We start from the raw sequence: 115,343 nt of genomic DNA, 5'->3' as shown, positions 1-115,343 counted from the left end.
ATAGGAATTGGCGTCCTTGATCCCCTCCCAGGGCTGTACCTTTTCCGGACGCATAAAACGCTTCGCATCTGCGTATTTGACTCCTTTAAAAATAACGGTTCCATCCCATTCGTATCCGCGAAGCTTACCTGCTTCCGTCTGAACGACAGGATAATCCTCTCTGCAAACAAATTTTTTCATGATGTCAAACCTCCTGATCAAGATCCTTTGTGACAGCTGCACAAAATAAAGTCTCTGGCAGACATCGTTTCCCTGTCTGCCGAAAAAAACTGTCGCCTCAATGATTTGATTATATCGCGGCGACAGCAAAATGCCTATCACAAATATGTGGTTTTCTGTTATTTTTATTACTTTTTTCCATAGTTGATCTCTTTACGAACTTCGAGAAGCGGATTCTCCGGCTTTTTTGATGATACAAAGGCCGACAAAAAACGGAAATCCGCTTTTTGTCGGCCTTTGTTATATTGCTTTACTTCTTATGCTCTGTTGATATCTTGTAAACCGAACTCAGTTCTTTATTTGGAAGATTCGCAGAAACGATCATATGCTGCCTGATAGGTAGCAACCAGATCATCTACACCGGCAGCTTTCAGATCACTCTGATACTGTTCCCATGTACTGTCTGTGGTTCCCTGCATAATACCGTTCATCTGGAATGCATCTACGATATTTGCGATCTGCGGATAAATCTGTGCGATCTTCTGCTGTTCTTCCAGTGTAAGCATCATTTTCGGAACCGCATCAATATCTGCCATGATCTCTTCCTTGCCGTTTTCCTTCTGACCTTCCAGTAAATCTACCGCATCCCATGTGTAATCAGCTACTTTTCCATAATAATCACTCAGAACAATCAGAGAACCTCTGCCCGGTGTCGTGTTTGCACGCTGTTCTGTAAATGACTGATAACCATCCTGCAGAATTATATTGTTATTCTCATCCAGGTTAAAGTGCAGGATACCATCATCGCCTTTCTTATAGGTATATCCTTCCGGTCCCCAGTTTAATGTGACGGAAATTTCCGGATCCATACAATAGTTTACAAGAGATGCAACGACTTCCGGATATTTACACTTATTTGTAATTGCTACCATAGAAGTTTCCTGCATTTCAGAATAGTTCACTTCTACTCCGCCTTTTCCAGACTCTCCCTGTAATCTTGGAATTGCAACATACTGACTTCTTACGTCCGGATTGATAATCTCATTTACCGGTGCCCAGGTTCCAAGACAACCGATCACTGCTGTATCACCAGCCATTTTGCTGATATAAAGCGGTGTATCTGCATTTGGTCCCGGAGAGAAGGAATCCATGTCAATGAGGTTTTCATTATACAGCATATTGAAGAAATCAGCTGTTTTACGAAATGCATCGTCTGCAGCGGTAAAATGTACTTTTCCGTCTACAATTCTCAGATGGTTTGCCTGAGGATTTCCAGAACATACGGAATCCGCAGATCCAAAAGCACCTGTGAAATAATAGAAGGTATCATAAGAATCAAACAGACCGTCACAACCCATGCCGAATGAATACGGAACTTCATCCGCTTCACCATTTCCATTCAGATCGCCAGCTTCTTTAAACGCTCTTAAGCAATCTACCCACTCGTCTACCGTTGTCGGAACTTCTTTTCCGACTGCATCAAGCCATGTCTTGTTGATCAGAAACGGTCCCGGTGTCAGAACCAGACCATACATTTCTTCTACATACGGAAAGCCATAGCTATGACCGTTTGGTGCAGTTGATCCACCCTTGTATTCCGGACGCTCTTCGTAAATTTTGGTCAGATTTGGGCAGTATTTATCAATCAGATCCTCTGTTGGCACAAACAGATCCTGATCACTATACTGAATTGCGATGTCAGATGTGATTCCATTCCAGAATACGTCCGGATAATCTCCGCTATTCAGCATCAGATTGATCTTTTCTGTTGAACCATCAGACGGAATCTCTACCCATTTAATCGGAATACCGGTATCCTCCACCATCTTTTTTACCATTACCAGATCTTCCGTCGGCACTGTACGCTCCGGAGGAACCACGATTGCGATTTCAATCGGATCCATCTCATCTGCATTTTTAACAATAGGAAGAGTCCCGTCAAGGTTAAAATTATCCCCGGCTCCTTCATCTGCCAGTGCAGCAAACGGCAGGCTGCTGGCTGTGCATATCACAGCTGTTACCATACTGACCTTTTTCCTGAAATTTCGGTTTCCTTTCATTACATTTCCTCCTTTAAAATTAGTTTACTTTCTATCGCCAGAAATGAATTCTTTTAAAACTCATCCCTTAACAGCTCCAACCATAACTCCCTTTGCAAAATATTTCTGTACAAAAGGATATACCACCATGAGCGGAAGCGTTGAAACAACAATAACTCCATACTTCAACTGTTCTGCAAGTTTCTGTCTTTCGATCATATCCGCACCGCTTGAAAGAACAGAGGAAGCCTGATTAGACAATACAATGTTTCTAAGAATTACCTGTAAAGGCATCTTATTCTGTTCTCCCATAAACATCAATGCATTCATGAAAGAGTTCCAAAGCGAAGTCGCATAAAACAGAATCATTACAGCTATAATGGTCTTCGAAATTGGTATCACAATACGAAAGAAAATTCTAAAATCGGAAGCTCCATCCAATTTAGCCGCCTCAACCAATTCATCTGAGATTGTACTGTCGAAGAATGATCGACATACGATCAGATTATAAACACTCACTGCCGTCGGTAAAATCATTGCAAAAATCGTATTATAGATCCCAAGCTTATTGATTACCAGATAAAGCGGAATAATACCGCCATTAAAAAACATAGTAAACGTAAACAGAAAGTTCAGCACTCTTCTGCCTGCCAGATCCTTTCTCGATAAGGAATAGGCACATGGTACCGTTACTGCAATTGCCACTACAGTACCTGTTACCGTATACAGAATGGTATTGTAAAAACCTGTCCATAACGGTTTGTAAGATATGATTTTCTGATAACCGGCAAAAAATAATTTTTCCGGATACAAAAGCAGCTTTCCTGAATTTACAATTGCAGGATCCGTAAACGACGCCATAAATACGTAATAAAGTGGATATGCAATGAAAATACAGATAAAGATCATAATGAGTGCGTTTATAAAGTCAAATATCTTGTCTTCTCGTGATTTTATTTTTTTCATTTTCTTTTCCCCACCTAAAATCAAAATCAGAATATACTGATATCTGATACCTTTTTTGTAATCTGATTTGCAACAACCAGAATCACAAAATTCACTACCGCATTGAAAAGCCCAACTGCAGTCGCAAAACTATACTGCGCATTCTGTAGTCCCACTTTATATACATACGTGGAAATAATTTCACTTACCTGCGTATTGGTACCGGCCTGCATCAAATATACTTTTTCATATCCGACTGTCATAATATTTCCAAGGGCAAGAATCAACATGATAATAATAGTTGGCATGATCAGAGGAATATCTACATGGAGAATTCTCTGAAGCTTTGTTGCTCCGTCCATAATTGCAGCTTCATGATATTCCGGACTGATTCCTGTCAGTGCCGCAATATATATGATTGCTGAAAATCCCATTGTCTGCCAGATGTTAGAAACGATATACATTGTCCGGAAATACTGTGCTGATGACATTAAAAGCAGCGGTCTTCCGATCAATGACTGAATGATTGTATTTACAAATCCACTCGGTGCGCAAATTACATTCAGAATGCTGACAACTACTACGTTTGATACAAAATACGGTGCATACGAAATTGTCTGTACAAATTTTCTTTTTCTTTTTCCTTGTATCTGATTCAATAAGAGTGCAAAGAGAATCGGAATCGGAAAAGAAAAGAGCATCGTCAAAAGGCTGAGTACCAACGTATTGACAATTACATTCTTTGCAATACTTGTGCTGAAAAATGCCGCAAAATGTTTCCATAAAGGCGTTGCCCATGGTGATCCAAGAATTCCAAGTGTTCCTTTATAATCTTTAAAACTGATCAAAAGTCCGTACATCGGATAATATGCAAAAATAATCAGCCAAGCCAACGCAGGCAGCATCAATACATACAGTCTCCAGTTATGTACAATCAGCTTTTTGCAGTTATGTCCTATCCTATTTTTTTTCATTTTGTCCATATTGCCTCCATGCGATGTACACTAATATGTGTGACCTTCGTTTCTTCTGCAAACCGGAATGTGATTCTGCCATTTCTATTCGGATTCATAAAAATTTTCGTTCCGGCCTTTTCCCCGTCATTCAAATAAAGTTCTACCGTTCTGCGATCCATAAATATTTCAAGTTTTTTCAGTTCTTCCGTTTCTGCTACAAACCGCGCCTGTGGATCTTTATTCTTACTGGAGATCAATTCCACCATTGAATTGTTTCCGATAATTTTCAAGTAATCTTTTCCGTCATCAAAAAGACTAATTTCAAATTCTGTTTTTCCGCAAAACTCGATACAGCTGTAATAACTATTTCCCGGAACCTCAACACTCACTGCCTTTCCGCCATTCTGCCAGAGCAGCAATTCCCTTTGCAGCCGGTAGACTTCCTCAATCGGCCTTTGATAAAGCCTTCCTTCTCTGACTGACAATTCTCTTGGTAATGTAAATCCTCCATATGCGCCATGTCGTGTCGTGACCTGTTCTCCTTCCCAGTCACAGATCCAGGCAAGCATGATTCGACGCCCTTCATGTTCCAACGTCTGCGGTGCGTAAAAGTTACAGCCAAAGTCGCAGGATTCCCTCCTGTTTACGGTGAATTTTTCATTTTTCCACTCACCGATATAATACATAACCGGCTGATATACACCATACTCGGTTCGCATTCCCATTACCGATGCAAGAAGTATCCACGCGTCATCCCCCAGTGGGAAAAAATCCGGACATTCCAGACTTGGTATCTCAGGGTTTTCTTCCTGAAGCAGTGGTCCGATAAACTTCCAGTCAAACATATCCTTAGAAGAAAACAAAAGAATGCTTCCTTTTCCAAAATAATTGCTTGCCAACAGCATATACCAGTTTTCACCATTCCGGAAGACCTTTGGATCCCGGAAATTCATATCAATCCCTTCTACTGCATAAGCCGGCAAAATTGTCTGTTCTTCAGAAAAAGCAAGTCCGTCTCTGCTGAAGGCGGTAGACTGGGACTGCTGAATCGTCTCGGCTTTTCCTCGTTCTTCCAAGTCCCGGGTAAAAAAGATTCGTAATCCATCTGGCAAAACAACTGCCGAGCCGGAAAAGGCACCACCTACCAGATTGTCTGATTCCAGGATCTCCGATTGCGGATCCAGTGCATACGGGAGATAATTCCAGTGGACCAGATCTTTACTGACTGCATGCCCCCAATACATATTGTCCCATTTCTGTTCATGTGGATTCGCCTGATAATACAAATGGTATTTCCCACGAAACCAGCATAAACCATTTGGATCATTACTCCAATTTACATAAGGTGTGAAATGAAACTGTTCCCTCCAGGGCGTATCAAATACTTCCGCTCTTTCCGGCCACTCATTATTTACAACCAGATGTTTGATTCCCGTTTCTTCTATATCTTCATTTCCGCATAAATACATCTGGCTGATCAGCGAATTCATCCAATCCATCTGATATTCTGTATTCTCGCAAAGTTCGATTGTCGCTTTATGAAAAGTATCGCTGGTAACCTCTGTTGTAACTACCTGCTGTCCATTTTTCTTCAACGAGAACTCGCCATTTTCTTCTCCTGTTTTTCGAATAAACAGTTCCGCTTTTCTGTATCTTCCACTGTAAAAATCCATCTTCTGTCTCCTTTTCTAAAGTGGAACCCGTTCCATGTCTGTATTATATACCTTCTTCCTTTTTCTGTCAATGAAAAAAAGCTGATCAGGCTGTATTTTTTATACCGTCTGATCAGCTATGGATCGTTATTTTTATATATTCTCTTTTTTATGGAACATCTACATTGTTCCACCCTTTATAAACTCTACATCACAGATTTGCTTCATTTCTATATCCGTATCACCATCCAAAAGCCGCATGATCGTATCCACACAACATTTTGCCATTCTGGGAATGTCCTGTTTAACGGTTGTCAAAGGGGGGTTTACAAATTTTCCAATATCCAATCCATCATATCCGATGATTTTAAGTTCTTCCGGCACCCGAATTCCTCGTTTTTCCGCAACAGCCATACATGCTACTGCCGGAAGATCACCTACATAAATTCCATCCACATCATCAAACAAATCCAGATATTTTTCTACCACCTGGGCATAGTATTCATAGCTTACTATATTCCATTCGATCTCCATAGAAATAACTGAGATTCCATGATCCTTCAATATCTTTTTTACACCTGTTCCACGTGCATCAAACGGTTGGCGCATATATGACCGCCCCTCAATCATCAGAATATTCCTGCATCCTGATGCAACAATCCGCTCTGCAATTAACCGTGCACCTTTTTCACTGTCTGAGGTAACAACAGGAATCTTTTCTCCCCAGTTTCGATCCATACTGACAACCGGTTTCTTCAGACGTTTCAAAATTTTTTCATCCGGCGGATCCACACCGACAATCAGACCATCCAGCACATTTTTTTCCATCAGTCGAATCATTTCTTCTACACGGTTGCTGATCTCTACCGTGTTGCATACCACTGCCCGATACCCATACCGATACAGTTCCATTTCTGTATATTTCATAAATTTTGCAAAAAATGGATGTTCCAGATCCGGAACAATTACTCCTATCATACCGCTTCTGTTCCGATATAGATTTCGTGCCAGTTCATTTGGTTGATAATTCAGTGCTTTTACAGCCTCATCTATCTTTCTCTTTGTTTCTTCCGATACATACCCCGTCTTATTTAATGCTCTTGAAACTGTTCCTACTCCTACACCTGCATATGCTGCTACATCTCTGATTCCTGCCATCTCTACCCCGCTTTATTTTTCTTTTTCGTTGCTTTTACAATTCCTTTTATCATAGCACTCAAAAAAGATTTTCTGCAATCTTTTTTCTAAATTCTTGAAAAGAATCTTCGTGTCTTCTTCGTAACGGTTCCGTACCTTCGCAATTAACCCTCGGGATTTTGGCATATTCATTCCAAAACACCTCGAGAGACAATGACTGCTGAATAGTTACGTTTCTTTATTAAAAATAAAGTGCACTAATAGTACAAAGCTCCCGAACACGAAAAGGAGATTCTTTATATTTTGGACAATTTTGGAAAGTTGTTTATAACAGCATATGGATAATAATGCAGTTGCGGATAAAACTGCGAAAGGTAAAGCGGGGGAATGCTTATCTGCGTTCAAATAAAGGGCTGGCTGATTTACATATAGAATCGCCCATGCTATACTGAAAAGCAAAAAAAGAAAAGGACTGTGTAGAAAATGAAGCGAATCGATTTTGAAAACGGAACAGTGACGCGAAATATCTTCGGGGCAGCGCTTCCCATGCTGGTAGCCCAGATTTTGAATCTCCTTTATAACATTGTAGACCGCATCTATATTGCCCGGATTCCGGAGGCAGGAACGGCCGCACTGGGAGCCGTAGGTCTCTGCTTTCCGCTGATTGTTGTGATCACCGCTTTTGCCAATCTGTTCGGAAGCGGCGGCGCACCGCTCTTTTCTATCTACAGAGGGAAAAAGAAAAACAAGGAAGCTGAGCAGATTATGGACACCTCTTTTTCCATGGTTTGTGTCAGTGGCCTCATTCTCATGACCATCGGTCTTCTCTTTGCCCGCCCTCTGCTGGTGCTTTTCGGAGCTTCCAGGGAGGCTCTGGTTTATGCCTGTCCGTATCTGATGATCTATCTCATCGGCACACTGCCCTCGATGATCGCCGTCGGCATGAATCCTTTCATCAACGCCCAGGGCTATTCTACGGTAGGAATGCTCTCCGTAGCCATTGGAGCCGTGGCAAATCTCCTGCTGGATCCGCTGTTTATCTTTGTGCTGGGCTTTGGTGTCCAGGGTGCAGCCATCGCGACAGTACTCTCCCAGTGCCTTTCCGCCGTGTTTGTCCTGTTTTTCCTTACGAAAAAGTCAGAACTGAAAGTTCATTTTCTTCGAAAAAATGAACTTTCCTCCTGCGTACCCTATGCGAAAAATATTGTCAGTCTGGGAACCTCCAGTTTTATCATGCAGCTCACAAACAGCCTGGTGACCATCTGCTGCAACCATGTGCTCTCCAGCACCGGAGGCGACATCTACATCTCTGTCATGACAATTGTCTCCAGCGTGCGCCAGCTGGTGGAAACGCCGATCTATGCCATGAATGAGGGAACCTCTCCTATCCTGAGCTACAATTACGGTGCCCGCCGCCCGGCCCGGGTACGAAAAGCCATGCTGGTCATGAGTGCCATGGTTCTCGGCTACTCAGCCATCATGTGGAGCATTATTCTTCTGGAGCCGGGTGCGCTGATCCGGATTTTCAGTTCTGATGAGACGCTGATCCGTGATGCCGTTCCAGCCCTGAAACAGTATTTTGCGGCTTTCATTTTCATGGATTGTCAGTACATCGGCCAGACTGTCTTTAAATCCCTGAACAAAAAGAAACAGGCAATCTTTTTCTCTCTGCTCCGCAAGGTAGTCATCGTCGTTCCTCTGACCTACTTTATGCCCTACACTCTCCATATGGGAACCGCCGGTGTTTTTCTCGCCGAGCCGGTATCCAATGTCATTGGCGGAGGTCTTTGCTTTGTGACGATGCTGTGCACAATATTGCCGGAATTAAAACGTTTGGAATCGGCTCAGTGACAGGCAAAGGCTCTCTATCTGACATCACCCAGACTTTTCTGGAAGAAATCTCCGATTTCCTCCCAGATTTCCTTCTGAAAGAAATGAAGATCGGCATGATCTGCCCCTTCAATCGCAAGAAGAGTCGCATCACAGCCTGCTTTCTCCAGCTTCTCATAAAGCAGCTCGCTCTGGGCAAAAGGTACGGTATGATCATTTTTTCCGTGAATGATCAGGAAAGGCGGAGCTTCCGGAGTCACAAAGCTCACCGGACAGCATTTCAATGCTTCCCCGGCATGACGCATAACATTCTTTCCAAGGAGAAGTGATTCCGGTGCTGCTGCGCACTGTTCCGCTGAATCATAAGGAAAGCCTCTGAAGTCTGTGGGCGGATACCAGGGGCAGGCTGCCTGTACACTGCTGGAATATTCCAGATTCTCTCCCACATCAAAAGACGGATCCATTGCAAGAGCTGCCATACAAGTCAGATATCCGCCTGCCGATTCTCCCATAACGCCGATTTTTTCCGGATCTATATGAAAACGTCCGGCATGCGCACGAAGATAGCGGATTCCGGCTTTCACATCTTCAAGAGGCCCTGGAAACGGGGTTTCATTGCTGGTCCGGTACTGAAGGGAAGCCACTGTAAAGCCTTTTCTTGCCAGTTCTGAAAGGTATGCCAGATGAGCAGAACGATCCATCTGGAGCCAGGCCCCTCCGCAGATCCAGACGATACATGGATACTTTCTTTCCTTATCCTCCGGATAGATCAGATCCATTTTAAGATCCTGCATCGTGTGTCCGAACCAGCTGTTCCGTTGGGCATACGTAAGTCCTGTGATCACGGTAAATTGTGGGACTTTTACTTTTACCTGAATATTTTTTCTCATGTTGTTCTCCTTTCTCAGTCGGTGCAAAATAAACATCCTCTGGATAATCTTTTTCCCTTCCATCATATCATAATGCAGACAATTCATACAATCTTTCTTATTTTCTCTTGACATTTTTTTCTCTCCGCACTATACTTCATTTTTGAATAATTCAAATTTGAACTGTTTGAGAAAGGAGAAATCTGATCATGAATCCGGAACTGGAATTCGCCCGTAAGACCGCCCTCGCCTACAACGCTCTCTGCCGACCGCTCTGTCAGGAACTGAACCTGCCGCAGACGGCTTTCGATATTCTGATGTTTCTTGGCAACAATCCGTCTTATAAAACAGCAAGCGATATCGTAGAGATCCGGCATATCAAAGCCAATCTTGTTTCGGTAAATGTGGACCGGCTGGTCCGGGAAGGTTATCTTATGCGACAGGAAGTCAAAGAAGACCGGCGCAAAACGGAACTGATCTGCACAGAAAAAGCACAGTCTGTCATCCGTCGAGGACAGAAGCTTCAGCGTACTTTCTTTGATCGCCTTCTTGAGAATATGGACGAACAGACACGAAACGCTTTTTTTGCCGCCATGAAAATCATGGAGAAAAATATAGATATGATATTGGAGGAAACAAAGTAAAATGAGTTTGTTATTAACGGTTTTCGTCACATTTTTTGCAGGCATGGGAGCCGGTCTCGGAACCGGTTTTGCCGGTTTAAGTGCCGCTGCGGTCATAAGTCCCATGCTGATCACATTCCTGCATATGGATCCTTACATGGCGGTAGGTATTGCCCTGTCCTCTGACGTACTCGCAAGTGCCATTTCCGCTTACACCTATCACAAAAACAAGAACCTGGATGTCAAAAACGGGCTTATCATGATGGTAAGTGTTTTGATCTTTACCGCCGTTGGAAGCTATGTTGCCAGCCTGGTTCCTTCTCAGACTATGGGAAGCTTTTCCGTATTCATGACCTTCCTTCTGGGCATTAAATTCATTGTCCGCCCTGTCATGACAACAAAAGAAGCCATGGCCGGTGTTTCCCCGAAAAAACGGGCTGTCCAGTCCGTAATCTGCGGCGTGATGATCGGCTTCATCTGTGGATTTATCGGTGCAGGCGGCGGTATGATGATGCTCCTGATTCTGACCAGTATCCTTGGCTACGAGCTGAAAACAGCTGTTGGTACCAGTGTATTCATTATGAGTTTCACTGCTCTGACCGGAGCTGCTTCCCACTTTATGATCGGCGGCATGCCTGACTGGCCTGTATTTTTCCTGTGTGTTATCTTTACCCTGATCTGGGCACGCATCGCAGCTGTTTTTGCCAATAAAGCAAAACCGGCAACCTTGAACCGGGCTACCGGCGTGGTGCTGGTTATCCTGGGCATCGTCGTCATGGGATTCCAGATACTGGCATGATCCCATAAAAATCCGGCGTATATCTGCAAAGATGGATCCTTTGCGGATATACGTCTTTTTCTTTTCTGCGAAAATCCTATCAGGAGTGCCCCTCTTCCTCTGCTTCCGTACTCTGTTTCATACTTTCCCCAAGTCGGATCACCTCTTCCAGTTCCAGACCGGTAAGCTCCGCAATTTCTTCTTCCGAATAGCAACCTTTTTGTAACATCATTCTTGCAATATCCATCCCTTTTTCCTCACGGCCTTCTTCACGGCCTTCTTCGCGTCCCTCTTCTCGGCCTTCTTCACGATCCCACCTGCGCTGACGTTCTTCATCATACTCATAAAGGCACATCTTTTTCACCTCCGCTTTGTTCCTCAGCAGAAAATCTCTGAGAACATCTTCCCTGATACATTCTTCTACCGCCTGATCAATGGCTGCTTCCAGCGGCCGGTTTTCCGAATATCTGCGTGTTTTATCTACAAAGATCATGTAATCATGCATGGTACGGCTCTTTTTATAAATCTCTTCGCTGTTCCCAAGATTGATATTCCGTACCTTTACCCGAAGTTCCAGGTTCGGTTTCTGTGTCTTTCTTGTATAAGCCTCAGAAAGGAGAACTTCTCTTTCTTCCACCGGGTCTTTTCCATTATAAAAAACAACAAAGGTCGGTGCCGGGATCTGGATCTGCCTGCTCCCGTAAAGATTCTCATTTCTGACCATTCTGGAATAACTGTCACTGACATAAAAAAGACAGCGTAAAGGCATATTTTTATTCTTACTGGACTGCTGTTCATAGAGAAACAGTTCATCATGGAATACATACGCCAAATCATTTTTCATTGCCAGATAAACTGCATTTTCCAGTGTAACGATTTCAAGTTCCTCCACGTTTTCATAATCTGTTCCATTCATGGCATTATAAAGCTCCAGAAGCTTTTCTCTGCTGTTAAAGATCATACGGAATACACGGTCTTTGTACTGTCTGTTTACTTTTAATTCAGTCATTCTTTGCCTCCTTTTTCAGAAGATCCTGTATTTTCTGCTCAGGACCTTCCTCCATATTTAATTATCGTAGCGTATTGGGATTTTCCAAGCCTGCGAACGCAGAAAATACAGAAACGGTAACATACCGTTTAAAGAATATTAGAAATTAACTGTCTATATAGTAACATAGTTTTTTCCATTTGTCACTTGTTTTATGCAAAGTTTATTTTTATATTTACAAAATTGCAACATCAAAATGAACGATTCCATTTGAAAGCGGCCTCTGATATCAAACCAGATGCCGCTACTTTTTGCTCTCTTATTTTATCCCTCGAAGATCATCTCATCCAACTGTACAGTACCATCTTTCATTTCCAGGGAAACAACCCACTCGGCGCTGGCACCAAGATCAGCCAGCACACATTCCTTCGTCTCCGTTCCAGTCAACACTGTCTCAGAAACCTCTTTTTTCCCTTCCTCACTGGTACAAGTCACAATAACGGAAGCCTTTTCGCCCATAGTTCTCGCTGTCACGGATACTCGACAGTTTTCTTTCACATCACGGATCGTGTAAGATACGGCCTCACCCTCCCGGAGCTCCAGGCAAAGATCTTTTAACGGACCGGATTCCCGAAGCGGTTCACCTGTTGGGACCACTACATGCTGCGGCGGCAATGCACCAGGACGAAGAGGCATTTTCATTCCCTCCTCCGTCCGATAACCAAAGGCATTTCCATAGATCCAGCCATTGCTTCTGCTGCTGCCCTGATCAAAACCAACAGCTGGGATCCGGATGCCGGGCTGACGAAGGTTGTAATGATTGTATGTCTGATCGACGGTATAATACTCCGGTTTCATTTTCTCCAGCATCTCATCCAAAATCTCCTGTGATTCTTTATAGGAGGGTCTGGGACCTCCGTTCCGGATATAGTCACGCATCACATCCCATTTTTCCGGGATCGGATAGGTCACGGCAGAGCTTCCGTCTCCTTTGGGATCATCCGCCCGTTTCCAGGACCAGACGGCATAACCGATATCGTAAGTGCCTGCAATCTCATAGAAAATGGAGTTGGACACCGAGTCGCTGCCGCCCTCGCCGATCCAGATGGGCACGTTGTTTTTCAGACTGGTATCCAGGAACCGGTATAACGTCCGGACCTCCGGAGAGAAGCCATAATAATGAATATGGATACACCAGTTATGACATTCCGGATCATAATCATGATCAAAAATTTCCATATCCATGGAGAAAACACTTCCCTCCAGGGTCAGCATATGCTTCTTATCGTATTTCCGGATCCGTGGGATCACATCATCATAAAATTTCGCCAGCTCCGGCAGGAATTTCCGGCAATCCGGTCCGGACAACGGCTCGTTTAAAAGATCATAGCCGCCAATGATCCAGCGGTCATGGTAACGCTTTGCAAACTCTTCCCAGATCAGAAGAGCCCGTTCTCTGCTTTCCGGCTCTGTAAACATATGCGGACGGTTATCAATACCGTCATCACAGGCAAGGGCAGACTGACCGCCAGGTGCACCGTGAAGATCCAGGATCGCGTAAACATGATATTTTTCACACCAGTCCAGCACCTGCTCCAGTACGGCAAAGCCTTCCTCAATCCACTGGATCTCCGGTTCCTCTGCCAGAAAAAGTCGCGCACTCACCGGCAGACGGACAGAGTTATAGCCCATCTCGGCCATAAGTCGGATATCTTCCTCTGAAAGATAATTGCGGTACCATTTTTTTGCAAATTCTTTTGCATAGGCAGTACCGGCCAGTTCCCGCACCGTTGTTTCCATGGTACGCCCGCGCTCAAATCTTCTCGGAAGAGCAAAATCATTAAAACCTCCCACCTCTGCAAAGAGCGGAACACCACCGATCATAAAGCCTTCCGGATTCATCCAGCTTCCGACACCCCAGCCGCGAAGAACCACTGTTTCGCCATCTTCATTTACCATTTTTCGTCCGTCCGTATGAAGGAAGCCCTTCACACGGTCTCTTGAACATTTACTCATTTTGAAAACCTCCTGAAAAAACAAATCCTGTACCCGTTGTTGTACTTCCATTATAACGAAAATGACTTTCTGATTCCTACCTCAAATATGTGATATTCTGTCGTTTTTATTACTTTCTTGAGAGCAGAAGCAGTATTTCTCCCCGATCACTGCCGCCTTGGAATCCGTTCCATGTCCGATAAAAGCGGTCTTTGCCACCGGGAGCTGTTCCGGCACAAAGTCTTTCAGAAGCCTCCAGACCTGCTCTGCTCCTTTCTCCCGTTCCAACTGTGTAAAAGTTCCAAGCAGGATACCGCAGACCTTCTGGAAAGCTCCAAGCTGTTCCAGCTGACTGAAATAGGTCAGAAGCTGTGCATCTCCCCCTCCACAGGCTTCCAGAAGAAGGATTTTTCCGGTAAGCTCCGGGAAATACCCGGTTCCTGCCAGTTTGAGAAAGCAACGGATATTTCCGCCGATCAGGATACCGGACATCGCATCGCCCTGCAGAAACTCATACGGAAAATGAAAAAGACTGTCATTCCTTTCCGCATCCAGGAAACTCCGGAACCGTCGTCTCTGCTCCTCTCCATCCCGGTAAATAAGATTCCGGATCTGGTAGAGAACCGATGGCTTTCCTGTCTTCGTCGTAATGGCATTTACCACTGTGGTAAGGTCGCTGTAGCCCCAGAAGGCCTTCCCGCTCTCTTTAATCTCCTCGTAATCCAGCCATGGCAGCACTCCGTTAGCCAGATCTCCTCCGGAAACATCAAAAATCCCTTTAATCTCTTCGTCCCGGTAAAATTTCATCAATTCTTCTGCTCTTTTTCTCCGGCCGGCACTCTCTACACCATTTCCGGCATAAAGATATCTGGAAAAAACAGGGATCAGCCCCAGTTCTTCCAACGTATCTTTCAAATGCTCCATTTCTTGCCTGCTTTTTTCCTTCAAACCATTGGAACAGGCAACAATACCGATTTTATCTCCCTTTTTCATAAACATCCTCCACGTATAACTGCAGCACAAGAGTTCTGAATCAGTATAACAAATCTTTTGATAAATGTGAAAAATGTTGAGAAATTTTTTCATCAGTGTTAGAATAGAAAAAAACGTAACTGCGGTTACAAAAATTGCGGAGGATTATCTGATATGAAAAAACTGAAAGTGAAAAAAGGAAGTACTTGTATGGCATGTCTTGCTTGTGTGCAGGCTTGTTCCGAGGCATTTTATAAGGAATTTGATCCGGATAAATCATGCATCCAGATCGTTGAGAAAAAAGCTGTCCGTCCCATGGCCTGTCCTCAGTGCGGCAAATGTGCCGAGGCTTGTCCGGAAGGTGCAATCACCCAGAACGCCAAGGGCGTTTACATGATCAACAAGAAGAAATGTACCGGCTGCGGCAAATGTGCCGAGGCTTGTCCCTTCGGCCTGATCGTTAAAACAGAAGGCAACCCGGCTTCCAAATGTATCGCCTGCGGTATCTGTGCAAAAGCATGTCCGATGGATGTACTGGAAGTTGTAGAAGAGTAAGTATAGATACGGTAATTAAAAAATAGGCTTCGCCTATTCAACTCCCCTGCCCCTCAATCTTGAGGGGATTAGGGGTTTCTTTTTCTAAAATATACCTCATAATAGTCTTATGAATATCTTACAGAAAATTTTTACAGACCATTACGAAGAAATTAAATATACTCTTCATCCCAGAAAAACTGAGATAGAAAATATCGACAAGATGATTAACTGTGGCGATTCATCATTCGGCGGCGCAATGTATGGCTGTCCTCACTGCGGAAAACTCAAATTCGTTCCTTTCCGCTGTCACAGCCGTTTCTGCCCTACCTGTGGCAACAAATATGCCATAGAACGCACCACCAGTATGTCCTTTAAGCTGGTAAATGTCACACATCGCCATTGCGTTTTCACGATCGATGAAAATCTTCGCGAATCCTTTCTCAAGGATCATTCTCTGCTCGATTGTCTGTTCCACTCTGTAAACAGCGTGATCTCTCGTATGTTCTACAAAATGAATAAGTCCAAAAACTTCACGCCCGGTTTCATTATGGTTTTACATACTTTTGGCAGAGACCTGAAATGGAATCCGCACATCCACCGCCTCTTATCTGAAGGCGGATACAGTGACGATGGTTTTTGGCGCCATGTCAAACACTTTAATTACACTTATTTACGTAATGCTTTCCGCACTGCTCTGCTTAATGAAATGGAGTCCAAAATCGGTCCTTCTTTCAAAAAAGTGAAAGCGAATTGCTATACGGAGCATAAGCACGGTTTTTACGTTTATGCCAAACCAAACAAATGTGACCCCAAAACAGTTATCAAATATATCGGTCGATATCTGGGGCGTCCTGTCATCGCTACATCCAGAATTGATAAATACGATGGCGAAATGGTTACTTTCCATTACAACCGACATGAAGACGAACAATACATAGAAGAAACGGTTCCTGCCATGGAATTCATTCAACGATTGATCCGGCACATACCAGAAAAGCATTTCAAAATGATCCGTTATGGAGGTCTCTACGCCCGCCATCGGACGATTGATTCCAAGCTCCATCGTGCCATTTCAAAAAGTAAACATCCTATTTATCGCAGCTTCAATCAGTGGAGAACCGCTATTCTTTCCTCTTTCGGTTATGACCCTCTGGAATGTCCAGACTGTAAACACAAGATGATGTTTCTTGAACTTTATTACAATCACAAACGCGTATCTCTCGAAGAACTTTACGAGAAAGCAATGTCCAAATCTCGTGGAAAGCGTTCTTCTGCATAAATTCCTCAGATTTTATGATATAATCCTCTGAAAGGAGGATAAACTACCATGAAACAAAACATCGAGGAATTACGCAAAAAATATATGGATAATCCCCCAGAAGGTATGACTTCCAAGGACATTCGCCTTATGAGCGAGGATGAACTTCTGGATATGAATTATTTCTTAAATGATGATGAACTTGATGACGATTTTGGTGAAGAAGGTTTTTATATCTTCTAAACCAACATTTGTCTGCTTGTTGTGCCCGCCTCTGTGCGGGCCCTTTTCAATTCAAGAGAGCGCCGCAGGCGGTCTTTCCTATAAAGTGAAAAACAGGAGACACCCCATGGATGCCCCCTGCTTTTATTCCCGCAAAGCAATAAGCCAGGCAGATGTGCCAAGTACCCTGCAGGTATGCACAGATCTGTCAGCTTTCCGATTTTTCTTTCTTGTCCAGGCTGTCACGATAATCCGACGGAAGTACCCCCTTACGCTTTTTGAAGGCCCGCCGGAAGGTATGGCTGCTGTTGTAGCCGCAGTTCCGGGCAGTATCTTCAATAGAATCACCTCGCTCCAATGCCTCACACGCCTTGTCCAGCCTCAAGGTCTCCAGCAGAACCGAAAAGGTGCATCCGAATTGTTCCTTTATGACCCGGTACAAATAGGACTCCGCATAATCAAAATGTAAAGCCACGTCATATAAGGTGAAACCACTGTCGGAAATATTTTCCTGTACATATTCCAGAATATCCTCCTTAAACCGGGACTCTTCACTTGCCTTTTCATTGCTTGCCCGCTGGCAGGCAGCAGTCAGGCGTCCCACTACCTTCTCCGAAATCTCCATGGCATCATTCCCGGTATGGTGGGACATCAGAAATTTGCTTTCCTGACACAGCTCGGCATCATGAAGATTTTCGCTAATGCGAAGAATAGTCAGATACATCTGATGATTTAATAACACAAGATCCGTATCCTGCACATCTGCGTAAATATCTGTTACCAAGTTTGACAACAACTCGGTCTGACCTGTCACTGCCAGATTAATCAGACGCATTTCCATCTCAATAGGAAGTATGTCCATATGTACCTTCCTGTGCAAATTGACGTCGTAAAAAACCACATCCCCGTCTTTACTCACTTCTTCATTGTCCAGCATGGACACAGCCCGGTCAGAAAGCTCCGATACCTCGTCCAGGCTCCCGCAAAAACCTCCGCAAAGATAAGACAACGGACAGTGGAGCTTTTCTCCCAAGAGTCCATGTATACGCCCTACAGTTTCCAAAAGCTTCTGTCGGCATGAGGGAATATCGCTTTCCGGAAAGACAAGCAGGAGGGCCGATACTCGCTGATTATACTGCGCTCCATAGACCTTGAAAGACTCTGTCTGTGAGAAAGTGGACAGTATCAGGACGGCAGCGCTTTCCAGCTCATACATGGACTGAGAGTCAATCCATTCCCCATATCCGGTATTGTTTACCAAAAGCACGGAATAGGTTTCTCCCGCAAGGTTAAGGGAAAGATATTCAGAAAGCCTCTCCGTTTGCTCCTGAGAAATGGTTCCACGCAGCAATTGCAGAAAAAAATCCGTCTGAATCACCATAGTCTGACGCTCCAGCTTTTCGTTGAGCTCACTGTTGCTGCTGACAAGCTTCGATATCGTCCCCTTCATGAAGTTATAGTCCTTGGATACACCCTTATCTTCGCCGGAATAACCATCCAGAAGCTGGAATATATCCAGAATCGGCTCCGAATTCTTATAGGAAAAACGCAGGGAAAGGAGAAATCCCAGAATTAAATCCACCATCAATATGACAACGATCCCGCTCCGAAGGCTGCGAACCCGAAAATAAATTTCGTTTTTTGGAATGTAGGCCACACAGCGGCGCCTGCTTGTAGCGTTTTGAGAGTCGAACCGGAGGTAATCCCTTTCCGGAAAGTTCATCTCGTCAAGAGAATCGACAGGTTCCCTATCCCCGCATATCTGATACAGAATTTTGCCGTCACCATCAGCAATATAGGCAATACCGGAGCTTCCCAGATTCATTCTTGTAAGCTTATCCGAGAACTCAGAGGTATCGACCACAGCCGCCACACAATCAGCACGAGTGGAACGGTATCCGGCCAGTATAGGTTTAATCAGTATAATGGCATCATAGGAACGCTCATAAATCTTCACTTTTGTAGCAGGACAGATATATTCTTTACCACTATGCTCTTTCAGGATATCAGAAATATTCTCTGTACCATCTGGAAAGGTGAGAATTTTATCATAATATTCCATCTGGGAAAAGGGTGCCTTTCGGGAAACCAAGCAATCACTTTTCCCCGCATAAATCAACATATCCAGTATTCCGGAGGAAGAAAACAACTCCTCATAATCCGTCAGATTCTGATATGCCTCCTTAGCACGGATAAGCAGGCTGGATCCATTATAAGTAGCCGGCATCAGAAATTTCTGGGTCGTATGACTAAATGCTATGGAGTTCATAGCATGATCCGCCAGGCCGAAGCTTTCCTCCATGGAGCTCATACATTCATCCAACAGATACTGATTATATGTCTGGATTTCTTCCTTTATGATGTTAGAGGAAACACCGTAGGTAATCAGCAGAGCCACTATAGGGAGTACCAGCATTGCCAGGTAGGAAAGGTACATAATTCGAAATATGCTGTTTTTTGAACGTTTTCTAAGATTCACAGAAATTCGTCCCCCTTATATGTACAATAAATAGTCTGAATGAGCCACCTGTCTTTTCAGTATAGCAAATATTCTTGATAATGCAAGAACTACAAAAATTTGTACCTTCCCGCAAAAATAGTCCCTTGACCATTTTTTTCGAAAATCTAAAGGTTTTTAAGGGACTTTTTATGAAAATCAGCATTTTTACGAAATCAACCTTGAAAAACACAATGCACTTGTGCAATATTCTAAGAAAGAAATTCCGGTCCCAAAAAAACATTCAGAAACATGTATAGCTTCTTGAAATCTCAGGCGATGTGATTGACAGAATGTTCAACCTTTCAAAAATGGAACCGAAAGCTTTCCGGAAGCGATATACATAGTAAGGAGGGTATATGAAAACAAAAATCAGAAATGTGAATGGAACCAACGGAACAAAAGCAGACAAAAAGATTATGCGGCAAAAAATGCGGCAGAGAATGTGGCAGGACAGACAGCTCTATATTATGATTTCAATTCCTTTGATCTTCCTGTTCCTGTTTAGCTACTGGCCAATGTACGGTGTGCTCATTTCTTTCCAGAAATTCAGTCCCACCCGTGGAGTATTTGGAAGCAAATGGATCGGTCTCTCAAACTTTAAGAGATTCTTTTCCACTCCATCGGCCACAAGAACCATAACCAATACCTTCCGGATAAGCCTCTATTCGCTGATTGCCGGAATACCTTTCCCCATACTTCTGGCAATACTGCTCAATGAGTGCAGAGGGGGACGTTATAAAAAAGCTGTTCAAATGATTACCTATGCACCCTACTTTATTTCTACTGTAGTTATGGTAGCCATCCTGTTTCAGTTATTGGATCCCCGTACAGGTCTGGTCAATGTCTTCCTGAATAAATTAGGGATAGGGCCTGTGTCCTTTATGACCGATCAGTCTCTGTTCCGTTCAGTGTACGTGTGGTCCGGGCTATGGCAGACAACAGGCTTTAATGCCATCATCTACATATCAGCTTTAAGTGCCATTGATCAGGAGCTCTATGAGGCAGCAAGAATAGATGGTGCCAATCGCCTGCAAAAAATCTGGTATATCGATCTTCCAGGCATCCTGCCAACATTTACCATCATGTTCATCATGAGCTGCGGCTCTATCATGAGCGTTGGATTTGAAAAAGTGTACCTCATGCAGAACTCTGCCAACTTGGCAGTATCCGAAGTATTATCTACCTATACTTACAAGATGGGTCTTATCAATCTGGATTACGGATATTCATCAGCAGTAGGCCTTTTTAATTCCATTATCAATACGCTCTTTATTGTCCTGGTAAATACGATCAGCAGACGCACCAGTGAAACCAGCTTGTGGTAAAGGAGGTTGCCATGAAAAGACTAAAAAAAGAGACTGATACACAGTACAAAAACCAGATACGTTCCCGTGGGGACAAAATATTTGATGCCATAGTATATCTGTTATTGGGCCTTGCCGGACTGATTGTGCTGTACCCACTTGTGTATATCGTCAGCGCTTCTTTCAGCACACCGGCTGACGTGGTATCCGGAAGAGTTGTCCTGTTCCCGGTGAATCCGACTCTTCTGGCCTACCAGCAGGTGTTCAAGAACAAAAGAATTCTTTCCGGCTATGCCAACACAATCCTGTACTCAGCAGTTGGAACACTGATCAGCCTAACGGTTACAATCCTGGCTGCCTACCCTCTCTCCTGCAAAAGATTGGTCGGCAGAGGGCTGTTTTCAAAACTTTTCATTTTCTCCACCCTGTTTTCCGGAGGACTTATTCCCTTCTATTTGGTGGTAAAAAACCTGGGATTGCTCTACACCCGTTGGGCCGTAGTGCTTCCTGTAGCACTGAATGTATTTCATATCATCCTCATGCGTACTCACATACAGACAGCGATTCCATCAGAAATGCTGGAGGCAGCTGAAATAGACGGATGCAGCCATGTAGGAAAGCTGTTCTATATGGTGCTGCCTCTCTCCGGCTCCATGATCGCTGTGCTGGTTCTCTACAATGTGGTAGGCCAATGGAATTCTTACTTCAACGCAATGATGTTCCTGAAGGATCAGGATATGTATCCTCTGCAGATCATCCTCAGAGATATCCTGGTAATGAACTCCGTTTCCTCCGATATGACCGTAAATATTTCGGAGATGATTCTGAAGCAGGGGCTGGCGGATGTACTCAAATACGCACTGATCGTGGTATCCAGCGCACCGCTGCTTATTGTATATCCCTTTATTCAAAAGCATTTTGTAAAGGGCGTTATGATGGGTTCTATGAAGGGTTGAGCCCCTTCCGAATCGATACAAAAAAATAAACTATAGGAAAAGGAGACAAAACAATGACGAAGAGAAAATCCAATCGAACTCTGGCCGCGCTTCTGGCGCTGTGCCTCCCACTGTCTGCTTCCGGCTTTACCGGCATTACCGCACATGCTGAGGAAGAAGAAAAGGTCCTTCATGTAGTTGTCGGAAAACCAACAGTAGTAGAGGACATGAACACCAACGAGACATCACAATGGCTGGAAGAAATTACCGGCATCCATGTGGAGTATGAGCAGATCCCCCTGGAAAACATCAATGAGAAGGTTGCAATGATGCTGGCTGGCGGCGAACTGCCTGACATCTTCCTGAACTGCGGTATCACCGATGCCCAGATGGCGCAGTACGGTGTAGAAGATCAGTATCTGATTCCGTTGGATGATTTGATTGATGAGTATGCACCCAACCTGATCGAGGCTATGAAACCCTTTGAAGACCAGGGCGGCATGAACCTGCTGCGTGATGTAGACGGACATATCTACAGCCTGCCTGAAATCAATCCCTGCTTCCATTGTACCAGAGCTCTGAAAATGTGGATCAATGATGAATGGATGCAGAACCTTGGTCTGGAGTATCCTACCACTACCGAAGAATTCAAGCAGATGCTGATCGCATTCCGCGACAATGACCCCAATGGAAACGGTGAGAAGGATGAAATTCCAATGAGCGGAGATATCGATGGCTGGTATACCCAGTCCGCTTACTTCCTTTTAGGCGCTTTCCTTCCTATGAGCCCTTATAAGCAGGGCTTTGGCCTGGATAACGGAAAAGTAGTAAACCTGTCCACAGATGAGCGTTTCCGTGACGCACTGGCTTACCTCAATGATCTATACAATGAAGGACTGATGGACCCGGGTACTCTGACCCAGACCAATGATCAGCTGAAGAAACTGGTTGACAATCCGGACGGTTCTCTGGTTGGTGCTACCACCGCAGGTTACGGCGGACAGTTCACCACAGAAATCGGCGGAGACCGTTATCAGCTTTATCGTCCGCTGGCACCGCTGAAGGGACCAGATGGCGTTCAATATGCATACAGCGCACCCTATACACCCAGCACCGGCAACTTTGTTATCACAAAGGATTGTAAGAATCCTGAACTCGCAATGCAGTGGGCAAATGCACTCTACACTAACGAAGCATGCTCTACCATCTTCAACGGCGTCGAAGGAAAAGCTTGGCGCTTTGCAAAAGACGGTGAGGTTGGCTTTGAAGGACAGCCTGCTCTTTGGACGGCTCTCATTGCCTATGGCGGTGATGTAGGAAGCACCCGTAACGACTGCTGGACTCAGATGGGTATCTACAACTTCAGTGCAGAATGGCGTGCCGGTCAGTCCATAGATCCTGACACAGATCCATACTCCGCAGACGGAATGGAATACCTGCTTTATACAACCACCAAAGAACTGTATGACCCCTATAACATGGATGAGTATGCTCTGCCCGCATTGAAGCTCACAGAAGATGAAAACTTCACCGTTTCTCCTCTTCGTACCGAATGGAACAACTACTTCTCCGAGATGTTCTTCAATTTCGTAACAGGTGCATGGAACCTGGACAGCGATTGGGACAATCATGTAAACAATGTGGAGAACATTTACGGCATGTCTCAGATGACAGAGATTTATCAGGAAGCATATGACCGTCAATACGGAGCAAACTAATTGATTCCATAACAAAGGAGGATATCTATCCATGGCAAACAATTTAATAGAACTACAGAAAGAATTCGTGAATATGCGTTTTGGAATGTTCATCCATTTCAACAGTGGAACCTTCCAGTTTAACTCTAACCCAGATGTAATAGATTGGGAATATGACCACGAAAACAGTGGCGAACCACGACGTTTCCCCTTTGATCCTCAGAGCTGGAATCCCACAAAACTGGACTGTGCTCAGTGGGCGGAAGCCGGAAAAGCTGCAGGCGTAGAATTTGCGGCATTGACAGCTAAACATCATGAAGGTTTCTGCATATGGCCCACAAAATACACAGAGCATTGTATTCGAAATTCACCGGTGAAGACAGATGTAATCCGGGAGTATCTGGAAGCTTTCCGTTTACAGGGAATCAAAGCCGGACTGTATTTCTCTATCCTTGACCTGACCCAGGGCATCAATCGGAAAGGCTGCAGTGCCGAGGATAAAGCGTACATAAAAGGCCAGCTGACCGAACTGCTCACCAATTATGGCGAGATTCCTTTTATCATCGTGGACGGCTGGCAGTCCCCCTGGGGCGGCCCAAGCTACGAGGATCTGTCCTTTGAGGAGCTGGATAGCTGGGTGAAAGCTCTGCAGCCGAACTGCCTTGTACTTAACATCGGCAGCCTGGATGGTCTGAAACATTCCGACATTGTCTTCCATGAGACTTCCGCCGGCCAGAAAATCGAGACCAGCTTCGCCGGACCAGGTGCAAGCTGCCATACCATGACAAAAGGTTGGTTCTGGCGCGCCACGGATGGTGAGAAGGTACTCAAACCGGTAAACTGGGTACTTGACTGGATAGAGCGCTCCAATGAGCGCAACACCTCCTTTATCCTGAACAGCACGCCCAATATCTACGGCCTGCTGGATGACAACCTTGTGGAACGTTATCATCAGATCGGTGAGAAATACAAGAAGCCTGCTCCCATTGATGAAATACCGGAGGGCTGGGCTACCAGATAATACAATAAAAACCTTAAGAGGGTGCTGTCAGTAAATAACGTTTTTTAGAGCTGACAGCACCAAACAAAAATATCCTGACAGTTACAAGGCTTTCTGGCTCTGCAACTTATTCAGGATATTTTTATTTTGTAACTGTTCAGTCCCTCTGATTCAATGACCAGTTGCTGGTGCAATTGGAAAATTCATTTTTTAACTTTAATTGTTTTGATAATTGCCCATTATATGATCTGGTTTTCTGATAGTAAAGAAACTATTTTTTCTCTTTCAGTCACCTTGCTATCGGAAATTTCTTTTTTGCGATACCTATTTACTCAGAAATCTCCATCAAAATCAAGCAACTCTGTTTCTGACAAATCAAGGGATCTGATATCCACTCCAAAAATAAATTCCCAACACTGCCTTTGAAAAAACAGACCCCACTTTCCTTTTTTCCAGAAAGCAGGGCCTGCAAAAATTTTTCCATTCATTTTTTCCGAAGGTAAGAAAAATACCTGGCTTTTTCGGAGAAAGTCTCGTCTCCTTTGATCTTTACCGCCATTTTCTGTACGGTCAGATTATAATCATCCCAGGAACCGGAGGAAACCAGATACATGATCCGGCCGTCTTCCGTCATCCACTGCGTCGGGAAATTCGGCTGATAGTCTCCATAGGTTCCCCAGTCATCATCCCTGTGAAACAGCTTCCAGGGTCCCCAGGGCTCCGGCGCTTCATAAAGCGTCAGCTGGCTGATATGGGACTCCGGATACCCCATCTGATGAATGGGACGGGGATGCAGTTCTTCATCGATAAAGCTGTAATTCCCCATGATATACCGCCCGATTCCTGCATTATACGCCACATGGTTGGAGCCTGTCATTTTCCGGTAACGGAATACCGGTTTTGCCTTCTGCTCCTCTTTATCCCATTCCGGTTTTGCCGGATCTTCAGAGCAGAAGAATTCCCAGGCTTCCCTCACCAGAATCTGTTCTTTCGGCACACGGCCCAGAAGGATCGCATCATTATTTTCCCAGTAGCTTTGGCCGTCCTCCTCGTCATAGGGGAAATAGGCATACACATATCCATCCCTGGCACCTTCGTAGCCTCTTCCAAACTGCAGGAAATGACAGGATGCCAGTCTGCCGGTGAAAAATTCTGTATCTGTCACTGCCGCATCAAAGGTTTTCCCTTCATTCTCAGACACCATGATCCAGCCGTAAAGGTTATGCTGTCTTCCAAACAACGGATTATCCCCATAGTTCTGAGCCTCCATGCTCAGGTAGAGTTTTCCGTCTATGTCCAGGATCCCGGAAGGTTTCACTCCCTGGATCCGCTCGTCCTTCATATACTTTTTCAGGTCTGCCGGCTCTCTGTTGATCATATCAATGGTCCAGTTTCCGCTGTTCGTCAGAGCCTCCGGTGCATAACGCATGGTTCTGATCTTCCAGATGTTCGTCGGGCAGCCTTTGTTGTCACCGGCACCACAGTACATGCAGTCGTCCTTTGCCCAGGTCAGCGGCCACATGTCTCCTTCCCCGCTGTGATACCGGAAACTATCCAGCAGAACCTCCTCTATATAATCCGACCTTTCAAAAGGTGGTTCTGCCTTAGGATACAGATAATAATCTCTGTTCTCACCGGCCAGTCCTGTACACTTCTTGATGTCCATCATATTTGTCACCTCACAGATTTCCCCGCATTTATACTGCTTTCTGTCGCTTATATAAATGCGGGGAATGATTTTTAAACAATATCAGAATTGTGTAAGCTGCTCTGCAGCGGAATCTTTAGAATTCTTTATCCAGATATTCCTGATACCAGTTCAGCCATTCATTATACTGTACTGCATCCAGCTGGGAAAGATGCTCTTCCCACTTTGCATCATCAATGCCATCCAGAACACTGGTTGCAATAAAGTTGCTGATATAACTGAAGAGTTCTGTTTCCATAAAGGTTCTCTCACTGGTCTTCTCCGGATCTACGAAACGGATCGGAAGCTGATTTTCTACCGGTACGCAATACTCATGGAGCTGTTTTACACAGTCGATACGATACCAGGAAGTGAAGGAATTCTCTTCCAGCACCTCTGCGTTTTCCTCTTTTGTGATATAGGTACCAAGACCGGTCATACCATAGGTGTATTTGTAGTTCTCAATGGTAAAGTCATCTGTCAGGCTGTCCGGGATCAGTTCTACAACGGTGCCATCCTCATTGATATCCCATGCCTCTCCCTGCGGGCCGAAACGGTTGGTGTATTTCATCTCGGTAGAGCTGGAAAGGTAATCCCACCACTGAAGGAGACGGTCCGGAGCTTCACACTCGCTGGTGATACAGAAACCTGTTCTGCTGGCTGAGAATTTATCCTGAGAACCGGTCTTCATGTAATGACCTTCTCCATCATCAAAAACAGGTACCTCTACCCATTTCTGAGCTTCGCTTTCACTCATATCTGCATACGGTGACCAGGTGTAATAGCAGCCTACAACGCCTTCATTGATCTTGGAATGGTACTGCTCAGAAGTCTGTGAGAACATTTCCTTATCCATAAGGCCTTCGGAAACAAGCTTATGTGCATACTCCAGGAAAGAACGGAACTCATCGGTATTTACGGTTCCTGTTACTTTTCCATCTTTTACCATCTTATAAGCACTCTCGTCACTGCTGTCTGTACCTGCGATTCCCCAGGGGTTTGCCACATTCATGATCTTGGAACACCAGTCACTCTGGGAGGGCTCAAACGGGATCTCATCGTTTGCATCTCCGTTTCCGTTTGCATCCTGATCATGGAATGCTTTCATAACCTCATAAAACTCATCGATATTTGTCGGAACGTCCATTCCCACATTGTCCAGCCACTCTTTGTTGATGAACATAATACCTTCTGCATCGTTCTCATAGCTGGTCTGACGTCCGGTCATAAGAGAGCGGATCGATCCGTCCGGCCAGGTAACAATGTCCAGTCCGTTGCTGAGTTTCTCATAATCAGAAACCACATGCGGAGCATTTGTTTTTAACAGATCGTCTTGGTTGAGATCCAGGAAAGAATCCATGTTGTTTGCGATCTGTCCCTCACCGATCAGACCAAGAAATGCATCCGGAAGGTCAGAAGCAAGCATGATATTTACTTTATCATCTGCATCTGCTGAAGAAATGGGGATCCACTCAATATGTACTCCTGTGGCCTCCTCTGCCTTTTTGTACGCCTCCTGATTGTTGAAATCCTCATCTTTACAAAGGGGATTTAACATCACTGCAACTTTAAAGGTTACCGGATCTTCTGCTGCTGAAACAACAGCTCCGCCTGTTCCGCCTGCTGCCAGTACCATAGACATGGTCAGTAACGCTGCAATTCCTTTTCTTTTCATACGCTTCCTCCTGTTTTCGCGTAACTGTTCTCCGCACAGTTACCTTTTTTGCTGTTTGTTGCTCCTGCAGTTTTTTCAGTCCCTTTCCCCCACATGTTCACGTCCGTATTCCGGGAACTGAAACCACTGCTTATCCTGATATGAATCCGCCTGCCGGCAGAAAATATCCTTTATCCTTTAACAGAACCGATCATGACACCCTTTACAAAGTATTTCTGTAAAAACGGATATACACAGATAATCGGAAGAGTCGATACCACGATCACGCCATATTTGATGACCTGAGCCATTGTCTGAAGCTTCAAAGCCGCTGCCGGATCCAGCTCTCTGGATGTCGATGCATTCGTGGATGCCGTCAGAAGAATCTCACGAAGATACAGAGCCAGCGGATATTTGGAACGATCCGTCAAAAAGATCATGGGATTGAAATAGGAATTCCAATAGGACACTGCAAGGAAAAGCACCAGCACTGCCATGATCGCTTTCGATAAAGGCATGACGATCTTGAAAAAGAAATAGCCGTCTCCACAGCCGTCTACTTTCGCCGCATCCCTAAGTTCCTCCGGTATGGTATTTTCCATAAAGGAACGAGTCACAATGATGTTATAGACAGAAACTGCACTGATCAGGATCATCAACGTTCTTGTATTCGTCAGATGCAGGGTCTTCATTACCATGTAAAAAGGAATCAGTCCACCGCCAAAATACATGGTAAACACGAAATAACCCATGAAAAATCCACGGAATGGAAGTTCCTTTCTGGATAAGGCAAAACCAGCCATCATCGTGATCATAACTCCCAGGATACAGCCGCCGATCACATAAATCAGCGTATTGAAATATCCGATCCAGATTCTGGTATCCTCAAAAACTTTCCGGTAACCCAGCATACTGAAGCCTTTGGGCCATAAAAGAAATGCACCGCTGTTTACATAGGTCGGATCAGAAACGGATGCAACCAGCACAAAATAGATCGGATATGCCATGATCACAAGCAGGATAGAAAGGATCGTGATGTTTACAATGTCAAAAATTTTATCGCTTCCTCTTCTTTTCACGGAAGATACCCCCCTTTCTACCACAGACTGGATCCCGACAGTTTCTTCGACACCTTATTTACCACGACAAGAAGTATAAAGTTAATGCCGTTATTGAAAAGTCCGATCGCTGCCGAATAACTGTATTGCTGTTGTTTCAAACCGATTTTATATACATATGTGGAAATTACTTCTGAAACCGTAGAGTTCAGATCATTCTGCATCAGAAATACTTTTTCATAACCAACACTCATAATACTTCCGACACTCATGATCAGAAGAATGATCATCGTGGGTACGATCGCCGGAATATCCACATGCCAGATCCTCTGAAGCTTTGTGGCTCCATCCACTTTAGCCGCTTCATGAAGAGACTGGTCTACACCTGCCAGAGCTGCCAGATAAATGATGGAACTCCAGCCCATGTCCTGCCAGATCCCTGACCAGACATAAAGATGTGGGAACGCTTTGGCATCTCCCATATAAAACGCGTCATCCGGTGCTCCCAGAAATGTCAGAATATGACTGAGGAAGCCGGATCTCGGAGATAAGAACGTAGTCAGCATGCCGACCATAATAACAACGGAAATGAAGTGCGGCATATAAGTAACGGTCTGCGTAACCTTCTGAAATTTGGAATTTCTTACACTGTTAATCATCAATGCCAGGATCACAGGGATCGGAAAACCGGCTATCAGAGAATAAATACTCAATGTCAGCGTATTTTTCACGATCTGCCAGAATCTGGGCATATTGAAAAAGGTACGGAACCATTTCAGACCCACCCAGGAACTTCCGGTAATCCCTTTACTTGGAGAATAGTTCTGAAAAGCCATCAGTACTCCATACATAGGTGCATAACAAAATACTGCAATCATAAGAACCGCAGGTAAAAGAAACAGATAAAGCATATAGCATTTTTTCATACGTTTCCAGAGATTTTTGCGTTTCATGGTTGTCCCCCTTTCCTCTTTTATGCTACTCTGTTTTTCCTTTTTCTGCTTTTATTTTTTTGCCTGAAAATGGTAAAATATTTACTTTTCTGATATAATGATGATACCAGGGTCAAAAGGTCATGCTTTTTCATGCTTGCATGAAAAAGCATGATTTCTTGACCCGTCAAACACCGAAAAATGAGCAAATTTGAGGTGTTTCAGGATCGCAGGAGCATGAAATGCGAAGCAATTTTCAGGAAATGAGGAAACCAAATATGAAATATCTGGACTACCCGGAGCAGCAAAAGCATGGCTCCCTGGATTTCCCTTATTATTTTTACCGCGTAACCCCCATCCACCCGAGGTACACGATGCCCTACCACTGGCATCCGCTCTTTGAGATCGTACACGTTTTCCAGGGGCAGTTTCATCTGCAGCTGGATAACTCCCAGCTGGATCTGAAGGCAGGGGACACAGCCCTGATTCAGGGTGGACTCACCCACGGAGGTGCGCCTTCTCCGGAAGAAGACTGCATTTATGAGTGCATCCTGATTGATCTGGAAACTGTTTTTTCCCACTCTGTCCGCCAGTATGAACAGATGTTAACTGATCTTCTGAATGCCAAAATTCTGATCCGGAACTTTTTCCCTTCTTCTGTCACCGAGATCCATTCCATTGTCAGTCAGATGCTGGAGCTGCTTCGAAGCAAACCAAAGAGCTATGCCCTCTCCCTTTATGGCTGTACCTATCTGCTATTCGGAACTCTTTTCGCCCGGCACGATTATCAGGAAAATGCCCTTTCCCGGGAATCCCGGCGTTTTTCCAGCCTGAAACCGGTCTTTTCCATGATTGAAGATCACTATAGCGAAAATTTGAAGCTTACTGTCCTTGCACGGTGCGCGAATCTGAATCCCAGCTATTTTTGCCGCTATTTTAAAGAATTTACCGACCGCACTCCCATGGATTACCTGAACTATTACCGGATCGAAGTAGCCTGTGAACAGCTTTCCTACACGGATAAAACCATCACAGAGATCGCTCACAGCTGCGGTTTTTCCGATTCCAGCTATTTCATCAAAGTCTTCCGCCACTACAAGCATATGACTCCTACTGAATATACGACAAACCGGATTCCGAGAAGCGAAGGATAAAACGAACGAAAAGAACACAATAGCTTTCTTTTTATCATTGTATACAAGTGTGAGTTTTCCTTCTGTGGAAAGCAGATGGAAGTACTTCTTGCCTGAACCTATCTCATCCCTTTCACCAGAAAAACACTCGCCACAATCCCTGCCAGGGTCGCCAGCAGTGCGCCCTGCAGAGTGTAGCGGGTCTTTTTTATCTTCACACTCATAAAGTAGATACTCATCGTATAAAAAACAGTTTCCGTACTGCTTAAGAAAAGAGAAGCCAGAAGCCCCTGTTCGGAATCCGGCCCCCAGCTTTTAAAAAGGTCCAGTGCCAGTCCTGTCGCTGCGCTGTTGGAAAAGAGACGGACAAGAACCAATGGAAGAAGTTCCGACGGAAAACCGGAGTTTTTCAAAAACAGCTTGAAAATCCCGGCCAGCAGATCCAGAAAACCGGAAGCCCTAAGAACTCCCACGGCCACAAGAAGTCCCACCAGAGTCGGCAAAATACCAAATGCCGTCTGAAAGCCTCCTTTGGCGCCTTCTGCAAAGGACTCGTAAACGTTCCGTCCTTTCCAGAGACCGTATGCCACCACATAAAAAATAAAAAATGGAAGAATATACGTCGATAAAAACACCAGAAAGTTCAAGCTGTGCACTCCTGCGGATCCTTCTTTACATATATATCTTCCATTTTTATGAATATTCAATTTTCAGCCATATAAGAAACAAAATGTGAAAGTTTCTCTCTTATCAACTGCGGACACCTGGATCCGGACTGATATATGGTTGATTCCAATAACCTTTTGGATGGATCTTGGTTCGATAACGTGCATGTGGAGCCGGTAAAGGATCTGCCGCGCGCATCATGGCTTCTGCCAGTCCACAAAGCATTTCTTCTTTTACCGTACGATATTTTTCTTCCTTCCAGCAGTTATGAATTTCTTCCGGATCTTCATCTACATGATATAAATACCCTTTTCCGTTCATATCCATCTGAATATGCCATCCATCTTTCCAGAAAGATCTTACCTGTCCGCACTGGGTCCATGTATTCAGACAGTCAAATGTTTCCATTTTATAGGTAGCCCCTTCCCGAATAAGATCCAGATCGTCCTTTTCATTCCAGTAAAGACCCCCAAAGCCACTTTCTGCGTAAGTTGTGTCAAATTCTTCCTTTGTAAGCTTTTCTCCCGTCAATATCGGTTTTAAACTCTTTCCCTGACAGCCAAAAGGTATTTCCTCTCCAAGGAAATCACAGATTGTCGGCAGAATATCTACGATATTTCCATAACTTTGCAATTTTTTGTCCTGCATTTTAATTCCAGGTCCACGCCAGATAAATGGAATGTGACACAATACATCCGGCAAATCTGGGCCCTTCCGTATCAATCCATATTCCCCTGCAAAATCTCCATGGTCTGACAAGTATAAAACGATTGTATCTTCTTCCAGTCCTCTTTCTCTGACTCCTTCTACTAATCTTTTAAACTGATCATCAATCAGCCGCAGCATCCCAAGATAATTTGAACGAGCTCGTAAAATTCTATTTTCGATATCTGGGCCTAAAATTTCCTCCCACACTTTTCGGAGCCATACAAATCTTTCACCCTTTTCCGGTAAATCATCAACCGTTCCTTTCATTTTAGGCAGTATTTCTGGCGGAAACATATCAAAATATGGTTCCGGAACCTGATATGGATTGTGTGGTTCTGCGAATGAAACCCAGGCAAAAAAAGGCTTTTTCTGATCTCGCTGGTCGATGAAGCGTAATGCATCTGAAACATTTCTATATGGATGCTGAACTTCTACCCCGCCCGGCGAAGGCTCATGCATCTCCATGTGTTTTGTACTTCGCAAATAATCTGCAAAAGCAATCTCTTCCGGCGTATTATTTTTTTCACCTTCATACCCCAAATGTCCGCAGGTTTCATGAAAATCGAAGTCCTCCGGTTCCCGGTGAGAATGATTTTTTCCACATAATGCCGTTTCATATCCTGCTCTTTTTAAAATATCCAGAAGATCTTCTGTATAATAGGCATCCGCCGCATTGTGATTTGTTCGTACCTTATGGCACTGCGTATAACGCCCGGTAAACATGCTTACTCTGGCAGGCATACAAGTTGGATTAGGCGTATAGCCTCTTGCAAAATCACATCCGCCTTTTGCCCAGGCATCCAGAAAAGGCATGGTATCCAAACAGTATCCACAACTTTTTCGCAGATCTGCACGCTGCTGATCTGACATAACAATTATAATATTTGGTTTTTCTCTCATAATTTTACCCTTTTATCGCACCAATCATGACGCCTTTCACAAAATATTTCTGTACAAACGGATATAAAATCAACATAGGAATACTTGATATCACAATCGCAGAATATTTTATGGCTTCTGCCATTTTTATTTTTTCTGCCATGCCAACATCATTGGTTCCCATCTGTTCTGTCTGACCCAAAAGCAATATATTACGCAATATAATCTGAAGAGGATGCAAATCCGAATTTCTCAGATAAATTAATGCGTCAAAATATGCATTCCAGATCCCAACCGCATAGTATAAAACCAGAACTGCCAAAATTGCTTTGGAAAGTGGAAGTACAATTTTGGGCAGCATTGCCAGATTATTACATCCATCCAGTCTCGCTGACTCATAAACTTCTGTAGGAATACTGTTTTCAAAAAAAGTTTTCGCAACAATCAGATTATAAGTGGAAATTGCTGCCGGAATCAATAATGCCCAAACCGTATCATACATTCCAAGGTCTTTTACCAGCAGGTAAGTGGGAATCATTCCTCCGGAAAAATACATGGTAAATAAAATCAACATCATCAATATATTTCGCCCTGGGAGATCTTTTTTGGACAACGGATACGCCGCAAGGACTGTCAATGCAACACTGATAGCTGTTCCTGCCACCGTATAAAAACAGGTATTACGAAATCCTTTCCAGATATCCTTGTTTTCAAAAACCATCTGATAAGCTTTCAGTGTAAATCCTTTCGGGAACAGTAAGACTTTTCCCCGAACTACCAAATCGGGGTCTGAAAATGATGCCGCAAGAACAAACAGCAGTGGAACCAACACGATTCCTACAACACAGGCTGCAAGGACAGTTACCCCCATATCAAACATTCGGTCTCCACTAAATGCTCTCTTCGTGTGTTTCCCTTTCATGTTCTTCCTCCCTCACCACAAACTTGTTTTTGTTGCTTTTTTACTCACAAAATTTGCCAACATCAGTAAGGTAAAATTGATTACTGAGTTAAACAGCCCAACTGCTGTACTATATGAAAATTGTCCTTTTTGAATACCATTTTTATAAATAAAGGTGGAAATCACCTCACTCGCAGAAAGGGTCACGCTATTCTGCATCAAATACACTTTTTCAAACCCCACCGACATCAGGCTTCCAATTCTCATAATAAACATAATAATGATGGTTCCCATAATACATGGCAGTGAAATATGTATAATTTTCTGCATCCGTGATGCTCCGTCAATTGATGCCGCTTCATAGAGTTCCTGATCTACACTGGCCAATGCTGCAATATAAATAATAGCATTAAAGCCCATATACTGCCAAACGTTAGAAAACACATACAGTGGCTGAAACCATGCCGGTTTCGCCATGAAATCCACAGGTGCAGCACCAAACAAAGCTCCAATTTTGTTAAACAAACCATAATCTCTGTTTGAAAACAGGGTTAACATGCTCACAATAACAACTACAGACAAAAAGTTTGGCATATAAGTAATATTCTGTACAACTTTCTGGAATTTCGTATTCTTTATTTCATTAATCAGCAGTGCAAGAATGATCGGCATTGGAAAACCAACCAGCATGGTAAACAAGCTTAAGGAGACCGTATTCCACAGGATATTTCCAAAATAGTAAGAATCGAAAAACTGTTTAAAATAAGTCAGACCGACCCATGGGCTTTTTGTAATTCCAAGTGTAGGGTTAAAACGCTTGAATGCTATTTGAAGACCGTACATAGGTATATATTTAAAAATAATATACCAGAGAAACGGAATCGCCAGCATGATATAAAGGCCTGCATATTTTCGTATTTTTTTATATTTCTTTTTCATCCTGTCCTCCCGGTATTCTTTTTTCTATGCCGATTATTTGATACGATTGGGAGCAAGAAAACTCCTGCTCCCAACCATTATTCAGGTTGCAAAACGAACCTTCTGATTTTCTTTGAACAGTTACATCATTTTATTGCATCCAAGGCTTCCTGATAAATTTCTTCCAGGTCACGAATGCCAATCTGCTCCAGAGTTGCACAGTATTCATCCCACATATCAAAATCCCATTCGCCAATGATAAACTTTGTAACTGCTTCATCCCTGTAAGTATTCAGATCCTGTTCGATTGCTACTACACGATCCATATTTTCTGTGCTGACTGCCGGTTTATCATAATATACGTTTGGCAGATACGGCTCCAGAATCTTAGATGCCTCTTGAGTTCTCTCACTCGCTACTACACCACTGGTCTCATCCGTTCTCAGACAGGGAAAACCGCCTCCAGGCACCATATTGATTTTTCCAAGTGCTGTCATAAAGCCTTCTTCTGCATTTAAAATCTCATCGTTAAATACGGGAATTCCTTCTTCATTAAAGGTATAATGAGTCCCCTCTTCTCCAAAAGCAAAGAACAGACCTCCTTCTTCACTAAAGAAGTAATCCACCCAGCGAATAGCTGCTTCCGGATTCGAACATGTATTGCTTAATGCAAAGGTTCCTGTTTCCACTCCGCTCTTTCCATCTGCCCAGAATTTTTCACCTGTCGGTCCGATTAAAGGCTCATATCCGGAATAATCTTCTTCACAGTTCAGAAATACATCCGAATAGGGCATATACATAGCTCCAAATAACTCACCTGACAGGTTTGCTCTCCACACAGGTCTGTCATTTTTATAGTAATCCTGCCACAACAGTTTTTCACTATACAGATCATTTAACCAGATCAGATAGTTCTTAAATTCGTCATCGCACAGCCAGTTGTGAATTTTTCCATCATCAATGTTATAAGTATCTCTCATCTGATGCTGCAAACCAAAGGAGCCGCCCAAAGCATATACAGAACTTGGCTCCCGGATTCCCATTGGAATTTCATCATTTTCACCATTTCCATTGGGATCCTGATCACGAAAAGCGATTAAAACTTCTTTGAACTCGTCTAATGTGGTGGGGATTTCCAGATTTAGATTCTCCAGCCACTTGGTATTGATCCACTGTTTAAAATCCATTTTTCCTGTTGCACTCATATCAATAAAAGGAATTGTATAAATATGGCCATCTGCAGACATGCAAGCCTGTTTCATAGAAGGATTTTCTTCAAAAATCTTTGTCAGATTCGGTGCATACTCTGCAATCAGATCATCCAGAATCATCAGCTGTCCGCTTCCCACTCCATACATGGAGACTTCGTTTGCATTCAACGAAGCTCTTAAAAAAATATCCGGCAGCTCATTGGAGGCAAAAAGCAACTGTTTATTCTCAGAAAATCCATCGGCTGGAACTTCCTGATAATCAAGATGAATATTTGTCATTTCCTCGTATTTCTGAAGAAAGAACATATCCTTCCATTCTGCCTGGTTCTGATCTCTCTGTCCATAAACAGTCATCGTAATGGTTTCATCTGAAATCGGAAAGCCCTCTTTATTTATTTCATTTCCGTCCGCTCTTACTGGAAGGCTCCCTGATAACATTGCAACAGAAATTGCTGTACATAAAACTGTTGTCCATGCTTTTCTTTCCTTTTTCTTTGAAATACTCTTTTTCATACCGTTCCTCCTTGCTTTGTTACTTTGTTTTTTGATAAGCCTATTTTATCATCTATTTTTTCTGATACTTTCAGAAATATATCTATATATTTTACTTGATTATCTTCAATTTTTACTTTCGAATAAAAAAAGATCTTCTTTTTACAGAAGACCCTTCTTATTCATGCAACAGGTACTCTTTTGGCGTTTGTCCTGTATATTCCTTGAAAATTTTCAAAAAGTAATTATAACTTTGAAAGCCACACGCACCAACAGTTTCTTTCAGCGTTTTTCCATCTTTTAACAGTTCTTTTGCCTTTTCTACCCGAATTCTGTTTAGGTATTCAATGAACGTCATTCCGGTCTCTCCGTGAAATACCCGGCTTAAGTAAGAGCTGTTTACATTTAGTCTTTCTGCAGTCTGGCTTAACGTTATCGTTTCTGAACAATGCTCTTTCATATAAAGAATCGCGCAGGATACCATTTCTGAAAACTGGCCCTTTTTTTGTTCTTTCTCCTTTATTTCCCGTAAAACATTAAAATATAAACCGGAAATGTTATCGGAAAGAGTCTCTCTGCTTTTTCTCTGTGTATAAGAAAACAGTCGAAAATCCTTCGGAATAAAATCCAGTTTTATTTCATACTCCAGGCAAATTCTGTCCAGAAGTTCCAAAAGTTCCCGCGTTATCATCATGCACATAGCTTCTTTTTCCATAGGAATTTGCGCATAAATTGTTCTTACCATTTGTTCTGCTTTTTCATAGTTCAGTCGTTTTACCGCTGACAAAAGCATATTTTGCTGTTCCAGTGTCATCGTAAGACGGTCTTTCTGGACTGTTGTTTTTTCATTCGTGCTTTTTAATTTGTGAAGCAAAAAGGAACGCAACGCTGCATCAGAGAAAAACAGAGGACATTTTTCACTTTCTGCCCGTACGCCAAAAATTCTTTCAATATTTTTTTCTGCACTGAGCCTGTTTTTTTCAAGTTTACTCAAAATACTGTTTTCTGAATGTTCCTCATAAAAACGATAGATCAAAACAAATTGCACTTCATCTGCAAAAAAGGCGAGAATATCCTGCTTTGCCTCCGCCTCTTCTTCAAACAGCCTAGCAATGCCTTCTCTGAGAACCTCCCTTTCTTTCTCCGTATCTTTGTCTGAAAAATAAATCCTCCCTATAACCGCCGCTTTCCTGGAGTTATCCTGTGTAAAAGGATTTTCACGATTTTCCAGAAGCCATTTTTTTACCCTATCCCGCAAACCTTTTTTCGTATCCCATGTGGAACGATTCTTTTTCCTCTCCAAAATCTGTTCCAGCAGTTCTTCCAGCAGTTCTTCAGAAAACCTTGATTTCAAAATATAATCATGTGCACCATTTTTCAGGATTTTTCTCACATAATCATAATTATCGTATCCACTCAGAGCTATCATTTCTATTTCTGAATAAGTCTGAGAAATAATCGCGGATAACTCCACTCCATCCATTCCCGGCATAGAAACATCCAATAGAACTACATCCACTTTTTCCCTGGAAAGATATCTTAAAGCCTCTTCTGCGCTTCTGGCTGTTCCCGCAAATTGAAACGTCTCTTTTTTCCAAAGCTCCATCTGACTGATAAAATCCAGAAATACCTTTTCATCATCTACCGCCAAAACTGAAATTTTCATTCTCTCATCTTCTCCTTATCCTGGCAAGCGAAGCTCTACGCAGGTAAATTGATTTTTGCAGCTGTAAATAGTTCCTCCATAATTTTCTCCATAAATCAGCTTGATTCTCTGAAAGACATTCGCAAGCCCTACCCTTCGAAAGCCTGATTTGTCTGTTCTCTGAATATTTTGCAGTAACCGGTCAATCTCTTCCTGTTCCATACCCTTTCCATTATCAATCACTTTAATGGTCAAATTCATTTCCTGACGATAAACCTTAATCTGAATCAGACCATCTGACTCTTTTTCTGATATTCCATGCAACAGTGCATTTTCAACCAGAGGTTGCAATAAAAGTTTTGGTAATTTGATTCCCCACAGAGACTCATCTACATCCCACACCAAAGAAAACAGCTCACGATATTTAAAACGTTCAATTGTAAGATAATTTTCAATATATTCTCTTTCTTCCCACAAGGTGATACATTCATCATGATTTGACAGCACACTGCGTAAAAGTTCTGATAATGCAAGAGATACTTCTTCGATTTCTGTTTCTCCACGCATATGCGCTACATATTGCATACTGTCTATCGTATTATACAAAAAATGAGGTTCTATCTGTGTTTCCAGTACATCCCGCTCAGCTTCCCTTTTTAACTTTTCCTTTTCTTTTATCTCTTCCAGTAATTCAGAAATTCTTTCCATCATCTCATTAAAAGTATCCGAAAGTACACCAATTTCATCTTCTGTTTTTATATTTGCACGAACTTGTAAATTCCCACTTCGTACCATTTTCATGCTTTGCGTCAGGTGATTCAGATTGTCACAGATTTTTCCGGAAAGATAAACCGATGCTGTCAAGGAACCTATCGCGGCTACCAATCCAATCGCCAGAAATTTTGTTCCCAGTTCTCGTGTACTTTTGGTAAAAACATCATATGGCACCACTCCTACTGCTGTCATCTCCTCGCCTTCTGCGAGATCACAGATAAAATACTGTTTTTCCCCATTTATCAGTAAATCTCCAGAATCATGCCCATCGGCTGTTACCTTTTGATACAATTCTGTTCCTGCCTCTTCATCCAAGGCGTTGCTGAAAAAAATACGTCCGTCTGTTCCATAAAGATAAATTTCCACTCCGGAAAGGGGTTCCACTCCCCAAACTTCTGTTATTTTTTTATAGTTCAGTTTGACAAGTACGGACGCAACTTGAGTTCCTCTTGAGTACATAGGACATCCCATCCATACTTCCTCTAGTTCCCGGTCATAAAAAAGTCCTACCCTTGTTGCCTCCAAAGCTTCTTTGACAACCGCCTCTTCCATATCTTTCTGTACGATCAATTCTGAGCTTGCCTGGTAAATTTGCCCGTTTTCCGTTACTACCAGAATATTATCAATATAATTTTTCTGACTGATCAATCCGGACAAAAAACTTTTTATTCGCTTCTTTTTCTGATATCCTTCAATCGATGCCTCCGACGCTGTTTTTGAAATTCCAGTTGCTACAATATCCGTCTTTACTGCTACCGATAGAAGAATTCTTCTTCCTTCCAGCATCATTTCATGAAAATTGTCCCCAGCAAAAGAAATATACTCTTTCGTATATGTTTTCATTGTACTTTTAATCGTATCAACTTCCGTATAATAAGAAATCGCCAAAGATACCAGCGTGGTACTCAAAGCGATTATCAAAGATGCAATCAAAATTTTTATGCGAATAGAAAAACATCTTTTTTTCTTTTTCATAGCTCTTCCCTTTTCTGAATCCATATCCTTTTTGAATTATATATTTTTCACAATTTTTATCTTTTTTTATTCGTTTTATAAGCAATATATCACAAATCTCTGTTTTTGTAAATGAATGAGCTTTTGTACTATGATACAATAAGACAAACTCCGAAATGCATCGCATTTTGGAGGTGGCTCTGAACAGTTATAAGAAAGGAAGGACAACACATGAAAACCGTAATCGCCATTGATTCTTTTAAGGGAAGCCTGACCTCCCTGGAAGCCGGAGACAGTGCAGCCGCAGGAATCCATCGGGTATTCCCGGAGGCTGAATGCATCGTCCGCCCTCTGGCAGATGGAGGTGAAGGAACCGTAGAGGCCCTGATCACTGCATGTAATGGAAGATCCGTGGAAATTTCCGTTACTGGCCCTCTTGGAAAGCCGGTCTTCTGTCGCTATGGCCTGATTGAAAAAACGCATACCGCCATCCTCGAAATGTCTGCTGCTGCTGGAATCACTCTGGTCCCAGAAAGAAAAAGGAATCCACTTTTTACCACCACATACGGTGTCGGTGAAATGATACGAGATGCCATAGGGAAAGGCTGTCGCCATTTCATCATCGGAATCGGTGGAAGTGCCACCAACGACGGAGGATCTGGCATGCTTCAGGCCCTTGGTTTCTCTCTTTTCGACAAGAATGGCCAACCAGTCACGCCTGGAGCCATCGGCCTCAAAGATCTATCTTTCATTGATGATCGCCATGCACTTCCGGAATTAAAGGACTGTACCTTCCTCATTGCCTGTGATGTCACCAACCCCCTCTGCGGTCAAAAGGGCTGCAGTGCCGTTTTCGGTCCCCAGAAAGGAGCTGACGAAACCATGATCCATGAAATGGACCAGTGGCTTCTCCGGTATGCCGCTCTGGCCGGGCAGAAATATCCGGAAGCAGATCCTGCTTTTCCCGGATCCGGAGCCGCCGGAGGGCTTGGTTTTGCCTTCCGGACCTTTCTCCACGGCAGTCTAGAATCCGGTATCCAGATTGTTCTCCGGGAAACCAGACTTGCGGATCACATAAAAGATGCGGATCTTGTCATCACCGGTGAAGGTCGCCTGGACGGGCAGACAGTCTTCGGAAAAGCCCCCATCGGCGTTGCCAGAATGGCGAAACAATATGGGAAACCGGTACTGGCCTTTTCCGGCTGTGTCACTTCAGATGCTTCTGCCTGCAATGAAGCCGGGATCGATGCCTTCTTTCCGATCCTCCGCACCGTGACCAGTCTGGAAGAAGCCATGGATCCAAGGCAGGCCGGTCAGAATATGACCGATACCGTGGAACAGGTCTTCCGCGTGATTAAGAATCTCCATTAAAAACAGCGGCTTGTGTCTATGAATGAGCACAAGCCGCTGTTTTACTGCGTAAATTGCTTACTTTTTCATATTTGGCAGATCCTGGGGTCAAAAAGCCTTGGCATGCAAGCATGAATGGCTTTTTGACCCCGGCATCATCCTATTTGTAAATCTTGATCCTGCCGTTATCTTCCTCATCCAACCATCCGATGGTATCCCAGATCCGCTGTCCGTTGTTGGACTGGGGTGCCCCCGGTGTACTGCGGCCATTTTCAATATAGCCTTTCAGGATCTCTTTGAGTTCACTGGCAAGTTCCAGATGCTCTTCAATGACATTCCGGCGCTCACTGATATCCACAGAAAGATCATAGAGCTGGAATCTGGGTGCCTCCGGATCCTCTTTTCCAGGAACCGGATCAGACCAGCCGCCGGAACCCGGGCAGAGTTCCAGTTTGTACTGTCCACGGCGGATAGACAGAGAACCATCGATGCTCTGATGCACGATATCCTTTCTCACTTCTGCTCCCTCCGGATCCTTCCAGAGCGGCAGATTGCTCACGCTGTCCTCCGCACAGGTGTCGGGAAGTTTCACATCCAGGACATCTGCCATGGTTGCCATCAGATCGGACAGGCAGACGATCCGGTCACAGCTGCCCCCAGCTTTGATCGCTTCCGGCCACTGTACGATCAGCGGGATCCGATGACCTCCCTCATAGATGTCCGCTTTTGTTCCACGGAACACATAACTGGGATTATGGCCTTTTGCTTTCAGCTCTTCAAAGTTTGCCATGGGAGAACAGCCGTTGTCTGAAGTATAGATCACGATCGTATTCTCAAAAAGACCGGTCTCTTTCAGTTTTTCCACAACTCTTCCTACTACATGGTCGCAGTGAAGGACAAAATCTCCGTATTCATTGGTTCCCGATTTTCCCTGGAATTCCGGTGCCGGAAGGATCGGTGTATGCGGTGCCGGCATGGGGAAATACAGGAAGAAAGGCTCTTCCTTGTACTCTTCGATCTTCTCAAGGACTTTATCCGTCAGTTCATCCAGCACATGCTCATGATGAAAATTTTTTCCGGTCAGGCCTTTTCTCCAGTATTTCTTTCCTTTTCCTATCGTCTCCCTATCCGGAAGCTCTGTAAAGCGGTCGTTCTCAATATAAATATAGGGTGGCATATCCAGAGAAGCGCTGATCCCAAAGAAATAGTCAAAACCATTTGCCACCGGAGAATCCTGGATGGGCGCACCGTAATCCACTCCCTTGCAGGCATCAAAATCCGGCAGTTCCGTAAACTCCGGCGTTTTCGCGAAATTCATTCCCAGATGCCATTTGCCTACCATTGCCGTATGATAGCCCTGTTCCCGGAAAAGGTCCGCTACTGTTTTTCTTCCTTTCTCCAGAAGTGGCTCCGAATATCCCCCCACCACAGAGGATTTCAGTCTTGACCGCCAGTTATAGCGGCCGGTCAGGATGCTGTATCTGGACGGCGTACACACAGCGGAAGACGCATGCGCATCCGTAAACCGCAGACCATTTTCACACATGGCATCAAAATTCGGTGTTTTAAAAGGGCAATTCTCATTGAAAGCGCTGATATCACCATATCCCATGTCATCCGCAAGGATATAGATCACATTTGGTTTTTGATTCATTTTTACCTTCCCCCACTCTTGTTTTTCTGTCAACATTATCCCAGACTTCCCTGTAAAAGTCAAACAATCTGCAAAGCTTGTTGTCATTTTCTCACACAAGTCTTATACTGAGTACATGGTTACCTATCCCCGAAAGGAGTCTCATTTTATGCCACCGATCAGCGTACTTTTAAAGCCAGCCTCCAGCCTCTGCAACATGAGCTGTGATTATTGTTTTTACTGTGATGAAGCCAGCAAACGTGAAATTTCTTCTTATGGTTTTATGGCGGAAACGACATTGAAAAATGTGATCCGCCGGACACTTCTCCGGGCAGAGGGTTCTGCTGCCTATGCCTATCAGGGCGGCGAGCCTACGCTCCGGGGACTGGATTTTTTCCAAAAAGCCATGGAGTATCAGAGGCAGTATAACAAACACCAGATCTCTGTCTCCAATGCTCTTCAGACGAACGGCTTTGCTCTGGATGAAGCATGGTGTCAGTTTTTAAAGGAACATCATTTTCTCGTAGGGCTTTCCATTGACGGAACAGAAAAGATCCATAATGCCCACCGACATGACAAAACCGGCAACGATACTTATGCCCGGGTCAGACATGCGGCAAAGCTTATGGATCAATATGAAGTAGATTATAACATTCTTACGGTAGTCACTTCTGATGTCGCAGAGCACATTGAGGAAGTCTATGAAGAATACCGGAAAAACGGCTGGCATTACCAGCAGTACATTCCCTGTCTGGATCCCATGGAGGAAGGACATGAAAAAACTCCGTATGCTCTGACTCCGGAGCAGTACGGCTCTTTTCTGATCCGGCTTTTCCGGTTATGGTACAAAGACCTTAAAAAGGGACGTCAGCCCTTCATCCGGACCTTTGAAAACTACGTCGCCCTGGCCGCCGGCTATCAGGCCGAGGCCTGTGAACAGCGGGGAATCTGTGGACTTCAGTATGTCGTAGAAGCCGATGGAAGCGTCTATCCCTGTGATTTTTATATGCTGGATGATTATCGTCTGGGAAATTTTAATCAGGATCTTCTAGATGTGATCGATAAAAAGAGAGAAGAAATCGGCTTCATCAGCCGTTCCAGGAAAATCCCGGAAGGCTGTGCTGCCTGCCCCCACTATATACTCTGCAGGGGCGGCTGCCAGCGAAGCCGAGATCTGGATCCTGCAACCGGTCTTTACCATAATTACTTCTGCGAGGGATACCGGATGTTCTTTGATGCCTGTGGTGATACGATCCGTGAGATTGCTTCACAATTTCTCCCTCGTAAATAACCGGATCGATTCCGGCCGATTATTTTGCCGCCTTTTTCGCCGCAATCTCTTCCTGGCGCTCTTTCCAGAGTTTTTCGGCTCTGGGAGCCCAGGCTTCAGCGTAGGCTTTGGTCTTGCCGCAAAGGTGTTCCGGAGTCTCAGGAGACTGAGGATCGGTGGACTTTGCACCGGAAGCATTGACAAGTTCCGTGATCCGGCCGGAGTTTTCAAGCATCGGACAAGGCTGGAACATGTTGTCATTAAAGGGCTGTGCTCTGTGATAAGCCATGAAGAGCGGGCTCTTTAAAGCTTCCAGCAGGGTATGCTCATGGATATTGCAGTTGGAATAGTGGATGAATACACAGGGATCCACATCTCCGGCTGCATTGATATGCAGATAATAACGACCGCCGGCTATACAGCCATGTACAAACTCTGCATCGTTCTGGAAATCCATGGTGAAAATGGATTTTGTTTTCCGATATTCACGGATCCGGCGGTAAACCGTCTCACGCTGATCCGGGTTGGGCATCAGTTCGGGAACCGCATCGTTTCCAACGGGCATATAATGGAAGAACCATGCAAACAGCGCACCGTCTTCGATCATCATATCGAAAAACTCTTCGCTGGTGATATCCTGGTAGTTGGCACTGGTATAACAGGTGGAAATACCAAACGGCAGCTTATGGTCTTTCAGAAGCTTCATGGCATGTTTTACTTTGTCATACACACCTTCGCCGCGGCGGCCGTCGTTGGCAGCCTCAAAGCCTTCCAGACTGATGGCCGGAACGAAGTTCTTGACGCGGAGCAGTTCCTGACAGAACTGTTCATCGATCAGTGTACCATTTGTAAAGGAAAGAAACTCACAGTCCGGATGACGCTCACAGAGAGTGATAATATCTTTCTTACGGACCAGAGGCTCTCCGCCGGTATAGATATACATATAAATACCAAGCTCTTTGCCCTGTTTTACGATGTTATCAATAGTCTCCAGATCCAGATTCAGTTTATGACCATACTCTGCAGCCCAACAGCCGGTGCAGTGCAGGTTACAGGCAGATGTCGGATCAAGAAGGATGGCCCAGGGAACGTTACAGTCCTCTTTTGCCATGATATCCTGATGGATCGCAGATCCTTTCAGGGATGCATTCACGATAAAGTTCTGGAAGAAGGCTTTTCTCACGCCGGGATCCAGCTGATAGATCTTCATGATCAGATCATACCAGTTTCCTTTCTCCTTAATGGCTTTCCGGATCATATCTCTGGCACTTTCATACCAGCCTTCCGGGGCAGCCTTATCTACCAGACTCATCAGTTTTGGTATATTAACCTCCGGATCTTTTTCCAGATACTTCAATCCTGAGTTGATCGCAGTGGTAAAAGCAGTATTCTTTACAGCATCAATAACTTTCATTCTCTTTTCAACCTCCTGGAAATTGCGGAAAAAGCTCCGCGATTATTTTCAAATATATTTTATCATACAGCCATAAGACCGTATGTCAAATATCGGTTTCTTATGGAAAACATATGATTTCTTTACCCTTCCTCTTCGACAAAAACAGTACTTTTTGTTTGCTTTTTACGCAAAACATGCTAAACTGATAACTACTGACTTCTGTTTGCTTTACTTTTTGAGGGAGGTCTTATGCTGTCCAATAACGAAACAACTGCCCGTCTGATTGCCGAAGGATTAAAAAATCTTCTGAAGACAAAAGACCTGGACAGAATCCGCATCAAGGAAATTACAGATGAAGTGGGACTGATGCGTCCTACCTTTTACAATTATTTTCAGGATAAGTACGAAGTGGTTGAATACATTTTTACTCATGAAGTCCTGGAACCTATGCGTCCTTTTCTTCAGAGCGGTTTGGTAAAAGAAGCATTTCATTTTATGATCGTTGCGATCCAGAAAGACTCTGCTTTTTACCGTCGGGAGATCATGCGCTCCTCTCAGAATTCCTTCCGGGATATCCTTGGTCGAAGCATGCACGATTTTCTTCTCCCCATCATCCGGGAAAGGATCGGAGAACCGAAGCATCCGTTTCTGACTGCGGAAAACATCACAGAATATTACATCAACAACTTTCTCTTTGTACTTACCAAATGGCTGGTCGAATCACCGGAAATTCCTGTGGATCAGATCATGGAAGTTTATGAGCTGCTTGTTTCCAGTTCACTCAGTGATCTTCTCTCTCCGAAGCTTTCCAGGTGAAAGCCTTTTGTTTCCTCATGCAGTTTTTATTTTACAGAATGTGAAAGAAAAGAAAAGTTGCACTTTTAAAATTTTGTCATTTGCCCACATGACATTTTCCTGTTTCTGTCATATCTTTATGACAGTTTTTCTATTTTAATGCTGTTTTCACTCTTCGCTGTCATACATAATAAGAAGCATATTATGAAGTGAAACTGTCTAGGAGGTGCTGTCTTTGTCGACTGTTTTATGGAGTGTTCTCGTGGGACTGGGAACTGCTCTTCATATTTTTGTGATCATGATGGAAACCGGTGCTACCCAGTCCGGTCTGAAGAAGAAGAAAATTTTTGCTCTGGGAGGAATTTTTCTGGTCGTTCAGCTTTGCATGCAGGTCTGCGGGATCCTTCTGCCCTGGTGGGTTAAACAATATCTCCAGATTGATCTGCTGGAACGTATTTATAAAACGGTCTACGTCTTTCTGATGATCCTGATCGGTTATCAGTTGTTTGTGCGGCTTCGAAACCCGGGCATTCCTGATGAACGGAAATCTTCTCCCTTAAGTCTGGAACGTTGTGCGCAGCTCTCCTTCCGGACCAGCACAGAAGCTCTGCTTCTCGGCATGACCATGTATTACTACAGTTCTATCCTTTCCTTTTTCTGGGTAGTCTCCTTAGGTTTTCTGGCTGCTGTAGGCGGATTTTCCTTCGGCTACTGGAACGGGGTCCGCAGCGAAAAAGTTCTTTGCTCCATCAATGGAGCGCTGCTCCTGTGGCTGGTCTGCAGGGTGCTCTTCATCTGAAAAAAGCCTCTTGGATTCCATTTTCAGGGATCCAAAAGGCTTTTTATTTATTCTTCCAGCTTTCTCGTCGGAACAAATTTTGCACGGTTCATCAGCGGGTGGACCAGTTCGATGGCATCTTTCGGACAAACCATAACACAGGCTCCGCAGTAATAACACTCACCGGGGTACATGACTACCGGGTGCTGCCCCTTTTCCGGGGAGGGATAAAGGACATCACACTGGCAGACAGCAGCGCAGCGGCTGCATCCGATACATTTATCCGGATGGTAAACAATGGGACGGACACTGCAGGGGGTCTCCTCCAGTTCAAAGGCTGCGGAAGCCGTTTCCTCTGCCGGAGCAGTGATGTCTTCTGCAAGAGCTCCGGCTTTCTCATAGCCGGCGCCTTCCCAGCCTTTGACGCTCAGTTTTTCAAGACCATTCTCCAACACTTTTTCCACATCTTTTTCCAGAACCGCATGCCGGCTCTTCAGTTCTTCCATATAATCCTGGTTTCGCTTCTCATATTCTGTCTTCAGCTCACCAAAGAAATCAAGCGGTACCTTTCTCACTTTGACCTCACCATGTTCCTGGTGGATGGCGATGTGGTGACGGTCCTTCTCCGGATCCATCTCCGGATAGTCACTTCTCGTAAAACAAAGCGGGGCAGAACTGGATTTCCGTGCCAGACTGGCATGAAGTACCATCTTTGCCACCGTAAGAATATCCAAAACCTCATGGATCCGCATAAGCTCATGCGGATTCCGGCAGGAAAGCTTCGGCACCATCTCTTTTTCAAAGGTGGTAAGAAGATCCAGGCCTTCCATGAGAAGCGCATCACATTTTACTCCTCCGCAGTAGTTCTGCATAGCTTTTGCGATCGCCATGTTCAGTTCTTTCCAGGTCATCCCCTCTTCCGGATCCACAAAAAGCGGGGCATACAGGCGTTTCTGCTCCTTTTTCACGTCTTCCGGATCGTAGGCAGTCCAATCAGCCATCAAAGCGGCTTTCGCAGCCTTACGGCCTGCGTAATAACCGGTCGCACAGGCAAAACCGGCACAGTCAGAAGCATAAAGCTGGTCACCTGCAGCGTAAACATTCTCGATGTTTGTCATCAGATCCCAGTTGTGAAGGATCCCGCCGGGAGCTCCAAAAAACTGACGCTCCTGCTCCAGAAAGTTTGCTGACTGCCAACCGGTTCCATAGCTCTGAAGCATATGCTTTGCCGGATCAAAGCCCCGGTCATTGTAATTCTTATAGATCGGCACATTGGTCTTAGCCTCCTGCCCCACCATCATGCCCCAGATCACCCGGCGTTCGTTGTCCGGCATACGGCTCAAGTCTGCATAAAACGGAAGCTGATAGCCCCGCTTCATAAGCTCGCCGAAATCCAACGTCTCCGGACCGCGGTACTCATACTTCGGATTGTCAATGACACCGCCCTTGAGGAAAAACTTCTGCCCCTCCGCCGGATAATAACGCTCGGAAACCGTCTTGAGCTCCTTTCCGTCACGGTCTACATAAGGGATCTCCACGCCTCTGGCATCCACCATGGTAGCTGCATACCAGGTGTTGTGATTGTTTCCTGCCCCATATGGCGGGAAACTTCTTCCCGCTGCCGAAAACTCTGCCCGGACCGTTTTCTCCATCATGGTAAACTCCATGCCGGCTCTCCAGCCCATGGCATGACCGCTTCCGATGCTCTGCATGGGACGGAACTCACAAAGCCCTGTAAGATCCGGATCAAACAGCCAGACCCTGGCCGGGCGGGACATGGCAAGAACTGTCGTTTTTGCCTGGAAGATCATAAATTTTCCGTTCTGCACATTCATACCCATCGCACCGATGCCCTTCCGGCCTGTCTTGTCAAGAAGCAGCGCTGTGGCTTCCGTCCGGTCAAAAACACGGATGCCCAGCCGCTTCATCTCCTTTACAAGAGCCGGTTTAAACGTCGTTCCCCAGACACGGAGCGTAAATTTATTCTTATAATCATACGCAAACATCAGTCCCGTCTTCTCATCACGGAACTCTGCATCCTCAAACTCTCCTTCCGTATCACGGATCTTTCCTCCGAAAGCCTCCAGATCCAGAAGACGGTCATATCCCTCCCGGCATTCAATATAATGAGCGATACCGTTGCTGTACCAGTCCTGCTCCCGGACATACGCATTTGCGATCTCCTCCGGTGTCACCTCAGAACAAGGATTGGTACAGGCAGACTCCCAATGATCAAAACCGGTTCCTGCTGCACCACTCTTCTCCGCTGCGCCCTTCTCCACAACAACGACCGAAAGCCCCTTCCTCGCTGCCGCAATAGCCGCAAAACAACCGGAAAGACCGCCACCAAGCACCAGCACATCACTCTTTATGATCTCCTCCCGGCCCACCTCATTCCCGTAAGGCCAGCTGTATTCTCTACGCTTCATATTGCATTTTTCTCCTTATCTCACGCATCTATACAATAACAACAGAATCAAAAATGATTCCTACGCATATAATAAAACTTTCAAATCCAAAATCCAACGGCATCAAAAGAATTTTCCACTGGAAATTCTTTTTTGAAGAAAGTTATCCACACCTTCCACAGATCCTTTGTGGGTCAAATATCTGCTCCAAACCGATTAAACCCATATTTTCTCAGATAACCCACTGTTTTGTCCCAATTCCACTCAAGTTTGCATGTGAGACAGACAAAGTTTCCGTCTGCCACCATACTTTCCAATATCATAGCACAGCCCCACACGCCAGTTTCCAATCAGGTTTTCATGTGGAGGCAGGGCAAACCCTAGAATTTCGCCCCGCCGCAACTGAAACCTGATTGGAAACCGGCGTGCGGGGCGTCCTCGAAGCCACTTTATTCTACATTTCCTCCGCCCGACAGCAAGCCGCAAAATGCCCCGGAGCAACCTCCCGAAGAGGAATCTCCCCCCTCCGGCACTCATCCGTGGCAAACGGACAACGCACTGCAAACCGGCATCCCGGCTTCGGATTGACAGGGCTCGTAACCTCCCCCTGCAAAAGCTCCCTCTTCTTATGACAAGACTCAATACTCGGGATCGGAATGGCAGCTAGAAGCGCCTTCGTGTAAGGATGGACCGGATTTCGGAAAATTTCCTTCGCCTCTGCCCGCTCCACACACTTTCCGAGATACATCACCATGATCTCATTGGAAATATGACGCACAACCGAAAGATCATGCGTAATAAACATATATGTAAGATTCATACTCTCCTGAAGATCCATCAGAAGATTCAGGATCTGCGCCTGGATCGAAACGTCCAAAGCAGAAACCGGCTCATCACAGACTACAAATTCCGGATTCAGGATCAAAGCCCTGGCGATACCGATACGCTGACGCCGTCCTCCGTCCAGCTCATGAGGATATGCCATGTCCAGCCGCTTTGCAAGACCCACGGTCTCCATCATCTCATCCACCTTCTGATCAACCTCCGCCCGGTTCTTACAGATCTTATTGACCAGCAGCGGCTCGGCGATCAGCTGACGGACCGTCATACGGCCGTTCAGACTGGAATACGGATCCTGGAAGACCATCTGGATCTTCGGGCGTACCTTCTTCATCTCCCGCTTCGAAAGAGCCGCAATATTTTTCCCCTCAAAAAGGATCTCCCCGGCTGTCGGAGGCTCCAGGCAAAGCAAAGACCGTCCAAGTGTGGATTTTCCACAGCCGGACTCTCCGACCACGCCCATGGTTTTTCCCTTCAGGATACTGAAATCCACATCATCCACCGCATGAAGAAGCCCGGCCGGCGTGTGGAAATATTTTTTCAGGTGTCTGACCTCAAGAAGCTTCTCTTCCATCACCGCACCTCCCTTTCTTCCGCACCAAAAAGATGGCAGCGGATCTGATGACCATTCTTTTCATAAACAGGCGGTGCCTGCTTTCTGCACTTTTCCGTGCAGTGACGACATCGCGGTGCAAACCAGCAGCCCGCCGGCTTTTCCGTCGGATCCGGCATCAGCCCCTCGATCGGATGAAGCCGCCTGCTGTCCTCCGTAAGACTTGGAATGGATCCAAAAAGCCCCACCGTATACGGATGATGCTTTTCCCCACCGAAAATGTCTGCCAGCGTTCCGTATTCCACAGCTTCACCGGCATACATGATGGCTACCTTATCACAGGTTTCTGCCACCACACCCAGATCATGCGTGATCATGATCACAGATGTTCCGTATTTTCTCTGCAGGTTACAGATCATGGTAAGGATCTGCGCCTGGATCGTTACATCCAATGCAGTCGTAGGCTCATCCGCGATCAAAAGAGCCGGATTACAGACCAGCGCAATGGCAATGACCACACGCTGACGCATGCCGCCGGAAAACTGATAAGGATACTCCACCTTTCTTTCCTTCGGGATTCCCACAAGCTCCAGTGTTTCTTCTACTTTTTTCTCAATCTGATCCTTGCTCAGATTCTCATCATTATGGAGAAACAGCGCCTCACCGATCTGCTTTCCTACCGGAAGCACCGGATTCAAAGCCGTCATAGGATCCTGGAAGATCATGGAAATCTCACTTCCGCGGACCTTCTGCATTTCCTGCTCGGAAAGCTTTAGAAGATCCCTGCCTTCAAACTCCACACTTCCCTCCGGGATCACAGCGGTACGCTCCGGCAAAAGCCCCATGATCCCAAGGGCGGTCGTCGTTTTTCCGGCGCCGGTCTCTCCTACCAGGCCAAGCGTCTCTCCCTTTTCCAGTGAGAAACTGATCCCGTTTACCGCATAAACAGTTTCCAGATCCGTCCGGTACTGTATGGTCAGATTTTTTACATCCAAAACTTTTTTTCCCATAATATCCTCCCCGTCAGTCCTTCAGCTTCGGATCCAGGGCGTCTGTCAGTCCGTCTCCCACCAGATTAAAGGACAGGGAGCTTAAAATGATAAACACACCGGGAAATGCCAGAAGATAAGGTGATGTGAAAATGTACGTCTGCGCTGCGGAAAGAAGCGCCCCCCACTCCGGTGAGGGCGGCTGGATTCCCATACCGATAAAGCTTAAGCCTGCCGCAGACAGGATCATATCAGAAATCGCCATGGTCGTATTTACAATGATCGGTCCCATGGCATTGGGAAGCACATACCGGAAAATGATCCGGGCGTTGGAAGCACCGTAAGAACGGGCCACCTCCACGTAGTCCTGATCCGCCACCGTGAGCACCACGGAACGGATCAGACGGACATTTCCCGGAATACAGGAGATCGTAATGGCGATGATCAGGTTCCGCATGCTGGTTCCCAAAGCTGCCACGACCGCCAGAGAAAGCAGAATCGGCGGTACACACATAAAAACATCGATGATACGGCAGATCACGTTATCCACCATACCGCCGAAATAACCGGCGCTGGCGCCCAGGATCGCTCCGGCCACCAGAGCCATCAGGCTCGTTGCCACACCGATAAACAGAGAATAACGGGCTCCATGTACCACACGGGCAAACAGATCACGGCCAAACTCGTCCGTTCCGAACCAGTGTGCGGCACTGGGCCACTGCAGACGGTCTGCACCTGTCTGCTCCACGCATCTGGCATAAGGAACGATAAGATCGGCAAAAACGGCGATCCCCACAATGACACACAGAATGACAAGTCCGACGACAGCCGCTTTGTTCTTTTTATAACGTCTCCAGAATTCTTTCAGCTGGGCGTGTTTTTTCGCTCTTTTTCTATTCACGGACTTTTCCTCCATTCTGGTATTTTGCCTTGATCCTCGGATCAATAAATGCATACAGCACATCCACAATAAGGATGATCAGGCTGAACAGGGTCGCCAGAAACAGGGTCGCACCCATGACTACCGGAATATCCTTCTGACGGATAGCCGTAGTGATCAGGGTTCCCATGCCGGGCATGGCAAAAACAGTCTCTGCAATGATGGCTCCGCCGAGGGAGGCGCCAAAGCTGGTTCCCAGAGTCGTTACCACCGGAAGCAGGGCATTTCGAAGAGCATGCTTCCAGATGACACGCTTCGGAGAGGCTCCCTTTGCTTTTGCGGTGCGGATATATTCCTGACGGACCGTCTCAAGCATGGCCGACCGGGTCAGACGAAGAAGTCCTGCGGCCGAACCCATACAGACCGTCAGCGTCGGCAGGATAAAGTGCTTCAGGCTTCCTGCACCGTAGGACGGCAGCCAGCCCAGCTTCAGGGAAAACAGAAGCATCAGCATCAGACCCAGCCAGAAACCCGGAATGGAAGCAAAGATCAATGCTACGACCACCAGGGTATGATCCAGTACGGAATACTGTCTGACCGCAGAAAGGATTCCCAGAGAAATACCAAGAATGGAAGCGATCGACATGGAAAAGACCGTCAGAAGCAAGGTATTGGGAAAACGGGCCATAATGTCAGTGATCACCGGCTGCCGGCTTTGATAAGAGGTTCCCAGGCTGAAATGAAAAATAATGTCGCCGATGTAATTGAAGAAACGGACCAGAAACGGCTGGTCATAACCGAATTCCTTGTTCAGTGCCGCAATGGCCTCCGGCTTTGCCGTCATTCCCAGAATGATGGAACCCGGATCCCCCGGTGTCAGGGAAAGGATCGTAAATACCAGAAATGCCACACCAAGAAGCACCGGAATCATGTAAAGAAGACGTTTGATAACATATTTGTGCATAAAAATGCTCTCCTTTGTAAACGAAGAAAGGCGCTGGTCATTCTGACAGCGCCTGCCTTTCTTATCAGTTACTCAGCCCAGGAAAAATCGTAGATGGAATAGATTCCTTCATAAGGGAATTCCGGGCAGTTCAGATCGGTGTTGTAAGCAAACAGAGTCAGCGGGTTGTCGATCACGGCATAAATCGCTTCATCCTGTGCTTTCGTAAGGATCTCATTGAACAGTTCTTTTCTTGCGTCTGTGTCGGTTTCTGTTCTGCTCTTCTCGAAAAGCTCATCCATGGCCGGATCGCTGTAACGGGCATTGTTGGCTGTTCCGATATAATCGGTGGTAAATGCCATTTCAAGCATCTGGGTATCGCCGTCCAGCGTCATCTCAAGAGCGGTAATGCCATAATTTCCACTGGTCAGATCACCGATATAGGAGTTGAATTCTTTTACAGAGATCGTTACATTCAGTCCCACAGCTGCCAGATCACTCTGAAGGACCGTGGCGATATTGGAATATTTCTCGGCTACCAGCATCTCACCCAGATCATACGGAGTCTCGATGCCCGCCTCAGCCAGAAGCTCTTTGGCTTTCTCCGGGTCATAGGTGTACTGGAACTGGTCATCTGAGTAACCGAAACGGTCTTTGGAGCAGATGTTGGAGTTTACCTCTGCCTCACCGTCGTAGCAGACCTGAACGAGGTTCTCACGGTTGATGGCATAGTTGACAGCCTGACGTACTTTCACATCATTGAAGGGCTCTTTCTCGGTGTTCATAGATACATAGGTGAAACCGGAGTTTGCCACTTCTGCGATCTGGATGTTCGGATTTGCGGAAAGCTGCGCGATGGTAGAGGACTCGATGGTTGCAAAGTTTACCTCTCCTGTCTGAAGAGCAATGGCTGTGGTGGACTGATCCGGGATCACTTCAAAGGTGACTTCTTTGATCGGAGCCTCTCCTCTGTAATAGCCGTCATAAGCCTCCAGTGTTACATTGCTTCCTTTGCTTCTTCCGGTGTATTTATACGGACCGCTTCCTACGGGATTGTTTGCAAAATCATCTGCTGAGCTGTCATAGTAATCCTTGGAAGCAATGTTTACCTGGCACACACCCAGCATAAAGGGAGAATACGGATTGCTCAGATGGCAGACAACCGTATAATCGTCCGGCGCCTCCACACTGTCAAGCCCCGTTACCATAGAACCCTGATACTCCGAAGCCTGGCAGAGCTCCAGGGAGAATTTTACATCTTTGGACGTCAGAGGTGTGCCGTTATGAAAGGTTACATCTTTTCTCAGATGGAACGTATAATCCAGTCCGTCATCGCTGATCTCATAGGATTCTGCGATCCTCGGTTCGGGATCATGGGTTCCGTCCGGATTCATGTACATCAGCGGATCATAGATCTGGCTTAAAATATCATGCTCCACCGTGGTGCTGTAATCCGTAGAATGCAGGGTATCCACATCCACATCTACAGCAATGGTAAGATCGGTCTTGTCTGCTGCCTGAACAGAAAGAGCACCGCCTGTCAGAGATGCCATCATTGCGACAGCTGCCAGAAATGCTGTTACTTTTTTCATAATATCTTCCTCCTTTTTCAGTCCTTAAATCTATAAGCGGAAATGGCCTTCATCAGATCCACACCTGCTTCAATATCGTTTTTCGATGCCACCGAACACTGGGCATGGGGATAACGGACAACGGTAACGATACCGCCGGCCTTCACGCCCTGGTGGGAAAGATTCATACTGGAAGCATCCGTGCCGCCCTTATCGATGACCTCTCTCTGATATTTGATGCTGTTGTTTTTACAGCACTCTTCCATGGCAGCCACAAGATCCTCGTCACAGATAACCGAAGGATCACAGATCTTGATGCCGGTACCGCCATCCACGGTATTGCTTCCCTGAAGGTCACAGGGATAATCATGCGCCGGTGTGATATCCACGGCGATTCCGAAATCCGGCCGGATCCGCTCTGCTGTCACCTGAGATCCGCGGCAGCCTACTTCCTCCTGAACGGTAAATACATAGTAAACATCATTGGGGCAGTTGCCATCATTTTCCTTCAAAGCCTCCAGAAGCTGATAACAGCCAATCCGGTTATCCAGAGAGCGGGAGCTTATCCGGTCATTCTGAAGATCGATCCAGGGACCAAAATAACCGCATACATCACCAAGCTTCACATATTTTGCCGCATCCTCTGCGGAAGTGGCTCCGATATCGATAAAAAGCTTGCCTACATCGTTTTTGGCATCCTCGATCCAGCCCTCGCAGCCTACCACGCCACTGATGCCGTTCTGAAATTCAACTCTCTCATTATAGGCAGAGCCTGCCCAGTTCCATCCCATGTTGCAGACCTTCAGACGACCGTCTGATTCGATCTTTTTCACCATAAAACCGATCTCATCCATATGAGCCGCAAACATGAGTTTCTTTTTATCTGCCCCGTCTCTTCCTTTCTTCAGGACGATCAGGTTTCCGATGGCATCCACTGTCATCTCGTCCGCATAAGGAGCTGCTTCCTCCTCGATGATCTTCCGGACGGCTTTTTCAAAACCGGAGACACCATGGGCGGCAACCAGTTTCTTCAATAATCCTTCTTCTCTCATAGGTACTTCCTCTCTTTGTTTCTTCCAGTTGGCCATCGCTTTATTACCAGAAAGTTTTAAACTTTAAATTGCGAAAGCGTCAGTCAAAAATTTATAGAAATTTTACCATTTTTCCATTTGCTTTTCAAGATGTGTTTTTGAAAAGTCCCTAAATATTTCTGTAAATTTCCGTATTTATTACTCTTTTTTTACTTATTTGTGCGTTTTTTATAAAATATTAATTGTAAGGTGGATTGAATTTTAAAATGTGCTATGATAGACTTTAACTACTACTGTTTAAGACTTCAGAATGAGGGAAATATAATGAAAAACTGGGCAGATATCCTAAAAAACCTGACCATACTGACACAATTCGGCCTTTCTTTTATCACCCCGCTTCTTTTGTGTCTGGCTCTTTCCTGGTGGCTGACGGAAAAATTCCAGCTTGGTCCCTGGATCTATATTCCCGGCTTTTTCTTTGGACTGGGCGGTTCTGCCATGGTAGCTTACAAGCTTTACCTTTCTGTTTACAGCCATCAGAAAAGAGAACGGAAAGAGAAAAAACAGCATATCTCTTTTAACAGACATCATTAAAAGAAGGGAGTGAGACTTATGAACCTGTTGAAAAACCTTGCGCCTGCTATAAAAAAGGAGACAAAGCGTGTGGGGATCTTTACTTTTTCAGGCGTCATCGTCATGTGGATCGTTTTTCTGATCCTTCATGCCTGCATGCCGGAAAAGATTCCATTTGATTACACCGTGATCCTGGGCGGCCTTCTGGGGGGCTTTATAGCCATCCTGAATTTTTTCCTCATGGGCGTCACTGTACAGAAGGTCAGCGCCGAGACAAATGAAGACAACGCAAGACTTCGCATGAAGGCCAGCTATTCCCGCCGGACCCTTCTCCAGATGGCATGGGTGATCGTCGCCATCGCGGCTCCCTGTTTTCAGTTTGCCGCCGGAATTCTTCCCCTGCTCTTCCCGAGCTTCGGGATCAAGCTTATGGGATTGATTCATAAAGAATGACTGTGATCGCAGTTTTCGTAAAGAACGGAGGTGAAAACAAATGGAACTGGATATTACGGGTGCCCGGATCCTCTGGGAAACACCCATCAACGTGCCTGTCTTAGGGCAGCTTAAGATCAGCGAGACTATGGTGATCAGCTGGCTTGTCATGCTTCTTATCACCGGCGCGTGCATCTGGCTTACCCGTGATCTGAAGGAAGAGAACATATCCAAGAGACAGGCTCTGGCTGAACTCATCGTTGAGAAAGCCAATCAGTTTGTCGTCGGAAATATGGGTGAGAGGTTCCGCTATTTCGTTCCTTTTGTGGCCGCACTGTTTGCCACAAGCGTCCTCTCCAACCTGATCAGCCTCATCGGTCTTCGAAGTCCAACGGCTGATCTTTCCACAGAAGCCGCCTGGGCAGTGGTGGTATTCATCATGATCACCGCACAGAAGATCAAGACCAACGGCTTCGGCGGATATCTGAAGGGCTTTACCACCCCTATCGCGGTAATGACGCCTTTCAATATTTTGTCAGAACTGGCAACGCCGGTCAGTATGGCCTGCCGTCATTTCGGAAACATTCTTTCCGGTGTGGTCATCAATGCTCTGATCTACGGTGCTCTGGCCGTGGCAAGCTCCGCGCTCTTCGGACTGATCCCCGGTGTTGTGGGTGATGTTCTCTCAAAGATCCCCTTCCTTGATGTGGGAATCCCTGCCATCCTGTCCGTCTACTTTGACTGGTTCTCAGGCTGTATGCAGGCATTTATCTTCTGTATGCTGACCGTCATGTATATTGCAAACGCTGCGGAAGAAGGTTAAAAAAATATATATTACTCTAAGGAGGACTTTTATTATGGAATTTCAGATGCTCGCAAAAGGTATCGCATTAGCTGGTTGTGCAATCGGTGCAGGCTGCTCCCTGATCGCCGGTATCGGACCTGGTATTGGTGAGGGTAACGCTGTAGCAAAAGCGCTTGAGGCCATCGGCCGTCAGCCGGAGTGCAAAGGAGACGTTACTTCTACCATGCTCCTTGGTTGTGCCATCGCTGAGACGACCGGTATTTACGGTTTCGTAACCGGCCTTCTTCTGATCTTCGTAGCTCCGGGAATGTTCATGAACTTTTTAAGCTGATCCCACCAGGGGACAGAGTTCAAAAAGCCGCTCGTGCTTGCACGATAAGGCATTTGGACCTGGGACCCGCCAGACAGGAGGAAACAGTGATCTACAAAGCAGATCAACGGATTCCGAATGTATGAAGACAGAACAAGGTTTGGAGGCCATAAATATGCAGGTACAGGATTTAGTAGGTATTGTGCCATGGACCTTCGTTGCCACGATCTTAAACCTTTTTATCCAGGTTTATCTGATCAAGCGTTTTCTCTTTAAACCTATCAATGAGATCCTGGAAAAGCGGAAGGCGCATGCCGACGCAGAGATCCAGGATGCCACAAAGGCAAAAGAAGAAGCGCAGGCCATGAAGGCAGAATATGAAGAAAACATGCAGAATGCCAAAAACAAGGCCAGTGAGATCCTTACTACCGCCCAGAAAACGGCTGCCATCCAGAGTGAAGAAATGCTCCGTGAGGCATCCAGACAGGCCGCTGCCCTGAAAGAAAAAGCAGAGGCTGATATCGTTCAGGAAAAACGCAAAGCGGTCAACGAACTGAAAGACGAGATCGGCGGTATGGCTATGGAGATCGCCGGCAAAGTCATTGAACGGGAAGTAAACGAAAAGGATCATGCGAAACTCATCGACGATTTCATTTCGCAGGTGGACCAGACCGGTTCCCCGGCAGATACTGACAGAAATGCAGGTGATATTTCATGACACAGGCAGCCAGAGTCTATGGAGAAAGCATGTATGAGCTTGCCCTCTCCGAAGGGCTTTCCGGTGAGATCCTGGAGGAAATGAAAGTCATCCGCAGACTTTTTCAGGAAAATCCGGATTATGTCCATCTTCTTTCAGAATCTTCCATTCCGGGGAACGAGCGGATCGATCTCATCGAAACCGCTTTCGGAAAGCAGGCGGAAAGATATCTGGTCAATTTTATAAAGCTTCTCTGTGAGAAAAATCTTCTCCGGGAATTCGGCGGCTGCTGCGATGAATACCTCCGGCGTTATAACCAGGACAACGGGATCGCCGAGGCAACAGCAACCAGTGCCGTTCCCCTGACAGAAGCACAGGCAGAAGCACTGAAACAAAAACTGGAAAAACTCAGCGGAAAGAAAATCTCCCTGAGTCTGAAAACCAATCCTTCTCTCCTCGGCGGTGTACGCGTGGAGCTGGAAGGCAAAGAGCTGGACGGAACGGTAAAAGGCCGACTCGACGGTCTTTCCCGGAAGCTGGACAGCCTGACACTGTAATCGGAGGTTCAGAGCAGCAAGCCACAGGTCTGATTTTTTCATTTCTCTGATGTTCTGAACTGTTACCTACAAACTATATAAAAGGATGGAAATGGAACCATGCAATTAAAACCTGAAGAAATATCCAAGGTCATCCGCAGCCAGATCAAATATTATGATAATGCCATCCATCAGAACGAGACCGGAACCATCCTGATGGTGGGCGATGGTATCGCCCGTGCCAGCGGTCTTGTCAACTGTATGTCTGGTGAGCTTCTGGAATTTGAGGACGGAAGCTACGGCATGGCGCAGAACCTGGAAGAAAACAGCGTCTCCATCGTACTGTTCGGAGACGGTGAAAAGATCGGCGAAGGCCAGAGCGTCAAGAGGACCGGAAAAGTCGTTTCCGTTCCCGTCGGTAACGCCCTCATCGGTCGTGTCGTCAATGCACTGGGACAGCCCATCGACGGTGCCGGTCCCATTTTGACGGACGAATACCGTGCCATTGAAAGCCCGGCTCCCGGTATCTGTGAACGGCGCTCCGTTCACGAACCGCTCCAGACCGGGATCAAAGCGATCGACTCCATGATCCCGATCGGCCGCGGTCAGCGTGAGCTGATCATCGGTGACCGTCAGACCGGTAAGACCGCCATTGCTGCGGATACAATCATCAACCAGAAAGGCAAAGATGTCATCTGTATTTATGTTGCCATCGGCCAGAAGCGTTCCACTGTGGCTGCTCTTGTGGAAAATCTTGCCAAAAACGGCGCTATGGACTATACCACTGTTGTAGCCGCTACTGCTTCCGAGGCCAGCCCTCTGCAGTATATTTCGCCTTACTCCGGCTGTGCCATGGGCGAATACTTTATGTACAAAGGAAAAAATGTACTCATCATCTACGATGACCTGAGTAAACATGCGGTGGCTTACCGTGCACTTTCTCTTCTGATCCGCCGTCCGCCAGGCCGTGAGGCTTATCCGGGTGACGTTTTCTACCTTCATTCCAGACTTCTGGAGAGAGCTGCAAAGCTGGATGACGCCCACGGCGGCGGCTCCATGACTGCTCTTCCCATCATCGAAACACAGGCAGGAGACGTTTCCGCATATATCCCCACCAACGTGATCTCTATCACCGACGGTCAGATCTTCCTGGAGACCGAGCTCTTCCATTCCGGTGTTATGCCGGCTGTAAACCCCGGTATCTCCGTTTCCCGAGTAGGCGGAAATGCTCAGATCAAGGCCATGAAAAAGGTAGCCGGAACCCTGAAGCTGATCTACTCCCAGTATCGCGAACTCCAGAGCTTTGCTCAGTTTGGTTCCGATCTGGATGCAGATACCAAGGCCCGTCTGGAACAGGGCGCCCGTATCGTAGAGGTTCTGAAGCAGAATCAGAATTCTCCGGTTCCTGTTGAAAAACAGGTAGCTATCTTCTATGCAGTTACCAAAGGAATCCTCTCCGCAGTCAGAGTTTCCGATGTCCACGACTATGAAACAGGACTTTACACCTATCTGGACACCGATCCGGAAGGCGTTGCCGTCATGCAGACCATCCGTTCCACCGGAAAACTGGAAGAAGAGACCGAAACAAAGCTGAAAGAGGTACTTGGCGTCTATACGAAGCAGTTCCTTGATTCCAGGCCTGTATAATCAGGGTCAAAAACACAGAAAGCCGTCTTGTGCCTGCACAGCAAGGCTTTTGTGTTTAAACCCCGCCAAACATTCGAAATTCTACGCTGAAACGTACTATTTATACAGGAGGAATCTTTATGGCTGCAAATATGAAATCCGTAAAACTCCGGATCAAGAGTGTGGAGAGCACCATGCAGATCACCAAGGCCATGGAACTTGTCGCCTCCTCCAAGCTTCGGAAAGCCAAGGACCGCGCAGATATCTGCCGTCCCTATTTCCGAGAGCTCCATCAGACTCTGGTGGACATTACGGAAGGAAATCTGGATTTTTCCTCCATTTATGCCCGAAAATCTTCCAGTGAAAAGTATTGTTACATTGTAATCGCCGGAGACCGCGGTCTGGCTGGCGGTTATAATGTCAACCTTTTCAAATGCCTGGAGGAAGCCAGTGCCGGAAAGGATTTTGTTGTCCTTCCCATTGGAAAAAAAGCAGTGGAATACGCGCACAGGAAAAAACTTCCCATTCTCACAGAAGAGTTTGCAGAAATTGCAGAGATCTCTGTTGCCGACAGCTTTGAGATGTCAAGAATCCTCTGCTCTGCCTTCAAAAACGGGGAATTCGGCCACATTGAGCTCTGCTTTACCAGCTTTGTTTCCATGCTTTCCCAGGTGCCGGAGATCTTTTCCATGCTTCCTCTCTCGGATCTTACCGATGACAGGAAGTCTCCGGATGAGAAGAAGATCCGGAATCTGATCTGGTATGAACCAAACGAGGTGGAGGTCTTTGACGCCATCGTTCCGGAGTATCTGGCAGGCCTCATTTACGGCGGTGTCTGCGAAAGCGTTGCCAGTGAGCTGGCTGCCCGCCGTACCGCCATGGAAGCCGCTACCAGCAATGCGGAGGATATGATCGATAAACTGAATCTTTATTATAACAGAGCCCGACAGGCCAGCATCACCCAGGAGATCACGGAGATCGTCGGCGGTGCGGAAGGACTCTGAAAAGGAGATTAAATAATGACTGAAAAACATATTGGCGAGGTTGTGCAGGTCATCGGCCCGGTTCTTGATATCCGGTTCGCCCATGATGAACTGCCCGCCCTTCTCAACGCCATTGAAATTGACAACAACGGCTCCCGGCTGGTAGCAGAGGTTGCCCAGCAGACCGGTGACAACACGGTCCGCTGCATTGCCATGAATTCCACCGACGGACTGGTCCGCGGAGCCAAGGCCCTGGATACCGGCGGTCCCATCAAGGTACCGGTAGGTGAGGAATGTCTGGGACGTGTTTTCAACCTTCTGGGCGATCCGGTAGACAATCTGCCGGCTCCGGAAGCCAAAGAACACTGGGCGATCCACCGTCCGGCTCCGGCCTACGAAGAGCAGATGCCGGCAACAGAGATCCTGGAAACCGGAATCAAGGTCGTAGACCTGATCTGCCCCTACGCAAAGGGCGGTAAGATCGGTCTTTTCGGAGGCGCCGGCGTAGGAAAAACCGTCCTCATCATGGAGCTGATCCACAACGTAGCCACCGCTCATGGCGGACTGTCCGTCTTTACCGGCGTTGGCGAGCGTACCCGTGAGGGAAATGACCTTTATAATGAGATGAAAGAAAGCGGCGTTATTGATAAGACTGCCTTGGTTTACGGCCAGATGAATGAGCCCCCCGGAGCCCGTATGCGTGTCGGTCTTTCCGGACTTACCATGGCAGAATACTTCCGTGATGTAAAAAATCAGGATGTGCTTCTTTTCATTGACAACATTTTCCGTTTCACCCAGGCAGGTTCCGAGGTATCCGCTCTTCTGGGCCGTATGCCTTCTGCCGTTGGTTATCAGCCTACTCTGGCAACGGAGATGGGTGCGCTTCAGGAGCGTATCACTTCTACCAGAAAAGGTTCCATCACCTCCGTACAGGCTGTCTACGTGCCCGCAGATGACCTGACAGACCCGGCTCCGGCCACCACCTTCACCCATCTGGATGCCACCACGGTTCTTTCCCGTGAGATTTCCAGCCAGGGCATTTACCCGGCCGTGGATCCTCTGGATTCCACCAGCCGTATCCTTTCCCCGGATATCGTGGGAACCGAGCATTACGAGACGGCCCGTGCCGTTCAGAGAGTGCTCCAGCGTTACAAAGAGCTTCAGGATATCATCGCCATCATGGGTATGGACGAGCTCTCCGAAGAAGACAAGCTCACCGTAAGCCGTGCCAGAAAGGTACAGCGTTTCCTCTCCCAGAGCTTCTCTGTAGCAGAGCAGTTCACCGGTATGGCCGGTCAGTACGTTCCCTTAAAGGAAACGCTCCGCGGCTTCCAGATGATCTTAAACGGCGAATGTGACGAGCTTCCCGAGAGCTGCTTCCTCTTCGCAGGCACCATTGATGATGTCTTCGAAAAAGCCAAGAATCTGTAAAGGAGGCGTCGCTCATGAAGACATTTCCATTGCATATCGGAACTCCCGACGGCCTTCTTTTTGAAGGAAACGTGGAAAAAGTCATCTGCCGCACCATCACCGGAGACCTGGCCATCCTGGCAGACCACTGCAACTTTTGTACAGCCCTCGGAATGGGCGAATCCACCGTTGTTATGGAGGATGGGACCCGCAGGGCTGCAGCCTGCATCGGCGGCATGCTTTCTGTCATGAACGGCACCTGCCGTCTTCTGGCCACCACCTGGGAATGGAAAGAGGACATTGACCAGCCGCGTGCGGAAAAAGCGAAAAAACACGCAGAAGAAATGCTGGCCAAAGGAGGACTCACCGATAAAGAATACAAGATCGCCGAGGCGAAACTCAAGCGTGCGCTGGTGCGCCTCGGCGTAAAGGAGTAAACAGGAAAACAGCCGGAATACCGGGGAATAAAATCCCGATATTCCGGCTGCTTCACTTTACAGATTTTCCGCGATCTTTCTATTTACTCTTTCACGGACTGCGGTGAGGTATTCTCTGTTTCTGGGGTATTCCTCGATGGTGAGGATTTCTTTGCCGTCAGGCTCCAGGCAGGCAAGGACTGTCTCCCTGCCGCAGAGGTCTTCCAGAAGATTCATGGCACAGAGGTCGGACATGGCTTCATCCATGAGCATGAGACGCTGGCTTTCCTCCGGCATTCCTCCCGGTCCCGGGTAGACGATGAAGGGATCGCCCGACGGGAAGGCTCCGTCTGCGTCCGTACAGCGATAGGGATCGATGGGGTGCAGAGAAAAGGCAGAATTGTAGAAATTATAGCCCCACTGAAGGAAGCCGGCCAGCTCATACTTATACATCTGCGCTCCAAGGACCCTGGTCCGGTAACCCGGCTGCACGATAAAGCGGTTGGTCACCTTCTCCGGCTGTCCCACACAGTAGTAACCCCAGAGCTTCTCCAGTCCCTTCCCCTCTTCTCTCGCCTTCAGGAAGGGAGCGATATGGTTCAGACCGCAGACCGGCTGCTGGACCAGCCCCTGCTCATAAAAACCATAATCTGACAGCGCATCAAACATACCATAGCCCTTCAGATCCTCTGCTACCGCCTCTTTTGCCGCCCGGTAGGAATCGATCTGCTCCATGGAGGGCTCATCGGAAACGTGAAAATAGGTCTCATTTTCAATACCAAGCTTTTTCAGTTCCGGCTTCAAAGCCTCCAGGAAAGCATGAAGGAACGCCCGGTATGCTTCTCCTGCCGCATCCGTATCCCAGCCAAAGATCTGCTGGCAGATCCCGTCTTTTTCCGCCATGATCTTTGGCGCTGCAGTGGCTCCCCACTGGGTAAAAAGATGAGACATTTCAAAGAAACGGATCCCGCAGCGTTTTGCCATTTCCACCCAGCGTTCCAGCTTTTCAAAGCCAAATGCATAGCTTCCATCCGCCTGAACGCGCACATCTACCAGCTGAACCGTCCGACGCTCTCCGCCTACTGCTGTATCCAGAGGCGGTGTAAAGATCGGTGTCAGAAGCATATTATAACGGTGTCTGCCAGCTGTCCGCACAAAATTTTCCACGATGCGCCAGTATTCCTCGGAAAAAACCTCTACACCATAATAATCTGCCAGACAGTCACTGTGGAACCATTCCGTATGAGGAACCTTCATGGCCGGAAGGACTGCTCCGATGACTTCCACTTCCACGGTTTTCTCTGTCAGAACCTCACCTTTATAAGTAAGGCGGATCGTCAGAGGATACGTCCCTGCTTCCATATCCTCTGATAGTTCCACATCTACCCAGAGACTTCTCCACTGTGCATGGATCAGGGGAATCTCTTTATAAATATCTTTTTCTTCGTCAGAAACTTTTTCCAGTTTCTCCAGACGATCCGGATAAAGTCCAGGTGCAGTCGTGATATAATCCTCATCTACAACAGGGCCACAGGGATATTCGCAGGGAACCAGAGCCACTTTCCGAAGCTGTACCTGTTCCCGGATGGGTGAGATTACTTCTGCCTCTGCCCTGGCAAAGCCCTGAGATTCCGCATAATAAGCAATCTGAAAAGAAACGATCTCTCCTTTTAAACCACTGAGTTTTTCTCTGGCTCCCTCTTCGGAGGGCGCTGCTGTCGAAAATACTTTTTCCATGGGTGATACGTTTACCGCTTTAAAATTCATTTTCATCCTCCATTTCCGCATAATGACTGCCGTACTTGATATACGCATCATACCATTCTGCCGGTGCCCTTGTCTATAAAGCATCCATCACTTTTTTTATACAAAAAAACGGACGGCAGAAGTTGTCGCTTCCGCCGCCCGAAATTCCATTTATGCTTCCAGAATCCCCAGTTTTTCCGCTTCTTTTTTCAGTTCCTCGTTCCGTCGGTTCATGCTTCCAAAACCGGAAACCGCCAGGATCACTTTTTTACAGCTTCGCATCAGTTCTACGGCCTCCTGATAATGTTCCTCTGAGATCTCCTCAAAGGGTCTTTCCGTCACGACCTTCGCTGCCAAAGCCTTCGCTACCTGATAATCCACATCATTTTCCTGGAGAACCCCCGTTGCAAAAGGGATTCCCTGCCGCTGCAGCTGCCGGAACACCGGGATTCCGCTGCCGCCTCCGGCGATCACAAAAACCTCCGGCTTTCCTCTGGCAGGCTCCATCTCCAGACAGCCAAAAGACGCATTATAACTTCCTGCTGTCACACCGTAAAGCTGACGGATATACTCGTCGGTAAAGATCTCCTCCGGAACACCGCAGCGCTCAATCCGGTCCCCATGGACGCAGATCACCAGATCCGATACCTTCTGGGCCAGATCCAGCTCATGCAGGGACATCAGCACGGCCACATGCTGCTTTCTTACCATTTCTTTCAGGATTGAAAGCAGTTCCAGCTTGTGACGGATATCCAGGAAAGAGGTCGGCTCATCCAGCACAATGACCTCCGGTTCCTGACAGATGGCTCTGGCCAGAAGAATCCTCTGCCGCTGGCCATCACTGACTGCTGAAAAATCCCGGTCTTTCAGATCCCATGCATGGACCAGTTCCATAGCTGATCGCACTTTCTCATGATCCTCTGCAGAAAGGATACCTAAAACTCCCGTGTAAGGATAACGGCCGGTTCCTACAATGTCCTCACAGGTCATCAGCTCCGGCTGCATCCGGCCTGTCATAACCACCGCAAGCTTCCGTGAGATCTCTTTATCCGACATTTTCTCCATGGATTTCTGATCCAGAAAAACGGCTCCATCCACTAGCTTCAGCTGCCGGATAATACTCTTCAGAATCGTGGATTTGCCTGCTCCGTTTGGGCCGATCAGCGTCAGGATCTGCCCTTTTTCCAGAGAAAGCCGGATATCCCGTATCAGAGCCTTTCCGTCATAACCCACAGTCATATTTTCTGTGTAAACAAAACTCCTGTTCATGAGCTGCTCCCTTCTCTGTGCATTCCCGGTCAGCCCCGCTTCCGGTTGATCATGACATACAGCACCACCGGTGCTCCGAATACGGCAGTCACCGAGCTGATGCTGAGCTCCGTCGGTGAAAAAACCGTCCGGGCAATGAGATCACAGAACAGGCAAAACACAGCTCCGCCCAGGAAACATGCCGGGATCACCAAGATCGGTTTTGCCGTTTTCAGAAGATTCTTCATCAGCTGTGGCACTGCAATACCCACAAAAGAAATGGGTCCGGCAAAGGCCGTCACACAGGCGGAAAGCACACTGGAAAGCAGGATCAGCTCCACCCGGAAACGGCTGATGTTTACACCCATGTTTCTTGCATAAGCCTCGCCCAGCTGATAGGCATTCATCGGTTTGGATAAGAAAAAAGCCAGCACCAGAGCTATGAAGACAACCACAGCCATGAGAAATACGTTGTTCCAGTTCATACCGGAAAAACTTCCTTGTGACCAGTTATGAAGATTGACTATATTTGAATCATCCGCAAACGTCACTACAAAATCCGTTACCGCAGAGCAGATATAACCGATCATGACGCCGCAGATTACCAGCATGGACATGTTTCGCACTTTTCTGGAGACCAGAAGCACGAAACCCATGGAGATCAGAGAGCCAACAAAGGCGGCCAGGATCATGACCGCAGAACCGGCCGTAAGTCCTTTTCCAAGAAGAAAAATCATAGTCAAAGCTACCGTAAGCTTTGCTCCGGAAGAAATCCCCAGAACAAAGGGACCCGCTATGGGATTGTTGAAAAAGGTCTGGAGCAGAAAGCCGGATACAGACAGTGCTCCACCCAGGATCAATGCCGCCAGGATCCTCGGAAGCCGGATGGACCAGATGATATTTCTGGCCGTTTCATCCCCTTCCCTTCGAAACAGGATCCGGAACACATCCCCGATGCTCACAGAGACACTGCCGGCATTGATGTTCCAGAAGATCAGAACTGCCAGCAGCACCGCTAAACTCACAAATGAAAAAATATAACGGATCTTTCCTCTTTTTTTCATATTACTCCAATCGATACAGGTAAGTAAGGCCGTCCGGATCATCCTCCGTCAGCATCCGGTGGATATCCATGATTACATCGCCAAGACAAGTGGTTTCCTGAAACATGCTCTTGGTCAGACACCAGACATTGCCTTCTTTGACTGCCTTGAAATCCTTCAGAAGCTCGCTTTTTTTCAAAAGCTCGTCCAGTGATTTCAATTCTCCGTCAATGGTACTGTTATAAATGATATAGTCTGCATCCCTGGCTCCCGCATAGAAATCTTCCATTCCCATATTCATGGTAGAAAGCCCTTCTTCGTCCGTACCCAGATCGTTAAAAATGTAGTTTCCGCCAGCCAGCTCGATCATTTTCGACACATAATCATTGGATTTACGTACATTGGCAGAGCCCATGGAATTGATATAGAAGAAAGCCACTGTTTTTCCTGTATTCTCACTGTCTTTGATGGAATTCAGCTTCTCTGCCTGCTCCTCAAAGACGGCCTCCGCCTCTTCTTCTTTGTCCAGAAGTGCACCGTACAGCTTTACCCATTCCGTCCGGCCCAGAGGATGGTTTTCATAGCTGGAATGTTCCACCAGCACCGGAATGCCAAATTCCTCCAGTTTTTCCTTTACCTCCGGATTGTGATAGATCATGGTGGATTCCAGAGCCAGGTCGCATTTTTTCGACAGGATCAGCTCATAATCCGGTGCGTTGTATTTTCCGGCAAAAGAAACCGCTCCGCTCTCCAGCGCCTCTTTCGCTTCATCGATATACCAGCCGTCCGCCTTGGTTCCGGAAAGGCTGATGCTTCCGATCCCATCCAAAGCCCGGAAAAAATCCATCGTGGAAGTCGCCACCAGATAGATATTTTCCAATGGCTGATGGATCACGGTAATGTCTTCGTCCAGCCCTTCCGGTGCTTCTTTTCCCTCCGGCACCAGAAGAAACTGGTCGCCGCCTTCAATCGTAATCAGGGCATAATCGCCCTCATAATAATCCACGGCAAACTGATCCGCATACTGAAGCTCCAGACTGTGGTCATATTTGAGTCCTGCCAGATCCTCCTTCGCAGTGCCAGCTCCGGCCATCTCACTGGTTTCTTCGGCTGCGAAGCTCCGGATGGGAACCAGCGCTGCCGAAGAAGAAAAGATCACAGAAAACCCCAGGACTGCGTTCAGAAGCCATCCTGTTCTTTTTTTCATTTTTATTCTGCCTTTTCCATAGTAGAAGAATCAAACTGCAGGGTGTACTCGATCTCGTGAGGCTCGCTCATAGCTACGGTATCTCCAACGACTTCCATCGGATAATCGAAGCCATCTACCGGGATCTCAAAAGTAGAATTTCCCTCGGTGTTTACCGGCTCGTATTTCTCACCGTCTACCAGCATATAATCATAGTTCGGGCTGCTCCATACGATGGTTGCAGTTGCCTTGCCGTCTTTGATCGTAATGGCTGCCGGAGAATCTACGGTTGCTCTGCCGCTTCCGCCCTCCAGAGTTACCTCTGTCGTGTAATCGCCATCCTCCAGATTCAGATCAGCAACGGTCTTTTTCTCTGCGCCGTCCTCTTTCACCGGATTCTTGACGCTGACTTTGTGGTCGTACCATTTGCCTTTTTTGCCGATGGCTGCCACGGTAAACTCTTCATCAATGGCCGGCACCGGGATATCGAAGCCATAAACCTCCTCAGAAGTTCCGTCTTTATAGGTTACGGTATCGGTAGTCGGCTCCAGAAGCTCTGCGCCGTCTTTTTTCGCATCCTCGGAGGTTCCCATGAAAAGATTCAGGAAGCCTTTGCCGCTTAAAGATATGTGAATGGTCATCTCACCGTCCTTTACAGTCAGAACGCCTTTCCCTTCATTTGCCTCGTTGACATGGAACATGGAGCTGTCCGTATCAAACTCTGCGGTGTAGGTGCCATCCTCCAGAACGCCCTCTGCCTCGGTTTCGGTCTCGCTGCCGGTCTCCGTCTCAGCCTCGGATACCATCTCGGTAACAGCTGTCTCGGTTTCGGTCTCTGCTGCCATTGCCACAGGAGCTGCCATCATGGCAGTAGCACAGATCAGTGATAAAAAGAATGTCATGGAACGTTTCATAATCAATTTCCTCCTCTTTTACAACAACTGCCCGGATGTCTTTGAAAACATTCCGGGCAGCTGAGATTTATCCTTTTGTTTGAATGCAGTCACAAAAGCGGATTGCGAATGTCCGCTTTATTGATTATTTTGCGATAGAATCAATAGCTTCTTTTGTATGCTCTACATAAATCTGCTCAACAGCATCGATTCTTCCCAGTCCTTCGATCTGGCAGTCAACGCTGTCAAATGCTCCGGAAGCCTCGAACTGGCTCTTCCAGGAATCCTCATCATCGCCTGCCATATCGTTGTTAGCGTGGTCACCAGCTACAACCATCAGCGGACGAAGAACAACTTTCTTGAAGCCTGCATCCTGAACCTTCTTGATAACCTCTTCACAAGCGGTATCTTCCGGCTTACCCTCTACCGTACCGATGAAAGCATTGGTGAATCCAAGCTCTTCCATCTGGGTCTGCATCTGATCATAGGTTACATTTGCAGTATGGGAAGTACCATGACCCATAAATACAAATGCAGTTCCATCCTCAGCTGCTGCTTCCATGCTGTCATAACCGGCTGCTTTTACAGCTTCATCGGTGATCGCCTGGGCAACTGCCTTCTTGTCGTCATTGATAACGGTAGCGTCGTCGCCTACCTCGCCCAGCATCGGCTCTGCGATGGCTACGGACTCAAATTTATCTTTATAACCGTCGATCGCTTCTACCATCTCATCGTACTCAGCGCCGTGCATCAGATGAGTCGGCTGTACCACCAGGTTTTTAACGCCATTGTCAACGGCACGCTGAAGAGCCTGATCCATATTGTCGATCTTCTCGTCATCTCTTGCCTGTACATGGTTGATGATGATCTGAGCGGTGAATGCTCTTCTTACAGACCAGTCCGGATATGCTTCCTGCAGAGCATCCTCGATGCCCTTGATATCCTCTGCACGGCTGTCGTTGAAGGAAGTACCAAAGCTTACAACCAAAAGTTCGTTCTCACCGATCTCATCGCCGTTGCGGGGATCGTCTTTGGAAGCGTCGCCGGTGTCACGTCCGAAATACTCCGGGCTTGCCTCTTCACCTTCAACCAGCTCTTTCTGAGCGTCGGTCAGCTGATCCCATGCTTCTTTGGCTGCGGTACAGTCTGCATCGGTGGTATCGGTTCTCTCCTGAACATAGATCTTATCGATCAGAGCTGCTACATTATCAGCTGCTGCCTGATCGTCGCTCTCAGTGGCATCCTCAGATGCTGCTTCGGTTGCTGTCTCTGTTACAGCCTCGCTTGCTGCTTCTGTTACAGCCTCAGTGGCTGTCTCAGTCTCCGTCTCGGAAGCATATACGCTTGCGGAACCCATCATTGTGATGGTGGATACACTCATCATGATTGCCAGAGCTTTTACCATTTTGTTTTTCATGTTACTTCTCCTCCTTGATCCAGACACAGATCTTTATGGTCTGACGTCCTGATGTATATAAATTTTTGCATCAGCGAAAATCACAGGATACGGAGACAAGAAAAATTTCCGGTTTTTCTGGAAAATCACAGAAAAAAACCTCTTACATCAATATGTAAAAGGATCGCGGGAAAAGATGATCGGTACAATCAATTACTCGTGACCCGGGATAATATCCCCGTACCAACATAAGGCAGGTTTCCTGGCTTACAGATCATTGTCTTTGCCGCCTTCCCGGTTTCCCAGTGGCACTTTTGGCTCTGACTCCCTGTTTACAGTGACGAGATCGCGCAGGACTTTCACCTGCTTCTCTTTTACCCGTTTATCGACAACTTCTTCTGTCAAAAACGGCACCTCATGCTTTCTTATTTAATTTTCAGTAACAGTTCAGAACATCAGCGAAATGAAAAATCAGACTATGCAAACTTGTTTGCAATAGGATGAATTTTTATTTCGGAATGGGCGGAACGCCCATTAGCCTCAGACAAAAGCTGCGAATGCAGCGAGAGCGCATGCAATGCGCGAGTCTGTGGCCTGTTGTTTTGAACGTCCTGAACAGTTACAATTTTCAACTGTTCGGAGCGGCTATGGATTCTTCACGCTCTTAGTCGTATCATAGCACACTCCGATTCAAAGTACAAGCTGTTTTTCGTTCATTCTGTCCTTGCTTTTTTGGCATCTTTTGATCTTTTCCAAAATGCAGCCTGCTGCATGACAGGTAAAAAAATCAGAAGCCCAGTGTATCATTGACCAGGATCACATGGATTCTGTCTGCATGGCGGGAATATCTGGTGATCAGAAACTGACAGCAGATTGTATCCGGTGATTTGCAGTCAAAACATTTTCCGGTCTCCTTACAGGGAGTCTTAATGTCAAAACGCTGTGCATTTGCCGGTGCTGCCACATTTCTCGCACGTTTCATCGCTTCATCGAGATCGGAACAGACTTTGTTCATTCCGACAATAAACACTACTTTTTTCGGTCCCTGTGCAATGCAGGAGACACGGTTGGCATTTCCGTCAATGTTGATCATAATACCGTCGTTTGTAATGGCATTGGCGCTGGAAAGAAAAATATCTGCATCATAGGCAGCCAGAAGACCTTCTCTTGGTGCAAGCTTCGCCCGGTCAATATAGTTGTAATTGCCGTCTTCCAGTACCTGGATGAGGCCGATCTCCTGTGCACTCATACAGCCGCCCATCGCAATGCTGCTTCCTTCCGGGATCAGCTCCAGAGCGAGCTTTACCGCCTCTTCCTTATCTGCCGCATAATAACCGGACATGTTGCGGGATTTCAGACCCTTGATCACGGTCTGGGCAAGCAGTTCGTTTCTTTTTCTCATGTTTTCATCCATAGGTAACGTCCTCCTTTGTGCATGAATATACTTCTTTTTTCATAGATATCAGCTGTAAAAATTCTTTTTCGCTCACTATGACTGCGGATTGTTCCGCTGCAAAGCAGCTTATAGATTAGTTTATCAAAAATCTGACAGAAAAACAATGTTACTCCTTTATTCTTTTTTCTGTAAATATCCCCCCCGGTAGCTTGTGAACAACTATAGACATGTTATAATCCGGTATTTTATTAACCAGCAGAAAATTGAGTTTTCCAAAACATTGCTTATGGAAGGAATGTCCGTCACCGATATTGCTATGCTGCTGAATTTCAACACAAGCAGCTATTTTTCCACAGTATTCAAAAAATTTACGGCATTATCTCCTATGGATTATTTGAAAAAACAACAGGATTCCTAAGAAGGCGCACTAATATAATACCTGCAGCTCCATTATTTATGAGCGCAACTATTTTCATATAGCGAAAAGAGGAATTGCCGCTTTCGCAGCAATTCCTCTTCGTTTCCCATTTATTAAATTCCCGTATTTCAGCGCTTACTGCACAGCTGCAAAAAAATCTAATAAAATTTTATTATTTTTTTACAGGATTTTTAATAGGTTCCATAGAACCGATTTCTCCCCGGAATGTAATAGCAGGTCCGCAGACAGGCTTCAGCCACCGGACAATATTTCCGATTACCTTCTGTATTTCTGTGTTGTAGTACACCGGAAACTCTTCGTGTCCAGGTGCAAAGAAAAATACTTTTCCTGCTCCTTTATGCCAGCTGACTCCACTCCTGAGTACCTCGCCTCCTTCAAACCAGCTTATGAACACAATGTCATCCGGAGTTGGTATGCCATAGGGCTCCCCATACATTTCGCTTCCCGGAATTTCAATATATTCCTTTTCCATTCCTTCCACTGCAGGATGACTCCGATTTACCACCCATACACGTTCCATTTCTCCTACTTCACGATATTTTCCTACATTTGAGTTGATACCCAAAAGCTTTTTGGCTGGCTTAGAGCCAAGGCTTGCATGAAGGAAAAGTAATCCCATTCCGTTTAATACTGCTTCAACCACTCGATTTGTCACTTCGTCACTGACCTGATCGTCATACAGATGGCTCCACCAAACCAAAACATCCGTATTATCTATAATTTCTTGTGAAAGGCCATTCTCCGGCTGAGAGAGATTGCGCGCAACCACTTCAAAATCAGTATCTTTTCCCAAAAATTCTGCCAGATAGGTGTTAATATCATTTGGATATAGAGCAATTGCCCTTGGCTCCAGTTGGGGATCAATCCCCTCGCTCCACACTGTGACTCTTATTTTTTTCATTTCTGTTCTCCTCCTTATTCTTACCCTTTTACTGCTCCTGATGTCATACCGGCAATAATATATTTTTGCATACAGATATACAAAATTAAAATCGGCAGAAGGGTCAATACGATTACCGCACAAATTTTTCCCCAATCCTGGCTTAAAAAGCCCCAGTAATTGTATACCGTAAGGATCATTCCCCACTTTTGGGAACTATTTAAGATATAAAGCGGTGTCATAAAATCATTCCAACAGCTAATAAAGGTTAAGGTAGTTGCTGTAATGGTAATGGGTTTTAACAGGGGAAAAATAACTAAAAAGAATAACTTTCTTATATCTGCCCCATCTATAATACTGGCCTCATCCAATTCTATCGGAATATTGGTTATGAAATTATAGATAAGAAATGTTGCAAAGGGAATTCCAAGGGCTACATTGACAATGATAATTCCTGCATATGTTCCGCTCAAATGAAGAAACTTCAAAATCTGAAGGGTTGTAATATAATTTACCGGAGCAATCAGTCCTGCAAAAAAAAGATAAAATACAAAGGAATGGAATTTCGTTCTTCTCCTGTGTATCACAAAGGCTGCCATGGAACTGAATACAATACAGAAAATCACGCACATTCCGGCAATTAAGGTACTGTTAAAAAATGCCCGAAGCATATTTCCTTCCTGGACTACCGTTTGGTAGTTGGACAGCATCCATCCTTCTTTTGGAAGGCTCAGGGACATAGAGGCTGATTCTCTCTGATTTTTGAAAGAGTTAATTAAAATTACCGCAAATGGAATCAATACGATGAAGCTGAATATCCAGCCTACAATGGCGGATATTGCCTGATTACATATTCTTTTTTGCTTTCTGGTCATAAATCAGGCCTCCTTTGGTGCAATTATTTTCAGAGTACACAATGCAATAATCATCGTAACAATACAGATAAAGGTAGATAACGCATTGGAAAGACCGTAAGCTCCCATACCGTATGTTTTAAATACAAAGGTATTGATCACCTGCGTAGTATTTCCCGGTCCTCCGTTTGTAAGTGACATAACAATATCAAATACTTTCAAACCATGAATCGTATTAAGAATCAGATTAATCGTAATGGACGGAAGCAAAAACGGTGCTGTAATATGACGGAACAATGCCCATTTTCCTGCGCCGTCCAGAGAGGCCGCTTCATAATATTCACGGTCAATCATCTGCAGTCCCGCCAAAAAAATTACCATATTTAATCCGATGGATTTCCAAATTTCTACACTGATAACCGATGGCAAAGCAGAGGATTTATTGGTGAGCCATCCTCTTGTGATGCTCTCTAAGCCCACTGAGGATAAAATTGCATTCAGTACACCATCCGGTGCCAAAACTGAGGAAAATACAATACCAATAATTAACGATGAAATAGCAAAAGGCATAAAGTAGATTCCTCTTAGCAGCTGCTGACTGGGAAATTTTCGGTTAAAAAACAATGCCAGCAAAAGTCCGAAACCAATTTTTCCGATTGCAGAAGTTACCGTAAAAACAAAAGTATTTTTGATAGCAAGAAGGTAACTGTTTTTTGGATTAAATATTTCAATGTAGTTCCTAAGACCTACAAACTTAATTTCCGGTCTCATAGAGTTCCAGTTTGTAAATGAATATCCAATTCCGGCAATGACAGGAACAAGGAAGAAAATGAAATATATAATTAGCGCTGGCATTAAAAATCTTGTTTTATATATTTTCTTTTTATACATAGTCGTTGCTCCTTACTGCGATTGGCGGGGCTGCCCTAAGCTGCAGCCCCTTCGCCTTTTATTTCTATTCTGTTATGCCGAACATCATTGCTCTATCATTGTCCATCTGTTCAATTACTTCTTCCGGTGTCTTATCGCCGATCCAGTTTTCGATATAAGCCTTTCCGATCGCGTCTGCACTGTAGAACGGAATAGATGCTGCAAAGTCTGCTCCCATTTGGTTGTCACAAGCTTCCACAAGAGAATTCCACAATACATTTTCTTTCAGTTCAATACCTTCAAATGGGATATTGGGGCTTGTCATTTCATCATAATAGTACTGAAGATTTTCCTGCCTTGCCAGGAAATCAAAATACAATTTTGCTTCTTCGACGTGTTTGGATTCTTTGTTGATAACGGTACCCATATTTCCGCCATTGTGAGAGAAAGTATTATTTCCTGCCAAAGGAACGAGACCCATTTGCCATTTGTCTGCTGCATTCTCCGGGTACTGTTTCAGAAGGTCATCCATTGCTCCGATATTGGTAAGCATCATACCAAATTCACCGCTGGCCATTTTTTCTGTACGGTCATTCCAGGTATAGGACAGCCAGTCTTCTTCCTCACCGAAATAGCCTGCCTGAACCATTTCACTGAGCTGTTCTGTAAAAGTAAGCATTTCCGGATAGTCCGCAAATTTTCCTTCCGGAGTATTTAATTTTTCATACATATCCGGATATTTTCTGTTCAGGAAATCTGCTATCTCAAGTACCCATACGCAGCCGTGCCATGCATCTGCTCCCGGCTCAAAGATCGGAACAATGCCTTTTTCTTTGTAAATTTCACAAAGCTCTACCAGTTCTTCATATGTTGTTGGGATTTCTTTTCCGGTTTCCTTCAGAAGATCCATATTATAAATTAATCCATATCCGTCAATGGAGTTCCGGCTGAGGAAAATAATTTTTCCATCATAAGTAGAACATTCTTTGCCCCAATCCAGATATCTGGATACCCATTCCTGGTCGGAAAGATCAAGGGCATATTTGTCCGGAGAATACTCTAAAATACCACGGCCGGTATTTGCATAAAAGATATCTACGCCCTCACCGGATGCTAACTTCGCCTTTACGATATTTACATACTGATCATTGGGATTAAGCTGAAAATCAATCTTAATTCCTGTCTCTTCTGTAAATTCTTCTGCCAGCTTCCTGTCCCTGTCTTTAATCCAGTCAGCTGCTGCAGCGACAGTCAGTGTCACGTCACTTTTTCCCTTTGCTTCTGCCACCACGGAACCTCCTCCAAGGCTACCTGCAACCATTGCACCTGTCAGCATGAGTGATAAAAATCTTTTTTTCATTTGTAAACCCTCCTTTGTTTTGTTTTCTTTCTGTTTCTGATGAGCCTAGTATAGTTGATTTTGTTGGATTCATGAATACACAAAACAAACTTTACCGCATGGATAAAAAAACACCGGATACAGCTTTACACTGTATCCGACGTATCTATCAGGCCGCCAATGAGAATTGAGGCACCATGGTCCGGACAATTCTCTATTTTAAATACGGTCTTCTCTTTATAATAAAAATTCATCCGCAGATAGATATTCAAAATTCCCATCCCGTTCAGAGAAAGCTCCGGTATATTTCCCGTTGACTGAATGATTTGAAGCTCTTTATCCAGTTCCAGAAGCGATTCTTTAGAAAAACCAATCCCATTATCCTTTACACAAATAAACCACTGATTTTCTTTTGTCCAACCGGATAATTGAATTTCCCAAACAGGCTTCGTTGCAGTGGCATATTTTACAGAATTTTCGATCAAAGGCTGTATCACTAATTTCGGAATCAGAATCTCATCCATTTCATCAGACACATCAATAAGGAACTTGATATCATCCATAAATCGCATTTTAATCAAATTCATGTAGTTTTTCGTATGGGACATTTCGTCCTTAAGCGGCACCAGATGCAGGGCTTCACTGGATATATAGGACAGCATATCCGATAAATTTCTGCAAGCCCATTGTACGTTTGATTTCTCCTCATTATCTGCCATAATGCTGATAACTGTCAGTGTATTATACAAAAAATGGGGATTCATCTGTGCCTGCAGAGCCAGCATTCGTGAATGCATTTCCATATTTTTTAATTTGACAACTTCCTCCAGTGATTCGTGGATCCGAAGAACCATTTTATTGAAAACCTTGTTTAACTGTTCCAATTCATCTACGCCGGCCTGAATCTGTGTTTCATAATCCGAGCTGATATCATCCAGGGTCAAGCTTTTTACAGATTTGTATAACTTATCAATGGGCTCTGAATATACGCGCGACATTTTCGTGGAGAATATGCCAACGCCAACTAACATTAAGATACTTAAAAGAAGAATCTGCATAACCAAATGCTTGAGCGGGCGGCTGAAAACCTTGTCAGGAACAATTAGAATTACTTTCCATCCATAATGTTCCGTCTGTGGAAAGAAAATATGTTCCTGTTCCTGATTCACAGGATTTTTGTATATCATTCTTCCCTGAGACTTTTCTTCCATAAGTGCCGCAGTCTCCTGATAATGTTTCAAATTTTCTTCGTCCAGTTCTAAGGGGTATACTAAGCTGCCATCTTTATCCAGAATGACGATTTTCCTCTCCTCGGTAACTTCGCCTTCCAGATAAACAGTGGATATCATCAATTCTTCCAATGCTTCATAGGCCATCTGAATCTCCACAGCACCCTCCACGGAGCCGCCAATTATGGAGCCAAAACCCCGGCTTAAGGAAATTACCTGTTTAGGAAGTTCGTTTAAAACACTTTCCATTGTTGGCGATATTACCAGCTTACCGCCTTTTTCTATGGTGGTTTCCAGCCAGGGAATTTCCTGCAGCTTTGCCTCACTTAAAGGACGATAATTATATTCTTGTCCAAAGGCTAAGCGATGGCCGGAAAGGTTTACAATGTTCATATGATAAAATCCAAGTTTTGGCCCTATAATGCCATACAAAATCTCATTCAGCTGATTTGTCAGGCGGTAGGTATCTGCAGCATCCGTGCTGTTGGGCAGTTTCTTGAAAAACAGTTCTCGAACATCCTTTGAAAAAGTGATTCGTTCTGACAGATTGGATATTTGCCTGATCTCATCGTCCAGGCGGTTCTCTACGTTCTGAGATAGCTGAATCATCGAATTATCCAACTGTTCCTGCATCATGCGGTATGTTTGGGTAATATATACAATAATAAATACCATTACCACTACAAGAAGAGCTGTGGCATACATTTCAAACATTTTCCGTTTGATTGTCTTTTTCCTTTTTTTCATAATTATTCTCCTTCCTGATTTCAGTATCTACTATTTTCCCCAAAAAATCAACACAAATCAGAAATATATTTGTATATTTTGACATTATGTGATATAATTTTCACATAAATTTATGGGGGATATGGTTATGTCAAGTAATTTTCGCGTTGTCCTTGCAGAGGATGAGCCTCGTATTTTACAATTCCTGGAAAGGAAAATACAATGCCTGGATTCACGCTTTGAAGTTGTTGGTTCTGCACGCAATGGAATGGATGCTCTCGCACTTGTGGAAGAGCTTCATCCCCATGCATTATTTTCCGATGTGCAGATGCCTGTTATGAACGGATTGGAGCTTTTAGCCCAAGTCAAAAGCTCATGTCCTGATGTGAAAGCTGTCATTATCAGTGGTTTTCGGGATTTTGATTATGTAAGAGAGGCGATGCGATACGAGGCTGTGGATTATCTCCTAAAGCCGGTACTTGATGAAGATCTCTTAAAGCTTTTGCACAAATTGGCCGACGAATTAGAAGAAGCCGTAAGGCTGCAAGAACGGGAGGCTATTTCCAAGGCCATTGAAAACCGCCTGGATCTGACGATTTCCTCTGTTCTTTCTCATCCGCAGAACTATTGTATTACCCTCATTGCAATTGGACATTTGATGAACAACTCCTCTCAGATTCTCCATTCCAGAGTTTTTCAAAATATCTGGAAAAAGATTGACTTTCAACGCATTCTGGAAAAAAGCGGAATTGCTCTAAAAAACTGGTGGTTCTGTGACGGATGGAATGTAAACCATAAATATTTGGTTTGTTACGCGGAGGAAATGGCTGCTGTAGAATCAGGTCTGCCTGTTTTGCTGGATGAGCTGAAACCTTTTTCCGGAGGATATCCTGTCAACCTATGTATGCTTCCGGATGCACTTCCACTTTACAAGTTGCATGAGGGCGTCCTTGCTCTTCAGGAGTCTGTGGGACGAGCTTTAATCCCGGGAATTAGCCAGATTCTCCCTTTAAAAAGTGAAGAAACCAAAGATTCTCATCCCGCAATCCTGACCTCCAATCAAAGCCAGCTTCTCAAAAGCCTTATTTCTTCCGGCCGTACAGATGAGGTAAAAAAGCAGCTTGAAAATACTTTACAGAATTGGATTGACTGCAGATATCCCCAGATGGTTTTTGAGAACGGATTGCGGCAGCTTTTCCGGCTTTTGGCTTCTGCTACCTCCATAACGGACGAAAATGAGCTTTATTTGGTACAGTATCATACATTGGCGTTTTTCTCTACATGCCGTACACCGGAAGAGCTTTTTCCGGAAATATGGGAAGCAGCTTTGCACTTTTTGAATAAGCAGGCTCTTGAAAAAGATTATGGCCGAAAAACCGCAGAGGATGTAGAGCAATATATCCGGCTCCATTATACCGAAGATATCTCTTTAGAGACAATTGCATCTATTATGGGATTCCACTCAGTGTATCTGAACCGGATTTTTAAAAAAGAAAAGCAGATTACTCCCATCCAGTTTTTGATTAACCTTCGCATAGAAAAGGCGAAAGAGTTTATTCTCCAACATCCTGATTGGGATTTTACTACAATTGGCGAAAGTGTCGGTTACCATGATCCGCACTATTTCAGCCGCGCGTTTAAGAAGGTTTCCGGCATGTCTCCTTCAGAATATCGCAGCATGGTTCATGTTTCTTTAAAAATATAAACATATTTGGGGGCTGTTTTCACAGCCCCCATTCTCATGAAGTGATTATTTTCCGACAGTTTCTTTTGGAAAACAGCGCCATACGATCAGAAAAACAACTGCTAAAGAAATCCACGGAATAAACATGGCAAGATAAAAAGAGATTGCATTTGCAATTCTTCCTACCAGCCATCCGCATACCATACCGCCTACCGAGGTAAAAATACCTACCACACTGGATACCTTTGCGGAAGCATGCGGAAACCATGCGCAGGAAATTGCAAATGTCAGCGGATAAATCGCACCTGTACACAAACCAAGTATAAATACTGTTCCAACCCATATAATGGGAGTTTGAAACAGCATGCCCATTGTCAAAATTCCCACGCCTCCCAGGCTTCCAAAAAGTATAAAGCTTCTGGGAGAAATTTTTTCCGAAACCGATGCACTGATGGTTCGGCTGATTACCATTCCGATCCAATAGATGGTCATACAGACAGATGTAAATTCTGCCGTGTATCTTGCTGGATTTTCTGTTTGAAGAAAGGTTTGGAACCAGGTGCTGAAAGTATTTTGATGACCTCCCATATACAGAAAGCTCATGATGCATAATGCAAGCATTCCCTTGTTTCGCAATAGCGAAGACAGCTTTTGGGAAGGTTGATTTTCTTTTGGTATATCTTTTCTATCAGCTTCTATGGCTAAGGCCGGCTCTTTTATTTTCGCCATAATGAGAAAATAGGAAAGTCCTGCGAGCAATACCACAGCTGCCAGAAACAGATATGAATACCTCCAATGGAAGCCCAGCTTTTCCAGGGCCATCGGATAAAGCGGTCCTAACAGGGAACCGATTCCGAAAAACATATGTACCAGATTAATATATTTAGCCCTATGTTCTCCATAAAGATCCGAAACATATGCGGTAACAATTAAATTCAGAGAACTGGTGAATATTCCCAATATTACTAAAAAGCACAGCAATGCTGCAAAAGGCGGCATCGAGCCGATCAGGGCTAACGAGATACTGATTCCAATAAACATAGCGCCCATTAATATGCTTTTCCGATATCTGTCTCCCAGTAATCCGGTCAAAATCATCGCCCCAATATTTCCCATGCTTGTAAATACAGAGAAGAGTCCCGCCTGGGCCAGGGAAAGATGGTAGTCCTCAATAATACGCGGCAGCGCCGTGCTGAACATTGTTCCGGTTACTGCAAAGGCAATCATAAATGAGAATGCATATGCCGTAAATATAAATCTTCTTTTATATTCCATATAAAAACCTGCCTATCCTATTTTCTCTTTACCCGGGACTATTTTTCCATATGCTGTTTTAAGTATTCCTGAACATCAATTACCTGTCCGGTTCTTACGCTTTCAATTGCCGCATATGTAAGCGCACAGCACTGAAGATTTTCTTCATACATGGTTGTCGGCGGATCGCCTCCGTCCAGCCAGCGTACAAAATCATGGATAATTAATGCGTGATCCCAATATTCCTGTTCTAAAAGAGGGATTTCCGCACTCTTGGGATAAGGATATCCCATATCGCTTCTTACAGTAACTTTTCGATGATCTGCCACAATCGTTGCATTGGTACATTCTGCCCGAAGGTACTCATCGCTCCATCCATCCATTCCGGAACCATTCACAAAGGATTCCTCAAACACAGCACGGGTACCGTTTTCCATTTCCACAATTGCCAAGCCGCTTACACCGGAAGAGAGTTCCGGTGCACCAACCCAACAGTTTGCATAAACTGATTTGGCATTGCAGCCGCAAATTCCCCGGATGGTATCAAGATTGTGAATCAGCGCGCTGGATATCAGTGTTTCCGGGCTGGATTCGTAATGAGGCGTTCTCTTCATAGTCAGTCTGCTGACAACATAATTTAATTTTCCGTAATCTCCGGATTTCACCATAGCCTCAACTGTTTGTTTTTCCACCTCAAAGCGATGGCTCATGGTTACTGCCAATTTTCTTCCTGCAGCTTTTATCTTCCGGCAAATTCGTATACTGGATTCTATAGAATCTCCCAACGGCTTCTCACAGATGACATCCACTCCCGCAGCAATCGCTGCGTCAATCACATTCTCGTGGAATTCCGGAGGCACAACTACATTCACAAAATCCGCTTCATTTTCCATTAAAGCTTTTTGAAGATCTGTGTAGCACTTTTCCGGTTTAAGGCCAACAAATTTTTCCGCATTTTTCAGTGCTGCTTCATTGACATCTACTGCTGCAACTACTTCTGCAAAGGGATTTACCCTGGGCATAATTACTTCCAGCCAATATGCCCCAAATCCGCCGCATCCGACTTGAATCATTTTCTTCTTTACACTCATATTCAAACCTCCACTTCTTGCATACCTGCATATGTTTGATATTAGTGTAACGATATTTCCCTTTTGGGTAAACGCACAAAAGAAACCTGTTGGCGTGGATAAAAATATATCGCAGCTATGTCATGAAACAAAAAATAAGCCCGGAAACCAGCATATTAAAACACCGGGTTCCCAGGCTTTTATTAATTTGTTATCAGGCGTCACCTTTCATAATGTGTCCACATACGGATTATCTTTACATATCCTTCATAATCAATTTCTTCATGCGTGTTTGGTTCTTCTATAACCTGAAATGCAATCCTATGCTGAATATTAATTCTTCTGGAACAGTATCCCTGTAAGTTTCCCACCAGTTTTTCATATGCCGGAGGATTCTGAAACGGATCTTTTTTCATAATCTCAATCAATTCTCTGGCTTTTTTGTCCAGCCCACAGGATTTCAAGTTCTTTATGTCTTTAGCAGCCTGTTTGGTATAGATAATCCTGTACATTACCATTCCACCTCTGACTCATCAAGACATTCAGAAATATTCCTATTTCCTCCCTCAATGATAGATTCTGCCATACCAGGAATAGACATCAGATACAGCGTTTCTTCAATCGCTTTCCAGTCTTCCTCACCAATCAGAACTGCATTTTTTCCTCTCGTATTAGTAATGGTTACCGGAGTGCTGCTTGCATTTACGTCCTGTATCAGCTGATAAATATTCTCTCTAGCTTTTGTTGCTGTAATTGCTGTCATAATATCACCTCTTTTTCCTTTATTATAACGTACGTTTTAACGTTCGTCAATGCATTTTATTTATATCTTTTCTTTTTCTCCAGTATACGCAAAAGTTTGTTATAAAGCAACGGACAATACAGAACATTTCCATGGTCTGGTTTTATCGAGCCAGCCTTGCTCCGCCCAATATTTCCCGTCAAGGTATTCCGGATCGTTTTTATGTAATGACTGCTGCATCAAACGGCAAACGAAAAACTTGATTTTTGTGGTCAAATTTGTACGGGCAGGTTTCGTGTAATCCATATGTACATATTTTCGAGATAACTTTTTCATCTTTCCCGTAAGCTCTTCCTGCTTTTTTACAGAAAGTTTATCCCAAAAAACATTTCCCATCAATGCGCCGGTAAATATTCCAATGTCAGATATTCCCCACCAGGATAAACTTTGCTTAATATCCTTTGCAGCAGATTTTGCTCCCGCACCCAAGCATTGCGTGATAATCACTGCCCGTTTTCCAAACATCTCCGTTGCAGGGCGGTGCGGCATCCAACGGTATGCGAAATGGTCGAGAAATGCTTTCATTGCACCCGTAGCGTGATACACATAGGCAGGAGAAGTCATAATAATCAAATCCGCTTCTAAAAGCGATCTATCCACTTTTCCTATATATTCTGCGTCTTTGCAGGTATTCTCGCCTTTCAGCGTACAACTTATACAGCCGGTGCAGAAATTGGGGCAATCCTTCGGAAGATAATATTCCGTAATAATTGCTTTATCCCTAAACTCTGCTAAAAACATTTCTTTTAATCGGTAGGTTACTCCGTGTTTTTCTGTTCCGTTTATGACAGTAATATACATTCCAGATATTAACAAAGCAGCTGATACAGGACGTATATAAAGTAGATGCGTCTATCATTGAAGTTTCCCGGCGAAAAGTGGTAATTCCTGAAAGGTTGTGCTGTAATTGCTGATGTAAGTGGGGACTTACTTTGTTTTCTTGTTTTCTCATTTTCCCATCACCCTGCAGAAGATCACCGCCACCCCAGTACTCACTGCCGTTGCCAGAATGGCCGGGAATGTAATGGCGGCGGGGTTCACGCTGCCATACTGGCTGCGGTAAGCGATCATGGTGACAGGGATCAGCTGAAGAGAGGAAATATTCATGATCAGGAAGGTACACATTTCCCGGCTGGCGGTCCCGGGCGGCACCGGTTTACTGTCCGGAAGTCTGCCGCTCCGCCGCTTTTCTTCCAGACTTTCCAGATCCTTCATGGCTTTTAGGCCTGCCGGGGTGGCTGCCATGCCAAGGCCAAGGAAATTAGCGATAAAATTCATGGAGATCGACTCATAAGCCGGATGGTCCGCCGGGATCTTTGGAAAAAGAAAACGGATCAGAGGCCGGATCTTCCGGCAGAGCTGTTCTGTAAGCCCTGCGTCCTTCGCAACTTCCATCAGTCCCTGCCAGAAGGCAAGGATTCCCGTCATTGTCATACAGAGTGTCACTGCCTCCCGGGAGGCACTTAAAACAGCATCTGTGATTTCCTGCATCCGCCCGTTAAACGCCCCGTATAAAATTCCAACTAGCAGCATACCGCCCCAGAGAAGATTCATAGAAAAAACCTCCGCATGGGATTTTTTATATCCTATGCGGAGGTTTGATAAAATATGGTTTTCACTCATTTGATCCTGCTGAAATCAATATACAGATCCTCGTAGATTCCCGCTTTGATTGTATCGGTAAAGGTGTATTGTTCAGAATCACTGGTATCAAAATTGTAAATCAAGATTAAATTCTTAACCGGGTCCACAATCCAGTATTCACGAACACCTGCAGTACGGTATTTAAACAACTTCGTGAAATAGTCCATTTTCCTGCTGGCCGGTGAGACAATTTCGATAATCCAGTCCGGAGCTCCACTGCAGCCTCTGTCATTGAGTTTACTTGTATCGCAGATCACAGCTATATCCGGCTCCACATAATTCTTATCATTCTCATTCAGAAATACAGCAAACGGAGCGATATCAACTTCACAGGAACCGCCTTTTTGATCAATATAATCCGCGATCACACGGCTGATGGAAAAAAGAAGGTTCTGATGTCTTCTGCTTGGTGGAGCCATATAGTAAATCTGCCCGTCGATCAGTTCTGCCCGGGTGCCTTCCGGTAAGGCATAAATATCCTCTACTGTATAATCTTCACGCTGCGGCAATGGCATAATAACACATCCTTTCCTGGCTGAATATCAAAGTGGGGTATTCTCTATAGCTAGAATAGATCAATCCGGTTATTATGTCAACCATGATATTATAAATCTTTTCACCATTTTTACTATGCAAAATCATTCTCCCATTCTACACCGGATTTTTCATCCATCCGGTAAATTATCCTGTATACTGTCCATTTTTCATCATAACAGATACATATGACTGCAAAACTTTCGTGATGGCGGCGGGATTACGCTGCCATACTGGCTGCGGTAGGCAAGCATGGTGACGAGGATCAGCTGAAGGGTGAAAGTGTTCATGAAGACACCTCCTCACGGGATTTTTTATCCTATGCGGAGGTGTTGTAAAATCGGTTATTCTCCTGATGACCGAAGGAACGATTTCAGAAATACGGCAAGCGAAGCGATGTCAGTTTCACAGAAAGCTAAACACACTATTAGATTTTCTGGGCTTCCATTTTCTCTTGAGGATGATAATGTTCACGCATCAATACTGATCCAGAATCTCTTGATCTTTTCGCCGTTTCCGTCAACAATCCCTTCAAAGACACCACCATTTGCAAGAATCGTCTTTTCGCTCGCCAGATTGCCGACCTTGCAGGTGATAAGGAACTTCCGGATTCCCAGTGCTTTGGCCTTGGTAAGAATCTGACGGAGCATCTCTTTGGCATAACCGTGCCCTCTCTCGGAAGGGCGCACAGAATAACCGCTGTGGCCGCCCCAGGTTCCAAGTACCGGGTGATCGATGTGGTGTCTCAGGTCAATCAGACCAATGATCCGGTTATCCTCCTTCCGAACTGCCAGATACATATGGGACGGCACCTTGCCATCCTCACAGTTTTCCTCACTCTCACCAAGCTTCGTACGCTCGATCCATTCCTCCGCTGATGTACAGCTTTCAAGCCCTCCGCAGCCTGCAAACTGATCCTTGCTTCCGGCATCCTTCTCCAGTATTTCCTGCCGGAACTGCCAGATGTCAGCGGCGTATTCATGAGACGGGGCTTTTAATTCTATGATGTCCATTTGAAAATCTCCCTCTATTTTCTGCGTGCCCTGGAAAGGGGGAAAACCAGGACTTGCGCAACTCCGATGGTTTTCCCCCTTGCAATATTTCCCCCGGCTTTCCTCAAAGCTGCGTCACGATCTCCGTCACCAGTCGCTCAAACGTCGTCTTCACCCGGTCAGCGACCTCCTGCACTTCTTTGTGGTCCAGGGGCTGATCGAGGATTCCTGCAGCCATATTTGTGATGCATGAGATTCCGCACACCTTCATTCCCATATGGTTGGCTGCCATGGCTTCGCACACCGTACTCATGCCGACAGCATCCACCCCCATTCCACGGAAAGCTCTGATCTCCGCCGGCGTCTCGTAGTTCGGACCGGAACACTGAATATAAATCCCTTCTCTGAGCGGGATGTTCAGTTTTGCTGCTGCTTTGCGGATCACTTCACAAAGCTCCGGAGCATACACATGGCTCATATCCGGAAAACGGGTTCCCAGTTCGTCGATGTTTTCCCCGCGAAGCGGACTCGGTACAAACGTGGAGATGTGATCGGTGATCATCATAAGGTCTCCCGGCTGGAAATCCAGATTTACGCCACCGGCCGCGTTGGTCAGGATCACCTTTTTCGCACCCAGAAGGCCCATGATGCGGATCGGCATAACTACCTCCTCCATGTCGTAACCTTCATAATAATGCACTCTTCCCTTCATAATGACCATGGGAACTTTTCCCACATAGCCAAAAAGGAAACGGCCGTCATGACCTGCCACGGTAGATACCGGAAATCCTTCGATCTCTGAATAAGGAACCTCCGCTTTTACATCCATATTTTTTGCATATTCTCCCAGTCCGGAGCCAAGGATCAGAGCCACTTCCGGAACAAAATCTGTTTTTCCCCGGATCACAGAAACACATTTTTGCAGTTTTTCATACATTTTACTCATAGTCAGTCCCCCTTTTTATGTTCACTTCCACAACCGAATTTCTCTCAGGATCCGATCTTTTACGCTGTCATCCGCAAAGGATACCTCCACGGCATTTTCCATCATACGCCTTACTTCTTCGTCATGGATCCCGTAGGTTTTCTGGATGAATAACAGTTCCCTGGAAACCGTCGTATTGCTCACTGTCCGGTTATCCGTATTGACCGTCACCAGAAGCCCCTGATCCAGAAATTCCCGCATAGGATACTCTTCCGGACCATTCACGGCTTTGGTCTGAAGATTGCTGATGGGACACATTTCCACGCCCGTTCCGGTGTCTTTTACCAGTCGGATGATCTCCGGATGGCCTTTCATAGCGATACCGTGACCAATCCTTCTGGCCCCGCACTCCACAGCCTCTCGAATGTTTTCCGCACTGCCGCACTCACCGGCATGGATCACAAAAGGCAGGCCAAGCTTCTTCGCCTCACCAAACAGGCGGACAAAATTTTTCATGGGCCAGGCAGCCTCGTCTCCTGCCAGATCTCCGCAGCAGACGCCCTCTCCCAGAAAAGTCCTGGCCGCTTTGAACATGGCCAGATTTTCCTCCTCCGGCTGATGACGCATGGCACAGACGATCACATTGGATTCCGTGCCGAAATCCTTCCGGCCGTCTTCCAGACCGGTAAGCAGGGCTTCAATGACCTGCTCTGTGGAAAATCCTTCGTGGGCGGAAAAGAGCGGCGCAAAACGCACCTCTACATATTTCATATTTTCCGCCGCTACGCTCCGGATAAAATCATATCCGGCCTCTCTCACACTTTTCTCCGTCTGAAGGCACCGGATGGGAAGATCAAATTTTTCCAGGTATTCCTTCAGGCTGCGGCATCCATAAGCCACCTGGAGCTCGGTAAGATCCACCTCTCTACCGAGCTCCCGACTGATGAATGTCTGAGAAAGGGAACCGTCCAGGTGGCAGTGAAGCTCCACCTTCGGCATGGATCTCAATTTCTCATATTCCATTTTTTTACCTCTTTTTTTATTTTGCTTTCAGATACGGTTTTCCGTTAGCAGCCGGAACCCTGGATTTTCCTACAAAGAATATCAGGGCCAGGATCGTCACTACGTAAGGGATCATGGAGATCAGATACGGAGAAACTATGTTGTTGGCTCCGAGAAGGGATTTCAGACCGTTGCAGAAACCGAACAGCAGACAGGCCTTAAGGGTTCCCTGCGGGGTAAACTTACCAAAGATCACAGCAGAGATCGCGATAAAGCCCTGTCCTACGATAACGTTGGGGCGGAACTGGCTTACCGTGGCCAGAGTCACATAGGCTCCGCCCAGACCTGCCAGAAAGCCGGAAAGGATCACGCAGATGTAACGGATCCGGAATACGTTGATTCCAAGAGTCTCACAGGCCTTCGGATGCTCACCGACAGCACGCAGCCTCATGCCGAAGCGGGTCTTGTAGAAGACAAACCAGATCACCAGGACAAGTAGAAAGCTTAAGTAGGCTGCAGAATAGGTGGAAAGAACATTGTAGCCAAAAGAACCTGCCGGGAAAATGCCGTTGAACATTTTCGGCAGTTTGCTCGCCGTTTCAAGAGCCGGTGAGTCAGAGGAGTTATCAAACATCGCCTTACACAGGAAGATTGCAAGACCCGGTGCGATGAAGTTCACCGCTGTGCCGGAAATCGTCTGGTCTGCCCCGAAGCTGACACAGGCCACCGCATGAAGCACGCCAAAGGCAGCTCCCGCAAGCCCTCCGCAGAAAAAGCCGAACCAGCCGTTTCCCGTGTAATAAGCGACAACAGAGCCGACAAAAGCCCCTATCGTCATCATCCCCTCAATTCCGATGTTTACCACACCGCTCCGTTCTGAAAAGCAGGAACCAAGTGCTGCCAGAAGAAGAGGAGGCGTAGCGATCAGCATTGCATTAATCAGAAGACCAAGATCCTTAATGATGATACCCATTTTTATTTCCCTCCTTTTTTCCGGTTGAAGATCACTTTGAACATATGGGCAATGGCAATAAAGAAGATGATGATACCCATAATGATATCAACCACCTCTGCCGGTGCTTTTACCAGACTTAATTTACCGCCGCCGTATTTCATGGCTCCATAGAAAATACCTGCGAAGATACAGCCCACCGGATGGGAAGATCCGATCAGAGCAACCGTGATCCCCTGGAAACCGTACTGCTCCTGGCTGGCGAACTGGCTCACACGGCCTGCCATGCCGAGAGTCTGGACAGCGCCGCCAAGTCCTGCCAGTGCCCCGGAGATCGCCATGGCGGTCAAGAACATTTTGTTGGTGTTGATCCCGCCATACTCCGCTGCCGTTTTGCTGAAGCCTACGGCACGAAGCTGATAACCGAGCGTTGTCTTACTGATGACAAACCATACCAGAACGGCCGCCGCAACGGCAATGACGATCCCCCAGTTGGCTGCGGTACAACGGGTAAGCTTCGTGATAAATTCCGGTGCAAGGATGCGGGCACTGTCTGCCACATCTTTACTTGCCTCTCCGCCGCCAGTTCTGTGGATGGCTGACAGGTTTACAATATAGTTGGACAGGTAAAAGGCGATCCAGTTAAACATGATATAGGAAAGCACTTCATTGATCCCCCGTTTTACCTTCAGGAAACCGACAATGATGCCCCAGACTGCCCCCGCTGCCACTGCTGCTGCAATACAGAGAAGGATATGAATGGGAGCCGGAAGATCAAAAAGGATACCAACGGTACAGGCTGCAATGGAGCCCACTACAAACTGCCCCTCTGCCCCGATATTGAAGACGCCGGTCCGGAAGGAAAAGGCCACGCTCAGTCCTGTGAGGATCAGCGGCGCTGCGTACACAATGCTCCAGGTAATGTATTTCACCTGGCCGAAAACACCATTTAAAAGTTTTCCGTAAGCAAGTCCCGGGTTGATCCCGGCAACTGCCAGGAGCACGGCTCCTGCAACAAAGCCGATGATTATGGCAATGAATGTATAGAGTGCATTCCCGTTTAAAATCTTATCTTTCCTGCTCATGTTTTGTACCTCCTGCCATCATGAAGCCCAGCTGGTTTTCATCTGCATCCCTGCCCGCTACACTTCCGACGATCTGTCCGTCGAAAATGACCTCGATCCGGTCGGAAAGGCTCATGATCTCATCCAGTTCAAAGGACACCAGCAGCACTGCCTTGTTTTTATTCCGCTGTTCTACAATGTATTTATGCACAAATTCGATCGCTCCCACATCCAGTCCGCGGGTCGGATTCATGGCGATAAGAAGCTCTCCGTCATTCGTTACCTCACGGGCAATGATGACCTTCTGCTGGTTTCCGCCGGAAAGCTCACCTGCCAGACGGTTTTCGCAGCCGCTGGGACGGATATCGAATTTTTCGATCAGCTTTGTGGCATGTTTCCGGATCAGATCTTTTTTCAGGATCCCTTTTTTGGAATAAGGTTCCTTACCGAAATTCTGGAGGATCAGGTTCTCTGCCACCGTAAAATCAAGAACCAGTCCGTGTTTCTGGCGGTCCTCCGGGATACTGGTCACGCCCTTTTCAAAAAATTTCCGCGGCGTACTCCCGAAAAGATCCTCTCCCAGAATCTCCACCTGCCCGGAGATTCCTTTTCTCAGTCCTGTAAGGATCTCCACCAGCTCACTCTGCCCGTTTCCATCCACGCCGGCCAGACCGACGATCTCTCCACGGCGTACCTTCAGGTTCAGACCCTTGAGGATTTCCACGTCACGGTAATCCTTCGCATGCAGGTCTTTTACCTCCAGGACGGTTTCTCCCGGCTTCATTTCCTTTTTGGCCACCTGGAATTCCACATCACGGCCTACCATCATGGAAGCCAGCTGGTTTTCATTGACCTCATCCACATCCACCGTATTGATGTATTTACCCTGGCGGATAATGGTACAGTAGTCGGCGGCAGCTTTGATCTCCTTCAGCTTGTGGGTGATAAGGATCACGCTCTTGCCATCGGCAGTCAGGTTATGGATGATCTCGATCAGCTCTGTGATCTCCTGCGGTGTCAGGGACGCCGTCGGCTCATCCAGGATCAGATGCCTGGCTCCGCGATACAGAACCTTCAGGATTTCCACACGCTGCTGCATCCCCACGGAGATGTCCTCGATCTTCGCATCCGGGTCCACCTTCAGGTTGTAGCGCCCGGAAAGATCCAGGATCCGGTTTCTCGCAGACTTGATATCCACCGCAATTCCTTTTTTTGGCTCCATGCCAAGGACAATATTTTCCGTTACGGTAAATGGCTGGATCAGCATGAAATGCTGATGTACCATACCGATCCCCAGGTCGATCGCCTTCTGCGGGCTGTCGATAACCACCTCTTCCCCATTGACAGCGATGGTTCCTTCCGTGGGCTGGTACAGACCATACAGAATATTCATCAACGTACTTTTTCCGGCACCGTTTTCGCCTAAGATCGCATGGACTTCTCCCTTGTGGACAGTCAGATTGATGTGGTCATTTGCGGTGAAATCGCCAAATTTCTTGACGATCCCTGTCATCTGAATGGCCACCGTATGTTTATCAACGTTGCTCACCAATATTCCTCCTTCTCTTCCGTCTGACCGGATACATTCCGTGGTCAGCAGTTTTTCTTTGATTCCGGTGCTGCCGCATCGGGCGCCTTACCGGTCAGGCCATGTTCCTTTTCCGTATCAGACAATGAGTACATCCGTCATTCCCTCCCGGCGGGCCAGTTCTGCCAGGTGATCCAGAAATGCCTGATCAGGCACATGGTAATGCGAATAAGCTTCCCGGACCCCCATGGGGCGGTAAGCAATGATCTTATAACGGATATTTCCCCTGCCAAGATAAGATGCCGCCAGACGTGCGGTCTCACGGACGGTCTTTTCACAGTCGAAAAGCTCCGGTACCACTACGGTGCGCACTTCGAAAAGCCTGCCCGAAGCTGCCAGATACTCTAAATTTTTAAGCACCCTCTCATTGGCTGCCCCCGTGACGCGCAGATGATCCTCCAGATCCCAGCTCTTGATATCCAGCATAATGCCGTCCGTCACGGCAAGAAGCTGCGGATACTTCTCAAAATCCAGGGTTCCATTGCTGTCGATAAGGGTTCCAAGACCGGCTCCCCTTGCCAGGACAAAAAGCTTTTCAAGAAAATCCGGATAAAGGGTACATTCCCCGCCTGACACCGTAATGCCTCGGATATAAGGCTGCTGCTTCTTTACCTCGGCAAAGACCTCTTCCGCACACATCATGCGGATCCTAGGACTGCAGCCAAAGGGACAGACATGGATACAGGTATCGCAGCCACAGCATTTTTCCGGACAGAACCGTACTTTGCCGTCTTCATCCGTAAACAGGGCTCCTTTCGGGCATTTTCCCACACAGCTCCCGCAATTCCGGCAGAGGTTCCTGGTCTCCGGATTGTGACAGTAACGGCAGTCAAAGTTGCAGCCCTGCAGAAAAACTGCAGTCCGGTTTCCGGGACCATCCACTGCGCTGAAAGGAATGATCTTATTTACCGGTACCCGGCCGCAGCCCGGATCTGCTGCCGCCAGGACCTTTTCCTTCTTTTCCATGGTTTTACCGTACTTTTCTCTGGAAGACCCGGCTGTTGTGCTTGGCTCCCATGCCAAGTGCCGTGGTATCCTGAAGGACATTTTCTCCTCGTTCCAGCTTCTCGATCTCGGATCTTTTCACCAGATAACCCGTGATGCGGACTACATCACTGTCTGCCGCATAGAAGGAAAGATAACGGATTCCCTCGCGGAAAGAGCCTTTGATGACGTCCAGAAGGAAGTCATGGTTTTTATGCACCGTCGTATCGATAGGAAAAATATCTCCGGTCCCGGACGGGAAGTATCTGTGAAACTTCTCGCAGTGACGCAGATGATCGATAAGCTCCTCCGGCTCCTCCCCGATGGGGATACGGGTTCCCGGAGAAATTCCCATGTCACTGTCGATGCCTACCTGCGCATGAAGGAGGAAATGGCCGTCTGTCGCCTCACAGTAAGGATTGACATGGGCTTTGTTAAACGCATCGATCTCATCCATGATCTCTACTCCCAGAGCGTCTGCCTCTTCATCATGGCCATAACGGCCGGTCTTTCCCTGAAGCTCCATCAGATGGTTGACGCACTCAGCCAAGCCGACCATACCAAACATGGCAGTAAAGCGGTCTCTTCTGATAAAACCCTCTTTTGCCAGAAAGTTATTTTCAAAGAAACCACTCTCTTCCACCTCAAAACGGATCCGCGCGTCCATATAGTCAGCCATCACCCGGCAGACATAGGGAAGCTGGTTCTTCTTGAAATCTTCCACACTGGAAGCGCGTTTTGCGATGTTGCCAAGGAGCAGACGGCAGAGCGTATAGGAACCGCCGCCGAGCTTCAGCCCGTTGTAGCAGCTGGCAATGACATAGTCCTCACCCAGCTCGCTTTTGAACATCTTATGATTTGCAAAGCTTGGTTTCGCACTATGAAGTGTGGTATTGATCCCCATAAGGGCAAATTCATCCGATGTGATATCCTCGTCATATTTCATCGTGATGTTCGGTACAGCCTGTTCCAGTTCTGCTTCCACCTCCAGGATGATCCTTCCTGCCTTGGTATCTCTCGGTCCCACATTGGCATGGGAAAAAGAATCCAGAACCGTGCGGTCTACATGGATCAGGAACAGGCGGATCATCTTTTTCGCCAGTTCTTCATCCATATCCTGTACAAATGGATCCAAAAGCTCATCCAGCGCACCCAGATATACGGGGAAATTCGTCACGCTGGGAACATGCTTGTAAAAGATCAGAAGGGAATTCAACGCCTCAAAAAGATCCTTCGGCGGATCCAGCTGGAGAAATTTACTTCCTTCTCTCATAAATTTCTTATAATCCGGGATGATATACCTGGGGCGAAGCGGTGCATGACCCTCTGCCAGGTCGCAAATGCATTTGGAGTCGATCGGCTGATCCATCAGGTCATGAAGCCCCTCCGGAAGATCCACTACCTCCAGCAGGGAATCTGCCAGGTTTGCCATTGCGGCTACCTTCTGTTCATGCGTCAGCACAGGACTTTTTACCGTTTCCAGCATTTTCTCTCTCGTCCCGTTTACCCGTTCCATATCAATATCTCTCATCAAAAATCCTCTCCTGTCACGGAAAAGGGGCAGAGTATGGCACAAAAGCCTCTCTGCCCGGATCCGTTTCTTCTATTTAAAAAACATCAGTCATCCAGCTGGTAAACATCACCATATTTTGCATCGAAGGACTCTTTATCTGTCGGTACTTCGATCTCGCCGGAAATGATCTTTTCTTTTACTTCGTCTACCTTCTTCAGGACTTCCGGATCAATGTTGTCGGTGGTCGGAGCGATATCCACGCCGCCGTCAGCCAGTGTGAAGGTCTGGATACCCTGGGTAAAGCCGCCCTCCAGGATCTCTTTTGCTTCATCGTAGCAGGCATTGTCCACACGCTTCATGGCAGAAGTCAGAATGGTATCCGGAGCTACCACGCTCTGGTCAGAGTCAACACCAATTGCCCAGATACCGGCTTCCTTGCAGGCATCGATCACACCAAGGCCGGTTGCGCCTGCTGCATGGAAAATAACATCTGCGCCATCAGCGATCATGTTGTTTGCAGCGGTCTTTCCTGCTGCGGTATCGCCAAAGCTGTTGGCATTGTTCTGAAGGATCTTGATATCTGGATTTGCATCCAGTGCACCTGCACAGTATCCATAGCCGAACTGGTTCATGACACCGGTAGACATACCCAGAACGAAACCGATGGTATTGCTCTTGGTCGTCAGACCTGCCACATAACCTACCAGATAGGAAGCCTGTGCCTGCTCAAACATCAGGCAGGTAACGTTGTCCAAATCTGCACAGGTTGCATCATCAACGATGGCGAATTTCTGATCCGGATTTGCCTCTGCCTCTTCACGCATCGCATCAGCCAGCTGGTATCCGATACAGATGATCAGATCATACTCTTCATCGATGAAGGTCTCCAGGTTCGGAATATAATCGGAATCGGTATGGGATTCCAGATAGTTGGTGGTGATGCCCAGTTCCTCATTCGCTCTTGTAAGGCCTTCCCATGCGGACTGGTTGAAGGAACCGTCGTTTACGCCGCCAACATCAGTAATAACTCCCACCTTTACATCTGCAGGATCCTTTGCCTCGTCAGCCATGGCAACCACGCCAGTGGAAAGAATCATGGACAGAGATAAAACTGCTGCTAATACCTTTTTTTCATTTTTTGAATTCCTCCTTTTTGTTTATAAACAATCCGGCAGAAGCCGGCCGTTACCGTGTTTCCTGCGCCGTCTGTTTCAGATGGCTGTTGATATGATTCTGAAGCATCTCCATGGCAATCTTATTATAACCGCCTTCGGGGATGATGATATTGGCATTTTTCTTGCTGGGCTCCACAAACTGCTCATGCATGGGCTTCACGGTATTGATATACTGGTTGATCACGGATTCCAGACTTCTGGCCCGTTCCATGACATCCCGCTGGATCCGGCGGATCAGGCGGACATCGGGATCCGTATCTACAAACACCCGGACGTCCATCATCTTGCAAAGCTCTTTGTTTTCAAAGATCAGGATTCCTTCTACGATCACAACCTTGCTGGGAACGATCGTGATCGTATCCTTACTCCTGTTATGAACCTTATAATCATAGATCGGACACTGGACCGGATGACCTGCTTTCAGTTCCTTCAGGTGCTCGATCATCAGCTCGGTATCAAAGGCATTGGGATGATCATAGTTCAGACTCGTTCTCTCTTCATACGTCATATCGTCATGAGCCTTATAATAATTGTCATGCTTCAAGACCGTCACATGTTCCTGAAACTGTGACGCGATCTGATTGGTCAGAGTTGTCTTACCACTTCCGGAGCCACCGGCAATTCCGATAATCAGCACATCGTTCATATTTCCTGTTCCCCTTTCCCGGGCAAGACCGGACATTTGTATTCTTATTGTAACATCCTTTTGCAGATTAGAAAATATGTTTTTTAAAAAAATACCGCAAAACCTGATTTCATCGGTTTTGCGGTATTTTTCAGAAAACTTTTGTCAAGCCTCTACACATTCCCGTGTTCTTGACCGGGCTGTGATGCTCCGGACTTTCTGACCGTCTGCGGCATAACCGCAGGCTGCCAGACCGGTACGGATGATCTGATTCCACTTTTCTTCATTTAATTCGATCACCGTGTTGTCCTCCAGTTCAATGGTGCAGGCGTTTTCCTTTCTACACTCCGGACTGCAGTCAACCTTATACATGTTTTTCCGGCTGATCGCTCCGATCTCTTCCAGTGTATTGATCATTCGATACACGGTAGCGGAACCGATCCTGTTATCCTTCTGAGATGCTTTATAATAGATCTCTTTACAGCAGGAGCAGTCTTCTTCAAGGATGATATCCAGAAGGATCAGTCTCTGCTTGGTAATGCGAAGCCCCTGTTCTTTCAGTTTCTGGATGATCAGATCCTTCTGCATCTGTGTTCTTTTATAATCTCCCTGATTTCCTGATTTCCTTTTTCCGGAATTCTTCGGCAATTTCTCACACCTCCAGAGGCTTACATGCTTTACTTTCCACAGTGGCATCCGCAATGTTTACATTCACCGCCACACTGCAGAGACTTTCCGTTCTTCTTGTCACGAACCATACTGCGTACCACCAATGCTACAACGATCACTAATACCAACCCTACGATTACTGTTCCCATTTTGCAGGACACCTCACTTTCCATGTTTCCATATCTGTTTTTTCCGTCAGACGGATCCTTGGCACTTCATTCCGATGATTTTATCTGGCTGTTGTTTTTACGTTCACTGTAAGAGTCGTGCTCTCCTTATAGGGTCTTACCAGAAGATAGATGAAACCGATCACAAGAAGGATGGCCACTACCGTTCCGATACCAAAACCGCCGCCGGTAAAGAGATTACCCAGCTGATAGATACAAAGAGAAACCACATAAGCAAGTCCGCACTGATAACCGATCGCGGTCCAGAACCATTTCGTGTTGTTCATCTCTCTCTTGATCGCACCCATAGCTGCGAAGCACGGTGCACACAGGAGGTTAAATACCAGGAAAGAATAAGCTGCGATCTGGGTCATGCTGCCTGCCAGCTGTCCCCAAACCTCATTACCATTTTCTGCCACTTCTGCAAATCCAAAGAGAACACCAAAGGTACCTACTACGTTTTCTTTTGCGATCAGACCGGTAACGGCTGCAACTGCCATCTTCCAGTCGCCCCAGCCAAGCGGGATAAAGAGCGGTGCGATTATGCTTCCGATCTTGGAAAGGATACTGTCATTCAGCTGCTCTGCCTCCAACATTCCGAAGGAACCGTCAACCCAGCCAAAGTTCATCAGGAACCACAGAACGATGGTGGAAAGGAGGATGATGGTGCCGGCCTTTTTGATGAAGGACCATGCACGCTCCCACATGCTTCTCAGTACATTGCTGACGGTAGGCATATGGTAGGCCGGAAGCTCCATAACGAAGGGAGCCGGATCTCCGGCGAAGAGTTTTGTTTTCTTTAAGATGATACCGGAGCAGATGATCGCTGCGATACCTACAAAATATGCACTCGGAGCTACCCAGGAGGCACCGTTAAACAGAGCACCTGCGATCAGTGCGATGATCGGCAGTTTTGCACCACAGGGGATAAAAGTGGTGGTCATGATGGTCATCTTACGGTCTCTGTCGTTCTCGATCGTACGGGAGGCCATGATACCCGGAACTCCACAACCGGTACCGATCAGCATCGGGATAAAGGATTTACCGGAAAGACCGAATTTACGGAAGATACGGTCCATGATGAATGCAACACGGGCCATGTAACCGCAGGCCTCAAGGAAGGCCAGGAAAATAAACAGTACCAGCATCTGCGGAACGAAACCTAAAACAGCTCCGACACCGGCTACGATACCGTCAAGGATCAGTCCCTTCAGCCAGTCAGCACAGCCGATGGCATCCAGTCCACTCTCAATCACAACCGGAACACCCGGTACCCATACACCGTAATCTGCGGGATCCGGCTCGCCGGCCTCAACGATCTTCTCTGCGTCTGCTACAACGCTGTCGCTGATCGCTACTGTCTCAATGACTTCATCTTCGTCATCAACAATATCTACAGAAGTAACCTTGCTATCTTCATCCACAGCGGCTACGATCTGGTCTGCACGGCTGTAATCAGCTGCCGCATCTTCATAGGAAGAAGTTCCGATTCCAAAAAGATGCCAGCCATCTCCGAATACGCCATCATTTGCCCAGTCTGTTGCCCAGCCGCCGACCGTACTTACGGATACATAATAGACCAGCCACATGATCACTGCAAAGATCGGCAATGCGAGCCAGCGGTTCGTCACGATCCGGTCGATCTTATCAGAGGTGGTCAGTTTTTTCGTCTTGTTTTTGGTACAGCATAAACCGATGATAGATGAAATGTACACATAACGCTCATTGGTAATGATACTTTCCGTATCGTCATCAAATTTGTCTTCGAGAACCTTGATCTCTCTGGAAACGTCCGGAACATTCGTCATCTGCTCTTTGATCTTGTCATCCTTCTCCAGAAGCTTGATGGCAAAGAAACGTTTCTGTGACTCCGGAACAGAAGAACCGAGACGCTCCTCTACCGCATGGATCGCAGCCTCTACATCCTCCTGAAACTCATGGACCGGAGTGACGCTCTTCTTGGATTCTGCAAGAGCAACTGCTTTTTCAGCGGCTTTCTGAATGCCGGTTCCCTTCAGTGCGGAAATCTCCACAACCTCGCAGCCCAGTTTCTTTTTCAATTTATCGATATGGATCTTATCACCGGATTTTTCAACCAGATCCATCATATTGACAGCCATGATCACAGGAATGCCAAGCTCCATGATCTGTGTGGACAGATACAGGTTACGCTCGATATTGGTACCGTCAATGATATTGATGATAGCATCGGGTCTTTCATGGATCAGATAGTTTCTGGCTACTACTTCCTCAAGTGTATAGGGAGAAAGAGAATAAATTCCGGGAAGGTCTGTGATGATGACATCTTTATGGCCTTTCAGTTTACCTTCTTTTTTCTCTACCGTTACGCCGGGCCAGTTACCAACAAACTGGTTGGATCCTGTCAATGCATTAAATAATGTAGTCTTACCGCAGTTCGGGTTACCTGCCAATGCAATCTTTACTGACATTTTTTCGCTCCTTTTCTATTTATTCGCCTCTGCTAACTTTTGTTAGATTCATCTAACGCGTGGGCAAAAAAATTTACTCTACCTCAATCATTTCCGCATCTGCTTTTCTTAAGGACAGTTCATATCCTCTGACAGTTACTTCCACCGGGTCTCCAAGGGGCGCCACTTTTCTGACGTAAATCTCCACACCTTTGGTAATTCCCATGTCCATGATCCGTCTCTTCACAGGGCCTTCACCAGTCAGCTTTTTCACGGTGACGGTCTGCCCTACGGCAACATTTTTCAGGGTTTTCATCATTTTTCTCCTCTTTTCTATTTGATTCTCACAACGCTTCCCGGATATCTCCTTTTCCAGTATCAAGGATGTCTGCGGGCATCGTCATAGATCAAACCATGATTTTGTTAGCCATATCTTTACCGATGGCCACGCGGGAATCCTTCACATTGACGATCAGGTTCCCATTGATCTCCGATACAACAGTAACCGTACCGCCTGCCACAAAGCCGAGATTTTCCAGAAACTGTCTCGTCTCTTCTTTTCCGCCTACCTTTTTAATAACGGCAGGCTCACCTTCTTTTATCATAGATAACGGCATCATTCTTACCTCTTTTCTATGTTTTTTAAAGTTTTTGATAAGGATTATCTTTTACGTAGGTTAGTATATTCTAACCTTTGTTAGTTGTCAAGAACTTTATTGAAAAAAATTATCGTTTGGAAAATTTTTTTGAAGTTTTAGTTTATGAGGGGGCGCGCTCCGAGTCGCGAGCCCGCCCGCCCCCTCAAACTCCCCCAACCGGGCCCGCTTTTAAATATAGTGGGGCGTACGTCAGACTGGTAGGTTGATTCCTTGGTTTCGGAAGGGGGCTGAGTCACGGTGGGACTCATTTGTGCGGACCGAAATAGAAGATAGATCCCATTGGCCGCAGACACAGAACCAAATCCGCAAAAATGACAAATGGATGTATTGCGGATTCCTGTCCTGACTGTTATAATCGAAACATGGGTACTACCATAACGGTAGGCGGTTAGTCCTTCAACAGAGGGACTGTGGTCTACACTCCGTTACGGTCGGTGCTAAACGAGTGCCACCGGCACTCAGCACCCCTCTGATTACATAGAAACCCGAAAGGGAATCCACTGGAAAAGAGGGCTAAGCCAATGAGTATTATTGACTTCATAGCTGTGGTAAACTTCGGCTTAACCTGCTTTGGTCTTGGATATACCTTTGGCAAGGATAATCATAAAACACAAAAATAACCGCCCCAGCCTACAAACTGAACGGTTATTTTTAATTAATTAAGTATACGGACTAACCATCTATCGGTAGCACTCTATTTCTATAATCATACTTCCATGATACATCCGATATGTCAAAATCTTTTTTCCTTTGCAGACAGTCAGTTGCCCAACTGTCTGCCTTTTTTATTTTTTATAGACTGCTTTGGAACTCATTCCTTTTGATGTCAATAGTTTCTTATATGCTTTCATTTGCTTTGCCGGAACTTTGACCGTTGGTTTTTTATATGTTCCTGTAAAAGCTTTTGAACCAACTGTCTTACCTGACAGTGTACTTGTCTTAATTGTAATACTCTTAAGTTTCTTACAATTACAGAATGCCTGTTTGCCAATACTTCTGACAGTTCCAGGAATTGTTATTCTACTCAGACTTACACAATTTGCAAATGCTCTGTGACCGATCTTTATGATCCCATTTCCACCATTCATCTTGCTCAGTTTCTTACATCCATAAAATGCATTCGTTCCGATCACTGTAACATTTCTTCCTATTGTAACAGACTTAAGTGACTTGTTATTTTTAAATGCATTTGCTGATATTCCGGTTACTTTGCAGGTAATTCCATTAACTTTGATTGTATCTGGAATTCTTACCGATGCTTTTTTATAAACAGGTTTCATAAACTCAACACTTACTCCATCATTCAGGACTTTGTAAACGCCATTGGTTGATTTGTCCTTTAACGTCTTTCCTGGTGTTGCAGTTCGAGGTGTAAGTTTTGCAAGCGTATTACCTGAACTTATCTTCTGATTACAGATTGTACAGTAAGTATCTCCTGTGTAACCTTCGGATGTGGTAGTTGCAGCTTTTTTATTTCGAATTTCTGTAGCTCCATGGCCAGTTGCTGCGATTGCTTCTGTTTTAGTTGTTCCGCAAGAAGTGCAGGTATAAGTCTTGATACCTTCGGAAGTACAAGTGGATGTAGTTGTAACCTCACCCTTATTCCATACATGATCTATTTTGGGAATTACCTGACCTTCTTCTAAAAGCTTACCACAATCCTGACAATAAACATCACCTGTATAACCTTCCTGCGCACAGGTTGTTGCTGTTACATTTCGTAACTCCGTATGCTGATGATCTGTTGATGGAATTTCTTCTGTCTTTGTTGCGTTACATCCTGTACAGGTATATGTCTTGATTCCTTTTCCGTTACAGGTTGCTGCTGTTGTAATCTTTCCTGAGTCCCAGGTATGTTCTGTTTTCGGGATAACTTTTCCAGATGCAAGTTTTGTATTACAGTCCTTACAATAAGAGTCACCTGTGTATCCTTCCTGCGCACAGGTTGCTGCTGTTACATTTCGTAACTCTGTGCGCTGATGACCTGTTGTTGGAATTTCTTCTGTCCTTGTTACATTACATTCTGTACAGATATATGTCTTGATTCCTTTTTCATTACAGGTTGCTACTGTTGTAATCTTTCCTGCATCCCAGGTATGCTCTGTTTTCGGGATAACTTTTCCAGATGCAAGTTTTGTATTACAGTCCTTACAATAAGAGTCACCTGTGTATCCTTCCTGCGCACAGGTTGCTGCTGTTACATTTCGTAACTCTGTGCGCTGATGACCTGTTGTTGGAATTTCTTCTGTCCTTGTTACATTACATTCTGTACAGATATATGTCTTGATTCCTTTTTCATTACAGGTTGCTACTGTTGTAATCTTTCCTGCATCCCAGGTATGCTCTGTTTTCGGGATAACTTTTCCAGATGCAAGTTTTGTATTACAGTCCTTACAATAAGAGTCACCTGTGTATCCTTCCTGCGCACAGGTTGCTGCTGTTACATTTCGTAACTCTGTGCGCTGATGACCTGTTGTTGGAATTTCTTCTGTCCTTGTTACATTACATTCTGTACAGATATATGTCTTGATTCCTTTTTCATTACAGGTTGCTACTGTTGTAATCTTTCCTGCATCCCAGGTATGCTCTGTTTTCGGGATAACTTTTCCAGATGCAAGTTTTGTATTACAGTCCTTACAATAAGAGTCACCTGTGTATCCTTCCTGCGCACAGGTTGCTGCTGTTACATTTCGTAACTCTGTGTGCTGATGACCTGTTGCTTTTATTTTTTCCGTATAGTTTGCTTTACATCCTGCACAAGTATAAGTCCGTTCCCCATCTACTTCACAACTAGCCGCTGTGGTAATTACTCCATCATCATACTGATGTTCAAAAATAAATCGCACTGTAATCTGAGCCTGATTATAGTTCTTATCTCCCTCAGCAGTTATCAAAATATTCACATTGCCTGCTGTTTTAGCGGTTACCATACCATTAGCATCAACCTCTGCTATATCCTTCTGCTCTACCTGATAAGACATTTTTCCTATTCCAATGATACCCAAATTTACTTTTTCGCCATCTGGTACTCTTTTTCCATCCATTGAAGATCTTAGTTTCTGAGAAGCTTTATTAATGACAAAATCTATCGTTTTTGTTCCCAGATAGGCATTTTTTCCTGTAATTCTTACAGTTGCAGTTCCTGCATTCAAATTATTTTCATATGCGACACTATATTCAGATGATTGTAATAAATTTCCTTGAGTATTGTACACTCGTATCTGAGGTTTCTTTTCAGTTCCATCATATTCAAATACATTTTTTTCAAGAATCATATTACATATGGAAATATTTTCTTTTACCGTAAATTCAACTTGTTCGCTTGTTGTTTTTCCTCCTGTTTGTTTATTCTTTGCCTGTATACATACATAATAGTTGCCAACTGCAAGTTTTAAAATATAACTTGTGCCTTCTATATCAGATATTTTCTTCTTAAGTTCTTTACCATCGGCATCATATAATAATAAGTCATAGTTTGTTGCATTATCGCAAGTATTCCATTTCACTTTTATATTTCCATTGGTTTCACCGTCCAGATTTTCCACTGATACAACCGGAGTATCAATCTTTATTTCGCTTGTCTTTTCAATCTCGAACATCTGATCATCAGAATATTTCAGCACATAGTTACCAAATACACTGTCTTCTCCTGATAAACCAAGTACATATCCTGTTCCTACAGATTTTAAAACGTATCCATCTTCACTATTTCCATACAAATTCCATTTCTGTAAATCTAAATTTTGATATTGATCTATATATACACTTGAACCAACTGAATTCTGTGCGGTGAGAACCCCATTTCCCACATCACTATAAACCACATAAGAATTATCACTCTGCTGCATGAATTTCCATATTTGATTCAGATTTTCTTTTTTTCCACTGTCCAACTTTACTTTCTTTTCATCATTCATAATTGGACGGCCACTCGATGTAATAATTCTTGCCCTAACTTCACTTCCTAGATTTACAGGAGTTCCAGCTTTTCCTTCTTTCACTGTAAAGTATATCAGCTCACCACCCACAGCTCCATCTTTATTCACCGAATCCACATGAGCTGCATACTCTCCTGCTGGCAACCAGACACTGCACCTATTTCCTCTAAGCTGCCATACATTCTTTATATTTCCACCTTTTTCATAATCAGCAGCATCTATTCGCAAATCATAATAATCCGTATAAGCAGACTCTTCCCACTGAAATATAGTTTTTGAATAACTATTTCCCGGAAGACATGTCAATTTACTCCTTTCAGGTGACTGATATACCGTAAATGGAATTTTTTCTGTTTCAATATAGTAGTCATTAGTACTGAATACAAGGAAATATGCCTTATAATTTCCAACCCCAAGTTTATCTGCTTTCACACTCCAGGAATCTAACGAATCCCCGCATCTTTCTACATATCTCTCTTCCCCTCTCTCATTTTCTATCTTTAATACCATAAACTCTGCATGGCTCGTATTGATTTTAAATTTCATATCTTCTGCAGTTCCAACTTTTTGTTTATTAATTTCAAAATTTGAATAACCTGGTGGAACAACAGAAAAATAAACTGTATTAGTATCTATCCATTTTTCATCATTATATACTGTTATATGGGCACTATAATTTCCTACTCCAAGATTAATTCCCCATAAAATATGTCCGCTTGCTTCATTACAGTCTTCTGCTACTACTCGTCCTACTCCTTCTTTATCTATACTGATTCCAATTCCGGTTGCATTGATTGGATCTATCTTAAATTGTATTTTATCGTGAAGATTATATACACTCTGTGAAACTGAAAAATTAGAATAAGATGGTTGCGGATCTACTATAGAAAACCAGACTGTTTCCGTATCTACCCATTTATTCCCGTTATAGACTGTAATATGGGCACTGTAATTTCCTACTCCCAAATCACTTGCCCAGATATCATGTCCATTTGCTCTGTTGCATCCCGCTCCTACTACTCGTCCTACGCCTTCTTTATCTATACTGATTCCAATTCCAGTTGTATTAATCGGAGTTATGAAAAATTCTATTTTTTCTTTAAGCTTATATTCATTTTTTGAAATCGAAAAATCTTTGTAGGATGGATCTACATTTGCAATTGAATCATAATTCGTAGCACGATAACAATATTCAATTTCTCTGCTTTTATTAATTGTATGATTATACCTAACTTTATTGTCTGCCGGGCTAGCCCAATTAGAATCATACACGTAATAGTAATTAGCATTTTCCCCTAAATAAATTGCCGAATGGCCTTTAAATCTTATAAAATCTCCAATCTTTAATTCACTGGCTGAAATATTTTGTGCCTGTGTATTTGTGCAGTGTCCAAATACAACATACCACACATACTCTGCAAAACCATGACACGACCATGCCTCACGACCTCTAGCATCTTTAACTGTCTTTCCCAAAGGCAAGCCACCTCGTGATGGGATATTTGTCAAAGAACATCGAGAATCGCTAGAATTTGAATCTTTTTTTCCATCTGATGTAAAATAGCTGCATGAATTTGGATATACATTGACTACTTTTTGTATGGCATCAGATACACCATTTGCTGAAACTGATATCGGATTTAATATAAATAATATTAAAAATCCGAATACTATCATACTTACTTTCTGTAATCCATTATTACTGTTCATTCCTTCTCCCTCCCGTTTCAAATCTCAGACATTTTGATACATCTGAGTAGAAGCATGAAACAGCGGTAAATGCACCGTTTTTCATGCTTTTCTTGTGTTTTTGCCTTCTGTTTCGAGTATAGCACAGGCGTTTCTTAATGTCACTATCTGACACAGTTTCCCCTATCATTTTCCTGTATCTCCGGTAAAAAGTTGTATGACTGACTCCCAGTAATTCTGCAGCCTGCCGGGTTGATAATTCACCCAGTTCACATCTCCGGCAAACTTCTTTAAACTGATCTGGCATTTCTTTCTCGGGTCTATCAAATTTCTTACCGTTTTGTTTTGCAGCGGCAATCCCCTCTGACTGCCGCTGACAAATAAATTCCCGTTCTGTCTGTGCTACATAAGCAAAGATCTGCAATACCAGTATTAACAACCACTTTATAACAAACTTATTTTCATTTTTTCATGCAGAATAAAAGAAGTCTCTGAATAAAAGAATCTGACGTATTTTCCATCAGATTGTTTTGTCCTGAGACTTCTTGTGCTATCATTCTTGATTGTAACTAATAGAAAGTCCACTTCACAGATTGCGAATATCCGCTTAACGATCCGGGTAAAGTGGAGACAACCTGCCAGTCTGACGTACGCCCCACTATATTTAAGCGTGCCCTGGAAGGGGGTTGCAAGGGGGAAACCAAGACTGCGCAACTCGGATGGTTTCCCCCTTGCCTTTCTTTCTTAAAGATTACTCTCCTTCTGGTTCAATTCTTTCTGTAAGAACTGTCCCATTTCTGTCATACTCATAAGCGTTGCCACCAGGAAGGCTCCCGGAATCAGGATGATCCACCAGGATCCACTCAGCAGTGCTTTTTCGGAAAGCGAAAGCATACTTCCCCAGGAAACGGTTTCCAGAGGCAGCCCCATTCCAATAAAACTTAAAGTGGATTCTGCCACAATGGCACTTCTTACATTCATAACCACCATGAACTGAATCGCCGGCAGAAAGTTCGGAGTCAGGTGTCGTCCCAGTACATGGAGAAAGCTGCCGCCCATGCAGCGGGAAGCCGTCACATAATCACTGCCCCGGATCTGACGTACTTCTGTGCGGACTACTTTTGCAATGCTGGCCCAGCTGGTAACACCAATGACAAGCGAAACGGAAAGTACATTTGGCTTTCCAAGAGTTGCCTGGAGAAGGATCACCAGAAGCAGATTCGGAATACTCAGGAAAACTTCTGTAAACCGCATAAGCAGTGTATCCGCCCATTGTGGCGCAATGCCGCTTAAGCCACCAAAGAGAATCGCGATCACGGTAGAAATCAAAGTAGACACGCAGCCGATAAACAAAGAAATCCTTCCACCGGACCAGATCATATGAAAAATATCGCGTCCCATGGTGTCCGTTCCAAAGAGAAATTGTCTGCAGGGTGCCTGGTTTGCACTCATAAGATCCATGTAAGAAGGATCTTTTTTAATGAGAAACGGGAAGATCAGGCAACCCGCCAGGATCGCCCCAAGAACCACCAGTGAAATGACCGGAAGTTTCGGTCCTTTTTTCCTTTTTGTACGAATGTTCACCGCTTCTTCCTTTTTCATTCCGACGATCCGGAATGCTTCTGTTTCCACAGCGGCGGTTTCCTGACTTTTTTCATGAAAAGCTTCCATGTTATGCCGTTACTGAAAACTTATAAAAAGTTATAAACTTCTATGCTCCATTCCTACTTCAACGAGTATGCTTTTGATGATATAAATATCAATCTACTTACAAGTTCTTGTACTCTCCATAGGCGTAAATTCCGGACTAACGTATCCGTACATATTTGCATTAACGTTTCCGTGTCAGCTTGCAAATTTTTCTCCATAAGTCTTGAGATTTATAGATGCCTGGAAATCTCTGTCAACCATATTCCCACACGTACATCTATAAACTCTGTCAGATAACTTCAGATCTTTTTTGATGTTTCCACAACAGCTGCAAAGCTTTGATGATGGATAAAACCGATCAGCCACAATAAGCTGGATCCCTTTATCTCTGCACTTATATTCAAGCTGTTTTCTAAACCCAAAAAATTCCTGTGCCTGAACTGCTTTGGATAAATGTCTGTTTTTCATCATTCCGCTGACATTCAGATCTTCAATACATATAAATCTTGGTTTTCGATTTACGATCTCCGATATGGTCTGATTTAAATAATTTTTACGGATGTTTGTTAATCTGTGATTTCGTTTTAATAAAAGTTTTTCCTTTTTGATTACATTATTTGTTTTACAGTAACTTTCCCCTTTCTTATTTTTCTCGTAAGAACGAGAGATGCTACGCTGTAATCTGCGTTTCTGTTTTTCTAATTTCTTTACTTTCTGACTCTTATTGATGTTCTTATACTTCGTCCCATCAGAGCAGACAGCCAGATCTTTGATTCCCAGGTCTATGCCGATGCCGTCATCATGAAGCGTTTCCCTGCAGTCAGGAAATTCTACACATACACTGATCCACCAGTTCCATCCGTCAAAGGATATTCTCGGGTTCATATATTTCGCATCTGTCGGAATACGTCCATATTCTGCAAGTCTTACCCAGTTCAATTTTTGCTTATTTGCTTTCCTGCTGGAAGAAAAGCCTTCAAATTTAACGTGGGTATTACTGAATCGTATCTTAACGTTGTCCTGATAGAACTTCGGCATGGATCTCTTTCTGGACTTGAATCTTGGGAATTTTTGCAAACCTTTGAAAAAATTCTTATATGCAGTGCAGGCATCTTTGATTGCCTGTTTGGTTACATTATTTGAGATATTCAGTAACCATGCATATTCATCAGAATGTCTAAGCTTCGTAAATTCTTTTCTAAGTTCTGCATCTGAAATGAATCCGCCGCCTTTTTCATAGTTCTCTATTTCCTTGGCCAAAGCCCAGTTATAAGCAAATCTTGAAGCACCTGCGTACTGAAACATCTTCGTTTTCTGTACATTGTTTGGTATCAACATTACTTTTATGGCTTTTACCATCTGTTTCCTCCTGTATCAGTTCACGGATAAGTTTCTTAGCTTTATTCGCTCGTTCTCCTTGTAATTTACAACTGAATACTGTCATTATCTGAACCAGATCTTCAACAAGTTCCTGCAACCAAATCGCAATAGCCGATCTTTATATAAAACAACAACCTTTTCAACCTGATTTTGAGATATTTGTCTGATCAATTCCTGAAGTCCTTTTTTCTTATAATCAATCCCGGAACCGATATCACTTATTATCTCAAATGACTGTCCTTTTGCCAGAAGATATGTCTTAACATGATCAATCTGTCGTTCCAGATCATCTTTCTGTTTATGGCTGGAAACGCGACAATATCCAATTGTAATGCGTTTTTTAGGCTTTACATTTATTACCTGGTTGAGTTGCTCATCAGAATAATATCTATAGCCACTTACTGTAGTATGATGCGGATGAAGTTTTTCATTGGCATCCCAATTTCGTAATGTCTGGGCAGATACGCCTATAATTTTTGAAAATTCATGTATAGAATAATATTTACTCAAAGTATCAATTCCTTTCAATAATATTCTACTCTAATATCTTATAAAACCCAACATGCGCTTATATGATTTTATAATTTATATTTAACTGCTAATAACCTCCTCTCCTGAATCTTTCATTGCCTCTTCTGCCCGGATCCGGGGATCGATACGCTCATTGATGGTCTGAGCGATCATATTACAGAAAATCACAAGGATTCCCGAAAGCACACACAGTACCATAAGAAGATTGTAATCACCGTATCTGGCACTTTCATAAGAAAGCGTTCCGATACCGGGATAAGAAAATACAGACTCGATAATATAAGTTCCACCCAGAATGTGCGGAACAGAGATTGCCATGATACTCAGATAGGTAGGAATGACATTTCTCAGGCAATGTCCGAAGAGGATCTTTTTCCGGTTCAGTCCCTTGGATTTAGCCAGAAGCACATAGTCTGTCCGCACTTCCTCCAGAATCTTATTTCTTATCATATAAGCATAATACCAAAGATGGTCCATAACCACGATCGTCATGGGAAGGATCAGGTGAAGTGCCCGGTCAGCGATATCATCCTTTTTTCCGATGGTATAGGCACCGCTACTCGGCAGCCACCGGAGCTGTACCGCAAAAATCAGGATCAGCATCAGAGACATCCAGAATTCAGGAATACAGCTGGTGAGCGTTCCGACCCGGCAGATCAGCCGGTCACAAATGCTCCCTTCCTTCCAGGCGCAGAAGATTCCCAAAAGCAGCGCCAGCCCGAATGTCAGCACAAAACCGATACCTCCCAGAAGCAGTGTATTTCCCACTCTGCCTCCAATCACTTCCATTACATCCGTCTTGTATTTCCAGGAAATCCCAAAATCCCCGTGAACTGCCCGGTCCAGCCATTTTACATATTGAACGGAAACAGGCTCTCTGAGTCCTAATTTTTCTTCCGCCTGCTCTCTTTCCTCCGGGCTCATTTTTTCCACCCGGTCTCCATAATAGGAAACCAGCGGATCCCCCGGAGCCAGACGGGAAATGTAAAATGTGATAAGAGAAAGAAGAAAAATACTGGCAAGAAAAATCACCAGTTTCTTTCCTATATAAATACAGGTCCTTTTTTTCATAATCTACTCCTTTGGTGAGCGGAACATTCCATTGCATCAAGCCTTACAAAATGCTCCGGAAGTACTTCTGTCCAGCTTCCTTTCGCCGCTGTTCCATAAGCTTTTTCCGGAACAGTTCCGTTTCCTGGATGTTCTGCTTCTTTCTTTGCACTTTGCAGTCCGTATTTTTCAAGATCCGGTACTGCCAGGAGAAGCTGCTTCGTGTAGGGATGCAAAGGATTGGAGTAAAGTTCCCTGCAGGGAGCCAGTTCCACCAGTTGTCCATGATACATGACGCCCACCCGGTCACATAAAAATTCCACCATGGAGAGATCGTGGGCAATAAACAAAAAGGAAAAACCATGTTCTCTCTGCAGATGGCGGAACAGATTCACGATCTGAGCCTGAATGGAAACATCCAGAGAGGCAATGGGTTCATCTGCCACCACCAGCTCCGGATCCATGATAAGAGCTCTTGCGATCGCCACTCTCTGTCTCTGTCCACCGGACAGTTCTGAAGGATAACGATCCAGAAAGCTGCTGTCCAGTCCTACATACTTCAGCTGAAATTCTGCTTCCTCCCGGTAGTTTCCCTGTTTTGGCTTTCTGTGGCTGAGCTTCAGAGGCTCCAGGATAATGTCCTCCACCCGCATCCGCTGGTTCAGACTGGAGGCGGAATCCTGAAAGATCATCTGGCGTTCAGCCTGAAGAGCTTTTCTGTTCTTCCGGAACTGTTTTTTATCCAAAACATCAATTCCTTTATAGAAAATATGACCGCCGGGAGAAGAACTGATATTCATGATACAACGAGCTGTCGTCGATTTACCGGAACCGGACTCCCCGACCAGTCCCAGGATCTCACCCTTGCGCAGTTCAAAAGAAACATCATCCACCGCCCGGAAAACCTTCTTCCCTATCATAGAAAAGAGCTGGCTCAGATGCTGGACCTCCATAAGCACTTCTTTTCCGGAAGCCTTCCGGTCAAATCCCGGATGGTATTTGATCTCCTCACGCGTACCATCCGGTGCTTCTCCTTTGCTCATTTCCTCTTCGATCTTTGCCCGTACCTCTGCGGCTCTCTCATCCAGAAGCCAGGTAGCCGCATAATGCGTATCCGTCACCTGAAACATGGGCGGCTGCTTTTCATAATCCACAGCCAGTGCATAAGGATTTCTGCAGGCAAATGCATCTCCCACCGGGGGATGATTCAGTTTTGGCGGCATACCGGGCAAACAGTAAAGTTCCTTCTTCCCTCTGGACAGCGCAGGAAGAGAACGAAGAAGGCCTTTGGTATAGGGATGCTTCGGATCTTCAAAGATCTCTCTTACCAGACCGGTCTCACAGATTTTCCCCGCATACATAACGGCAACCCGGTCTGCAGCCGCAGCTACCACTCCGAGGTCATGAGAGACCAGAACGATCGCTGTCCCCAGTTTTTCCTGTATCTTCCGGAAAAGAGCCAGAATCTGCGCCTGGATCGTCACATCCAGTGCTGTCGTAGGTTCATCAGCCAGAAGGACCGCCGGTTCCGAAGCCAGGGCGATAGCCAGTACTGCTCTCTGACGCATGCCTCCGGAAAAATTCCAGGGATACTGGGCTGCCCTCTCCTTCGGGTGATCGATCCCAACCAGTTCCATAAGTTCCCACACCCGTCTGCGCACTTCTTCCCTGGAAAGCTCCGGCCGGTGAATGAGAACCGCCTCTGCGATCTGTGCCCCGACTGTCATCGCCGGATTCAGGCTCGTCATGGGATCCTGAAACACCATGGAAAAAAAGCTGCCCCGGATCGTCTGCATTTCTTTTTCCGTACACTCGATGATTTCCCGACCGTTTGCAAGGATACTTCCGCTTTTGATCCTTGCTGTCCTTGGGAGTAGTTTCATGATCGAACGGCAGAGAACGCTTTTTCCACAGCCGGATTCTCCTACAATGGCCAGGGTCTCTCCTTTTTTTACAAAAAAACTCACATCCCGGACAGCTTCCACTTCCCCCTCCGGGGTATCAAAGCTGACAGACAGATGCTTTACCTCCAGTAATTCCGCCATGTTCTGTTCCTTTCTCTTTGAAAACACAAAGGGCTCCCTCCGGCCCAGCTACTGCTGTCTGCCGGAGAGAGCGCTGCTTTCATCCTTACATCTTTTGTAACTGTTCAGAACCACCTCCAAAATGCTACGCATTTCGTCGGTGTGGCGTATCCGCCAAATAGATTTCCCTGTAAAAGTGTTCATTCATGCAAGCATGACTCACACTTTTGCATGAAAATCTGCTTGGCTCTGAACAGTTACCATCTTTTTATTCTTCCATTGTCCACTCGGCAATGTTCCAGAAGATTCCTACGCCATGGTGACCCATAACGGTATCCGCATCAATTCCCTGAACGGAGGATTTTGCCACATAGTTGGCATCAACATAGCAAATGAATGCAAATGCCGGATCCTTTGCCAGCTCTTCCTGGAATTTATCGTAAGCTTCTTTCCGGACTGCCGGATCATCAGACTGACGTGCCTCTGTCAGATACTGGTCTACCAGAGCATTAGAATAGCTGGAATAGTTGGCACCTTTGTCGGTTCCGAATACTTTGTAGGTATGATCATCTGCATCAAAAGGACTTCCCCAGCCGATGAGATAAGCCATCTGTCCGCCCCAGTCTACCTGTGCCGGGATTTCCACAGTCACATCCAGACCGATCTCTTTGAGCTGCTGAGCTGCTGCCTGTGCGATATCGATACGAACCTGGTCTCCTGCTCCGACACTGATGACAAAACCAAGTTTCTCGTCATTTCTGTAGTAAAAACCGTCATCGCCCATGGTACAGCCGACACTCTCCAGGATCTCTTTTGCTTTTTCCGGATTGTAATCATAATGCTCTACATTTTCGTTGTTATAAATGTTTCTCTGTAAGGGACCGTAAGCCGGCATTCCCTGTCCCAGAAGGATTGCCTGAATGATGGCTTCCCGGTCGATTCCATAGCAGACAGCCGGAATGATATCTTTGTTCTCTGTCCAGTATTCATTGTTGAAATTGAAAAGAATACCACGATAATCAGAGGTTTTCATATCATAGCAGGTATAGCCCTCTTTATCTGCAAAGCCCTGTGCATCCTTCGGAGTAAGAAGTGCAAGATCCAGTTCGCCGGAATCCATCTGGAGTGCTTTTGCATTGTCATCCGGTACGATCTTGAAGATGACCTCATCGATATTCGGCTCACCCTTGAAATACTCTTCATTTTTTTCAAGCACAATGGCCTGTCCCTCATCCCACTCCGTCATTTTATACGGACCGGTTCCGATCGGATGACGGAAAAAATCAGACTCCTGCATGTTTTCGCCTTCCAGAAGATGCTCCGGAAGAACCGCCATGGTCATATAGTCCAGAAATGCCACGTTGGGGGCATCCAGCTTAAAAGAAATCGTATGATCGTCGATCACGTTGATCTCCTGTACATCTTCATAGTTCGGCGCATTCTCAGAACCATTTTCCGGATCCATGATGGCTTCAATGGTAAATTTCACGTCATTGGCTGTGAACGGTTCGCCGTCATGCCATTTGACGCCCTCTTCCAGATGGAACGTGTAGGTACAGGTCTCCTCATCAAACTCCCAGCTTTTTGCCAGTGCCGGAACCACCTGATTCTCTCCGTCATGAGCGGTCAGTCCGTTAAAGATCAGAATGTTGATCTCTCCATGCTCATCCATTGCCGGATTGATCCTTGTATAGTCTCCGCTTCCATATACAAGAGTAGATGCGTCTGCATGCATAGACGCTGCGCCTAAAAGACAGGCAAAAGCCGCTCCTAAAAATAAACCCTTTTTCAAATCTCCGATCTCCTTCTTTTTAATATTGTCACGTAACAGTTCAGAACATCAGCGAAATGAAAAATCAGACTATGCAAAC

The 115,343-nt window shown here is 45.5% G+C and carries 98 protein-coding genes, 1 pseudogene and 1 riboswitch (1 of these 100 only partly in view); of the genes and pseudogenes, 27 read left to right on the top strand and 72 right to left on the bottom strand.

The features are described from left to right. The 6 genes from DXA57_RS07770 to DXA57_RS07745 all read right to left on the bottom strand — a co-directional run. Nucleotides 1–180 carry the start of a carboxylesterase/lipase family protein gene (locus tag DXA57_RS07770; RefSeq protein ID WP_199612698.1) on the bottom strand. 1,365 nt of this gene lie to the left of the window's left edge, so only the first 180 of its 1,545 coding nucleotides appear in the window; its start codon is at nt 178–180; its stop codon lies off the left edge, out of view. Between the two features lie 335 nt (nt 181–515). After that, entirely contained in the window at nt 516–2,219 is a 1,704-nt protein-coding gene (locus tag DXA57_RS07765) for an extracellular solute-binding protein (RefSeq protein WP_117766267.1), read from the bottom strand. A gap of 60 nt (nt 2,220–2,279) precedes the next feature. Beyond that, nucleotides 2,280–3,164: a carbohydrate ABC transporter permease gene (locus DXA57_RS07760; RefSeq protein ID WP_117766265.1), complete on the bottom strand. Its 885-nt coding sequence runs from the start codon at nt 3,162–3,164 to the stop codon at nt 2,280–2,282. Nucleotides 3,165–3,190: 26 nt separating this feature from the next. Then, a complete protein-coding gene (locus DXA57_RS07755) occupies nt 3,191–4,117 on the bottom strand; it encodes an ABC transporter permease (protein WP_243005744.1) in 927 nt (308 codons plus the stop codon). Further along, complete coding sequence (locus DXA57_RS07750) at nt 4,114–5,772, bottom strand: GH32 C-terminal domain-containing protein (protein WP_117766263.1); 1,659 nt, start codon at nt 5,770–5,772, stop codon at nt 4,114–4,116. Before DXA57_RS07750 ends, DXA57_RS07755 begins: the two co-directional genes overlap by 4 nt. 159 nt (nt 5,773–5,931) lie before the next feature. Next, the gene (locus DXA57_RS07745) at nt 5,932–6,909 is read right to left on the bottom strand and encodes a LacI family DNA-binding transcriptional regulator (protein WP_117766261.1); all 978 of its coding nucleotides are present in this window, start codon (nt 6,907–6,909) and stop codon (nt 5,932–5,934) included. Nucleotides 6,910–7,371: 462 nt separating this feature from the next. On the opposite strand from DXA57_RS07745, the gene DXA57_RS07740 reads away from it, so the two are divergent. Beyond that, the gene (locus tag DXA57_RS07740; protein ID WP_117766259.1) at nt 7,372–8,739 is read left to right on the top strand and encodes an MATE family efflux transporter; all 1,368 of its coding nucleotides are present in this window, start codon (nt 7,372–7,374) and stop codon (nt 8,737–8,739) included. 14 nt (nt 8,740–8,753) lie between these two features. Here the strand turns inward: DXA57_RS07740 and DXA57_RS07735 are convergent, their stop codons facing one another. Beyond that, entirely contained in the window at nt 8,754–9,608 is an 855-nt protein-coding gene (locus DXA57_RS07735; RefSeq protein WP_117766424.1) for an alpha/beta hydrolase, read from the bottom strand. Nucleotides 9,609–9,796: 188 nt separating this feature from the next. Here DXA57_RS07735 and DXA57_RS07730 point away from each other — a divergent pair, with 188 nt between their 5' ends. Together DXA57_RS07730 and DXA57_RS07725 are read left to right on the top strand one after the other, a co-directional pair. After that, nucleotides 9,797–10,231, top strand: a complete 435-nt coding sequence (locus DXA57_RS07730; RefSeq protein WP_117766256.1) for a MarR family winged helix-turn-helix transcriptional regulator — start codon at nt 9,797–9,799, stop codon at nt 10,229–10,231. A gap of 1 nt (nt 10,232) precedes the next feature. Beyond that, a complete protein-coding gene (locus DXA57_RS07725; protein ID WP_117766254.1) occupies nt 10,233–11,009 on the top strand; it encodes a sulfite exporter TauE/SafE family protein in 777 nt (258 codons plus the stop codon). A 79-nt stretch (nt 11,010–11,088) separates the two neighbouring features. Here the strand turns inward: DXA57_RS07725 and DXA57_RS07720 are convergent, their stop codons facing one another. The 3 genes from DXA57_RS07720 to DXA57_RS07710 form a co-directional block, all read right to left on the bottom strand. Beyond that, nucleotides 11,089–11,997: a hypothetical protein gene (locus tag DXA57_RS07720; RefSeq protein ID WP_117766252.1), complete on the bottom strand. Its 909-nt coding sequence runs from the start codon at nt 11,995–11,997 to the stop codon at nt 11,089–11,091. Between the two features lie 303 nt (nt 11,998–12,300). Continuing rightward, nucleotides 12,301–13,992, bottom strand: a complete 1,692-nt coding sequence (locus DXA57_RS07715) for a glycoside hydrolase family 5 protein (RefSeq protein ID WP_158571261.1) — start codon at nt 13,990–13,992, stop codon at nt 12,301–12,303. Nucleotides 13,993–14,073: 81 nt separating this feature from the next. Further along, complete coding sequence (locus DXA57_RS07710) at nt 14,074–14,964, bottom strand: S66 family peptidase (protein ID WP_199612696.1); 891 nt, start codon at nt 14,962–14,964, stop codon at nt 14,074–14,076. A gap of 153 nt (nt 14,965–15,117) precedes the next feature. Here DXA57_RS07710 and DXA57_RS07705 point away from each other — a divergent pair, with 153 nt between their 5' ends. From DXA57_RS07705 to DXA57_RS17305, 3 genes are all read left to right on the top strand, one after another. Then, the gene (locus DXA57_RS07705) at nt 15,118–15,498 is read left to right on the top strand and encodes a 4Fe-4S binding protein (protein ID WP_117766246.1); all 381 of its coding nucleotides are present in this window, start codon (nt 15,118–15,120) and stop codon (nt 15,496–15,498) included. 109 nt (nt 15,499–15,607) lie between these two features. Then, nucleotides 15,608–16,759, top strand: coding sequence for an IS91 family transposase (locus DXA57_RS07700; RefSeq protein WP_117766244.1), 1,152 nt, complete (start codon nt 15,608–15,610; stop codon nt 16,757–16,759). A 48-nt stretch (nt 16,760–16,807) separates the two neighbouring features. Beyond that, nucleotides 16,808–16,981, top strand: a complete 174-nt coding sequence (locus tag DXA57_RS17305) for a hypothetical protein (RefSeq protein ID WP_199612695.1) — start codon at nt 16,808–16,810, stop codon at nt 16,979–16,981. A gap of 187 nt (nt 16,982–17,168) precedes the next feature. On the opposite strand, the gene DXA57_RS07695 is transcribed toward DXA57_RS17305, so the two are convergent. Beyond that, nucleotides 17,169–19,439, bottom strand: a complete 2,271-nt coding sequence (locus DXA57_RS07695) for an AraC family transcriptional regulator (protein WP_147345666.1) — start codon at nt 19,437–19,439, stop codon at nt 17,169–17,171. A 377-nt stretch (nt 19,440–19,816) separates the two neighbouring features. Here DXA57_RS07695 and DXA57_RS07690 point away from each other — a divergent pair, with 377 nt between their 5' ends. From DXA57_RS07690 to DXA57_RS07675, 4 genes are read left to right on the top strand one after another with little or no spacing between them, the layout of a single operon-like run. Then, nucleotides 19,817–20,785 carry an ABC transporter permease gene (locus tag DXA57_RS07690; RefSeq protein WP_117766240.1) on the top strand — a complete coding sequence of 323 codons (969 nt, stop codon included), beginning with the start codon at nt 19,817–19,819 and terminating at the stop codon, nt 20,783–20,785. Nucleotides 20,786–20,796: 11 nt separating this feature from the next. Then, entirely contained in the window at nt 20,797–21,720 is a 924-nt protein-coding gene (locus DXA57_RS07685) for a carbohydrate ABC transporter permease (protein ID WP_117766238.1), read from the top strand. Nucleotides 21,721–21,773: 53 nt separating this feature from the next. Then, entirely contained in the window at nt 21,774–23,417 is a 1,644-nt protein-coding gene (locus tag DXA57_RS07680) for an extracellular solute-binding protein (protein WP_117766236.1), read from the top strand. A 31-nt stretch (nt 23,418–23,448) separates the two neighbouring features. After that, the gene (locus tag DXA57_RS07675; RefSeq protein WP_117766234.1) at nt 23,449–24,417 is read left to right on the top strand and encodes an alpha-L-fucosidase; all 969 of its coding nucleotides are present in this window, start codon (nt 23,449–23,451) and stop codon (nt 24,415–24,417) included. A 463-nt stretch (nt 24,418–24,880) separates the two neighbouring features. Here the strand turns inward: DXA57_RS07675 and DXA57_RS07670 are convergent, their stop codons facing one another. The 4 genes from DXA57_RS07670 to DXA57_RS07655 form a co-directional block, all read right to left on the bottom strand. Further along, on the bottom strand, nt 24,881–26,065 hold the full coding sequence (locus DXA57_RS07670) for a DUF4185 domain-containing protein (RefSeq protein WP_117766232.1): 1,185 nt from the start codon (nt 26,063–26,065) through the stop codon (nt 24,881–24,883). A 115-nt stretch (nt 26,066–26,180) separates the two neighbouring features. Next, nucleotides 26,181–27,758, bottom strand: coding sequence for an extracellular solute-binding protein (locus DXA57_RS07665; protein WP_117766229.1), 1,578 nt, complete (start codon nt 27,756–27,758; stop codon nt 26,181–26,183). Nucleotides 27,759–27,928: 170 nt separating this feature from the next. Next, nucleotides 27,929–28,816, bottom strand: coding sequence for a carbohydrate ABC transporter permease (locus DXA57_RS07660; protein WP_243005743.1), 888 nt, complete (start codon nt 28,814–28,816; stop codon nt 27,929–27,931). A gap of 17 nt (nt 28,817–28,833) precedes the next feature. Then, nucleotides 28,834–29,748 (bottom strand): ABC transporter permease, encoded by a 915-nt coding sequence (locus DXA57_RS07655; RefSeq protein WP_117766227.1) that lies wholly within the window; start codon nt 29,746–29,748, stop codon nt 28,834–28,836. A gap of 257 nt (nt 29,749–30,005) precedes the next feature. On the opposite strand from DXA57_RS07655, the gene DXA57_RS07650 reads away from it, so the two are divergent. Next, complete coding sequence (locus tag DXA57_RS07650; protein WP_158571260.1) at nt 30,006–30,881, top strand: AraC family transcriptional regulator; 876 nt, start codon at nt 30,006–30,008, stop codon at nt 30,879–30,881. Between the two features lie 98 nt (nt 30,882–30,979). On the opposite strand, the gene DXA57_RS07645 is transcribed toward DXA57_RS07650, so the two are convergent. From DXA57_RS07645 to DXA57_RS07615, 7 genes are all read right to left on the bottom strand, one after another. Further along, on the bottom strand, nt 30,980–31,507 hold the full coding sequence (locus tag DXA57_RS07645) for a spore maturation protein (protein ID WP_117766223.1): 528 nt from the start codon (nt 31,505–31,507) through the stop codon (nt 30,980–30,982). A gap of 103 nt (nt 31,508–31,610) precedes the next feature. Beyond that, entirely contained in the window at nt 31,611–33,134 is a 1,524-nt protein-coding gene (locus DXA57_RS07640) for a sulfatase-like hydrolase/transferase (RefSeq protein ID WP_117766221.1), read from the bottom strand. A 4-nt stretch (nt 33,135–33,138) separates the two neighbouring features. Then, on the bottom strand, nt 33,139–34,035 hold the full coding sequence (locus DXA57_RS07635; RefSeq protein ID WP_117766219.1) for a carbohydrate ABC transporter permease: 897 nt from the start codon (nt 34,033–34,035) through the stop codon (nt 33,139–33,141). Between the two features lie 12 nt (nt 34,036–34,047). Then, on the bottom strand, nt 34,048–34,953 hold the full coding sequence (locus DXA57_RS07630; protein WP_117766217.1) for an ABC transporter permease: 906 nt from the start codon (nt 34,951–34,953) through the stop codon (nt 34,048–34,050). A gap of 125 nt (nt 34,954–35,078) precedes the next feature. After that, entirely contained in the window at nt 35,079–36,656 is a 1,578-nt protein-coding gene (locus tag DXA57_RS07625) for an extracellular solute-binding protein (RefSeq protein ID WP_117766215.1), read from the bottom strand. 157 nt (nt 36,657–36,813) lie between these two features. After that, nucleotides 36,814–38,301: a response regulator transcription factor gene (locus DXA57_RS07620; RefSeq protein ID WP_117766213.1), complete on the bottom strand. Its 1,488-nt coding sequence runs from the start codon at nt 38,299–38,301 to the stop codon at nt 36,814–36,816. 15 nt (nt 38,302–38,316) lie between these two features. After that, nucleotides 38,317–40,029: a sensor histidine kinase gene (locus tag DXA57_RS07615; RefSeq protein WP_158571259.1), complete on the bottom strand. Its 1,713-nt coding sequence runs from the start codon at nt 40,027–40,029 to the stop codon at nt 38,317–38,319. A gap of 210 nt (nt 40,030–40,239) precedes the next feature. Here DXA57_RS07615 and DXA57_RS07610 point away from each other — a divergent pair, with 210 nt between their 5' ends. Next, nucleotides 40,240–41,379 carry a glycerate kinase family protein gene (locus DXA57_RS07610; RefSeq protein WP_117766209.1) on the top strand — a complete coding sequence of 380 codons (1,140 nt, stop codon included), beginning with the start codon at nt 40,240–40,242 and terminating at the stop codon, nt 41,377–41,379. 139 nt (nt 41,380–41,518) lie between these two features. Here the strand turns inward: DXA57_RS07610 and DXA57_RS07605 are convergent, their stop codons facing one another. Continuing rightward, a complete protein-coding gene (locus DXA57_RS07605) occupies nt 41,519–43,012 on the bottom strand; it encodes a sulfatase family protein (RefSeq protein ID WP_117766420.1) in 1,494 nt (497 codons plus the stop codon). A gap of 148 nt (nt 43,013–43,160) precedes the next feature. On the opposite strand from DXA57_RS07605, the gene DXA57_RS07600 reads away from it, so the two are divergent. Continuing rightward, nucleotides 43,161–44,282 (top strand): anaerobic sulfatase maturase, encoded by a 1,122-nt coding sequence (locus DXA57_RS07600; protein ID WP_117766207.1) that lies wholly within the window; start codon nt 43,161–43,163, stop codon nt 44,280–44,282. A 19-nt stretch (nt 44,283–44,301) separates the two neighbouring features. Here the strand turns inward: DXA57_RS07600 and DXA57_RS07595 are convergent, their stop codons facing one another. Next, nucleotides 44,302–45,675 carry a radical SAM protein gene (locus tag DXA57_RS07595; RefSeq protein WP_117766205.1) on the bottom strand — a complete coding sequence of 458 codons (1,374 nt, stop codon included), beginning with the start codon at nt 45,673–45,675 and terminating at the stop codon, nt 44,302–44,304. 231 nt (nt 45,676–45,906) lie between these two features. Between DXA57_RS07595 and DXA57_RS07590 the strand changes: the two genes are divergently transcribed. Next, nucleotides 45,907–46,473, top strand: a complete 567-nt coding sequence (locus tag DXA57_RS07590; RefSeq protein ID WP_117766203.1) for a TetR family transcriptional regulator — start codon at nt 45,907–45,909, stop codon at nt 46,471–46,473. 214 nt (nt 46,474–46,687) lie between these two features. Continuing rightward, nucleotides 46,688–47,251 (top strand): manganese efflux pump, encoded by a 564-nt coding sequence (locus tag DXA57_RS07585; RefSeq protein ID WP_117766201.1) that lies wholly within the window; start codon nt 46,688–46,690, stop codon nt 47,249–47,251. 47 nt (nt 47,252–47,298) lie between these two features. Here DXA57_RS07585 and DXA57_RS07580 read toward each other — a convergent pair whose 3' ends face one another. From DXA57_RS07580 to DXA57_RS07550, 7 genes are all read right to left on the bottom strand, one after another. Further along, nucleotides 47,299–49,659 carry an FAD-dependent oxidoreductase gene (locus DXA57_RS07580; RefSeq protein ID WP_243005742.1) on the bottom strand — a complete coding sequence of 787 codons (2,361 nt, stop codon included), beginning with the start codon at nt 49,657–49,659 and terminating at the stop codon, nt 47,299–47,301. A 433-nt stretch (nt 49,660–50,092) separates the two neighbouring features. Beyond that, on the bottom strand, nt 50,093–51,055 hold the full coding sequence (locus tag DXA57_RS07575; protein ID WP_278309144.1) for an ABC transporter ATP-binding protein: 963 nt from the start codon (nt 51,053–51,055) through the stop codon (nt 50,093–50,095). Further along, nucleotides 51,052–52,041: an ABC transporter ATP-binding protein gene (locus DXA57_RS07570; RefSeq protein ID WP_117766197.1), complete on the bottom strand. Its 990-nt coding sequence runs from the start codon at nt 52,039–52,041 to the stop codon at nt 51,052–51,054. Before DXA57_RS07570 ends, DXA57_RS07575 begins: the two co-directional genes overlap by 4 nt. Nucleotides 52,042–52,054: 13 nt before the next feature. Further along, entirely contained in the window at nt 52,055–52,921 is an 867-nt protein-coding gene (locus tag DXA57_RS07565; protein WP_243005741.1) for an ABC transporter permease, read from the bottom strand. Further along, entirely contained in the window at nt 52,914–53,864 is a 951-nt protein-coding gene (locus DXA57_RS07560; protein ID WP_117766193.1) for an ABC transporter permease, read from the bottom strand. The genes DXA57_RS07565 and DXA57_RS07560 overlap by 8 nt, the downstream gene beginning before the upstream one ends. A gap of 68 nt (nt 53,865–53,932) precedes the next feature. Further along, nucleotides 53,933–55,435: an ABC transporter substrate-binding protein gene (locus tag DXA57_RS07555; RefSeq protein ID WP_117766191.1), complete on the bottom strand. Its 1,503-nt coding sequence runs from the start codon at nt 55,433–55,435 to the stop codon at nt 53,933–53,935. Nucleotides 55,436–55,452: 17 nt separating this feature from the next. Further along, a complete protein-coding gene (locus DXA57_RS07550; protein WP_117766189.1) occupies nt 55,453–56,466 on the bottom strand; it encodes a M42 family metallopeptidase in 1,014 nt (337 codons plus the stop codon). A 303-nt stretch (nt 56,467–56,769) separates the two neighbouring features. Between DXA57_RS07550 and DXA57_RS07545 the strand changes: the two genes are divergently transcribed. The 10 genes from DXA57_RS07545 to atpC all read left to right on the top strand — a co-directional run bounded on the left by DXA57_RS07545 (nt 56,770) and on the right by atpC (nt 64,254). Beyond that, nucleotides 56,770–57,039 (top strand): AtpZ/AtpI family protein, encoded by a 270-nt coding sequence (locus DXA57_RS07545; protein WP_117766187.1) that lies wholly within the window; start codon nt 56,770–56,772, stop codon nt 57,037–57,039. Between the two features lie 18 nt (nt 57,040–57,057). After that, complete coding sequence (locus DXA57_RS07540) at nt 57,058–57,471, top strand: ATP synthase subunit I (RefSeq protein ID WP_117766185.1); 414 nt, start codon at nt 57,058–57,060, stop codon at nt 57,469–57,471. A gap of 40 nt (nt 57,472–57,511) precedes the next feature. Next, nucleotides 57,512–58,273 (top strand): F0F1 ATP synthase subunit A, encoded by a 762-nt coding sequence (locus tag DXA57_RS07535; RefSeq protein ID WP_117766183.1) that lies wholly within the window; start codon nt 57,512–57,514, stop codon nt 58,271–58,273. 31 nt (nt 58,274–58,304) lie between these two features. Further along, nucleotides 58,305–58,586, top strand: a complete 282-nt coding sequence (atpE, locus tag DXA57_RS07530) for an ATP synthase F0 subunit C (RefSeq protein WP_117766418.1) — start codon at nt 58,305–58,307, stop codon at nt 58,584–58,586. Nucleotides 58,587–58,740: 154 nt separating this feature from the next. Continuing rightward, on the top strand, nt 58,741–59,283 hold the full coding sequence (gene atpF, locus DXA57_RS07525; RefSeq protein ID WP_117766181.1) for a F0F1 ATP synthase subunit B: 543 nt from the start codon (nt 58,741–58,743) through the stop codon (nt 59,281–59,283). After that, nucleotides 59,280–59,819 carry an ATP synthase F1 subunit delta gene (atpH, locus tag DXA57_RS07520; RefSeq protein WP_117766179.1) on the top strand — a complete coding sequence of 180 codons (540 nt, stop codon included), beginning with the start codon at nt 59,280–59,282 and terminating at the stop codon, nt 59,817–59,819. Before atpF ends, atpH begins: the two co-directional genes overlap by 4 nt. Nucleotides 59,820–59,918: 99 nt before the next feature. After that, a complete protein-coding gene (gene atpA, locus DXA57_RS07515; protein WP_117766177.1) occupies nt 59,919–61,445 on the top strand; it encodes a F0F1 ATP synthase subunit alpha in 1,527 nt (508 codons plus the stop codon). Nucleotides 61,446–61,564: 119 nt separating this feature from the next. Next, entirely contained in the window at nt 61,565–62,428 is an 864-nt protein-coding gene (gene atpG / locus DXA57_RS07510; protein ID WP_117766175.1) for an ATP synthase F1 subunit gamma, read from the top strand. A gap of 15 nt (nt 62,429–62,443) precedes the next feature. Then, nucleotides 62,444–63,838 carry a F0F1 ATP synthase subunit beta gene (gene atpD / locus DXA57_RS07505; protein WP_117766173.1) on the top strand — a complete coding sequence of 465 codons (1,395 nt, stop codon included), beginning with the start codon at nt 62,444–62,446 and terminating at the stop codon, nt 63,836–63,838. 14 nt (nt 63,839–63,852) lie between these two features. Then, complete coding sequence (gene atpC / locus DXA57_RS07500; protein WP_117766171.1) at nt 63,853–64,254, top strand: ATP synthase F1 subunit epsilon; 402 nt, start codon at nt 63,853–63,855, stop codon at nt 64,252–64,254. Nucleotides 64,255–64,311: 57 nt separating this feature from the next. On the opposite strand, the gene DXA57_RS07495 is transcribed toward atpC, so the two are convergent. The 7 genes from DXA57_RS07495 to DXA57_RS07465 form a co-directional block, all read right to left on the bottom strand. Further along, a complete protein-coding gene (locus DXA57_RS07495) occupies nt 64,312–66,000 on the bottom strand; it encodes a DUF4091 domain-containing protein (protein ID WP_243005740.1) in 1,689 nt (562 codons plus the stop codon). Nucleotides 66,001–66,150: 150 nt separating this feature from the next. After that, entirely contained in the window at nt 66,151–67,248 is a 1,098-nt protein-coding gene (locus DXA57_RS07490; protein WP_117766168.1) for an ABC transporter ATP-binding protein, read from the bottom strand. Nucleotides 67,249–67,277: 29 nt separating this feature from the next. Beyond that, entirely contained in the window at nt 67,278–68,291 is a 1,014-nt protein-coding gene (locus DXA57_RS07485; RefSeq protein WP_117766166.1) for a FecCD family ABC transporter permease, read from the bottom strand. A 1-nt stretch (nt 68,292) separates the two neighbouring features. Continuing rightward, nucleotides 68,293–69,363, bottom strand: coding sequence for an ABC transporter substrate-binding protein (locus tag DXA57_RS07480; RefSeq protein WP_442857672.1), 1,071 nt, complete (start codon nt 69,361–69,363; stop codon nt 68,293–68,295). Between the two features lie 116 nt (nt 69,364–69,479). Then, the gene (locus DXA57_RS07475; RefSeq protein ID WP_117766162.1) at nt 69,480–70,370 is read right to left on the bottom strand and encodes a hypothetical protein; all 891 of its coding nucleotides are present in this window, start codon (nt 70,368–70,370) and stop codon (nt 69,480–69,482) included. Nucleotides 70,371–70,494: 124 nt separating this feature from the next. Further along, nucleotides 70,495–71,766 (bottom strand): sirohydrochlorin cobaltochelatase, encoded by a 1,272-nt coding sequence (locus DXA57_RS07470; protein ID WP_117766160.1) that lies wholly within the window; start codon nt 71,764–71,766, stop codon nt 70,495–70,497. Nucleotides 71,767–71,980: 214 nt separating this feature from the next. Beyond that, nucleotides 71,981–72,178, bottom strand: a riboswitch (cobalamin riboswitch). A gap of 354 nt (nt 72,179–72,532) precedes the next feature. Then, nucleotides 72,533–73,159 carry a lactate utilization protein gene (locus tag DXA57_RS07465; RefSeq protein WP_117766158.1) on the bottom strand — a complete coding sequence of 209 codons (627 nt, stop codon included), beginning with the start codon at nt 73,157–73,159 and terminating at the stop codon, nt 72,533–72,535. A gap of 193 nt (nt 73,160–73,352) precedes the next feature. Here DXA57_RS07465 and DXA57_RS17910 point away from each other — a divergent pair, with 193 nt between their 5' ends. Beyond that, on the top strand, nt 73,353–73,559 hold the full coding sequence (locus DXA57_RS17910) for a helix-turn-helix domain-containing protein (RefSeq protein WP_117766156.1): 207 nt from the start codon (nt 73,353–73,355) through the stop codon (nt 73,557–73,559). A 172-nt stretch (nt 73,560–73,731) separates the two neighbouring features. Here the strand turns inward: DXA57_RS17910 and DXA57_RS07455 are convergent, their stop codons facing one another. From DXA57_RS07455 to DXA57_RS07435, 5 genes are all read right to left on the bottom strand, one after another. Further along, nucleotides 73,732–74,481, bottom strand: a complete 750-nt coding sequence (locus tag DXA57_RS07455; RefSeq protein ID WP_117766154.1) for a ThuA domain-containing protein — start codon at nt 74,479–74,481, stop codon at nt 73,732–73,734. A gap of 20 nt (nt 74,482–74,501) precedes the next feature. Continuing rightward, on the bottom strand, nt 74,502–75,335 hold the full coding sequence (locus tag DXA57_RS07450) for a carbohydrate ABC transporter permease (RefSeq protein WP_117766152.1): 834 nt from the start codon (nt 75,333–75,335) through the stop codon (nt 74,502–74,504). Between the two features lie 3 nt (nt 75,336–75,338). Continuing rightward, on the bottom strand, nt 75,339–76,205 hold the full coding sequence (locus tag DXA57_RS07445; RefSeq protein WP_117766150.1) for a carbohydrate ABC transporter permease: 867 nt from the start codon (nt 76,203–76,205) through the stop codon (nt 75,339–75,341). Between the two features lie 64 nt (nt 76,206–76,269). After that, nucleotides 76,270–77,544 (bottom strand): ABC transporter substrate-binding protein, encoded by a 1,275-nt coding sequence (locus tag DXA57_RS07440; RefSeq protein WP_117766148.1) that lies wholly within the window; start codon nt 77,542–77,544, stop codon nt 76,270–76,272. 125 nt (nt 77,545–77,669) lie between these two features. Next, entirely contained in the window at nt 77,670–79,499 is a 1,830-nt protein-coding gene (locus DXA57_RS07435) for a cache domain-containing sensor histidine kinase (RefSeq protein ID WP_117766145.1), read from the bottom strand. 127 nt (nt 79,500–79,626) lie between these two features. Between DXA57_RS07435 and DXA57_RS07430 the strand changes: the two genes are divergently transcribed. Further along, nucleotides 79,627–81,183, top strand: coding sequence for a response regulator (locus DXA57_RS07430; protein WP_158571258.1), 1,557 nt, complete (start codon nt 79,627–79,629; stop codon nt 81,181–81,183). Nucleotides 81,184–81,228: 45 nt separating this feature from the next. On the opposite strand, the gene DXA57_RS07425 is transcribed toward DXA57_RS07430, so the two are convergent. The 29 genes and pseudogenes from DXA57_RS07425 to DXA57_RS07280 all read right to left on the bottom strand — a co-directional run bounded on the left by DXA57_RS07425 (nt 81,229) and on the right by DXA57_RS07280 (nt 115,264). After that, entirely contained in the window at nt 81,229–82,437 is a 1,209-nt protein-coding gene (locus DXA57_RS07425) for an MFS transporter (protein ID WP_117766141.1), read from the bottom strand. Nucleotides 82,438–82,475: 38 nt separating this feature from the next. After that, the gene (locus tag DXA57_RS07420) at nt 82,476–83,507 is read right to left on the bottom strand and encodes a Gfo/Idh/MocA family protein (protein ID WP_117766139.1); all 1,032 of its coding nucleotides are present in this window, start codon (nt 83,505–83,507) and stop codon (nt 82,476–82,478) included. Between the two features lie 200 nt (nt 83,508–83,707). Beyond that, nucleotides 83,708–83,998, bottom strand: a complete 291-nt coding sequence (locus DXA57_RS07415) for a Txe/YoeB family addiction module toxin (RefSeq protein WP_117766137.1) — start codon at nt 83,996–83,998, stop codon at nt 83,708–83,710. After that, on the bottom strand, nt 83,998–84,249 hold the full coding sequence (locus tag DXA57_RS07410) for a type II toxin-antitoxin system Phd/YefM family antitoxin (protein WP_117766135.1): 252 nt from the start codon (nt 84,247–84,249) through the stop codon (nt 83,998–84,000). Before DXA57_RS07410 ends, DXA57_RS07415 begins: the two co-directional genes overlap by 1 nt. A 99-nt stretch (nt 84,250–84,348) precedes the next feature. Beyond that, a complete protein-coding gene (locus DXA57_RS07405; RefSeq protein ID WP_117766133.1) occupies nt 84,349–85,089 on the bottom strand; it encodes a flavodoxin family protein in 741 nt (246 codons plus the stop codon). 147 nt (nt 85,090–85,236) lie between these two features. Then, nucleotides 85,237–85,842, bottom strand: a complete 606-nt coding sequence (locus DXA57_RS07400; RefSeq protein ID WP_117766414.1) for a nucleoside recognition protein — start codon at nt 85,840–85,842, stop codon at nt 85,237–85,239. Nucleotides 85,843–85,907: 65 nt separating this feature from the next. Next, on the bottom strand, nt 85,908–86,447 hold the full coding sequence (locus DXA57_RS07395) for a Uma2 family endonuclease (RefSeq protein WP_117766131.1): 540 nt from the start codon (nt 86,445–86,447) through the stop codon (nt 85,908–85,910). 489 nt (nt 86,448–86,936) lie between these two features. Beyond that, nucleotides 86,937–87,479 carry a GNAT family N-acetyltransferase gene (locus tag DXA57_RS07390; protein ID WP_117766129.1) on the bottom strand — a complete coding sequence of 181 codons (543 nt, stop codon included), beginning with the start codon at nt 87,477–87,479 and terminating at the stop codon, nt 86,937–86,939. Between the two features lie 103 nt (nt 87,480–87,582). Further along, nucleotides 87,583–88,404, bottom strand: coding sequence for a purine-nucleoside phosphorylase (locus DXA57_RS07385; protein ID WP_117766127.1), 822 nt, complete (start codon nt 88,402–88,404; stop codon nt 87,583–87,585). Between the two features lie 21 nt (nt 88,405–88,425). After that, a complete protein-coding gene (gene add, locus DXA57_RS07380; protein ID WP_117766125.1) occupies nt 88,426–89,406 on the bottom strand; it encodes an adenosine deaminase in 981 nt (326 codons plus the stop codon). 16 nt (nt 89,407–89,422) lie between these two features. After that, on the bottom strand, nt 89,423–90,358 hold the full coding sequence (locus DXA57_RS07375; protein ID WP_117766123.1) for an ABC transporter permease: 936 nt from the start codon (nt 90,356–90,358) through the stop codon (nt 89,423–89,425). A 2-nt stretch (nt 90,359–90,360) separates the two neighbouring features. Next, nucleotides 90,361–91,422: an ABC transporter permease gene (locus DXA57_RS07370; protein WP_117766121.1), complete on the bottom strand. Its 1,062-nt coding sequence runs from the start codon at nt 91,420–91,422 to the stop codon at nt 90,361–90,363. Further along, the gene (locus DXA57_RS07365) at nt 91,406–92,914 is read right to left on the bottom strand and encodes an ABC transporter ATP-binding protein (protein ID WP_117766412.1); all 1,509 of its coding nucleotides are present in this window, start codon (nt 92,912–92,914) and stop codon (nt 91,406–91,408) included. The genes DXA57_RS07370 and DXA57_RS07365 overlap by 17 nt, the downstream gene beginning before the upstream one ends. A 153-nt stretch (nt 92,915–93,067) precedes the next feature. Further along, nucleotides 93,068–94,012, bottom strand: coding sequence for a YjjW family glycine radical enzyme activase (locus DXA57_RS07360; RefSeq protein WP_330423224.1), 945 nt, complete (start codon nt 94,010–94,012; stop codon nt 93,068–93,070). Then, nucleotides 93,960–95,504 carry a YjjI family glycine radical enzyme gene (locus tag DXA57_RS07355; protein WP_117766119.1) on the bottom strand — a complete coding sequence of 515 codons (1,545 nt, stop codon included), beginning with the start codon at nt 95,502–95,504 and terminating at the stop codon, nt 93,960–93,962. The genes DXA57_RS07360 and DXA57_RS07355 overlap by 53 nt, the downstream gene beginning before the upstream one ends. A gap of 86 nt (nt 95,505–95,590) precedes the next feature. Further along, a complete protein-coding gene (locus DXA57_RS07350) occupies nt 95,591–96,583 on the bottom strand; it encodes a BMP family lipoprotein (RefSeq protein ID WP_117766117.1) in 993 nt (330 codons plus the stop codon). A gap of 88 nt (nt 96,584–96,671) precedes the next feature. Beyond that, nucleotides 96,672–97,307, bottom strand: coding sequence for a uridine kinase (gene udk / locus DXA57_RS07345; protein ID WP_117766408.1), 636 nt, complete (start codon nt 97,305–97,307; stop codon nt 96,672–96,674). A gap of 144 nt (nt 97,308–97,451) precedes the next feature. After that, nucleotides 97,452–97,874: a transcriptional repressor gene (locus DXA57_RS07340; protein WP_243005747.1), complete on the bottom strand. Its 423-nt coding sequence runs from the start codon at nt 97,872–97,874 to the stop codon at nt 97,452–97,454. Between the two features lie 89 nt (nt 97,875–97,963). Further along, on the bottom strand, nt 97,964–98,104 hold the full coding sequence (locus tag DXA57_RS07335; protein ID WP_117766406.1) for a FeoB-associated Cys-rich membrane protein: 141 nt from the start codon (nt 98,102–98,104) through the stop codon (nt 97,964–97,966). An 80-nt stretch (nt 98,105–98,184) separates the two neighbouring features. Further along, nucleotides 98,185–100,572 (bottom strand): ferrous iron transport protein B, encoded by a 2,388-nt coding sequence (gene feoB, locus DXA57_RS07330; RefSeq protein ID WP_117766113.1) that lies wholly within the window; start codon nt 100,570–100,572, stop codon nt 98,185–98,187. 73 nt (nt 100,573–100,645) lie between these two features. Beyond that, on the bottom strand, nt 100,646–100,867 hold the full coding sequence (locus DXA57_RS07325; RefSeq protein WP_117766111.1) for a FeoA family protein: 222 nt from the start codon (nt 100,865–100,867) through the stop codon (nt 100,646–100,648). A gap of 91 nt (nt 100,868–100,958) precedes the next feature. After that, nucleotides 100,959–101,171 carry a FeoA family protein gene (locus DXA57_RS07320; protein ID WP_117766109.1) on the bottom strand — a complete coding sequence of 71 codons (213 nt, stop codon included), beginning with the start codon at nt 101,169–101,171 and terminating at the stop codon, nt 100,959–100,961. Between the two features lie 824 nt (nt 101,172–101,995). Then, a complete protein-coding gene (locus tag DXA57_RS07315) occupies nt 101,996–106,858 on the bottom strand; it encodes a leucine-rich repeat protein (protein ID WP_117766107.1) in 4,863 nt (1,620 codons plus the stop codon). Nucleotides 106,859–107,581: 723 nt separating this feature from the next. After that, the gene (locus DXA57_RS07305; protein ID WP_330423221.1) at nt 107,582–108,469 is read right to left on the bottom strand and encodes an ABC transporter permease; all 888 of its coding nucleotides are present in this window, start codon (nt 108,467–108,469) and stop codon (nt 107,582–107,584) included. Between the two features lie 213 nt (nt 108,470–108,682). Then, nucleotides 108,683–109,846, bottom strand: a complete 1,164-nt coding sequence (locus DXA57_RS07300) for an RNA-guided endonuclease InsQ/TnpB family protein (RefSeq protein WP_117766101.1) — start codon at nt 109,844–109,846, stop codon at nt 108,683–108,685. Beyond that, nucleotides 109,755–110,377: pseudogene (locus tag DXA57_RS07295) on the bottom strand (IS607 family transposase). The gene DXA57_RS07300 and the pseudogene DXA57_RS07295 overlap by 92 nt, the downstream one beginning before the upstream one ends. Before the next feature lie 81 nt (nt 110,378–110,458). Further along, nucleotides 110,459–111,469: an ABC transporter permease gene (locus tag DXA57_RS07290; RefSeq protein ID WP_117766099.1), complete on the bottom strand. Its 1,011-nt coding sequence runs from the start codon at nt 111,467–111,469 to the stop codon at nt 110,459–110,461. Beyond that, on the bottom strand, nt 111,466–113,520 hold the full coding sequence (locus DXA57_RS07285; RefSeq protein ID WP_243005738.1) for a dipeptide ABC transporter ATP-binding protein: 2,055 nt from the start codon (nt 113,518–113,520) through the stop codon (nt 111,466–111,468). Before DXA57_RS07285 ends, DXA57_RS07290 begins: the two co-directional genes overlap by 4 nt. A 220-nt stretch (nt 113,521–113,740) precedes the next feature. Beyond that, nucleotides 113,741–115,264, bottom strand: a complete 1,524-nt coding sequence (locus DXA57_RS07280; protein WP_330423220.1) for an ABC transporter substrate-binding protein — start codon at nt 115,262–115,264, stop codon at nt 113,741–113,743. Between the last annotated feature and the right edge of the window lie 79 nt (nt 115,265–115,343).

The organism is Blautia sp. OF03-15BH (assembly GCF_003463065.1).
In the GTDB taxonomy this organism is placed as follows: Bacteria; Bacillota; Clostridia; order Lachnospirales; family Lachnospiraceae; genus Limivivens.
Note: the sequence above shows the minus strand (reverse complement) of the source record. Positions and strands in the feature narration are given on the sequence as shown.

Excerpts from the sequence above, each read along its gene's own strand:
- DXA57_RS07765 (WP_117766267.1), bottom strand. The coding sequence starts at position 2,219 with ATGAAAGGAAACCGAAATTTCAGGAAAAAGGTCAGTATGGTAACAGCT.
- DXA57_RS07760 (WP_117766265.1), bottom strand. The coding sequence starts at position 3,164 with ATGAAAAAAATAAAATCACGAGAAGACAAGATATTTGACTTTATAAAC.
- DXA57_RS07755 (WP_243005744.1), bottom strand. The coding sequence starts at position 4,117 with ATGAAAAAAAATAGGATAGGACATAACTGCAAAAAGCTGATTGTACAT.
- DXA57_RS07750 (WP_117766263.1), bottom strand. The coding sequence starts at position 5,772 with ATGGATTTTTACAGTGGAAGATACAGAAAAGCGGAACTGTTTATTCGA.
- DXA57_RS07745 (WP_117766261.1), bottom strand. The coding sequence starts at position 6,909 with ATGGCAGGAATCAGAGATGTAGCAGCATATGCAGGTGTAGGAGTAGGA.
- DXA57_RS07740 (WP_117766259.1), top strand. The coding sequence starts at position 7,372 with ATGAAGCGAATCGATTTTGAAAACGGAACAGTGACGCGAAATATCTTC.
- DXA57_RS07735 (WP_117766424.1), bottom strand. The coding sequence starts at position 9,608 with ATGAGAAAAAATATTCAGGTAAAAGTAAAAGTCCCACAATTTACCGTG.
- DXA57_RS07730 (WP_117766256.1), top strand. The coding sequence starts at position 9,797 with ATGAATCCGGAACTGGAATTCGCCCGTAAGACCGCCCTCGCCTACAAC.
- DXA57_RS07725 (WP_117766254.1), top strand. The coding sequence starts at position 10,233 with ATGAGTTTGTTATTAACGGTTTTCGTCACATTTTTTGCAGGCATGGGA.
- DXA57_RS07720 (WP_117766252.1), bottom strand. The coding sequence starts at position 11,997 with ATGACTGAATTAAAAGTAAACAGACAGTACAAAGACCGTGTATTCCGT.
- DXA57_RS07715 (WP_158571261.1), bottom strand. The coding sequence starts at position 13,992 with ATGAGTAAATGTTCAAGAGACCGTGTGAAGGGCTTCCTTCATACGGAC.
- DXA57_RS07710 (WP_199612696.1), bottom strand. The coding sequence starts at position 14,964 with ATGAAAAAGGGAGATAAAATCGGTATTGTTGCCTGTTCCAATGGTTTG.
- DXA57_RS07705 (WP_117766246.1), top strand. The coding sequence starts at position 15,118 with ATGAAAAAACTGAAAGTGAAAAAAGGAAGTACTTGTATGGCATGTCTT.
- DXA57_RS07700 (WP_117766244.1), top strand. The coding sequence starts at position 15,608 with ATGAATATCTTACAGAAAATTTTTACAGACCATTACGAAGAAATTAAA.
- DXA57_RS17305 (WP_199612695.1), top strand. The coding sequence starts at position 16,808 with ATGAAACAAAACATCGAGGAATTACGCAAAAAATATATGGATAATCCC.
- DXA57_RS07690 (WP_117766240.1), top strand. The coding sequence starts at position 19,817 with ATGAAAACAAAAATCAGAAATGTGAATGGAACCAACGGAACAAAAGCA.
- DXA57_RS07685 (WP_117766238.1), top strand. The coding sequence starts at position 20,797 with ATGAAAAGACTAAAAAAAGAGACTGATACACAGTACAAAAACCAGATA.
- DXA57_RS07680 (WP_117766236.1), top strand. The coding sequence starts at position 21,774 with ATGACGAAGAGAAAATCCAATCGAACTCTGGCCGCGCTTCTGGCGCTG.
- DXA57_RS07675 (WP_117766234.1), top strand. The coding sequence starts at position 23,449 with ATGGCAAACAATTTAATAGAACTACAGAAAGAATTCGTGAATATGCGT.
- DXA57_RS07670 (WP_117766232.1), bottom strand. The coding sequence starts at position 26,065 with ATGATGGACATCAAGAAGTGTACAGGACTGGCCGGTGAGAACAGAGAT.
- DXA57_RS07665 (WP_117766229.1), bottom strand. The coding sequence starts at position 27,758 with ATGAAAAGAAAAGGAATTGCAGCGTTACTGACCATGTCTATGGTACTG.
- DXA57_RS07655 (WP_117766227.1), bottom strand. The coding sequence starts at position 29,748 with ATGAAACGCAAAAATCTCTGGAAACGTATGAAAAAATGCTATATGCTT.
- DXA57_RS07650 (WP_158571260.1), top strand. The coding sequence starts at position 30,006 with ATGAAATATCTGGACTACCCGGAGCAGCAAAAGCATGGCTCCCTGGAT.
- DXA57_RS07640 (WP_117766221.1), bottom strand. The coding sequence starts at position 33,134 with ATGAGAGAAAAACCAAATATTATAATTGTTATGTCAGATCAGCAGCGT.
- DXA57_RS07635 (WP_117766219.1), bottom strand. The coding sequence starts at position 34,035 with ATGAAAGGGAAACACACGAAGAGAGCATTTAGTGGAGACCGAATGTTT.
- DXA57_RS07630 (WP_117766217.1), bottom strand. The coding sequence starts at position 34,953 with ATGAAAAAGAAATATAAAAAAATACGAAAATATGCAGGCCTTTATATC.
- DXA57_RS07625 (WP_117766215.1), bottom strand. The coding sequence starts at position 36,656 with ATGAAAAAGAGTATTTCAAAGAAAAAGGAAAGAAAAGCATGGACAACA.
- DXA57_RS07620 (WP_117766213.1), bottom strand. The coding sequence starts at position 38,301 with ATGAAAATTTCAGTTTTGGCGGTAGATGATGAAAAGGTATTTCTGGAT.
- DXA57_RS07615 (WP_158571259.1), bottom strand. The coding sequence starts at position 40,029 with ATGAAAAAGAAAAAAAGATGTTTTTCTATTCGCATAAAAATTTTGATT.
- DXA57_RS07610 (WP_117766209.1), top strand. The coding sequence starts at position 40,240 with ATGAAAACCGTAATCGCCATTGATTCTTTTAAGGGAAGCCTGACCTCC.
- DXA57_RS07605 (WP_117766420.1), bottom strand. The coding sequence starts at position 43,012 with ATGAATCAAAAACCAAATGTGATCTATATCCTTGCGGATGACATGGGA.
- DXA57_RS07600 (WP_117766207.1), top strand. The coding sequence starts at position 43,161 with ATGCCACCGATCAGCGTACTTTTAAAGCCAGCCTCCAGCCTCTGCAAC.
- DXA57_RS07595 (WP_117766205.1), bottom strand. The coding sequence starts at position 45,675 with ATGAAAGTTATTGATGCTGTAAAGAATACTGCTTTTACCACTGCGATC.
- DXA57_RS07590 (WP_117766203.1), top strand. The coding sequence starts at position 45,907 with ATGCTGTCCAATAACGAAACAACTGCCCGTCTGATTGCCGAAGGATTA.
- DXA57_RS07580 (WP_243005742.1), bottom strand. The coding sequence starts at position 49,659 with ATGAAGCGTAGAGAATACAGCTGGCCTTACGGGAATGAGGTGGGCCGG.
- DXA57_RS07570 (WP_117766197.1), bottom strand. The coding sequence starts at position 52,041 with ATGGGAAAAAAAGTTTTGGATGTAAAAAATCTGACCATACAGTACCGG.
- DXA57_RS07560 (WP_117766193.1), bottom strand. The coding sequence starts at position 53,864 with ATGCACAAATATGTTATCAAACGTCTTCTTTACATGATTCCGGTGCTT.
- DXA57_RS07555 (WP_117766191.1), bottom strand. The coding sequence starts at position 55,435 with ATGAAAAAAGTAACAGCATTTCTGGCAGCTGTCGCAATGATGGCATCT.
- DXA57_RS07550 (WP_117766189.1), bottom strand. The coding sequence starts at position 56,466 with ATGAGAGAAGAAGGATTATTGAAGAAACTGGTTGCCGCCCATGGTGTC.
- DXA57_RS07545 (WP_117766187.1), top strand. The coding sequence starts at position 56,770 with ATGAAAAACTGGGCAGATATCCTAAAAAACCTGACCATACTGACACAA.
- DXA57_RS07540 (WP_117766185.1), top strand. The coding sequence starts at position 57,058 with ATGAACCTGTTGAAAAACCTTGCGCCTGCTATAAAAAAGGAGACAAAG.
- DXA57_RS07535 (WP_117766183.1), top strand. The coding sequence starts at position 57,512 with ATGGAACTGGATATTACGGGTGCCCGGATCCTCTGGGAAACACCCATC.
- atpF (WP_117766181.1), top strand. The coding sequence starts at position 58,741 with ATGCAGGTACAGGATTTAGTAGGTATTGTGCCATGGACCTTCGTTGCC.
- atpH (WP_117766179.1), top strand. The coding sequence starts at position 59,280 with ATGACACAGGCAGCCAGAGTCTATGGAGAAAGCATGTATGAGCTTGCC.
- atpA (WP_117766177.1), top strand. The coding sequence starts at position 59,919 with ATGCAATTAAAACCTGAAGAAATATCCAAGGTCATCCGCAGCCAGATC.
- atpG (WP_117766175.1), top strand. The coding sequence starts at position 61,565 with ATGGCTGCAAATATGAAATCCGTAAAACTCCGGATCAAGAGTGTGGAG.
- atpD (WP_117766173.1), top strand. The coding sequence starts at position 62,444 with ATGACTGAAAAACATATTGGCGAGGTTGTGCAGGTCATCGGCCCGGTT.
- atpC (WP_117766171.1), top strand. The coding sequence starts at position 63,853 with ATGAAGACATTTCCATTGCATATCGGAACTCCCGACGGCCTTCTTTTT.
- DXA57_RS07495 (WP_243005740.1), bottom strand. The coding sequence starts at position 66,000 with ATGAATTTTAAAGCGGTAAACGTATCACCCATGGAAAAAGTATTTTCG.
- DXA57_RS07490 (WP_117766168.1), bottom strand. The coding sequence starts at position 67,248 with ATGAACAGGAGTTTTGTTTACACAGAAAATATGACTGTGGGTTATGAC.
- DXA57_RS07485 (WP_117766166.1), bottom strand. The coding sequence starts at position 68,291 with ATGAAAAAAAGAGGAAAGATCCGTTATATTTTTTCATTTGTGAGTTTA.
- DXA57_RS07480 (WP_442857672.1), bottom strand. The coding sequence starts at position 69,363 with ATGGCCGGAGCTGGCACTGCGAAGGAGGATCTGGCAGGACTCAAATAT.
- DXA57_RS07475 (WP_117766162.1), bottom strand. The coding sequence starts at position 70,370 with ATGAAACGTTCCATGACATTCTTTTTATCACTGATCTGTGCTACTGCC.
- DXA57_RS07470 (WP_117766160.1), bottom strand. The coding sequence starts at position 71,766 with ATGAAAAACAAAATGGTAAAAGCTCTGGCAATCATGATGAGTGTATCC.
- DXA57_RS07465 (WP_117766158.1), bottom strand. The coding sequence starts at position 73,159 with ATGGATGAAAACATGAGAAAAAGAAACGAACTGCTTGCCCAGACCGTG.
- DXA57_RS07455 (WP_117766154.1), bottom strand. The coding sequence starts at position 74,481 with ATGAAAAAAATAAGAGTCACAGTGTGGAGCGAGGGGATTGATCCCCAA.
- DXA57_RS07450 (WP_117766152.1), bottom strand. The coding sequence starts at position 75,335 with ATGACCAGAAAGCAAAAAAGAATATGTAATCAGGCAATATCCGCCATT.
- DXA57_RS07445 (WP_117766150.1), bottom strand. The coding sequence starts at position 76,205 with ATGTATAAAAAGAAAATATATAAAACAAGATTTTTAATGCCAGCGCTA.
- DXA57_RS07440 (WP_117766148.1), bottom strand. The coding sequence starts at position 77,544 with ATGAAAAAAAGATTTTTATCACTCATGCTGACAGGTGCAATGGTTGCA.
- DXA57_RS07435 (WP_117766145.1), bottom strand. The coding sequence starts at position 79,499 with ATGAAAAAAAGGAAAAAGACAATCAAACGGAAAATGTTTGAAATGTAT.
- DXA57_RS07430 (WP_158571258.1), top strand. The coding sequence starts at position 79,627 with ATGTCAAGTAATTTTCGCGTTGTCCTTGCAGAGGATGAGCCTCGTATT.
- DXA57_RS07425 (WP_117766141.1), bottom strand. The coding sequence starts at position 82,437 with ATGGAATATAAAAGAAGATTTATATTTACGGCATATGCATTCTCATTT.
- DXA57_RS07420 (WP_117766139.1), bottom strand. The coding sequence starts at position 83,507 with ATGAGTGTAAAGAAGAAAATGATTCAAGTCGGATGCGGCGGATTTGGG.
- DXA57_RS07415 (WP_117766137.1), bottom strand. The coding sequence starts at position 83,998 with ATGTACAGGATTATCTATACCAAACAGGCTGCTAAAGACATAAAGAAC.
- DXA57_RS07410 (WP_117766135.1), bottom strand. The coding sequence starts at position 84,249 with ATGACAGCAATTACAGCAACAAAAGCTAGAGAGAATATTTATCAGCTG.
- DXA57_RS07405 (WP_117766133.1), bottom strand. The coding sequence starts at position 85,089 with ATGTATATTACTGTCATAAACGGAACAGAAAAACACGGAGTAACCTAC.
- DXA57_RS07400 (WP_117766414.1), bottom strand. The coding sequence starts at position 85,842 with ATGAATCTTCTCTGGGGCGGTATGCTGCTAGTTGGAATTTTATACGGG.
- DXA57_RS07395 (WP_117766131.1), bottom strand. The coding sequence starts at position 86,447 with ATGCCATTGCCGCAGCGTGAAGATTATACAGTAGAGGATATTTATGCC.
- DXA57_RS07390 (WP_117766129.1), bottom strand. The coding sequence starts at position 87,479 with ATGGACATCATAGAATTAAAAGCCCCGTCTCATGAATACGCCGCTGAC.
- DXA57_RS07385 (WP_117766127.1), bottom strand. The coding sequence starts at position 88,404 with ATGAGTAAAATGTATGAAAAACTGCAAAAATGTGTTTCTGTGATCCGG.
- add (WP_117766125.1), bottom strand. The coding sequence starts at position 89,406 with ATGGAATATGAGAAATTGAGATCCATGCCGAAGGTGGAGCTTCACTGC.
- DXA57_RS07375 (WP_117766123.1), bottom strand. The coding sequence starts at position 90,358 with ATGGGTATCATCATTAAGGATCTTGGTCTTCTGATTAATGCAATGCTG.
- DXA57_RS07370 (WP_117766121.1), bottom strand. The coding sequence starts at position 91,422 with ATGAGCAGGAAAGATAAGATTTTAAACGGGAATGCACTCTATACATTC.
- DXA57_RS07365 (WP_117766412.1), bottom strand. The coding sequence starts at position 92,914 with ATGACAGGGATCGTCAAGAAATTTGGCGATTTCACCGCAAATGACCAC.
- DXA57_RS07355 (WP_117766119.1), bottom strand. The coding sequence starts at position 95,504 with ATGAGAGATATTGATATGGAACGGGTAAACGGGACGAGAGAGAAAATG.
- DXA57_RS07350 (WP_117766117.1), bottom strand. The coding sequence starts at position 96,583 with ATGATTCTTTCCACTGGCGTGGTTGCCATGGCTGACGAGGCAAAGGAT.
- udk (WP_117766408.1), bottom strand. The coding sequence starts at position 97,307 with ATGAACGATGTGCTGATTATCGGAATTGCCGGTGGCTCCGGAAGTGGT.
- DXA57_RS07340 (WP_243005747.1), bottom strand. The coding sequence starts at position 97,874 with ATGCAGAAGGATCTGATCATCCAGAAACTGAAAGAACAGGGGCTTCGC.
- DXA57_RS07335 (WP_117766406.1), bottom strand. The coding sequence starts at position 98,104 with ATGGGAACAGTAATCGTAGGGTTGGTATTAGTGATCGTTGTAGCATTG.
- feoB (WP_117766113.1), bottom strand. The coding sequence starts at position 100,572 with ATGTCAGTAAAGATTGCATTGGCAGGTAACCCGAACTGCGGTAAGACT.
- DXA57_RS07325 (WP_117766111.1), bottom strand. The coding sequence starts at position 100,867 with ATGAAAACCCTGAAAAATGTTGCCGTAGGGCAGACCGTCACCGTGAAA.
- DXA57_RS07320 (WP_117766109.1), bottom strand. The coding sequence starts at position 101,171 with ATGATGCCGTTATCTATGATAAAAGAAGGTGAGCCTGCCGTTATTAAA.
- DXA57_RS07315 (WP_117766107.1), bottom strand. The coding sequence starts at position 106,858 with ATGAACAGTAATAATGGATTACAGAAAGTAAGTATGATAGTATTCGGA.
- DXA57_RS07300 (WP_117766101.1), bottom strand. The coding sequence starts at position 109,846 with ATGGTAAAAGCCATAAAAGTAATGTTGATACCAAACAATGTACAGAAA.
- DXA57_RS07290 (WP_117766099.1), bottom strand. The coding sequence starts at position 111,469 with ATGAAAAAAAGGACCTGTATTTATATAGGAAAGAAACTGGTGATTTTT.